We start from the raw sequence: 115,343 nt of genomic DNA on the forward strand, positions 1-115,343 counted from the left end.
GGTTCGCTCATCATAATGTTTTTTAGAATGAATGCAGTACAGGTAGAGGCTATTTTTCAGCGCAAACTGTTTAAATATGGGATCAGGATAGTTGTTCTTTTTCTGTTCAGTATCATTTTTAAATCTTTTGATCTTTCTTTTCCTAAAGATTTTAATCCTTTTCTTTTCAGGGGACAGGCTTTCAGTTTTATGTTTGTACTGGTAGGATTACTGGTATGGGAGGGGGCCGTGCTGGTCTCTAAATATGTAGAAAGGTATGCTTTTAACAGAAATCTATCTTACAAATTGTTGTTTTTGTGTTTCAGCCTGATTGTATACGGCTTGCTCTCCTCCTTTTTGTTCGGTTTTTGCTATTCGGTTTTTGATATTTTTCTTTACCATAAATATGAGGCCTGGAATAGTTTTTCGTCTTTAAGTTATGACTTGTATTTTGGTTCTTTCATGTTTTACCTGCTGATACTGGCATATAGCGGGATTGTTTTTTATTATAAGAACTGGAAGGAAAGTCAGCTGAATGCAGAAAGACTGATGCGGGAAAATATACAGGCCAAATACGATGTGCTGAAAAGCCAGATTGACCCGCATTTCTTTTTTAATTCATTAAGTGTGCTCACCAATCTGGTGTATAAGAGTGCTGACCTCTCGGCCGAATACATTACACAACTGGCTAAAAGTTACCGCTATATTTTGGATAAGAAGTTCGAAAACCTGGTTTCTATCCGCACAGAGCTGGAGTTCCTGGCCTCTTATTCTTTTCTGATCAGGATACGACATCAGACCAGCATTGTTTTTGATATTGAGATTGATGCGCAAGTCATGAACAGTGGAATGGTCCCTCCGGCAACCTTGCAGATGCTGGTAGAGAATGCGGTAAAGCATAACCGTTTTTCGGCAAATGACCCGCTGCACATTAACATTAATAGCGAGGGAGATTCTTTAATCGTTTCGAACGACCTGAGAAAACGCACCGGACTTCAGCATTCTATAGGAGTTGGTTTGGATAACATCAGCAAAAGATATGAACTGACCAGTGACAAAAGAATAGAGATTACTGAAACCGGAGATAAATTTATAGTTAAAGTCCCTATAATTAGTAACCATGAAGATAATCATATTTGAAGATGAGCAGCACAACGCGGAAAGACTGATACAGCTGCTCAAAAAATGTCTGGAAGTAGTGGAGGTGCTTGCGATCATTGAATCTGTAGAAGAAGGTCTAAAATGGCTGAATATACATGAGGACTTAGCTGAACTCATTTTTATGGACATACAGTTGTCAGATGGTGATTGTTTTGAATTGTTTAAGCAGAAGGAAATTCATACGCCCATTATTTTTACCACTGCTTATGATAGCTTTGCTTTACAGGCTTTTAAGGTATATAGCGTAGATTATTTAATGAAACCCATTGATGTAAAGGATTTGCAGCGGGCAATTGAAAAATATGAATATTTTAAGGCGCCGGTAAATCCGGCTTTGAACATTTTGCAGATTGCTGAAGAATTTTTTAAAAGGGAACACACCAGGTTTATTGGAAAGATAAACAACCAGCTGGTTTATGTTAAGGCTAAAGATATCGCTTATGTACATTTTACGGACGGGCTTACCTGGGCCAATACCATGACAGGCCAGAAGATACCTTTAGATTATTCACTGGATCAGATTGAAAAGATGCTGGACCAGCGCTTGTTTTTCAGGATTAACCGCAAGCTGATCGTCCATATTGATGCGATAAAGAAGATCACCACTTATTACAACAGCAGGTTTATTATACAGTTGTTCCCGGCAGCGGATACCGAGGCCATTATCAGCAGGGAGCGGGTAAGTAGTTTTAAGGCCTGGCTGGAAGGAAGTGGGGTACTTAAATAGGTAATTACCAGCTACTGCCTGATCCACCTCCTCCGGATGAGCCCCCGCCACTTGTTGAGGAACTGCTGGATGAGGAACTGCTGGAAAATGAAGAGGAGGATGAACTGCCGGAAGATGAGGAGCCGCTGCTTGCAGTGGGGATCTGTGCAATGTCAAATCTGGTGTTTTCTGTATATTTGCAGTTGGCGCAAATGTGGTATTCATAGCCATAGCCGGCCCCGTAAGTACTTGCTTTTTTTATAATTTTTCTATCGTAATACTTCAGGGTTTTAAAATGGCATTCCGGGCAATCTTTCACCTTTGATTTTAAGTTGCTGTAATCCAGAATCGTGATTTGTTTACAGGAGCTGCATTCCCATACATCATAATCCACTGCGGCTATCTTTTCTTCTGTAAGCTGGCCTTTGGATAAAAACTGATCTTCCTTTTCCTCATCCATACATTTCATCAGGGCACTGCATTTGCTGCAGTTAAGCGGGGCATATCTTCGTTGGTACTGATTTTCGAGGTAGCTGTTCCAGTAGGATTTTAGAAAGGGAAATGAAAAGAATTTTTGTACAGCGTATTCTGCAGGAGCATGGCTCCGGCGCCAGGCCAGGTATTGTTCATGTCTGCTTTTTGATCCTAAAGTGCTGTTCAAGATCATACGGAGCAATAAAAAGTGAAGGTTTACATAGGCCCATAAAAAGCACAACAAAATGAGTACCGCCCTTAGGTCGTACCAGCTGCTGGGATAATCAATATTCAGGTAAATGACAAAGGCCAGGGGGACGAATGCAATCAGATAGCTTAGTGGATTTAACCATGATTTTTTAAAAATATGACCATACAACGTAGCAGCAAGGGGCCAGGCAAATGCGGCATATATAACAAAAATAATCAGGGTTATCCAGCCCGCTGCCGGCGCTGAGCGTTGTTTTACTGTTTCCTGTTGCAGCGTGGGCTGCCTGTTGTCACTGGGATATGCAGTTTGGGCAGTACTGTCGGTCACCGGTAAATCAATAGGGGGTAAATCAACAGCCGGAGGTGCCATGACTGGCATGTCCGGATGAATGGCACTCGGATCGGATGTGGCAAAAGTTTCATTTCTGCTGCTTTTGAGCCGGCTGATCAGGGCCTCTACACCATCGGTAACTGCAAGATCAAAGTTATTGTTCCGGGCATGGGGAACCATATGGTCTTCCTGGATCCTCTTACAGACCATGTCGGGCAGGATGCCTTCCAGGCCATAGCCTGTTTCAAATTCAATTCTCCGCTGATCTTTTACGATAAGGATAAGCAGCCCATTATTGGTGGTTTTACTGCCTATTTTCCATTTCCTGAAAAGTCCGTGTGCAATTTCTTTAGGCACATTTTCGCCAATGGACTTCACGAAGACCACATCAATATGTGCAGTTCCGGATTGATCCAATGCAATGAGTTTGCTATTAAGGGCAGCCACAGTTTCAGCAGCCAACAGCTGATCGGGATTGCTTACATAGCTTTCATTTAATGTTTTTGGATCAGGTATTTTTGAAAGGATATCATCTTTAGATGACTTGTTATCACAACCTGTGAGCAGTAAAAGGCAGTAGGTGATAAAAAGTAGTCCGGATCTGAGCATAAAAAAATCAATAATACCGTAAATATAGTGTTTGAATATGGACTGTTGAGTTTTGTTGAGGTAAATTTTACAGAATGTTTATCTTGCAGCATAAATTATAATATATGAATAAAATACGCTTTCTGTTTACCGTTTTTTTATTTACTGCTTTAACTGCAACTGCACAACGACAAAACCGTTATTTTTTAAAAAATAACGGGCAGTATGTTAAACTTCGCGACAGCGCAGATTATCTGCGCATTGTTCAGGAACCTGATCCGGGATCGGAGTTGTATAAAGTAAATGAATATTATCTTGATGGCAGCGATAAATCCGCCGGACTATCGGGCAAAATTGATCCGCCATTATATGAAGGAAAATATATTTCCTATCATAAAAATGGAAAAAAGAAGATGGAAGCCAGTTATAAAAAAGGCAAATTGATTGATACTGCCTATCATTATTATCCTAATGGCAATTTGTATACTGTTGCTATTTATCGGCCTGCACCAGATGGAAAGACTTCCAGATATATTGAAACAGTTAAGGATTCCATAGGAAAGGAACTGGTGGTTAAGGGAAACGGTGCCTGTGTTTTCTACGACAGCAATTTTCAGGAAATCAGTGAAAGTGGTGTCATCAGAAACGGGTTTTATGACGGGATATGGATTGGAGGAACTTCCAGATCGGCGCTAAAATATAAAGAAACTTATCTGAATGGGAACATGGTCTCGGGCGAAAGTACAGACAAGGAAGGTGTTGCTTATCAATATACCAAGGCGGAGATCCAGCCTCAGTTTAAAGGCGGAATGAAGAATTTTTATAGTTATCTTTCAAAAACAATCAAATATCCCGAAGCGTGTCTGAGAAGCAGGATACAGGGTAAGGTTTTGTTGAAGTTTTTAGTAATGAAGGACGGTACTGTTAAGGACATTAAAGTATTGAACAACCCGCATCTTCTATTGGCTGCCGAGGCCGTACGGGTAGTTTCCGCCTCACCGCTGTGGGAGCCCGGTGTGCAAAGGGGAAAACCCGCAAATGTATTTTATAACGTTCCTGTGTCATTTACCTTAAGACCTTAGGCTACCGTATTCTGATCAAATGTTTATATTCGCCAAAAAATTAGAAAAATGATAGCTCACCACGTTTTGTTCTGGCTAAAAGCCGATACATCTGAAGATCAAAAAAATGCTTTCCGCAAAGGTCTGGAGTCACTGGAAAATATTGAAGTTGTTAAAACCTTTCACATGGGTACGCCTGCGCCAATTGAACGTGCGGTTGTGGATACCAGCTATACTTTTTCGCTGATCCTGTTTTTTGAAGACCTGGCTGCACATGACGTTTACCAGGTACATGAAATTCATAAAGCTTTTTTAGAGGAATTCAGGGTGCTGTTTGAAAAGGTCGTTATTTACGATGCACAGTAGTTCATCTTTAATTCATGTATCAGATTTACAATTTTCTTTTTACCATTTTGCACCTGCTGATCGTAGGCTTTAATTTGTTTGGCTGGATATGGCCATCCACAAGAAAATTGCATTTTATATTGGTTTTGCTTACCGCTGGATCATGGCTGGTACTGGGCATTTGGTATGGCCTGGGTTATTGCCCCATTACAGACTGGCATTGGCAGGTTAAGGAACACCTGGGCGAAACAAATTTGCCGAATTCCTTTATTAAGTATTATGCAGACTGGTTAAGCGGTCAAAATGTATCGGCAGATTTTATTGATGCAGCCACGGCTATCGGTTTTGCTATTGCAGCGGTTTTATCGGTTTATCTGAATTTTATCAAAAGTAAAATAGCCGTAGGAAAATAATACCAATATGATAAGACAAGCGTGTGCTGATGATGCAGCTGCAATCGCCAGGCTAGTTATCCTGGCCATGGATAGCCTGGCAGCGAAATTTGTTGCCGGTTCGGCTCCTGAAGAGGCCATGCCTTTATTTGAAAAATTCGCGGCCTTGCCCGCTAACCAGTATAGCTTTGAGAATACACTGGTATTCACTGATAAGGAAGGCGTTTGTGGAATGATCAGTGCATATGATGGAGCTGATCTGGAATCACTTAGGGCTCCTTTTTTAGCGCATATCAAGGCTGTTTATGGCTTTTCACGAAACCTGGATAACGAAACGCAGGCCGGAGAATATTATATTGATTGTGTAAGTGTGTCCCCAGGAAAACAGGGTCAGGGTATTGGTAAGGTGCTGATCAGGGCTTTGTTAAAGCATGCCGCTGTGATAGATCAGCCTGTGGTTGGTTTACTGGTCAGTAAGGAAAATCCTAAAGCGGAAAAGCTATATGCCAGCTTAGGATTCCAGACCCTGAGAAAAAGGGAATTTATGGGTGCTGATTACCTGCACATGCAATGCAAAACCAGGTAGCTGTTTAATGGGCACATGGGGCGGACTTATGGCCTTCGTATGTTTTTGTCTGGTTCGCAATGCGGATCATTTTTCGGTAAGCATCAGGAGCCTGGCCTGTTTTGTTTTTAAAGATCCTGGAAAAATAAAAAGATGATTCAAAGCCCAGCTCAGAGGCGATGGCTTTAATTGGTTTTGTAGTATCGGCCAGCAGGGTTTTGGCTTTTTCTATTTTGAGCTGCAATACATACTGATGCGGAGCAATTCCTGTAAAGGTTTTGAACGCCTTGCGAAACCAGGAATAACTGACCTGCAGTTCTTCGGCAACCTGTTCCACTGCAATGTTTTTATGGACGTATTCCCTCAGTAAGATCCTCGCTTTGTTGATGAGTACTTCTGAAATGTCTTCCTGTTCCATTTCCTCCTGTTTGGTTTTGGCATAAACCGTTCCTAAAAGATGTAATATCATTCCTGAGGCAAGGGCTTGGTAACCTGGTTGTTCGGTTTTTGTCTTTTCCAGTATGGTCTCAAAAAGATGGATCAGCTGATCGTTAAGGCCAAGCTGCAGCACACATTGATTTGGTGAGATGAAATGCTGCTGAACAATGTTGCCGATGATATTTCCTTTAAAGCCTACCCAGTATTCATCCCATCCGCTCTCTTTAAGAGGTTTGAAACGATGCCATTCGCCGGGAAAAAGCAAAATGATGCTGCCTTCCTGTACGGTGGTCAATTTGCAATGCTTTGACTCGAAGCTGCCTGATCCTTGTGAAATGTAAATGATCTGATATTCATCCAGTATCCTTCCTTTGTCCCAGTCAAAGTAATGATCGGAGGGATGGCCTGCGGGAGGATAATTTGCCGACTTTTCTATCCGGTTATAACCGGCATTTAATACATAAAGGCCCCAATTGACGTCATCATCACTTACGGGAAGGTATTTAAAGTAATTATTCATCTCAATAAGTATATGCGGTTTATCAGATTGTACATTGGTTAAACAAAATTTGTCATTTAAGTTTGTTTAACCTAAAATATAAATCTTATGACGAATCCTATAACGCCAGTTTCAGCAAAGCAATCACTTTTACCCAACAATTCAAAATCATCACTTAAAATTGGTCTGTTTGGCATTGGTTTAGATACCTACTGGCCACAGTTTGAAGGTCTGAAAGCACGCCTGGAGGGTTACCTGGGCAGGGTTGAGGAAAAACTTAAAAGCTTTCATCCAGAAATTGTAAATGCAGGCCTGGTAGATACCACTGATAAGGCGTTTGCTGCGGGCAGGTTATTTAAAACGGAGGATGTTGATGTGATTTTTTTATATGTTACTACATATGCCTTATCCTCAACCGTGTTACCGGTGGTTCAGCGCGCAAAGGTACCTGTTGTGATACTGAACCTGAGCCCGGAGGCCGCAATTGATTATACTGCTTTTAACGCCATGACCGATAGAACAAAAATGACTGGTGAATGGCTTTCTTACTGTTCGGCCTGTCCTGTTCCGGAAATTGCCAATGTGTTTAATCGTGTGGGTATAAAGTTCCATCAGATTACCGGGATGCTGCACAATGATCCGGAATGCTGGGCAGAGATTGGAGAATGGGTGGAAGCTGCAAAGGTAGCTAACAAGATGTTTTACAACAGAATGGGCTGTATGGGACATTACTACAGCGGTATGCTGGATATTTATGCTGACCTGACACAGCAATATGCACATTTTGGCGGTCATATTGAACTGATGGAAGTAGAAGAACTGGCCTGTTTACGGAAACAGGTAACCCCGCAGGAAATGAACAACAGGCTTCAGTTGTTTGAGGAAACTTTTGATGTGCAAAGTGATTGTTCCAGGGATGAGCTTGAAAAAGCTGCTGTGACCTCTGTGGCACTTGACAAACTGGTTGAAATTCATCAGCTGGGATCAATGGCCTATTATTATAAAGGAACCGGCAATACGGATAATGAAGAAGCCATCAGCTCTATCATCCTGGGCAATTCCCTATTAACGGCCCGGGGTATTCCTGTAGCAGGTGAATATGAAATTAAAAACGCCCAGGCCATGAAAATTATGGATTCTTTTGGTGCCGGAGGCTCTTTTACAGAATACTATGCCATGGATTTTAATGATGACGTGGTACTGATGGGACACGATGGGCCAGGGCATATCGCCATTGCTGAAGGCAAAACCAAGGTACGTCCTCTAGGTGTATACCATGGTAAAGTTGGGAAGGGGGTATCGGTAGAAATGTCGGTAAAGAACGGGCCGGTAACGTTGTTATCGGTAGTAGAGCAGAAAGGTGGTACCCTGATGCTGCTTGTTGCAGAAGCAGAAGCAGTACCTGGGCCTATATTGCAGATCGGAAATACCAACAGCCGGTATAAATTTCCGCTGGGAGCCAGAAACTTTGTAAATAAATGGAACAGTTACGGGCCTGCACACCATTGTGCCATTGGGATAGGGCATATCAGTTCTAAAATTGAAAAACTGGGCCAGCTGCTGAATATGGATGTGGTAAAGGTTTGTTAACTGCTATGCGGCAGCTACGGTTTTATTCTTTTTACTCATTTTATAAATAGTGAACATGATCAAAGCAGAAAGTATGCTCAGGACCAGGTAGCTTTCTGCCAGGTGCTGTTCATCTTTTGCAGGTAATATGGAAATGATACTATAGCTTAAAAATGATACGATGACATAGGTAATGCCACCGGTTAAGCCACTGGCTATTCCTGCATTTTTTGGAAACAGACCCAGGCAAAAAGTAAAGTAGTTGTTGAATATATATCCTGCAGTTACATGGATCAGGAATGCAAAGAGAATCAAGGTATATAAGCTGGAAATAAACAGGATACTGAGTAGCATACTACCTACAAATGTCAACTGAAATACCAGGTTTGTAGTCATTTTTTTGAAGAAAGGACGATTAATAGTTGCTTTACCTATAAATCCGCCTACCATCCATGCAAAGCCTAAAATGAGCGAGCTGTAGCCAGCAACAACCGGGCTAAAGTGCAAATGATGTTCTACAATGAACGGACCTGTCATATTATAAATCATGACCATGGTATAGGCGAGACCCAGCATGACAATGCCCAGGCTAAAGCTTGCTGTTTTTATCATCGTGATATAGATACTGGTAATCTTTTTTAAGGAAAACTCTGAAAAATGGCTCAGTGTTTCACCACTGTAAATGAATTCCAGGATTGCGAGTATCACTGCCAGTATGGCCAGGAAGTAAAAATTGGATTCCCAGCCAAATGCAGTTTGCAGGTATCCTCCTAAAAATGGGGCAACAATAGGTCCGGTAGACCAGATAATGGAAAACAGGCTCAGATAGTGCTTCAGCTGATCTCCGGTAAACAGATCTACGAAATATGCCCGTTTGGCTACAATAATGGTTCCTACAGTAAAGCCATGTATGATCCGCATCAGGTAAATGAGATAAATGTTGTGGGTGTTGGCAATTACAATGCTGGCCGCGGCAAAAATTAACAGGCAGATGAGGCTTAAGCGGTACCGGCCAAAGCTGTCCAGTACACTGCCGATAAATAACTGGGAAATGCCGTAGCTGATTAGAAAGAGGCTCAAGGTAAGCTGGACCTGCAAACTGCTGACCTGCAGGCTTGAAGCCATTGTGGGTAATGATGGGATATAGATATCTGTTGCAAAGCCGGATAGCGGCAATAGGGCAAATGCAAGCAGGGTTGAAATGCCCTGGTCTTGCTGAGTTAAAACTTTTGTACTGCTCAATTTATTACGTATGATTTCGAAAACACAAAGTTAGACTTTCGAAATTCCATGTGGAGCTATACTGTAACATGCGATTGTAATAAATAAAACAGCTGGTCTAAATTTGACATTTAACTGAACCAGTAAAAACAGGCTGCCATAGGGTTGTCAGTGCCGGCTGTTTTATTTGCGCTTAAATAAAAGAAATGCCATGTTAACAACTTTAACCGCCCAGACAAGAAACATTGTCCATCAGTTTTACCAGGCCCTGGCCAATCAGGAACTGGATCAACTGTTGCATCTTTTTTCCGAACAGCCGGATTGGGATGTACCAGGTAACCAGGAACTGGCACCCTGGTTAGGAAAAAGGAGCAGCCGAAAGGAAATAAGAGATTTTTTTGTGTTGCTCTGGCAAAGTATAGAGCCGGTAAGCGCAGAGATTGACCATGTTTTAGCTGAAGGAGATTTTGCGGTAGTTACCGGTGAGTTCAGTTCGGTGATGTTAAGGACAGGGGAAATCTATTCTTCTATTTTCTCTGCACATTTTACCGTACTGGACGGGAAGATCATTCGCTACAGGCTACAGGAAGACAGTTATGGACTCGTGGAAGCTTTGAGTTTACCAAAGCCGGTTTAAATTTACACGCTTTAAGCTGTATTCAGGTCTTGCAATTAGTTATAATGTTTCTAAACTGAAATGATATTCCTGACTATGCCTGCATTGTTTTAGTTTTGGCCGAAACAATAGAATTAATGTCAAAAACGAAACTTACAATTAACAATAACGGCTCGGTGAAAATAGAAGGCGATTTCGAGATCGTCGACAGAAATGGGGATGTTTATGGATTACAGGGAAGAACTGTATTGTCGATCTGTCGTTGTGGCCTCTCTAAAAACAAACCTTTTTGTGACGGTTCCCATAACGGACATTTTGAGCATGAGGCTGTTGCCTTTGAGCTTCCCCCTAAAAAGGTATAATGGTTTGGCTGCGGGAATGCTGCTATGTAATTTTACGGTTGCTCAGGCAAACATTATTGCCTGGTTTTTGTAGTTTTAATAGAGTTATAGCTAAATTCCGCAACCATGAAAAGTATCCGAATATTTGCAATCCTGGCATTGTTGTCTTGCCTGATTTATTCCTGTTTATCTTCCAGAAATACCTCAGGAGAAGAAGGTAAAAAGCGAAAAAAGATAACCGGGGTTACTCCGGGTATTAAAAATCCAAGCAGGGGAGTGATCAATGCAAGTGGAGACGGGCTTACTCCGGGAATCGGGCAGTCGAACGGTGCCGGCTCTGAAGAAAATGCAGCCAGCATTGCCAATAATGCAATTGCCAGGGCAAATGCATTGGTCAAAATCAATCCGCAACAATTGGCAGCTCTTACTGATGAGGAGCTGCTCAACAGGATGGTACTAAGTCAGCAGACAGAAGTTCAGCTGAGCGGCGGTGCACAGCGCAGAACAGCTAATGTTAAAATTGCAGCCTATGCAACAATGATATTGAACGATCATACGCAGCTTAAAAGCGAACTAAAAAAACTTGCTGCAGGGAACATCGGATTGGAGACTTCGACTACAAGCGAGGGTTTGAGCGGAACTGATTTACAATTTGTGCAAAAGATGATAGCAAGTAATCAGGGTATGATCGCACTTTATACTGCTGCTGGTAAAGCTAAAGACCAGGCGATAAGGGAATTTGCTTTAAAAAATCTACCTGTATTGAGGAAACACCTGGAAGCCGCACAGGAACTGACTAAATCGGTTAAGCCCTGACAAAAGCGGGTCTTTCGGCAAATTGATAAGATTTAGTAGCTTTGAAGATAATTTAAAGGACATGACAGCGAGCAGTTTTAAAGTTAATGAAAATGGGGGAGCAATAACTGTGACAATAACGGTGCGGTCATCTTTAAGTAGCAAGATCTTCCTGTATGCTTTGAATATCATGCTCATCTCCGTGATCATATTGTTCTTCATTGGTGATATAGGTGTGATAACAGCGTTTATTACCGTCATGGAGGTCTTGTTGTTCAGGTATTCATTATGGAACCTGTATGGTTCTGAAACGGTGATGTTAAAGAAACATTCTTTAAGTTATCAGCAGTGTTATGGTCCCATCAAGATGTCTGCTAAAACGTTGAGCATTACGAAAACATTAAAGGTATTTCCCTTTCATGAAAATTTTCAGACGGGAAATAAGGCCATGAAACTGGTTTTTGAATCTGTTGACGAAAGCCTGCACCCCGTGAATCTTTACCAAACTTCCCTGGCAATTTCCCATCAGGATTATAAAACCTTTATGGAGATTTTTAACCGGTTTTATCAGCAGAAACCCGATGAATACCTGCTTCCGCTGCCGCAAATGAATTGATTAAAATGCTTCAGTTAAGCCAAGGAAGAACCCTTTGGAACCATATTTTCCAAAGGCATAATCCAGGCATAAATTGGTCCTTGTCGCTTTGTTGAAAAGTATACGTAAGCCGGCACCACCACCTGGTTGCCATTGTTCAAATAATTTGGTACCCATTTCATCATTAGCAGTCTGGATGTTTCCAAAGGCAACGCCACTTAAAAATTTGTTGCGCGTAATTGGAAAGCGGTATTCGAGTTCTGAATAAAAGTACTGAGGCCCTTTAAAGTAAGTAACGGTATAACCTCTTCCGCTACGGAAATAGGTATCTCTTCCGGTACCCGCTAACTCCAGGTATGGCATGGCACCACTAAGCAAGTAGGAGCCCCAGTTCCAAAAGGCAATAACATGCTCAGGGTTCCGGTTGGACAGACTCCAGTATTTTCTGAAATCGGTGGTAATTTGTACGGCATTTTTGCTGCTGCCCATCCAGGTTTGATTGACACGGACGCCGGCATCGGCGTAAATGCCATTATACGCCCGGTTCTGGTTGTCGCGGGTAGTGTATTGCAGGTTAAAAAGTAAGCCATTGGATTGATAGTGGTCACGGTCAAATCCATGGCGGTCACTGTAAATATTATAGGGTGTAAGTTCATTTGTGTTTCCGCGGTCTTCAATTTTTCTTCTGATATCAAAAGATACACCCGCTCCAACAAATAGGTTGGATTGAATTTGTTTATAAATCTTTTCCCTGAAATTGTAATACTCAGCATGGAGCACATAAGCCTTGCGGTCGGGATTGCTGAGTATCAGATCAGTCTGACTACCAGTGGCAGCGTTACCAATACCTAATCCAAAATCGGGTAAAACGGTTTTTGCCGCTACCAGACTGCCCTGCAGATTCCATTGGTTTTCGGGAGTATAAATATTGTGATTGAGGTAAAAGTAGATGATACCCTTGGTGGTTATTGATGCAGAAGTGGCCGCAATAGACATTAAAGTTTTTGGGTTTTTGCCCAGTACTTTACCTGCAACTGCCTTTATGCCAATCTGAGCACCAATACTTGGGTTATAAGCAAAATTAGGTATAATGGTAACAGCTGATTTTTTTGCCGGGTTAACCGGTTTACTTTTTGGATGGAAAATGCTGTTAAACAGATCACCAACATCATATTGGTTATGGATGCTGTCCTTTTTTGTCGTATCGGCTCTTAATGAATCGATGGCCTGCGCCCTTCCCTGCGAATATTGCAGCCCGGCAAGCATTGTAAGTACTGGTATCCACTTTTTTTTAAATGACATTTTTATATCCAACATGCAATCAGGTTCAAAATATAGCTACTGGTTTACCAAAAATAACGAGAAATACCCGGATCAATTATGTCCGTAATAAATTATAACCAGTTTTGCCTAATTTATTACCTGAACAGGTAAATTATCATTGCAGTTGCTGCCGCAAATAAAGTATTTAAAAAGTTTACTGCATTGTTGCCGATATAATGTTTACGCTCAAAGGCAGCACCCAGTACAGAATCGGCAAGGTTTCCAAGTATACCCGCAAAAACAACAATCAAACCTATTTTGTTAAATCCTGCATAGATGAATGCAATGATACAGGCGCCGGCAGCACCTATCAATACGCCTTGCAGGCTAATTACGCCGTCCAGGCCATTGGTCTCTTTTTTAAAGGTAAGGATGTTGTAAAAATTCCGGCCATAAACCATACCAAGTTCAGAAGATAAGGTGTCAGCAAGGGCCGATGCCAGGCTGGCCGCCATCATTAAAATATACGGATCTGCATGTCGGGGATAAATAATGGCTAAAATAGCTGTTAATCCGGCTACCCCTCCATTTGCAAAAACCTGACCGGTGTTCCTGGCCTTATTGGCTAAGTTGTCCCTGTGTAGTTTTGTTTTTATATTTTTCTGGTGAGCGGTTGCCAGTACGCTTAACATAAAGAATGCCAGTAACATCCATATACCTGTCCATTGTGCAGCCTGAAACACCATTATCCCTATTGCTGCTGCTAAAAAAGAAGCCGGTATGGTCAACTTCCTTGTCTTTATACAAATGAACATCAGAATAACAAGTGTTACCATTAAATAGAATACATCAGGGGTTTTGGACATCACCATAGCTGGACATGAAGATAAATAAGAATAAAGACTCAATCTGGCATAGCGTTTGTAACTATCACGTTACATTTAATCATCTTATTATGAAAAGAACATTCAAAATTTTCAGTTTACTTTTAATCGCTACGACGATTATCATCGCCTGTAAGAAAGACAAAGACCCTGCAACTACAGACTTCTTTGTTGGTACCTATAAAGGTTCTGTTTCTTATAATAAGGACGGAAGTACAATAACCAGTTCTGACGGAAAAGTAACCGTTAGCAAGGTAGGGGATACTTATAATTTCTTTTTCGGAAGTAATATACCGGATATTAAAGGCGTAAAGTTCGAGAAATCGGGAGACAATACTTATGTGAGTGTTGGAAGCGGCTTAACGGGTATCACTATCGATGCTGGTACGTTAAAAATGTTAGTGGTTAAAGATGGCGCAACCTGGACAGCTGACTGTACAAGGTAAGGGCTGTAAACGTTCATAAAAAAGGGTTTGCCATGTAGATGGCAAACCTTTTTTTGCTTCATGTTTTGTCTACATCCCCGGCAGCTATGTTAAATTGATTTGTATTAATGCTTAACTTGTCTAGAAATTAAGGAATGAAAGAAAAGCTTAAGGCACTGGCAAATTTGCTTGCCGGTGAACTGTATACGGATGATACTACCAGGTTATTGTATGCTACGGATGCTTCCGCTTATTCAGAAATTCCTTTGGCTGTTGCTGTACCGCGTTCAGTGGCTGACCTGAAAAAGCTGATTACCTTTGCCGTGGAAGAAGGGACATCGCTGGTTCCGCGTACTGCTGGCACTTCGCTGGCAGGACAGGTAGTAGGTAGTGGAATTGTGGTGGATGTATCCAGGCATTTTAACCAGATTTTGGAGCTCAATACTGAAGAACGCTGGATCAGGGTACAGCCGGGGGTGGTGCGGGATGAGCTAAACGCATACCTTAAAAAGTACAGCTTGTTCTTTGGCCCTGAAACTTCGACCGCCAACCGGGCCATGATCGGAGGTATGGTGGGCAATAATTCCTGCGGATCAAACTCCATCATTTATAAAAGCACAAGGGAGCATACCCTGGAAATCAAGGCCTTATTGAGTGATGCTTCTGAAGTAACATTCAAAGCATTTAATTTTGAAGAGTTTATAGCCAAAGGTGAGGGAACAAGCCTGGAAGCTGCATTATATCGTTCTATCAGAAGTCAGTTGGGTAATTACGAAAACCAGCTGGAAATCAGAAAAGAATTTCCGGCGGCTGACATAGAAAGGCGCAACACGGGATATGCCATAGATATTTTGTTAAACACCGCGCCCTTTACCGCCGGAGGCGAAGATTTTAATTTTTGTAAACTGATTGCAGGATCGGAAGGTACCTTGGCCTTCATTACTGAACTTAAACTAAACCTGGAACCCTTACCACCTGTATATTCCGGTTTGCTTTGTGTTCATTTTAATGCGTTGGAACAGGCTTTGCAAGCTAATCTGGTAGCATTAAAATATCAGCCAAATGCAGTTGAACTGATTGATCATTACATTTTAGCCTGTACCAGGGATAATATGGAGCAACGCACAAATAGTTTTTTTATGGAGGGAGAACCAGAAGCAATGCTGCTGATGGAGTATGCAAGGGATACCCAGGAGGAAGTGATGGAGGTTGCGGCCAGGGTTGAAACGGAATTACGTAGCCTGGGGCTGGGCTACCATTTTCCGCTGTTGTTTGGCACCGACATTAAAAAAGTATGGTCGCTTAGAAAAGCCGGGTTGGGCTTATTGGGTAATATACCAGGCGATGAAAAGGCCGTGCCGGTAATAGAAGATACCGCGGTAGCCGTACAGGATTTACCTGAGTATATCCGTGATTTTAACGGGATCTTAAGAAAACATGGCTTGTATTCTGTTCATTATGGACATGCCGGTTCTGGTGAACTGCATTTGCGACCTCTCCTGAACTTAAAATCCGAACATGGCAACCGGATGTTCCGGTTAATTGCCGAAGAAATTGCTTTGCTGGTTAAAAAATATAAAGGTTCGTTAAGTGGCGAACACGGTGACGGCAGATTGAGAGGAGAATTTATTGCGCAAATGATCGGGGCAAAAAACTATACCTTGCTGAAAGCGTTGAAAGAAACCTGGGATCCGAATAATATTTTTAACCCCGGCAAGATCATAGACAGCCCGCCGATGGATACGATGCTGAGATATACAGCGGGGCAGAAAGGATTTGAGTTTAAAACGTTGTTCCGTTACGCCGGACAGAACATGTTACAACATGTTGAACAGTGCAATGGTTCGGGTGATTGCCGGAAATCCCATCTGGCAGGTGGCACCATGTGCCCTTCTTATATGGCTACACATGAGGAAAAAGATACCACAAGGGCACGTGCAAATATATTAAGGAACTTTTTAACGCATTCTGCAAAGCTCAATAAGTTTGATCACAAGGAGATTAAGGAAGTCCTGGATCTATGTCTGAGTTGTAAGGGCTGCAAATCAGAATGTCCGTCTAATGTAGACATGGCAAAGTTAAAGGCTGAATTTTTACAACATTATCAGGATGCGAACGGGATTCCGCTGAGGTCAAGGCTGGTGGCTAACTTTAGCCAGATTGCTGCACTTGGTGCTGTGATGCCATCATTGTACAATTGGATGATGACTGGCCGGGGCATCAGTGGGATTTTGAAAAGGATTTCAGGTTTTGCAGCCGACCGGGGTATACCTGGAATTCAACACATAACTTTAAGAAACTGGTTTATAAAGCATCAGCACAGTAACCATCAACAAGAAATTCAACAAAAAACTAAAAAAGTTTACTTTTTTTGTGACGAATTCACCAATTACCAGGATACACAGATTGGGATAAAGGCCATTCTTTTATTGGAAGCGCTGAATTACGAGGTAATCCTACCCAAGCACCTGGAAAGCGGTAGGGCCGCTATTTCAAAAGGCTTGTTGCGCAAGGCCAGGAAAATTGCCCAGCACAATGTCTGGTGCTTAAGTGCTTTGGTCAACGATGAATCCCCACTGTTAGGTATTGAGCCTTCTGCCATACTAACTTTCAGGGACGAATATCCTGATCTGGTAAACGATGATCAACTGGAAGTGTCCAGGAGGCTGGCTTCAAATGTTTTCCTGATTGATGAGTTCTTAGCCCGGGAAATCCAAAATGGAAATATTGAGCAGTCGAAATTCAGTACAGATAACAAGCGTATAATATTACATGGACATTGTCAGCAAAAAGCTTTTAATGCCCTGACTGCAACTGAAAAAATTCTTTCCTTTCCGCGGAATTACAAGGTGGAAACGATTCCCTCCGGGTGTTGTGGGATGGCGGGTTCTTTTGGATATGAAAAGGAACATTACAATTTATCTATGCAAATAGGGGAATTGGTGTTATTTCCGGAAATCAGAAAGCAAAGCGACAATGTGCTGATAGCAGCACCCGGAACCAGCTGCAGGCATCAGATTAAAGATGGGACGGGGAGAAAAGCATTACACCCTGTAGAGATACTATACGATTGTCTTATCCAGGATCCTGGCTGCGTTTGAAATGATCATCGCTAAAGTGTCCATGGTTATAAAAATCTTCCGGGTGCTGCTCGTAAACAACTGCTGCCGCATTTGGAAGTGATCCGGCCCCCAGAAAGGCATACCTGACTGCAAGCTCTTCAACAGGGGAGATGGTCTTTCCTTTTTCATAGGGAGGAAGGGTGTATATTACGGCTGTATGCTGCATGGATACCATAACTTCTTCCTCATCATCGTCCAGTGTCACTAAGCCAATTGGGATCAATACATAACCCGTATGATTTTCCTGATCGGAATCAATATCTGCAACAATATAACGTACTTTGCCTTCCTGAGGATCAAATATAAGGTCTTCAACCTCACCGATCTCATTTCCTTCAGCGTCTACGAGTTCCCATCCATTGATGTCGGGCTGATGGTCGGCTATTTCAAAATTGCTGCTGCTGAGTTCTTCCAGATTGATTGTCCTGTGATGTACATGATGTTCCATAACTAAATTTAATTAACTTTTATCTTACGGTACTTTCCGTTGGAATGCTTGCATTCGGTTTTGTTTCATAACAGCCTTTATACAGGCCAAACAAAATCGCAATGATAACCAGGATCATTATGATCTTTAAGATGTGGCTTTTCTTTTTAGGTTGTACGTCTAGCTGTGCCATAATCTGTGCATTAAATTCTTTGTATTGCTAGGTAATTAACCAATACCTCCACGCTTTTGTTTGAAACCTGAACTTAATGCGTTGCAAACACTTTAGATTTCAGACAAAATCACTAGTTTTAAGCCTTATTGGCAACCAAGGATAAATTTGCAAGAGCATTTTCAAAGCAAAATATCGATATGCCATTACCAGATATTGATGAAAACGATAACTTCTATACTTAGCTTTTTATTTATTGCTGTTGCTGCTTCATTTGCGCAGCAATTCAACAATAACCCGCTCCCGGTTGCTTTTGGCGATCCCTTTGTACTCAACGATGGCAATGGAAAATATTACATGTATGGTACCGGTGGTGGTGCAAAAGATGGCTTTTCGGTATACTCTTCTGCTGACCTGAAGGACTGGAAAAACGAAGGTCAGGTATATCATCATGACAATAAAAATGGTTGGGGAATTCAGGCTTTCTGGGCACCTGAAGTGTATAAAAGAAATGGAAAATACTATCTCTTTTACAGCGCCCAATGGAAACACAATCCAACTAATGAGAAAGAAAACTTTAAAATTGGTGTTGCGGTATCAGATCGGCCTACCGGGCCCTTTATCGATTTAAATGACCGTCCGATCTTTGATCCCGGATACCCGATCATAGATGCCAATGTATGGTTTGAAAATGGCAGAACTTACTTATACTACTCCAGGTGCTGCTATAAGCACCCTGTAAAAAGCGAAGTGGCAGATTGGGCCAAAAAGAAGGGCTGGTATAACGAGATAGAAGAAAGCTGGGTATATGGAGTGGAAATGAAAAATGATTTCTCCGGTGTGATCGGAGCGCCCGTTTTGCTTTTACGTCCTCCGGTTAAAATGAGTAACCGGAAAGATGAGTGGGAAAGCAGGTCAGTCACTTCCAATGAAGTAAACAGGAGATGGACAGAAGGCTCGTTTATTTTTAAACAAAAAGGCACTTATTATATGATGTATTCGGCTAATAACTTTGATGGAAAAAACTATGCAATAGGTTATGCTACTGCGAAAAGTCCGTTGGGCCCTTTTACAAAGGCGGCCAATAATCCGGTACTTCAAAAAAACAATCTTGTTTCGGGTACCGGGCATAACAGCATTACTTATAGCGCAGATGGCAAACAGATGTTGTGTGTATACCATGGCCGGACTGCGGCTACCGGCCACCAGCGGTTGGTATTTATAGACAGGATGGAGATACAAAAGGATGGGAAATTAGTTGTCCATGGCCCCACATTAAATAAATAAACATGTATAAACTTTTTAGCCTGTTGTTTGTCTTACTGATATCCCTGAATGCTGCCGGGCAGCGTAAGCAACCGAATATTGTGTTTGTTCTGGCAGACGACCTGGGATGGGGCGAGTTGAATACTTATCAAAGTACCTTTAACGAAACTCCGAACCTGAATAAACTTGCAGCCCAGGGTGTCAGGTTTACGCAGGCTTATGCTGCGGCACCAAATTGCTCACCTACAAGGGCCAGTATAGTTACGGGTCAATTTCCTGCAAGGGTTGGAATTACTGATTATTTACCGGAAGCTGAAAAGACAAATAAAAGGTTAGACCCGGCAAAATTTGTCACGATTAATGAGGCATTGGCTGCTGCGGGTTATCATACTGGTATTGTAGGTAAATGGCATTTGGATACGGAGTTTAAAAAAAATATTGCTGGTCCTAAAGCACATGGTTTTCAGGAAGTGATCGGTTCAGAAACCAAGTATATCGCAGATGGTGACTATTTTTATCCCTATGATAAGATTGCTACTTTTACGGCAGGTGACGAAAATGAATACCTAACAGACAGACAAAGCAAAGAGGCGGTAAATTTTATTGAAAGAAATAAGAATAAAACTTTCTTTTTGTATTTAAGCTATTACAGTGTGCATACTAAGTTTAGTGCACCGGAGAACCTGGTACAGAAATACAAAAAGAAATTTGACGATAAATATGGCAGCGGTATGGCAGATAAGCTATATGGCAGTCATAATTTAAGGCACGAAGGACCCCATAAAGACAATCCCTATCTTGCAGCAATGCTCGAAAAAATTGATGATGGTATTGGCCAGATCATGGATAAACTTCAACAAAGCGGATTGGATAAAAATACGGTCCTGATATTCTTTTCTGACAATGGGGGAGCTGGAAAATTAGCCAATAACGGTCCATTCAGGGACTCAAAAATGTCGCTTTATGAAGGTGGGATCAGGGAGCCGCTGATCATTCGCTGGCCAGGAAAAATTAAAGCCGGAACAGTTGAGCATACACCTGTCAGCAGTGTCGATTTTTACCCTACGTTTTTAGGGATGGCAGGGGCAAAGCCAATTAAAAATCAGCTGCTTGATGGTCTGGATTTTACCCCGGTGTTTAATGGTAAAACTTTGCAAAGAGATGAATTGTTTTGGCATTATCCTTCGGAAACGGCTAAGCTGAATGGGAAAATGGCCAGTGCAGTAAGGAAAGACAATTATAAACTGATTCAATTTTACGCCAATCCCAGGTACGAACTTTATGATCTTACTGCGGATCCGGGAGAAACACATAATTTAAGTGATCAGTTGCCGGCTAAGGTAGCAGCGCTTAAAACATTGTTAGATGGCTGGAAAAAAAATGTACATGCAGAACAGGCCGTTCCTAAATGAGGTAGGATAAGCATGAAGATTCAGCAGTCTTTTGCTAATTTTGTTGCTTCGAAAATTACTCATGTTCAAAACCATTTTCAATACCTACAAAACATCTTTTAGCGGTTTAAGCCGGGAAACCTGGCTGCTGAGCATCGTAATGATGTTCAACAGGTGCGGGAGCATGGCTGTTCCCTTTATGGGGCTATATGTTACTCAAAGTTTGAAGCGTTCGGAAGTAGATGCAGGTCTGATCATCACCTTATTTGGTATAGGTTCAATTTTAGGTTCGGCAACGGGTGGAAAACTGACAGATATGATTGGTTTCAGGCCGGTGCAGATCTTATCTTCCATTATTGGTGGTCTTTTGTTTATTCTCTTTTCAACCATAACCCATTTTTCTAGCCTGTGTGTGTTAACCGTGGTGATCAGTTTTTTTTCGGAAGCTTTCAGACCTGCAAATTTTACCGCTGTTGTGAATTATGCGAAAGAAGGGACTATAACACGTTCCTATTCTTTAAACAGGTTGGCTACCAATATCGGCTGGTCGGTGGGTATCAGTATGGCTGGTTTAATCGCATCCATAAATTACAAACTGTTATTTATCGTTGAAGGGGCCGTGAGCATTCTGGTTGGGCTGTCGATCCTGTTCTTTTTGCCAAAAGTGAGGGGATTTATTAAGCAGGCAAAAGAGAACAGAAGTAAGCTGGTTATTGGGAAACCCTGGCAGGATCCCTTCTATGTTAAATTCATTCTGCTCACTACTGTTTTTATTACCTGCGCATTTTTAATGTTCAGGGTTGTTCCGGTCTTTTTTAAGGAACAATGGCACATCAATGAGTTTGCTATTGGCATTATTATGGGGCTAAACGGCGCGGTGATTGCACTTTTTGAAATGATCATGATCAATAAGATAGAGAAGAAACGGCCACCTATGTTTTTTATTATCATTGGTGCAGTCTTCTTTGCCAGCTCCTACCTGTTGCTGAGCATTCCACTGATTTTCCATATAGGTGTAGCCGTACTGGCCATGCTTGTATTTACCGTAGGTGAAATGCTTGTGCTTCCATTTATCAATACCGTGGTAATCAGCAGGAGCAACGAATACAACAGGGGACTATATGCTGCAGGTTATACCTTAAGCTGGTCTGTTGCCCAGGTGGTTGGGCCATTGACCGGTTTTTACATCGCAAAACAATTGGGATACAACTGGCTTTGGATCGGAATTGCTGCTGTATTGTTGTTGTGTGCTTATGGGTTTAACTTGCTTAGCAAAAGGAATTAACGGCATTACATTCTCTTCTTTTAAAACAATGAAAGCTAAAAAAATGTTAAATTAGCTTTCATTTTAGGTTTAATGCTTTTAAAACTTAGGTCGTTTCTGGTATTTATACTCCTATGTCAAAGCTATCTTGCTTTTTCAGAAGATATTACCGTAAACAGTAATGCCGATAGCGGGACAGGAACTTTAAGAGCAGCTTTGCTTAGGGCAGCTGCAAATGGAACTGCTGAGAAAGATCATATTTATTTTAACCTGCCAGGAAATACTGAAGCTGAACACAGCATCATTTTAGCTGCGGAACTTCCACGTATATCCTCTAATATCGTTATTGATGCCACAAGTCAACCTGGGCCGGCATTAGGGATCAGCACTGCTAAAATAGCGATCAGACCGGATAGAAGCATTTACAGGCCGAGGTATTTTATAACGGCCGCCTTTTATTTGTCGCAGGTTTCTGAGGTAGAAATCTACGGGTTCTATTTTACTGATTTTTTTAACATCGGAAACTCCGGTACCAATAGTTCGGGGATATTTGCCATAGCCTCAAAAAACATTACCATAGGAGCTATAGGAAAGGGAAATGTATTCACCAACAGTGAGTACGGAATACAGATGAGCAATAACGACAGTCAACTGTCTGGACGGCCTCCCTGCGAAAATGTAAAGATCCAATCCAATTGGACAGGCTTAATGCCCGATGGAAGCAATTATATTGCAATAGGTTTCAACCCGGTTGGAATGCAGATTAGCGCTGATGCTTGTGTAATCGGGGGAAATACAAGAGCAGAAGGAAATACTTTCGGTGGTTTTCTTTATTATGGTATCAGGATGGGGGGAAAGCAGCTGGTATTTCAACATAATAAATTAGGTTTTGATGGCAACAATAATATATCCATAAGGAACATAGTGGTCCAGGCAGATGGAGATGGATTGGTTTTTAAAGATAACATCGCCTCAGTTTTTCAAGTCCAGTTCAATAACCTGAAGAATTTTGCAGTAACAGGTAACGAAAATCTGCTTGACAACGGCTCTGCCTCTAATACATTTAACCTGACCGATTGTGAAAATGGTGTATTTGGTACAGATGTAGATGAAGATAAAAATATACTCCGATACAGTGGGATTTCCTCCAGCAATGGAAAAAATATAGAGATCAGGAAAAACAGCATCTATTGCACTTATCCGGTATATTCAGTAAACCAGAGTGATGTGCCGGTAATAGAAATTTTGGTGAATACAGATACTGAATATTCTGGTACAGCAACGCCTGGTTCAGAAGTGTACATTTACAATGACAATACAGATTGTGATGTATGCAGCCCGGTCGAATTTTATACAAAAATAACGGCAGGTCCGGCCGGCGACTGGAAAATTACCGGCGATTTTAGCAATAACAGGTTTATATCGAACTGCACATTGATCAAGTCCTCATCTGTCTATACCCAACCTCAGGTATTAAGTGATGGATCGGGAATTAAACATACCGTCACAAACCCTTCCTGTGGTTTGAATAACGGAACCATAAAGCTTTTAAATCTGCGCAACGTATTAAAAGTAGAATGGTTTAATGTGCTGGATGAAAAAGTAGGAGAGGGCGCTGAAGTTAACAATCTTCCCGGGGGGCGGTTTTATGCCAAAGTCTATAATGGAAAATGTTTTGTGCGCTACAATGACGTCTATCTCGAAAACTCCAGCTTCACTGTTATTGATCAGGATTTAAAAGTTACTCAACCTACCTGCGGCTTGCCTAACGGAGCGATCAGAGGCTTGATAGTTACTTCCAGTACGGGCCATCTTCCAGATCTGAAATGGCTGGATAAAAACAACAGGCTTGTGCGTGCCGGCAACCCTAATCTTTCAGGCATAGGCCCCGGTGAATATACTTTAGTAGTTTCCGATGCGCTGGGTTGTAATTTTAGTTATGGGCCATTAATACTCAGCAATCAAACAGGTCCAGCCATTGATCAGTCTGCTGTGGCTGTCCAGGGCAGCCCCTGCAATGCGGCTATCGGATCTATTAAAAATATTAGGGTGACCGGAACGGGAACCCTGACTTATAAATGGACAGACGCTGCAGGAAACACAGCAGGCCTGGCCGAAGAACTGACAGCTGTTCCTGCGGGGCTATACCAACTTGAAGTTAAAGATGAAAGCGGTTGCCCTGCGCTGGTTTCAGCTCCGATACCTGTGAATGAAATTAACGGCATCAGTATTGACCATACCGGAAAAGTAATTGGTAAAGCTACCTGCAATACCAGTGATGGGAGCATCACTGGTATTTTAGTTACGGGAGCAACCAGATATGAGTGGCTGGATGCCGGCAACAATGTCGTTTCTACTTCACCTGACCTTAGGGGAATGCCTGCGGGTAAATATCGGTTGGTCGCGTCAAGCGCTGTTTGTGTTAAAACCAGTGAAGAATTTACGATAGAGATCGCAGAGTCGGGCTTAAATTACAATAGCACCAAAATTACTACCAATGCTACCTGTGGACTTAAAAACGGAAAGATAGAAGTTATATTTACTGATGATCAGCCCACTGCCTGTTTCTGGAAAAACAGCACAGGAGACATCGTCGGTGATTCAAGGATATTAGAAGACCAGGGGCCGGGAGCCTATGATCTTTATATCATAGATAACCTCGGATGCACGCATTTTGCCCAGCAGTATAGTATTTCCAATACGGAGGGCGCCATGGTGATCAGGATTGAGGAGCAGATTACGAATGATAAATGCGGCCTTGGAACGGGGCAGATCAAAGCACCTGGACTTAGCCGGGGACAGCTTCCATATTTTTATGAATGGAAAGATAAAAACGGACAGATTATTGGCTCGAAAGCAGTACTGGACCGGCTCAAAGCCGGAGTCTATCAGCTTATTATAGGGGATGCACTTGCCTGCAGCAGGCAGGTCATTTCCTACACCGTTGAAAGCGATAACGTTGATATCGCTGTACCGATACTTAATGACGTAAAAGTCTGTTCTCCTGGAAATGTACTTATACAAGTCATGCAGGCAGAGGAAGGAGTTTACGCCATTTATAATCAAGCAGGTAGCCTAATCGAAACCAATAGTACGGGTGTATTTAATTTTGAAATTGAGCAGGCTCAGGCTTTTACTGTTGTACTGCAAAGGGGAGATTGCCAGAGTTTGGCAGCAACTGTACGTGTCTCCATTGAAAATGAGGGTATTGGCAAACTGGCAAATGCACTTTCTCCAAATGGAGACGGAGTAAATGAGGAATGGTTAATACCTGGTATAGCCAATTATCCGGGGGCAAAGGTTGAGATATATAATCGTTACGGCCACAAAGTATTTGAGTCTACAGGGTATAAAACTCCGTTTACCGGGCGGTGGAAAGGCAATGAATTACCGGTAGGTACCTATTATTACATTATTGACCTCAAACGTGCCTGCGGTTTGCTAAAAGGCAGTTTGACAATTGTGCGTTAGCTTGACAGTTATAATTTCAATTAAAGGGCACCTCTCTCCAAGGCTTCAATATGTTGTCCAATCTCATCAACCAAAGCCTGATCCATCTTGTCTTCAGATCTCCATTCCATAGTGGAGGTAGAAACAACCGGATAAATATGTCCTGAACGTTCTCCATTAATGTAAATGACGTAATCACCAGGCTTGGGCTGTTCAACCCTTACGGCCTGGGGCCCGCCGTCTATCTCCAGCGTAAATTCATAAGGGTTCAGATCTTTTTCCATGGTGTTAACAGATTATACAGAGAGAACAAAGCAGAAAGGATATTGTTTGTTAAATTAGCCGGTCTAACAGTTATACATGATGATCAATTTACTCAAATCCCAATATCAGCTTGTAAAAGAAACCCGGGCAGTGGTATTCCTGTACCTGGAATCTGAAGTACAACAGGACCTCCTGGCGGCAGTTGATGCCTTCAATGGTAAAAGTATTGCTGATATGATGGTTCATGTGGCCAATACCTATATGGCATGGGCAGGCAATTTTGCATTAGCCATGCAACGATCATATTATAGAGAAAGCGACTGCACTACTATGGCTCAGTTAAGGGTAATATTTGAAGACATCGACCTGATTATGGATCAATTTATTACCAGTTTTGCTGAATGTCCTGATACTGCTGTTAACGGTTACAAATGGGCAGATAAGTATATAGAAACAGATGCATACCGCATTTTTACACACATATTGACTCATGAATTTCACCACAAAGGACAAATCATGACCATGAGCCGGTTACTTGGACATACACCTCCTGATACTGACGTGATGAGGTTTTGATCATCAGTTACAACAGCTTTGCGTTTAACTGTTGTAATGATCAATAAACCATTTTAAGGCCGGATTCCTGTTGCGCTGCTCATAAGCCATCACTACTTCTGTATTTACAGGAATATCTTCCAACTCTATAAATGAAACATTTAGATGCCCATACTGTCTTTTAAGCGACAGGGGTAATATAGATACCCCAAGCCCAGCTTCTACTAATTGCAGGATAGAATGGACATTATTTGCTTCGTGGGTAATATCAGGCGTAAATTGCATCCGTTTGCATATTTCCATTAGTTTATCGTTGTAATGGGGCGCAAATTCTTTATTAAAAAAAATAAAGGGACTCTTTTTCAAAAAAGCTGCCAGTTCCTTACTGGTGTTGAATTTTTGGGGAGAAACAGGAATTACAACTACGAAGGGATCAAAGAATAACGTTTTAACAGCCAGCTTTTCCGATAAAACAGGCGCCCTTAAAATCCCTACATCCAATTTACCTTGCTCCAGCGCTACTATTTGCGTTAGTGTTGGCATTTCAAACAAACCGGTCTTTATAAAAGGAAACGCTGTACGCATGGCCTTTAAAATTTCCGCCAGATCAGATTGATAGACTGAACTGATGTAGCCGATCTTTAATTCTCCACTCACACTCAAATGAATCTGCCGTACCATACTTTTACTTTCCTCCAGTTTACTAAAAATGGCATCTACTTCAATTTTGAAGTATTTGCCAGCATCTGTTAAGGCTACCCGTTTATTGTCGCGGGTAAACAACTGAACGCCCAGTTCCTCCTCCAGTTCTTTTATCTGCCTGCTTAAAGGTGGCTGAGAGATGAAAAGCCTGGTTGCAGCTTTGGTAAAATGTAATTCTTCAGCAACTGTTTTAAAATATAAAAGATGTCTGAGTTCCATAAGTGTAATACCTATTGAGTATTATGAATTGATAAAATTGATATTTTTCAAATATGGTGAATGCAGTTAGCTTTGACAAAAAAAGAATAGATGAATACAGCTTATTCCCAAAAGGCAACGAACGAAGAAATCAAAGCAAGATTTGATCATGATGTGGAACGGTTTTCAAATCTGGAAACCGGACAGCAATCCACCATCGATGCGCCAATCACCATGGAACTATGCACAGCAGCAGCCCAATACATTAATCCGCGGGCAAACGAATTACTTGATATCGGATGTGGGGCAGGTAATTATACCTTGAATATGCTCAGTAAGATCCCCAATCTGAATTGTACATTGAATGACCTGAGTATGCCGATGCTGGAGCGGGCTAAGGAAAGAGTATCTGCACAAACCAATGGCAAGATCAGCATCCTGCATGATGATATGCGTAACCTTGATTTGCCAGATCGCCATTTTGATATTGTACTGGCAGCTGCCACTTTTCATCATTTACGTGATGATGCCGATTGGGAACTTGTTTTTACTAAAATTTATAAAACATTAAAACCAGGAGGCAGTTTATGGATTTCTGATTTGATTAGCCATGATTCAGCGGCGATTAGCCAGCTTTTTGAACATAAATACCGGGTATATCTTGAAAACTTGATGGATGAAGCCTACGCGCAAAAGGTATTTGACTATATTGCCTATGAGGATACCCCGCGTTCTTTGAACTATCAACTTGCTTTGTTAAAGAAAGTGGGATTCCAGACTACAGAGATTTTGCATAAGCACTCAAATTTTGCGGCATTTGGAGGTGTAAAATAATATATTTATGCTCAAAACCTGAAAACCTATGATGGAAAATCAAAAGATCAAGTTCAAAAGAACAATTTCCCTGGTTAGGATACTGATTAAGTATGGGTTTAAAGAGTTGCTGATCAGAAGTCAGTTCAGTACACTTGTCTCATCTGTAGAAGCAGAAACAGCAGCAGTTACAACTTCTGCCGGATTAACGGTTTACGAGCGCATCAGGATGGTCTTAGAAGAACTAGGTCCAACTTATGTTAAATTCGGACAGGCCTTTAGCAGCCGGGAAGACTTGCTTCCTGTAGAAATGATCATAGAACTGCGGAAATTGCAGGACAAGGTGGAACCCGAAGAAATGGATATAATGGCGCTTATTGCCGATGAACTGAACATCGATACAGCAGCTTTTTTTGAATATATCCAGGCTGTGCCTTTTGCCTCAGCTTCCATTTCCCAGGTATATAAAGCCGGGCTTAAAAATGGACAGGAAGTAATTCTGAAGGTCAGACGGACAGGTATTCGTGAAGTGGTAACGGCCGATATGCTGATCATGAAAGATGTTGCGAAACTTTTGACCAGCTACAGTGCAGTTTTTCGCCAGGTTAACCTGGTTGAAGTACTGGAAGCTTTTGAACAGTCAATCTTTCAGGAACTTTCCTTTTTAAATGAGCTGGCTAATATTGAGCGTTTCTCCAGGAACTTTAAAGGAAATAATTCCATTTATGTGAGTAAGGTATATCCTGCATTGTCTAATGATACTGTGCTTTGCATGGAATTTATAGACGGCATAAAAATTACAGCATTAAACCGCTTGCTGGAAATGGGCCTTGACCCCGAGGCCATAGCCCGCAGAGGTTTAGATCTTTACCTTAAACAAGTTTTGGAGCATGGTTTCTTTCACGCAGATCCGCATCCTGGCAACCTGCTGGTGTTAAAGAGTGGACAGCTTTCGTTTATAGATTTCGGATCTATGGGCAACATTACCCCAATAGAGAAGGAATTGCTGGAAGATCTGATCTCCCATTTTATGTCGCAGGACAGCAGAAGACTGATCGGCACCCTGAAAAAAATGGCGATTCGCTTTGACATTAAAGATGAAGGGAAACTGGAGAAAGATATACAGCATTTCTTTAATTTACTGGATGGAGCCTCTTTACAACATATAGATGTCAAGGAAGTCCTGGGTAGATTTTCAGCCATTCTAAATGAAAATGAAATCCTGATGCCAGCACACCTTTACCTGCTGGTACGTGGCATTGTTTTGATAGAAGGGATCGGAAGGGCACTCATTCCCGATCTAAATATTATTGAAAGCCTGAAGCCTTACATATTCCAGATCGCGATGCGCAGGCTCAGCCCCGAAAACCTGAAAAAGAGTGGAATAAAGCTGCTGAATACACTGAATGATTCGCTCCATACCATTCCAGATGAAATTCAATCTGTAATCAGTAAACTAAATAATGGCGAGCTGAAAGTGGTTCAGGAAGTTAAGGATATGCCTGGCATCATGCAACAGTTCTACAAGGGTATCGGCAGTATCGTCCTGGCCATCATCATAGCTGGGTTGCTCATCAGCTCAGCGGTTTTAGTACTTGCGGATCATCCGCCATTCTGGAAAGGTATTCCGGTAACTGCAATAATCAGTTTTCTCTTTTCTGTATTGTTGTGCCTGGTTCTTGTCATTAAAAGAAAGCCCTAAGAATTTTTTTATTTCATTAACTGTTTCGCTATAGGAACATCAGCGGGTGCCAGTGGATAAGAAAGCAGGTCATTCACATTTACCCATAGGACCTCATCATGATCTGTTAAAGTCAATTGCCCTTCCACAAAACTGCAGGAATAAGCCTTTAACTCTATTACAAAATCCCCATAATCATGAATGTGGTCCATTAAATGGTCATTCACTTTAACAATGATCTGTAGTTCTTCGGCCAGTTCCCTTAGCAGGCATTGTTCTGGAAGCTCATCAGCCTCTATTTTTCCACCCGGAAATTCCCAGTAACCAGCCAGGGATTTGTGGGCAGCGCGTTTGGCAATGAGTACCTCATTTTTCTTAAAAATTATTGCTGCCGCTACTGAGATCATAAGATTATTGTATAATTTATCATAAAAAATCATCCGAAGTTAGCATATTCGTATATAAATGGAAACTATTAGTTTATGGTGAAAAAGATTGTTGTCTGTGATGATCATATCCTTTTTTCAAGTGGATTAACAGAGCTGCTAAAAAAATCAGGGAATGCCTACGATGTGATCAGTTTTAAGGATTCTGTATCCTGCAGGCAGCATTTGCAACAGCAGCATTCCGATGTTTTTATATGCGACCTGAACATCGATAATATCGACGGATTTGTATTGATCAGTGAACTCAAAAAGGAGTTGAGCAAGACAAAGATCATCATCCTAACGGCATATTATGAAGATTTCCTGATACACAAAGCAGAAAAAGTAGGCATTCATGCTTTTTTAAAAAAAGAAACTGAGGCCAAAGAACTGATTTCTGTTATAGAAATGGAAATGAATGCTCCTTTCTATACCAATAAACAGGTTAAAAAAACAAGTAATTCTTTTCATGAGATAGACCTCAGTGTGGCAGGTAAATTTAAGTTGTCTGCCCAGGAAAAACAGATCATCAGGTTAATTATAGAAGGTAAAACCAGCAGGGAAATTGCCGATCAGCTGTTTATCAGTAAAACTACCGTTGATACCCACCGGCGCAACATCAACAGAAAGCTGGAGATTGGCAATACCGCCTCATTGATAAAGTTTGCAAATGAAAATAATCTGTTTGCTTAGCCTGCTATTTGTTACAGCGATTTCATTAGCACATGGGCAGAGTCTGGTACAAACAGTTGCTTCATATGCGATTGATACCAGCTCCTCCTGGAATATCAATACCGCTAAAAATAAGCAATTTAAGCCATTTGATCCCAGTGAACGGGTTAATATTGGTTATAATATCAATACTTCGGTTTGGTGCAGCTTCAAAATAAAAAATACGGACCGGTTTGGGAAAAGCGATATCTGGTTAAGCTTTGATAATTACCATATAGACAGTCTGATCATGTATGAAGGAACAAGGATATTGAAAATCCTGGGCGATAGAACAGCCAATCAAAGTCCTTTTCTAGCTACGTTAGCTTTACCAGTCAGTTTAGATCCAGGACAGGAAAAGACATATTATGTAAAAGTAAAGAAGGAAATTTCGGTATTGGAGTTCTCTTATCAGTTAGCAAGAGGTGCCGGTCTGGCCAGGAAATCAGTTTTAAAGAATGCGGTCATTTCGTTTTTTGTTGGCATCGTTTTTCTGCTGATCCTTTTCAATACCCTTTTATTGCTCATCTCAAAGAAAAGATTATTTCTGTATTATATCCTGTATTCCATTTTAAGTTTAGCTTATATCCTGGTTTCAACTAACTATGCTAAACACCTGCTGTTTCCACAGTTTTTGTACTTTAGTGAATTCCGGATCTATGTATCCTGCTTTTGGGTCATAGGACTATGCGCATTTTTGTCGAATTACCTTAATCTCAGGAAGTTTGAACCCCTAAAGTACCGGATCATTGTGGCAGCGAATACGATGAATGTTTGCGTCATCATCATCACTACCGTATTGTTTATTTTGGGTAAACTGGATGCTTTGAAAACGCCGATGTTACTGGGCTATTTCAATTTCCTGGCTGCATTGATCACTATATGCTGGAGCACCATACTGCATTTAAAAATAAACAGGGCAGCAGCCATTTATATCCTTCTTGCATTCCTCCCTCAACTGATATGGGGAATGGGTGTTGTTTTAAAATTCCTGGCCCTGATACCGAGCTATATTCATACCGATTGGCTGGTTTATATCTGCTTGTATGAAGTTTTGCTTTTTGGGTATGTCCTGACTAAAAATTATATAGACACCTTTCAGAAAAACAATAACCTTATTAAGGAGATCGTCGCTGAAAAAGAAAGATCATTGCAGGCCATCACTCAGGTCCAGATCAGGGAAAGAAGGTCTATTGCAAATATTATCCATGATAATTTTGGAAGCAAACTAGCCTATATACTGCAGTTGATCCATCTTAAAAATATCGGACTTGCAGAGGAAAATATGAAGGTGCTGGCTAATGATATCCGGGAAATATCACACCGTATTTTACCTAAATCTTTGGATGATGGTGCATTGATATCGAGTTTGAACAGTCAGGTACTCAGTTTAAATACCGGGTTGCCAGATTCAAAAATTGATCTGTTCAGTTACGATTTCCCGGAAAAATTAAATGAAATATGGATCTATGATCTTTACCTTATTGCTTTGGAGATTATAAATAATGCCTTGAAACATGGAAATGCCCGATCGGTTATTTTAGAGTTGTATGGCTATCCTGATGCGTATGTTTTTCAGTTTAGTGATGACGGCGTAGGTTTTGACCTCAGCCAGCTAACAATGGGTTTCGGTCTTGAAAACATAGAAAAAAGAGTAAAATATTATAAAGGCGAATTTGAGATCAACAGTACAGCAGGAGAGGGGACGGTAATTCAGATTACCATCCCCGTTGCCTGATCGGATTAGTGAAATACCGTTAGATTCGGAAAAAAGATCTTGTTAAAATCTGTAGTGATCCCATCTCCACCATATTTGATCTTTTTAACCAGGGCACCAGTTGACGCATTATAAATGAGCAGGAAATTAGCTGTCGCTGCAGCTCCATAACCTTGTATTCCGTTAGCAACGATATAATCTTTATTTTTGTCATAACGGATAGCCCCATAAACCATAAAGGGGTCTTCAGTAATATTTATAAAGGGTTGTACCAGTGAAGAAGCGTTGCCATCCAGATATTTATAAATGGCTTTTCCCGAATGATAAAATACAGCATTTTCTTTGGTTGATGCCGTAATCCTGGTTGGCGCATCTAAACCAAATGAACCTACACTTACTTTCAGGGCTACACCGGCAGTATCCAGATTGTGATCAATAGCAATTAACCGCGTGCCGGTAGCTGCCCAAACTTTCCCGTTTGGTGTTTGCGCAAATCCGCGGCTAATGTTGGAAAAACTTTTTACCAATGAATAGTCACTTGCTGAAACAATCCTGGCGCCGTTACTTTGTAATAAATAGACATAATTATCTTTTTTCCACATATCTCCGGTATTTGCAGCAGCAATCGTTGTCAGTTTCTGCTGAACTGCCAGTGTGCTTAAGTCAATTTGATAGACCCCATCATTGGTGCTTAAAAGCCCCCGATTTCCATCTACCTGTACAATACTTCTCCAATTACTGGCTTCCTGAACATTCCTTGCCTCTTCTTTCAAGGTTAATTCATTCAGCTTTACTATCGGGCCATTCATTTTACACAACAGATAAATGCTGCCGTTAAAAACAGATGCGAACTGCAATGTGCTTGTTTTTGCAGAATTTGCCAGTATTTTTCCCGGATTTTCCTGCTCATAAGCCCGGATACTTAGGGTGTCATCACCATATCTGTAGAAATTAATGGCACCCGAACTTTGTCCATATGAGCCTTCACCTATAATGAAAAATCCATTCTCATATCTGCCTGCTACCGGATCAGTTGGTGCGGGGTCAGATTTGCCCTTTTTACAGGAATACAGACCAGTAGTTAAAAGTAATGCTGCAACAAGGATTTGTTTGATGTTTAAATGTTTCATCTGTTATTTATTTGTTTTTAAGAAGTTTAAGCATGAAAACCAGCGGGAATTTTTGGCAAAACAATGGCTTCGCGATGAGGTCCATCGCGATAACATCAGAAACATCAATACAGACAGTGTTACTATCTTTTTTACCATTTTTTGTTGTGAGTTAAACCCACAGCAAACAGTTCAACAAGGAAATGAATTACGCAAATCGTATTCTCATCCTAGCTTCAATCCCCGAAAGCTATGAAATCATAATGCTATAGGCAGGTCTCCTGACTTGCGCCCGATTTTCTGCCTTCCCATTACACCGTATGTGGAACAGTGGCCAGATTAGAAAATCGTTTCAGCGCTTACAGTTGCGGGACAGTTACGGATTTTCACCGTATTCCCTTTTAATCTCAGGTGTTACTCCAAGAACCAAAAGCACTGCAAAGGTAAAAAAATAATGCACAGCATAAAATGGGTGTAGCGTTTATGTACCTTGTTACGTTATCATATTAAACAAACTATTTTTTATGATCAACTATCTGAACCCCGCCCTTAAACCTTTCATTATTCTACTTGCTGTCACATTGTTGTTTTCAGGCTGTAAAAAAGATGAACTTACCGTTACCGAATTGGGAAATATGGCAGAGGCCAAACTAAAGGAAATCCAGACACTTAGTGCTGATATTCCCTGTAGTCTGCAGAATGAAGTCGCTGTACAGGAAATATCAACTGGATGTTCTGTAACGTATTATCCGGTTAAAGCTGCAGACCAGGTACAATTTAACAAGTTAAAAAAAGAGTACTTCGATTTATTGGGTAAACAGGCTGATGCAATGGTGAAACAAGGAGTCATGATTGACCCCTGTTTTGAATCCATTTGGGTAAGCGAACAACCTATCCGGCTGGAATGTAAGGCTGACAAAGTTGAGCTCATTACTTCCGGAAATATCAGTATAGAAGAGGCTAAAATCCTTGCTACCCAAAGTTATGAAGAAATTATGGCTGCGGTAAATGCCCAGACCTGTACCAGCGGCTCCGAATGGGTGTCTACAGCCTTAATCAAAGATAAAATTATGAAAGTAGAATTTATCCCTTATTTGAGGACGCAGGATTATTCTGCATTGAAGAAAAAAGTTTCTCTTTATAACGGGTTAAAAGCGAGGATTATTGAAGCGCAGGGCCCTATTGATTTTGTGCGTAATGAATTAAAAGTGGAAAGCATAGATTGCATTAACGGCAAGCCGGTGATCAAATTGAATAAATAAATCCAGGTACGTTACCAACTATTCTGAAGATTTACTTATCGGGTAGGTTAACGAATAGCAATTAAGCAGTTTATTAATAGGAAGAAAGATAAGCATTTATTATATTAGGTGTCCAGAACAACCTAAATGAACCCATTTAAATCATACTTATTACTGGCTTTCATCGCCCTGTTAATCAGCTCAGCTGCAACGGCCAGGCAGGTTCCAAACGATAACGAACGCATCGCTGCCCTTAAAAAAGAAGTGGAACCGCTTACTAAACTGTCTCTTGAAGAAGTTGCAGCACTGGTTCCGGCAAGTTCTGGAATCCACTATATAGGCTGCCCCAATTGTAAGGGCGGTGCGCAGGATATGGGTGTGTTGCTCTGGACGTATGGAATGGGGGATCAGGTAAAATGCCGTTTTTGCCAGATGACTTTTCCCAATGCAAAGTTTCCAAACAACATGGAGCATCTGATCACCGCACCGAGCGGTGCGAAGCAGGTTTACCGGTATTATCAGGACAAAAATGGCAAAACCCATTATTATGAAGCACATGCCTGGTACGAGCGCTGGCGCTGGATCCAAAAACTGAGCACATCACTGGCAGCGCTCTGGTCCATTACCAGGGACCCGGCCTATGCAGACCGGGCTGCAGTAATACTTGGACGTTTTGCACAGGTCTTTCCCGATTATGCAGTTCGGTTTGACTATCCCAACAGACCTGTAAAATTCTTTGCAGCAGATCAAAAATGGCCCTATCAGGGCATGCAGCCTTATCGTGGTGCCAAATGGTACTGGTGGGCATATAACGACATTCCCATTATCCTTGCTGAAGTGTACGATGAATTACAAAAAGGGTATAACTGGAAGCGGATGGATAAAATTATTGGCCCTAATACCAATCAGAAAATAATTAAAGACCTTCTTGTAAAAGGTTATGAGCATACCGCCGCTAATCCCGAAACCTATAGCAACATGTCGCCTGGCATGTATGAAGATATGATTTTGCTCGGTAAAATCGTTAGAGACCCAAAAATAGCAGCAGATGGTTTAAAACGATTCCAGGAGTTTATTAAGGTAGGTTTTTTTGCGGATGGATGGTGGAAAGAAGGTACAGTTTCTTACCATGATCAGACCATCAACAATTTAAGAAACGTGATCAAGGTTGCCCAACTCGATCCCGCTACTATGCCATTTTACCAGAAAGCCTACAGCGTAACCCGGGATGCGATTCTGCCAAATGGCCGTAAAATCCCGATCAATGATACCTGGCCATACGAAAGAACACCTGGCAAGCCAACGGATAAAACAGTGTCACGTTTGTGGTCTGCATTGGGTAATGCAGCCATCGGAACAGGAGCAGGGAAAGACCAGTTCCTGCTTAACCTGAACTGGAGTGGCAATTATGGACATTCACATTATGACAACGGCTCCATCATTTTATATGCCCAGGGGCAGGAATTACTGTCCGATCTGGGGTATACCCATACCAAATACCGGGCCTGGACGATCCAGACACCTTCACACAATACCGTGGTCATCGACCAGAAAGGCCAGGATATAGGGACCATGGAAAAGCCGGCAACCGGCCGGCTGCTGTTTTACGACGATACCGATCCACATGTTAAAGCGATTGATCTTGACGCATCTCCAGCTTACGGCGCTGCCAAAACCTACAGAAGAAGACTAGTCATCGTTCATGTGGCTCCAGGAAAAGATTATGTATTGGACCGTTTCGATGTGGAGGGTGGGGATACGCACGATTGGTTTTTGCATGGAAATGCTGAGCAGGAGGGAACGCTGGAGCTAAGCGATGTCACCCTTTCCAACAATCACCTTCCTGCTTATGCTTTTCTTAAGGACGTTCAATCTGGCAATGCTGATGGGCCCTGGACGGCTACCTGGCGTTATGACCATTCGGGGCTGCGGACGCATAACTTATCAGGAAAAGGCGCACAAGTATTTCGTTTTCGCTCAGCAGCCATACGTCCTGCCGGCGAAGATGACAATAAACTGGATGATTTCATGCGGAGCGGCATAATGCAAAGACACAGTGGAGGTAAATCTTCTTTTATCGCCTTGCATGAACCTTTTTCTACAGAACCATGGATAGACAAAATAGCTCAGGAAGGAGCGGAGATCGTGGTAAATTACCAGCTTGACGGCAAATCAGTAACAGACCGAATTGGTGTTGTGGATGGATCAATAACCGTCCGTTCTACAGCAGGCTGGCGGTACAGTTCGGGTAAACAGCAAACTGGAGCTGTAGTCGCCTACGACAATGCAAATGGAAAATGGCGCTTGCAGCTGGACAAAAACGTCCCTGAAGTGGATTACGTCAGGTTGGATCTTCCAGGTGGAAGCACGCGTTATTACCGGGTGCTGGCTATTGATGGAAAATGGCTGCAGCTGCAGGACGACCCGGGGTTCAGTCTGGAAGGAGAGCACTTAAAATTCTATACTTTTCCGCATGATGAATATCGTGGTGCGCTGAAGTATACCCTTTTTGAAAAGATCGCTAGGCCTTAACAACTTTCAGGACGATCTTTATAATGGCTACCACTATTAAACCTGCTATTAATCCAATGGCTAATTCTTTAACTATTGAAGGTAAATCAGGCAATAAATGGTGCAGAAATTCTATGTTATGAACAAAGATGCCACCCGAAACCAGAATTAAAGCAATCGTCCCAACTACACTTAGAATCCGGATAATAACAGGCAGTGTTTTGACAAGTAAGTGGCCCAGTCCTCCCAAAAAACCTTTGTCACCAGAACTTTTAATCAATTTGTAACCAGTGTCATCCATCCGTACAATAATGGCAACTACACCGTAAACTCCAATGGTAGCCAGCAATGCTACAACAGATACGGTTAAAATCTGTAAGCTCAGTCTTTCTTCCAGAACACTTCCCAGCGCAATGATTACGATCTCTACAGAAAGTATAAAATCAGTAACTACAGCAGATTTGATCTTTGCTTTTTCTGCTACATTGTCATCTTGTTTGATCTCTGCAACTACTACCTTACCTGCCTTTGGGCGATGAAATAAGTATTCGATGATTTTCTCAACACCCTCATAAGCCAGAAAAAAGCCTCCAAGAATTAAGATCACCTTGATCGCAACCGGAAAAAACACATTGAGCAATAAAGCAATGGGAACAATAATGATCTTGTTAATTAAAGAACCTTTAGTAATTGCCCAGAGTACCGGTAATTCCCTTGACGACAGAAAACCAGTTGCTTTTTCGGCATTTACTGCAAGGTCATCGCCTAAAATACCTGCTGTTTTTCTCGTTGCAATTTTAGCGGTTACCGAAACATCATCCATTAAAGCAGCAATATCATCTAAAATTGCAAAAAAACCTGAAGCCATAGTTATCTCATTAAATAATGCTGCAAATTATCTCTTTAATACCTAATTTTAAAGGGAAAAATATTAATTATCCCTATGCCCGGTAATTGGCAGATGTTTTAAATCAGCAATGCCTGCCATGTTATATAAACCGGCACCCGTAATCCTGTTGTGATAGTCATCCGGGAGGCCATAATTATCCTCAGGTTGCAAACCAGGTCATTATAGATTTCTTTAAACAGCAGTCTTTATAGGTCCAATACTTTTAAAAATCAATAAATTCATTTCAATTATGTTGAAAAGTGGTAATGAGCCCTATCAGCGCATCAGAATCTTTGTAACTTGAAATTGCCAAGGTCAGATCAATTCAACGACCAGGGTCAATAAAACCATAATATGAAAAAGAAATTATACCTGTATGTGATTTTTTTTGTTGTTCAACTTAGTGTTTTTACAACAAAAGGCTATTCCCAAAACAAAGCCGATGTAATCTGGAAAGAAGTAGATGGCGTTTCTATGCCTGTACCTCCCAAAGTTCATCCACGGTTGTACATCCGTGAACAACAAGTTCCTGATCTAAAAAATAGAAAGAACGATCCGGAACTGAAAAAAGTCTGGGCCGATATGATCAAGATGCAGGAAGACTGTAAGCCAGCGGATATTCCGGAGGTTAAAGACTTTCGCTTTTATTTCAACCAGAAAGGCCTCACTGTAAGGGTCGAATTGATGGCCCTGAACTATCTGATGACTAAAGATCCTAAAGTAGGGCGGGAAGCCATTACTTCAATTATCGATACGCTCGAAACCGCAACTTTTAAACCTGCTGGTGATATTTCGAGGGGGATTGGCTTGTTTATGGTAACAGGAGCGATAGTTTACGACTGGTGCTACGACCAGCTGAAACCAGAAGAGAAAAACCGTTTTGTAAAAGCCTTCGTCAGGTTGGCCAAAATGCTCGAATGCGGTTATCCACCTGTAAAAGACAAGTCTATTGTAGGGCATGCTTCTGAGTGGATGATCATGCGGGACCTCCTCTCTGTAGGGATTGCCATTTATGATGAATTTCCAGAGATGTATAACCTGGCTGCCGGCCGTTTTTTCAAAGAACACCTCGTTGCCCGCAACTGGTTTTATCCCTCACATAACTATCATCAGGGGATGTCATACCTAAATGTAAGGTTCACGAATGATCTTTTTGCCCTCTGGATATTAGACCGGATGGGAGCCGGTAATGTATTTCATCCAGGACAGCAGTTTGTCCTTTATGATATGATCTATAAACGCCGCCCCGACGGGCAGATCCTGGCCAGTGGTGATATGGATTATTCCAGGAAAAAGCCAAAGTATTATTCATTGCCCACCTTGCTTGCGGGTAGCTATTATAAAGATGAATACCTGAATTACGAATTCCTGAAAGATCCTAATGTTGAACCCCATTGCAAATTGTTCGAATTTTTATGGCGCGATACCAAACTAGGTAGCCGCAAACCCGACGATCTGCCACTCTCGAGATACTCCGGTTCTCCTTTTGGGTGGATGATTGCCCGTACCGGATGGGGCCCGGAAAGTGTGATTGCAGAGATGAAAATTAACGAATATACCTTTCTGAACCATCAGCACCATGATGCCGGAGCCTTCCAGATTTACTACAAAGGCCCTTTGGCAATTGATGCCGGCTCTTATACCGGTTCTTCGGGCGGTTATAACAGTCCGCACAATAAAAACTTTTTTAAGCGAACGATCGCACACAACAGTCTGTTGATCTATGATCCCAAAGAGACATTCAGCATTTCAGGATATGGTGGAGCCGATAAGTCCGACTTTGCTGCCAACGATGGAGGTCAGCGTTTGCCTGGACAAGGTTGGAGCGCACCACGCGACCTTAAAGAAATGCTGGCCGGAGATTTCAAGACAGGTAAAATTCTTGCCCAGGGTTTTGGCCCCAATAGTCAGACTCCTGATTACACTTATCTGAAAGGCGATATCACCGAAGCTTATTCTAAAAAGGTGAAAGCAGTAAAGCGTTCATTTATGTTCCTGAACCTTAAAGATGCCAAAGTTCCGGCAGCTATGATCGTTTTTGACAAGGTTGTTTCTGCCAGCCCTGATTTTAAAAAGTTCTGGTTGTTGCACAGTATCGAGCAGCCCGAAATAAAAGGCAATCAGGTTACCATAAAACGTACAAAGAACGGTGATAGCGGTATGCTGGTTAATACGGCTTTGCTGCCTGACGCAGCTAATTCCGACATTAAATCGATTGGCGGTAAGGGTAAAGATTTCTGGGTGTTTGGTACCAATTACACCAATGATCCTAAGCCAGGCACCGACGAAGCACTGGAACGAGGCGAATGGCGTGTAGAAATCACCCCAAAAAAGGCAGCAGCCGAAGATTACTACCTGAATGTGATGCAAATTGCAGATAATACACAGCAAAAATTACACCTGGTTAAGCGCATTGACGGCGATAAGGTAGTGGGGGTGCAGCTTGCGGACAGGGTAGTTACCTTCAGCAAAAATTCCGAAACGATTGATCGTGGCTTTAACTTTTCCGTTGCCGGGAAGGGGGCATTCAAATTTGTGATTACTGACCTTTTACCTGGTACCTGGCAGGTGTTAAAAGACGGAAAAATACTTTATCCTGCCCTTTCCGCCAAGGGCGACGATGCTGCGCTTTATTTTGAAGGAACAGAAGGAACGTATCGTTTTCTGAGGTAAGTTTTACGCTGTTTCTTAAAACGCGAATATAAAAGGCCGTTCTTCTTTATGAAAACGGCCTTTTATATTCACGTTCTATTCAGCGTTCTGATAATAAAAAGAATTAAGGCATTTTAAATGGTATGGTGACTTTCTATGGTAGCACCTGCACTGTAATCATAAATAAAAAAATAGGGTATGGAAACCTGACTATTTAAGCATCTGTAGTTTAGACAAGATTAAATAGTATCCTAACCAAATCAAACTAAAATATGAAAACGCTTAAATTCTTTATCCTGCTGTTTCTTACAGCCGGTATGGCAAATGCCCAGTCATCCGAAAATGCTCAAATCGCATTAACAGACACCTTTAAAAACGTACTCGATCTGGCACATATGTCCTTTACCATTCCAAAAGATGCCATACCAGTGCCGGTAGTAAAAAACAAACAAATGCATTATGAATATGCCATCACATTTAAAGACCAGCCATTTGAAGTAAGGTATGCTGTATCTCCGATGGGCTATAGCGTAGCCGAAGCCTATACGGGAGGGAAGGGTATTACTCCACGTCCAATTGGAGCAACAGCTAATGATGAAATGGCAAAAGCTATTGCATTTGTAGTGGCAACCAATGTAGGTGGTGGGATAGGAGATCCAAATATTAAAACCGGATATTTCCCGGCAGAATCAGTTAAAAAAGAATTCAATGCCGATTGGGGAGGCACAACCCTGGTGGAGCTTAAAAATAACTCATTTGGTACAGACTATAAATATTGTATCATGACAACCCTTCATAAAAATGACCTGGCCAGTGCTTATGTTTTTTATTTAAGTGATACCAAGGAAAATTTAATGAAATTATTGACTAATCTCATTGCAAAGACCGGCGCTTTTTATGCTTTAAAGTTTAAATGAGCTAAGGTTGGGCCTGATAGAAAAGAAATTAAATGCGTTAAGTTGTTAACATCATTTATATTTGTAACCGATGCGTTTGCAACTGTATGATATTATTCCAACCCTGCGGAGGTACATTAAAGTGATATGTACAATGGATTGCGATGAAGATGCCGATACCTACCATATACGCGTGTTGCCGGATACTTGTGTTGAGTTGTTTCTGAATTACACCAGTAAACCTGTGGCAATGATCGACAACGAGTTACATCATCAGAGCATCATAACTTCCCGCATGAGCAGACCCATGGATGTTCAGATGCGTAAAGGAGCTGGTTGTCTTGCCATTTGTTTTCATCCAATGGCCTATCAATTCTTTCCTGTTCCTATGCAGGCATTGACCAACAATACCGTAGCCCTGTCTGATGTTTGGCATGAAATGGGGACAGCGTTGGAGGATAAATTAGCCAATCTTTATACCAATGAAGCACGTGCAGAGATGATCCAAAAATATTTACTGCAACTATTGGCTTCTGATAAATGCGATTTACATGTAGCCTATTGTCTGAACGAGGCACAGCGTTCAGGCGGTTCAATCGCTGTAAGTAAACTCAGCACTGGAGTTGGGCTCAGTCAGCGTCAGCTTTCAAGAAGGTTTCAGCAACATGTCGGCTTATCGCCCAAAGAATATCTGCGGGTCTTCAGGTTCATAAACTCATTGCAGCATCTGAAAAAATATCCGCACATTTCACTTACAGAAGTTGCCTGTCAAAGTGGCTATTACGACCAGGCGCATTTTATCCGCGATTATAAGGCCTATACAGGGCATTCTCCTGGTGAAGTTATAAATGCACAGCACATTTTGTTCTAATGTCCGTTTTGTACAATTGGAGATCTTTGAAATTATGCAGTTTTGCGTTATAAAACACAAACGATATGAGAAAACTAATCTTAGGACTGGCAGTTACATTAGATGGATACATTGAAGGCCCTAATGGTGAGTACGACTGGTGCCTTACCGACCAGGATTACGGTTTAAAAGAATTCTTTTCCCGTATAGATGCTATTTTTATTGGACGAAAAAGCTATGAAACAGCACAGCAATATGCCGATAGCAATAATGGTGAAACAATACCAGGGATGCCGGCAGTAACGGAATATGTATTTTCGAGTACATTAAAATCCGTAAAAGAAGGCGCAGTGCTGATAGCTGAGAATAGCATTGCTGAAGCCGGCAGGATAAAAGAGCAACCTGGCAAAGACATATGGCTGTATGGCGGGGCCCTACTCACCGCTGCCATGATGAAAGCAGGACTTGTAGATGAATTGTGGTTGTCAGTACACCCTATACTGCTGGGAAGTGGCAAACCCTTGTTTCATGAGCAAAACAGTCGCAGTCAGCTTACACTCCTGGATAGTAAAACATATGAGACAGGTCTGGTGTCGCTCCGCTACGGCATCAATAAATAAGCGAAAACTCCCGGGGGCTATAATACAGGCTTAATCAGCCTTCAATACCGTCACTTCTACACGTCGGTTGATTAGCCTGCCCTCTTTGGTTTTATTGTCAGCAACCGGACGACTATCCCCCAATCCTGAAGTTTTAATGTTTGCTTCAGGAATTCCTAAACCTACAAGATAAGTCTTGACTGAGGCAGCTCTTTTTTCTGATAGCCACAGATTGTATTCCGAGGTTCCGGTCTTATCAGAGTGACCCTCAACCAAAACTTTTCTATCAGGATATTTATTTTTGATCATTTTTGCCACATCATCAATCCTACCTTTTGATTTTTCATTTAAATAGGAAGAATTGGTAGGGAATAATATTTCCGAACTAAATGTAAATCTAATCCCTGAAGCGGTACGCTCCACCTGATCGCCGGGTAATGCTTTCTGGATGTTAAATATTTCGTTGTCAACCTTTTCTGTCTCTGCAACAGCAGGCGATTTGACCAGGTTTTTCTTGGTTTTACAAGAATAAATAGCTGGCAGTACTAAAGCTAAAAATACGATTGTGCTGGGTTTCATCATAAAATTTGAATGCGAATATAATAAAATAGCCTACATGTTCAAGGTAATAAAATGGTTTGATGGCCTAAGAAGTTGCTTATTTTGATTTGGAAACCTATTATTGTAAATAAAATATAAATTAACAAAAAAATAAAAATTGAATAAATTTTATGGAAGCGATTTCTGACATAGGCGTTATTGGCATTGCAGTAATGGGTGAAAATCTCATTCTCAATATGGAAAGTAAAGGATTTAGTGTTTCGGCCTATAACCGCACTGTTGATAGGGTAGAAAAGTTTGTGAATGGACGTGCCAAGGGTAAAAATATTTTTGGAGCGATGTCTATAGAAGAGTTTATTGGTTCATTAAAGCGTCCGCGTAAAGTAATGCTGATGGTTAAAGCCGGACGTCCTGTTGATGATTTTATTGAAACACTTATTCCATTGCTGGAGCCGGGTGATATCATTATAGATGGCGGTAATTCACATTTCCCAGATACAGAAAGACGCGTTAAATATGTGGAAAGTAAAGGCTTATTGTATATCGGTACTGGTGTTTCGGGAGGTGAAGAAGGAGCCTTATTAGGTCCCTCTATTATGCCGGGTGGTAGCAAAGCTGCATGGGAATCTGTAAAACCGATTTTTCAGGCTATTGCAGCACAAGTAGACGGTTGTTCAGCATGTTGTGAATGGATAGGAGACGGGGGGTCAGGTCATTTTGTGAAAATGGTTCACAACGGTATTGAGTATGGCGATATGCAATTGATCAATGAAACCTATCATGTAATGAAAGACATGCTGGGTATGTCAGCTGAAGAGATGCAAAAGGTATTTGAGGAATGGAATAAAGGTGAATTAAATAGTTACCTGATTGAAATTACCAGTGATATCCTGGCTTTTAAAGATCAGGACGGAGCGCCTTTAATTGATAAGATCCTCGACACTGCAGGGCAAAAAGGTACTGGTAAATGGACCGGCACTGTAGCACTTGAACTGGGGGTTCCCCTAACATTAATTGCGGAATCCGTATTTTCACGCTGTTTATCTGCGCTGAAGGACGAGCGTGTGGCGGCATCTAAGGTATTAACCGGCCCAGTACCTACATTTGAAGGAGATAAGGCTGCATTTATCAATGATTTACGTGATGCGCTTTATGCGGCTAAGGTGATCTCTTATGCGCAAGGTTATCAAATGATACAGGCCGCTGCCCTGGAGTACGGCTGGCAACTTGATTATGGCAGTATCGCCATGATGTGGCGTGAAGGTTGCATCATCAGGTCTTCTTTCTTAGGTAAGATCAAAGAAGCTTTTGATAAAAATCCTGCGTTGCAAAACCTGATCCTTGATGATTTCTTTAAAGACAAAATTCTTCAGGCTCAGGCCGGATGGAGAAGAGTCGTAGCTGCGGCCGTTCTCAATGGAATTCCGGTACCTTGTATCAGCGCAGGCATCAACTATTTTGATGGTTACAGAAGTGCCCGTTTACCAGCCAACCTTTTGCAGGCACAGCGGGATTATTTTGGTGCACATACCTATGAACGTTTAGATGAACCGCGTGGACAATTTTTTCATACCAACTGGACCGGACGTGGCGGAGAAACTTCTTCAACTACCTACGGAGTTTAGAAATTTTTAGAAAAAGAGGATGTATCAAAAATGATCATCCTCTTTTAAATCAGGTTTAGCAGAGCTGCTTATATATCAAATCAATTTCCCGATCAATACCAAATCCGTAATCATTAAACCATCTTTATCAGGAGCGCTGAAACGTTCTAAACTGATCACTTCAAAATTATTCTCCTGAAAGGCTTTGGTTAAATAATCTTCCCGGTGATAAATGACATATACCTGATCACCTGTACCGGATACTTGATATCTAGATTTGTTGTCATCATCCTCCTCCATCGTACTCAAATAAAACACACCACCTGGTTTTAGCAATCGCGATACATTAGCTATTAACTCAATAGCCTCCTCAGGCGTAAGATAGGGCAGACAAAAACCACAGGCGATCCCGTCAAATTTCTTTTCGATCCTATAGATCTCCCGACAGTCCATGAGCTGAAATTTAGCCCCAGGATTATTAGTCTGAGCAAGATCAAGCATCTTCGGAGAGAAATCAATTCCCAGAATATCGTAGTCCGGTTTTGTATCCAGCAAATATTTGGTGATGTTTCCAGGACCACAGGCGATATCCAATATGTCTGCATTATCGGCTGTTATGTTATCGCAGAAAATATGGAGCGGACCAGCGTACAGACTGACATCCATAAATTTATCCTGGTATATTTTTGCAGATTTTTCAAATGCATCAGCCGGTTTTACTATTTTCATAATTTATCGATGATTATAAAACTCTTAAAGCTAATATAACAAACCATATGCAATTTACTTTTGTTATAATGTATCAAAAACTAGCTATTATGGAAAATCAAATTCTTGAACTCGAAAAAAAATACTGGAAAGCGATGGAAACCCGCGATTTTGATATGGTGAAAAACCTTACCCGTTTTCCCTGCATCGTGGCCGGCAAAGATGGAATAAGAAGCGTGGATGAACCTTCTTTCAAAAAAATGTTTGATTCAGGACAGGGGAGTCAATTAAAGGTTTTGGATATTTCTGAGGTGGAAAGCGAAATTATAGGTGAAGACAGTGCGGTTATAGCCTACCTTATCGAATTAAATTATGGTGCTGACGGTCAAAAAGCTTCAGGTAAATGCGCATGTACTTCAACCTGGGTTAAAGAAAATGAAAATTGGATATGTGCCATGCATACAGAATCTGATTTAAGGAAATAGTGTAACCTGGGATGTAGCAGGGGATTTACCTTTGTGAACATCGTGATTATGGGGGTGAAAGGAACCTTATTGTAACCGCCTGGGGCTCAAGAAAAATGTCTACCGTTCTTGAAAAGCAGAAAGTAGAACAATAGTATACAGGAAGGTTTTTAAGTGTTAGGCGGCCTTAAAAAACAGTTATTTTTTTAAAACCATTATGAATTAAAAGCGTTGCTGTATTATGGAAACCATTACTGAGCTTATCGAAATCGGTACTATGCAGGTTCCTGTGCAAACAACAGGATCAGAAATGAATGCGATAGAAGAAGTACAATGCAAATCTATAGCTGAAGCTGCGGAATTGTACCAAACAGTTAAAAACCGGTTAATCAACGTTAATTCCTGGGCTGCATTGGCCAGCCTGCCCATGTCCTCCTTCAAATTATTCGACTATGCCGGGCGTACCGCGTGCAGAAATGCTGCTGAAGGTGACTTTATCCGTATTGATATACCAGGCCCTGGCACCAGGACCGGCCATGGTTATGACTGGGTGATCATTGAGGCGCTGGTAGAGGAAAGCGGAGAAAATGCGGAAGCCATCAGCATGCGGGTAAGGCCGGCACCGCATCCTTTGGGTGATGATGAGTATATTGCCCATTTCCTAAAATCCTGTGCAACTTCAACTTTTCAGGTCAAGCGTATTGGCAATTGTGTTTCGGCGGAAGAACACGGACGGAATGAAGTGGCAAACCTGGAAACCGGAAATTTATTGGATAACATCCGAAATGCGATCGTAAGTGCGGGAGCTAAAATCGGATTTTCTTATCCCCAGTGGAAAAGCCTGGTCAGTGGTCTGCTGTCTGACCCGCAGAAATAATCAAAAAGTTTCTACCTTTATGTCATGAATTTACGCACTACATTTTTAATGCTCTTCTTGTGCTTTACCGCGCTCTGCTATGGCCAGAAAACTGATACCGCCTATTTTGATGCAGAGTGGAAGCCTGCTGCAAAATCAGGGAGTATGTTTTATCGTGTAACAAAGCTTGTTGAAGAAAGTAAAAAATACGATGTTACCGATTATTATGCTTCTGGCGTGGTTCAGATGACCGGTACGTTTTCTTCTTTGTCACCAGAAATAAAAGACGGCGTTTTTACCTGGTATCAAGCCGGGAAAAAGCATAATGAAACCGTTTATGAACAGGGAAAGGTTAAATCCAAAAGATTTTTTCAAGGGGCTGGAAGGCCTGCATCTCCGCCTCCATCAACATTTGGTTTCAATTTACTGGAAACAGCACCAACCTATCCGGGAGGGATGCAGGAACTTTACAAGTACATCGGTAGTAATTTTGTTTACCCTAGATCACTCCTGAAAATAAAACCAACAGGTAAAATCATTGTTAATTTTGTTGTAGAAAAGGATGGAAGCATTGCTGAGGCTTATGCCAAACAGTCTGTTCATCCCTTACTTGATGCAGAAGCTGTCAGGGTTATTGAATCTATGCCTAAGTGGACACCAGGGGTGCAAAATGGTAAGCCAGTAAGGGTTGCCTACGATATCCCACTTGCTATGAACTAGGGAATAAAATTCAGTAGACTAATGCAAATAAAAACCATCTATTTTCTTTTGATTTTGCTTATGCCACTATCGATGAATGCGCAAACAGCCACATCGAATGTTAAAACCAGCAAAGAGCAGATTCCCGTTAATACCTCAAAAGAAAGGTATTGGTGGAACTTATTGCATTATACGATTGCAATAACTCCAGACTTCAACAAAAAGTTTATTTCAGGAACAAATCAGTTAACCTTTACTGCGCTGCAGACTGGCAACACTTTACAAGTTGATTTAAAAGATCCGATGCGCATCACCAGTATTACCTGGGAAAATCTGCGCCTTCCCTATACCAGGCAAAAAGATGCCTACTTCATTACTTTTCCAAGGTCAGTAGAGAAAGGTGAGACCCATGCCGTCCTTATTGAATTTGAAGGACACCCGGCAGCAGCTATTAAGCCCCCATTTGACAATGGCTGGATATGGGCAAAGGACGAAAAAGGAAGGCCATGGATGAGCATTGCCTGTGAGGGCTCAGGGGCCAGCATTTGGTTACCCTGTAAAGAAGTCTTATACGATGAACCTGATAACGGTGTAGACTTCAGTATCACTGTGCCTGATACGCTAACAGCAGTCGCAAATGGGCGGTTACGGAGCAAAGTTGTTAACAAAGGCGGTACCACAACCTACAATTGGAAAGTGGTAAGCCCGATTAACAATTACAACATTGTGCCTTATATTGGAAAATATAAGAGCTGGCATACTGAGTACAAAGGTTTGAAAGGAAAGCTTGATTGCAATTTCTGGGTATTGGATTATCACCTGGCGAAAGCAAAGAAACATTTATTGCAGACGGATACTATGCTGCGCGCTTTTGAACATTGGATGGGGCCATATCCGTTTTATCAAGATGGTTATAAGTTGGTAGAGGCACCCATGCCTGGCATGGAACATCAAAGTGGAATAGCGTATGGAAATGGATTCCAGAATGGTTATAGGGGAAAAGACAATATTTCCGGAACAGGCTGGGGACTAAAATGGGACTTCATACTGGTGCATGAAAGCAGTCATGAATGGTTTGGCAACAGCCTTACGTCGAGTTCTCACAATGATACCTGGTTACATGAAGGCTTTGCGAAATATCTGGAGAGTCTTTATACAGCCTATGTATGGGGTAATGAAGCAGGTAATGAATATTCACTGGGGACATGGAAGCGCATAAAAAATGACCGGCCAATCCTGGGCACAAGTACGTCCGATAGGTACTATAAAGGCGCAGCAATGCTTCACACTATCCGGCAACAATTGGGAGACGCTGTTTTTCGTGGCTGGCTAAAGGGATTAAACCAAACATTTTCTCACCAAACTGTTACTACAGAGCAGATCCTGGAGTTTCTTAACCAGTACACAAAAAAAGATTTTACAAGTGTATTCAGCCAATACTTAAAAACTACCCAGGTGCCTGTATGGGAATACCGCTTTCAACATGGAGAATTGCATTTTAGATGGACAAAATGTATTGATGGCTTTGCTATGCCCCTCAACATTGCAGTTGATGGCAAGACCTTTCAGTTAATCCACCCAACAACACAATGGCAAATACTTCCTGTCCCTAAAGGCGATACAAACAGCTTAGCAATTGATAAAAACTATTATATCAAAATAGCAGAACAAGGGTCAATTGATAAGTGAGCATCACGGAGTAATCAGCTTCTCCTGTTGTTCTTCATCATCACTTCGTTTATTACCTAAATTAGTTTTCGGGACATCTTCGCCTTTTATTCTTTTATCAGATTTGATTTCTGGCTGATCATTCAGGTTTTCAGTCGCTGGCAGCTCATGGCTGCTTCTTCGATCGGTGCTGCTATGATATTTAGGAGTGGTTAGATCTTCTGTTTTTTCAATATCATATTCCTTAGAACCGGGTTTTGGTGTTCCATGATTTTTCATAAGTATAGGTTAGATTTAAAACGTTAAGAAATATAAGGCGCTGACCGGACATCAGCGCCTTTTTATTATATATCGCTACCTGGCGTTGTTCCTGGCTCATGACTTGATCCAAGCGGCCTATGTTTTCTTTCCGGTCTTGAGATCAGGTCTGTTCTTCCCAAATCAGCAACCGAAGAAGTTTCTCCGCTGTCTGATTTCTTTTCATTGATGCGCTCCTGCGTTTCTTTATAAACAGTTTTTTTTGGCGCTTCATCTTTTTTCTGATTATCCTGTTGGTTTGCCATAATTATTAGTTTTAGTAAATACCTGTTATCTGATTAAAGAACAAATCATACTGGCTTATGTTTTAAATGACCATTGGAGTTTTGTTCGATCTTCAACTTTTATCTATCAATAAACCAACATCTGCCCTCTTATCACAACTTCAAAATCGTCAGACATTCCGGCATCATATACCCGGAAACATATCTCCCAGGGGTCCTGAACCAAATTCATGATATAAGCCCTGAATAATTTTTCAAACCGTTCAAAATCAATCCCAGCCTTGCAAACTACCAGATATTGATGATCTCCCTGTGCAATTGTCTCTTGCACATAAGCTTCCCAATGCATTTTGAGCTCCATCGGTAAACGGTTAAAATGCTGCTGATCAATTAAGCGACCGATGCCCTCAATAAGCTCTTGGGGCATCTGGACCTTCCCTTTTACATACCACAAGCCCTCCAGCTTTTCCATGCTGCAAATCAGCTCTCCTGTGTATACAATCCGCCATGGCTCACCAGTACGAAACTGCAGCACCTGGTAAACTATACCGTCCAGCCCGTCGGGGAAATAATCCAACTCAATCATCTGACCTCCGATCCTTTATTTTAGCAAGCAGCTCAACTTTTCCCATGGTGTAAAATTTAGGTAAATTCAAAGTTAAAGCTTTTTAAAATAAAATACTAACAATATTAGCTTTTTAGATTTTATATCATAAATTTGACAAATAAAATTAGCATAAGGAAGATGCTCAAATATTCTTTTTAAACAGCAGCAGCAGGTGAAGCACAATACTGAGTACAAACAGTGTGGTCAGGCCAAGGTAGATGCCGCTATCCCCAAAATAATTGTGTTCAATAGATGATTGCAAGATGTGGCATGCCCAAATTGTTAGAAATATAGCAAACACCAGATTTAAAAACGCAAGCACATAATGAACAGTCTTAAATACTTTTTCATTTTCCAGATGTTGCAGTACCATCCCATTAAATACAATCACTATTAAAATAGCAGCGATTGGCCAGGAATAACTGTTGAGCAGATAACCGAAAAAGTAGGTCAATGCAAGCGCAATATTTAAATAAGACAATATTCTCAGCATATACCAATTTACAATTTAACCATATGATATACGGATAAATTACTATTTGATTTTTTTATGTCGCAAACAGACCTATAAAAAGTCGCTTTATCCCCCCATTATAATCACTTTTTACCATGATATTTGTTAGGGTTATAATAAATAGATAATGCTATGGAACAAAATAAATTATTACGAATGGACAATATCGGGATCGTTGTAGAATCTCTTGACGACGCGATCTCTTTTTTCACAGAAATAGGTTTGAAGCTCGAAGGACGGGCAACAATCGAAGGTGAATGGGCTGGTCGTGTTACCGGATTAGGCAACCAGCACGTCGAAGTTGCGATGATGGTTACTCCTGATGGCCACAGCCGGCTTGAGCTTTCACGGTTTCTAAGGCCGTCTATTATCGAAGATCACAGGGCAGCTCCTGTAAACGCGCTCGGTTACCTGCGCGCAATGTTCACCATCGAGGATATTGACGAGCTGGTATCCAGGCTGCTCAAGCATGGTGCCCAGCTCGTTGGCGAAGTGGTTCAGTATGAAAACTCCTACCGGCTTTGCTACATTCGGTCAAAGGATGGCCTTCTGATCGGTTTGGCGGAAGAGCTTGGTAAAAAATAAAAACATTCTATAAGCGCCCATTGTAGTTATTATACAGTAAACTAAAAGTTATACATAAAAAGTAATGACATGGGACAATTAAGCAATAGAACCATTGCCGTTTTATCAGAAAGCGGTTTTGAAGAAACAGAATTGACAAGCCCGGTTCAAAGGTTAAAAGAAGAAGGCGCCAAAGTTGAGATCATCTCTTCTAAATCAGGGAAGATACAGGCAATGAAGGGCGATCAGCAGTGGACAATTGAAGTGAACGTCGATAAAACGATCAGCCAGGCCAATGCTGAAGATTATAATGGCTTATTAATTCCTGGCGGCGTATTAAATCCAGATGCATTAAGAAAGAATGAGGATGCAATTGCCTTTGTCAAAGCATTTTTTGATGCAGGAAAACCTGTAGCAGCGATCTGCCACGGTCCACAGGTATTAATTACAGCAGAGGTTGTACGGGGCAGGAGGATGACCTCCACCAAAACGATCAAAATTGATCTCCTGAATGCAGGTGCCGAGTGGTATGACCAGGAAGTCGTTGTTGATGAAGGGCTCGTCACCAGCCGAAGTCCGCAGGATCTTCCGGCATTCAATGATAAGATCGTCGAAGAATTCGCAGAGGGAGTACATGAAGGACAACATTCTTAACGAGCAAATAAAAGCGGGCATCTGAAAAGATCCCGCTTTTATGATTAAAAGCAATAATAGTGGCTTCTGAATTTAAATGTCGAAATTATTGAACGCTGTTAAATTTCAAACTTGTTTAGGGGTTTAGAAACCGCTTGGGAGGCGATCATTTTTGATTTCCCCCAATCCCAGTCTTCCCTGAAATCCTCATCAGCATGAAAATAATATCCCGGATTCCCTTTTAACCCTGGCTTGTTGGTTTTAATCCGTTTATTTACTGTACCTGTAGTTTTCATCTTTTACAAATTATTGTTCAAGCATTTAACAATTTCAGGAAATAAAAGGTTTGTCAAAAAAACATATAAGAAAGAATAATTGAATACCAAATCCACTAGTCTTTTACACAGCGAACTGAAAAGCCGTATTTTTTATCTCTCTCTATACGTTCGATATACCCTTTTACGTACAAATCATACCCTACAGACAAGTTATTATTACTGGTGTCAGTCCACCAGATACCATCCCATGATAAGTTTTCGAAGATGCCGTTGGAGTTTCTGTTTCCTCCGGGCAAACCGCTAAATTTCGTTTCATTAGTTGCAATAACATAATTAGACCAATGCACGGGATTAGTATCCTGAATTTTCTTGCCGCTTTCTCTTGTGCCACCTATATAGTTATACAATATGGCCCATTCGGCATCGCTTGGAATGTGCCATCCGGTAGGCGCAAGCCCCTTTGGATTATGTACGGCATACCAATTATACAGTTTTCCATATGTGGCTCCATTTTCTAGACTGTTGCTATAAGTACAATAACCACCCGATAGGTCTGAGGTCCATGCCGTCTGATCTGCTAAATTTGGTATTGGATCTCCGTTTCTGTAATGTGTTGTTTTGAGGTTTTCCATCATCCAAGTTTGTGTTCCTATTTTAATGGTTTTATAGCTATTTCCCTCAATATCAACTACAACATTATCTTCAGCCGGGCGGTTAATAACAACCAGCTCTATGTTTATTTTGGCAGCCAAATAAATACCATTTGCTTCCTGGCTCGCCGTTATAATTGTTTTTCCGACAGACTTTATGGATACTATTTTTCCTGCAATACTCGCAACGTCAGGATTACTGCTGGTATAGGTAATTAAACCCTTACTATTGCTTTTTGGTGCAATTAATTCAAATGGGGCGTCTCCCAGCATTTTAGTGTCTATCGTAAAATCAGACATTGTGGGCCACTGTAGCGCACCGATAGGAAAAGTAGCTTGTATAGAATCTCTTTTATAACCACCGGAAGCAACCTGTATGGCCGTAATTGTGCATACACCGCTTTTTTTTAGCGTTACGATATTCCCTTCTATACTGATTAAACTGCTATTGTTTACTTTATAGATAAAAGCTCCATCACTTTTGCTTTTTGGGTTGATCAGGAGGAATGTCTCCTCGCCCAAAAATTTAGGTGTAATGGTAAAATCACTCAATTCTGGTGAAAGTAAATCGAACTCTTCCTTTACACAACTACTAAACTGTAAGAACAGTACTAGCGTAAGAACATTAAATAGATACTTCATTGGTTTGCTTGTTTGTCCTGTTGAGACACAAGTCATGCCATGTTTGTAATCTGCTTTGGAAGGCTAATTACGAGGAAGTTGGAAACATTAAAGGCGATCTGGCGTGAAATAAATGCTCAATTTTACTCAAATACGTATATCCTATTCATCATCAATCCCTTTGTGATCTAAAATACGCTGATGGTATTTTTGAATTCTCGCTTCCCGGGTTTTGGATTGTTTGGCTTGGTTGAAATAGAATAAATATGCTTTTTGTCGTCCTGATGTTAAGGAATTGAAAGCTTTAGCAAGAGCTTTATCTTCGGCTAAAATGGCCTGGAATTCTTTGGGAATGGGATAGTCAGTAAGTTTTTTCATTTCTACCTGCTTTCCCGATTTTTCAATTTCAACGGCCTCTTTGATGTAATCTTTAATAAAGGGTTCCAGTTCTGCTATTTGTTCGGCAGTAGTAAATCTGATTTGCCTGGCCGACTGAACATTTGCTGTCTGCTGGACTAAAATGCCTGCTGTATCTGTCATCAACGTACCTTTATGGAACAATAACGCACAGTATTCCTTAAACCCATGAATAAGAACAACATTTTTTCCTTCAAGAGTATAACAGGGATGCATCCATTTATATTCTTCTTTCAGTGATTTGTTTTGCGTAACTATTGCCCGCAACAAATGGAATTCTTTACTCCATTTATTGGTACGCCCGAAAAAATCTTCTACTTGTGCATTCATAGGTAGTTACAAATATAAAAACTTTCGCTTTAACTTATATGTCGCAAGAAACGGGTTTTGTAAACCTTCCACATGTTGTATTTTTGACCTGACGAAACAGAAATTTGAACTAATTTAGCAGATGTACCAGCATATAACATTTGGCGAAACAGCCCAAGAGAGAAAAAGAAACCTGGGCAGTCTTATCCGCTCAGGGGTCATCACACTGGGTGGCTATAAAAAGGCCAAGGTTTATGGCTTGCTGAATTGTTCCTCCGGTAAACGGATGAAAATAGAAAACCGTGTTTTTTTTAAAGATGTAAAGGAAGCGATCAACAATGGATACCGCCCCTGCGGACATTGCCTACCTGAAGAATACAACCTTTGGAAAGTAGATAATTCCAGATAGCATTCATGATCTGCTTTTAACAGTGCCCTATCCTCCAATTACTTGTCACACTGCTGCTGTAAGTCTGCCGCACTCCTGCCATTGGTCTGCAAGTTTGGTACATGCCCGGTTCATGTTCGGTTCAACTAGGGTTTTGCTTCGCTCGTAGCCGAACTTATGCCGTTTTTGAAATGGTCATGACAACATGTTAGGGAGCTATGGTAGAAATTGAGCAGAAAAGGAGCAGGAGTGGCAATCAATTGGATTTACCTCTTGAATAGATAGAATTTAAGCTTGATCATACACTTTTGGAGGGCTTGGCCAATGATGTGCTATTTTGGAGTGTTCCGGGTGGTTTAATTTTCGGGGCACCATTAAGTACTGTTGAAAAATGGGATAAATTTTGGGTTTTGTTTATCTTTATAGAATCTGTTTATGCGCTATGATTAAAAAAATACCCGTAAGGACGCTTGCAGGTTTAAAGCTACCATCGATCAGTGAAGAAAGGTTCAAGATCAGAAGAGTTGAGGATATCATCGGGCCTGTCGGACTGGTTCATGACCTGCACAGGCACGATTTCTATTTTATCCTGGCGATACGGAGTGGAAGGGGTGAACATGAAATTGATTTTGAGTTTTTTTCGGTAAAGGAATTCAACCTTTTCTTTTTGCGGCCAGGCCAGGTTCACCGGCTTTCCCTGGCTGTTGGTAGTAAGGGCTTTCTTTTGGAGTTCAATAACGAATTTTACCATCCAAATGATAAACGTGCTGCGGAGCGGCTGTTAAAAGCAAGTTATAAGAACTTTTGCGCGCTTGAAGCGGATAGATTTGATCGGCTCAGTTCAGTTTTAGAACTGATGATGGAGGAATTTAATACTTGTGAAACTGGTTTCGAAGATGCAGTCCGCTCGGCACTCGATATCTTTTTTATTGAATTTTTGCGTCAGGGATCTGGTTCCAGGGATGTGGCGCCTGTAGCAAATTCTTACGTACAGGAGCGTTTCGAGGAATTACTATCCCTGCTTGATCAGCACATCACGGATTGTAAACAGGTTTCGGACTATGCCTCAATGATGAACCTGTCAACCTACCAGCTGGGAGAGATCAGTAAATCTTCTGTCGGCAAGACTGTTTCAGAACTGATCAACGAGCGCATATTACTTGAGGCAAAGCGCTATCTTATCGCAACCACTTCTCAGGTTAAAGAAGTTGCCGAGCTGCTTGGCTATGATGATCCTTCGTACTTTATCCGCTTTTTTAAAAAGCACATGGGATACTCGCCAGAAGCCTTTCGCCAGAATTCAAGATAAATCCGGTTGAACTAAGGACTTGTCCTATTGGCAGTTTTGTCAGCGCGATAATTTTGTAGTATAAATTTAATATTATGAAGATTATCATCGTTGGCGCATCAGGCACCATGGGTAAATACCTGACCAGCGCATTTAACAAAGAACATGAAGTAATTACCGCGGCCAGCAAAGGTTGTGAAATCAGTGTAGACATTACCGCTACCAGATCGATCGAGGAAATGTATAAAAAGGTTGGGGGATTTGATGCACTGATCTCCACTGCCGGACCCACCTATGTTGGACCCTGGAGCAAGCTTTCGGATCGGGAATTTCGCCAGGGGGTTGAGGGAAAGATGATGGGTCAGATTAACCTGGTATTGATCGGACAAGATTTTATCAGGCCAAAGGGATCCTTCACTTTAATCACAGGGGCACTTTCGCATGATCCACAGCGAAACTTTGCCAACGCATCGGCGGCAAACGGAGCAGTAGAGGGCTTTGTGCGCGCAGCAGCGATTGAACTGGAATATGGTATCCGCATTAATGCAGTAAGCCCAACGGTGATCGAGGCCTCACCTCAATATTTTCCATATTTTCCCGGCGATATACCGGTAACTATGCAGCAGCTGGAATTTGGTTTCCGCAAATCTGTATTTGGGCCCGGAACAGGTCAGATCATCCGGCTTTAATCTGCTTGCTGACAGCAATGCATGGAAGAACAATCCATTATCTGTTAAATAATGATCTTAATTTAATTTATAGAAACGATGAAAACAAAAATGAAACTCATTGCCTCGCTGAAGATCTGGGCAGTGATCTATCCTTCGATAATGCTGTTCCATTACCTTTTTGGGGTACAACTGGTACTACTGCCGCTCTATTTGCGTACGTTGCTGTTGACCGTGTCTTTGGTGCCATGGATGGTATTTATCGGTATGCCAATGGTTGAATTGCTGATCGTTATGTTTGAAAGAAGGAATAAGGAGGTGTATAAAAATGAAAAGTAAATACCATTACGATGTAATCATTGTTGGAGGAAGTTATGCCGGATTAGCTGCAACTATGGCGCTTGGCAGGGCATTGAAAAAAGTGCTCATTATTGACAGCGAATTGCCCTGTAACAGACAGACTCCGTATTCACATAATTTCCTGACGAATGACGGGAACACACCTAAAGACATCGCCGCGCTGGCGAGATTGCAGGTAGGGCGTTATCCGACGGTAAGCTTTTTAAGTGGCCGGGTGATTTCGGGAAAAGGGGATGGAGATGCTTTTGAGGTATTTACTGAGGCCAGAGAAATCTATAGCGCAAGGAAGCTCATCTTTGCTACAGGAATCCGAGACATATTGGCGCCAATTGATGGACTGGCAGCGTGCTGGGGGATTTCTGTAATACATTGCCCATATTGTCATGGATATGAAGTTAAAGGTGAGCCAACGGGATTACTAAGTAATGGTGAGGCGGGCTTTGATTTTGCCAGGCTGATCTCTAACTGGACGACTGACCTTACACTTTTTACTAATGGTATTTCCATATTGTCTGGAGATCAACAGGTGCAGTTGGTGGGGCGCGGTATAGCTGTGGTAGAGAAAGAGGTCTCTATGCTGGAACAGGACAATGGGCAGCTTCGGAATGTACTTTTTTCAGATGGAAGCGCATACCCGCTGAAAGTGTTATATGCGCCGGGTTCGTTTGAACAGCACTGTAAGGTTCCTGAGGAGATGGGATGTGAACTTACGGAGGAAGGCATCTTAAGGTTGATGTATTTAGTGAAACAACACTGAAAGGGGTATATGCGGTAGGTGACAATGCTTCAAAAATACGGACCATTGCCAATGCGGTGGCTATGGGGACTACTGCCGGAATGGTGGTCAGTAAACAGATGATTCTTCAGGATTTTAAAGGGGAGGGTAACTTTTAAGCATCACTCTTCTGAGGTTGCAGAATTATGGAGTGCAGGATCTCTTTCCCGTAGGTTTCAAATAATTTCTCGAACACCACCAGGTTGGAATAACCGATCTCATCTTCAATGGTGATGAAACATACTCTTCCGGCGGTGCCGGGTTGTTGACGGACCAGGACCAGACCGGCTACTTTGACCAGTTGCCCGTTTGTCGCGTCGTTATTGATCGTATGGCAGGATTTGGTGTTCAGCATATCTAGCTGTGGCCGCACAAAACTCACCGGATGGGCTTTGAGGGAAAGTCCAACAGTTGCATAATCCTGCACCACTTGTTCACCCTTACTCATCAGTGGTAATTCCATCTGGGTTTCCAGCTTACTTTCAGAGGCCTGGCCTTTGAACAATTCTACCGGCATATCCTGTAGCGCAGATACTTCCCATAAAGCCTTGCGCCGGTGCATGGTTGTTGGGGTAAATTAGAGTTTATGCTTTTAAGCTGATTGGGGGCGAAATTGTATGGCTGCATTTGGATGGGTTACAAAACACTCATAAATTTGGAGGTTCCTAATTACTGCAATGGCTCAACCAGTTAAATACAGATGCTACGGAATGAGATTTTACATTATAATTTATTGTTAAGGGGCGGGATTTATGACAGAATGATGAATACTTGCTGATAGGTGAAATAGAAGATGTAATTAAATCCTGTTGTGTAATTTAGCGTTAAGAATAAGGATATGAAAAGAGTAATCAATGAGGAGGTTGCAGACCAGGTAAGGGAATTGCTGGTCAGCGAGCAGCAGGATGTGGAAGAAAAGAGCATGTTTAGCGGCAACTGTTTTCTGGTCAATGGTAAAATGTGTGTTTGTGTAAATCAGGAAAACCTGCTGTGCCGTATTGGCCATGAAAGGGTTGTTGAAGAACTGGAAAAGGGCACCTGCAGTCAGATGGTGATGAACGGGCGTACAAGTAAAGATTTTGTTTATGTAGCCTTAGCCGATATTACCAGTCATAGAAAACTGGCACATTGGATAGACCTGTGCCTTCAGTTCAATCCGATAGCAAAAGCCTCCAAAAAAAGGAAATAATTTCCGTTATTCCTCCTTTCTCTACTACTTCAACAGGTTTCAACTGTTTAACTGTAAGAATTACTTAAATTAAATCTTAACGTTGAAAAAAACAGTTACACAGATTACACTTGCAATGCTGCTATGCACTTTATTTGCAAATGGACAAACGCCAGTCAAACAAATTGCTATTAACGGATTACCAGCACGGAAACCACTCATACGACAAACTATTTTAGTCAAAAACGGGAAAGCAAATGGTAGAATTGTTACGCCTGTCAGCGTTGAATTTCTGAAGCTGGCTAAAAAATTACAGTATGCTATCCGACAGGAAACAGGTGCTAAGCTGGAAATTATCGCAGCCGATAAGATGGCCAATCAACGTGGCGAATTTATCAAATCAGAGCCTGATCAAAACATCATTGCCCTTGGAAGCCTGGAAAATAACGGAGTTATTGCCCATCTTTATTTTCGTACTTATTCTGCTGTTGATGCAATGTACCCCGGTAAAGATGGCTATTTGATACAAACTGTGTCTGACCCATGGGGTAAAGGGGCAAATGTATTGGTACTTGGTGGTAGTACTGTTAAAGGTGTCGAAAAGGCCACAGATCGTTTTTGCAGGGATCTTACTAAAGGCAGCACCTTAGCGATCTCCGGTACTTTGAAATATGAGCATACCCGGAAAGCGTTACCCAACCCCACCGATGAGCAAATTGCCAAAATCCTTGTACAATCTGCTGCCGACTTCAAGAATGGCAAGCAGGGGGGACTGTTCAATCCCATTGTTCAAGCTGCGGACGCGTATGCTCTTAGCGGTAATGAGGGCCAGGCTAAGCTTTTCAGAGAATTGCTCTTTCTTGAATATGATCTGAAAACCAATAGCCCGGCGGCTTTCGATAGCCCCTGGGGTGGAGCTGCAGATTTTTTGTTTGGTCCTTTAATCGCCGCGTGGGATAAAGTTGAGGAGAGTCCATCTTTTACGGAAGAAGATCGTGTGAAGGTGCTGAAGATTATACTTGATTATATTCATTATTATGAGAATTACGCCTATGTCCCCGCTTTCAAAACATCGATTATAAGACATAACCATCATACGTTTCCAGGTCAGGGCTTTGTTGCTGCCGGGCAGTATTTTGGTAAATATTATCCTACTTATAGTGAAGCAAAAAAATGGCGTGAAATGGGCGATAATTGTTTCGTTATACAGCAGCAGTCATGGAAATCGCAAGAAGATTGCAGTGCTTATGGCGGTATTTCTGCACGGCATATGGGGTTTTATGCTACTTCTCGCCCGGACTTTACCTGGTTTGATTCGGGGCGGGCGGATATTGCCGGTAACCTGGCCATAATGACCATGGATAACCTGGGGTACCAATGTGCTTTTGGTGATGTTGCAGGATTTAATCCAAGGTCCAATATGGCTTTGTGGAATTACCTGACTATGTTGAAACGGGATGGGCGGTATTCGTGGGCAATGCATAAAAATCATAATGCTTCCAGCTCTGATCCAGGAGCACTCCCTATGCCAGTCTACGTGAAACCTGTGGAACCATCTGATCTTCTGGGTACCAGATATATCCCGATGGACTCACTGTTCTATACCAGTTTAAATGGAAAAGGTACCGTTCCTTTAAATCAGGCTTTTGATAAAATATCTTTTCGCTCGTCATTTGATCCGCAAAGTTCATACATGGTGATTGATGGCATAAATGTAGGTTATCATGGTCATAGAGACGGAAATTCTGTTTTACGGCTTACAGATCGTGGCCGCATCTGGCTGGCCGAGGGGGATTATATTAAATCCTCACCGAAATTTCATAACACCTTACTGATTTTTCGTGATGGAGTGGCTTCTGCTATGCCACCATTCGTTAGACGTGAGCTTGTTGCAGATCTGCCGAATGTTGGCATGACCCGTACTACGACAATCAACTATGGAGGTACCGATTGGACCCGTAATGTTATCTGGGACAAAGATAAAGCTTTCGTCTTTATTGATGAAGTAAAGGCGAACAGTAATGATACTTACAATATCCAGACGCACTGGCATAGCCTTGGAAAACCGACTTTAAGCGAAAATACTTTTAATCTAAGCCAGCAGGGGGAGCGTTTTTCAATCCAAAACCTGGATGGTTCACACTTGAGGTTCTTTGGTGATGTTGAAACTGGTAAAAACTGGATCGGTTATAAATATGCTGATCCGGTTATAAACACACTGCAACAAACGCGCGGAGCGGTACTGCGCAAAGGTGATAAATTATATATCATTAATGTGATGAGTGCTGACGCAGAAGAAAGGTCACCAGTTAGGGCTGTCCGTGTAAACGACGCAGCACTATTACTTGGTAGTGGTGACGACCAGGCGCTCATCGGGACAGGCGGGATTAAATTAGATGCCCTTGAGACGGATGCACAACTGTATTGGTTGGGCAATAAGAAGATCGTATTAGGAGGCGCTAAAAAATTCAGCCTGAACGGTAAAACTATCTTTAGCTCTAATGATTTCGTATCGGTTGAATTGACTGCTGATGGATTGACCGTATTCGCAGAAAAACCCACCAAAGCTTCCTTTGCTTTCGATGAAAAAATACATATGAAGGATTTGCCTGCTGGTAAGCATGTGATTTCAGGTTTGACGCTGCCGAGAGATTTTGAACTAAAGTTTCCTGCAGCTGCGCCGGCAAAATATAAGGTGTCAGGTAACTTTAGTGTGAGAAAGCTGGTAGAAAAGGCTCAATTTATACCCAATAAATCAACCGGAAACCGCCCTACTGCGGCTGACAAAAATGGAATTTATACGGCTGGTAGTGATGGTATTTTATATGCACTTCATGCAGATACAAAAATCAAATGGCAATATACTGTCGGAGGAGATATTACTGCCGTCTGGACCGGCAAACTCACTAAAGATACTCCTGAACGCATTGTGGCAGGTAATGCCAGCGGCAGGATCGTTGTACTAGATCAGTCGGGACAAATGATCTGGGAACAGCAAATACCTATATATAAAGATACCCAGGCGATTGTATATTTTACTGCTGCTGATCTTGCGGGAGATGGTAACCGCTCGCTTATTGCCGGGGGTAGCAACTGGTATCATTATGCTTACAATGCTGAAGGAAAATTACTTTGGAAATACCTAAGCCTGCACGCTTCGAGCAGCGGTACAGCAGCTGATCTGGATGGTGACGGCAAGCAGGAAGTAATAGCTGGCACGCAATATGCAGCCTGGCATGCAATTACCCCCGAAGGCAATCGAAAATGGATGATCAGTCCTGTGGGTCCGGTTGCAAATGCAGTAGCAGCAGGAGATTTGACTGGTTCAGGCAGGATCTCTGCATACATTGCGGGTGGAGATGGTAATCTATATGCGATAGCAGGTGATGGTAAACGACCCTGGACTTACAACACAGGTGATGGTGCAACCTGCATGGAACTTCTTGATGTAAATGGCGATGGAAAAAAAGAGATACTGGTTGGAACGCTCAATGCCAGCCTAATAGCAGTTAATGCAGATGGCACACGTTTATGGCGACGGGATTTGCGTGAACCGGTGCGGTCAATGACATTAGCCGATCTGGACGGTGATGGTAAAGCGGAAATTGTTGTTGGCACAGAAGTGGGACATGTGATCGCGTTAAATCGAGATGGACAGCCTATTGCATCCTGGAGTAATACTGGATCTGTGGAAAAATTAATTGACGTTGGAATGGGACATGTTGCTGCTACAACCAGTGAGGCAAAAATAGTTGTGCTGGGAATGAAGTGATCACCGAACCAAATGGTACAGATTCCATTCGTTTTTTGTGTAAAAATTCGATATCTTTCTCTGCGGTGTGGGCCGATTTATGAGATGAAACAATTTTTTACCAGCTAATTAAAATGGAATTTAAGGAAAGAGACTTTACAAACCAATTTGCCGAATCAAAGATCCTGACCTGGATCAGAGAAAACTTAAGGTTTATTTTAATCGCCATCGTATTGATGATTTTGCTTTGGGGAACTATTTTTCAAATAGGTACTGAAGAAGTAGGGGTTATTACCCGGGTGGGTAAATATACCAGGACGGTTGACCCGGGGTTGAACCTTAAAATGCCATTTATAGAGACGGTGCATAAAGTTCCGGTTGAGCGCCAGCAAAAGCTGGAGTTTGGTTTTCGCTCGATGGGGGCAGTAGACAACCAGTCTGAATATTCAAAGGATGGCTTAAGAGATGAATCGCTGATGCTAACGGGAGATCTTAACCTGGCTGATGTAGAATGGGTAGTCCAGTACAGGATCAATGATGCTTACAATTATTTATTTAAAGTGCGGGATCCCGAGAGTACGCTCAGAAATATATCGGAGGCTGCAACCAGGCAGATTGTTGGAGATAGAACAGTAAATGAGGTATTGACCATAGGAAGAACTGAAATTACTGTAAAACTGCACCAGCTGATCCAGGAAATCTGTAATGAATATAACATAGGGATTAAAATAGAACAGGTAGTATTACAGGATGTAAACCCGCCTGATCCTGTAAAAGCTGCTTTTAATGCAGTAAATGAGGCACAGCAGGAAAAGGAAACACTGATCAACCAGGCCAAATCTGAATACAATAAAGTAATTCCAAAGGCAAGCGGAGAGGCTAAAGCAACTATACAAAAAGCTGAAGGGTATGCGATAGAACGAGTTAATAATGCCGAGGGTGAATCAGCCAGGTTTAATGATCTTTACAATCAATATATAAAGGCACCTGAGGTAACTAAAAGGCGGATCTACCTGGAAAATATGACAACCATATTGTCTAAGCTGGGTAATGTGATTGTAACTGACCAGAACGGAGCTAATGTATTGCCGCTGCTGCAGATGCAACTGAATAAGGATAATACTAAAAAGGACTAATATGAGAGGAAAACAGATATTATTGGGACTATTGGCTTTTTTTGCACTATTGTGTTTGCTAAACAGCACTTTTACTGTTAAGGAATTTGAACAAGTGGTGGTCACCCAATTTGGAAGGCCCATCGGTAATGCCATAACTACACCTGGAATAAAATTTAAATTGCCTTTTTTACAGACTTCCAACGTGTTTGAAAAGCGTTTTATGGAATGGGTTGGCGATCCGAACCAATTGCCTACCAAAGACAAAAAGTTCATTTTTGTAGAGACTTATGCCAGATGGCAGATTACTGATCCGCTTCAGTTTTTTAAGCGGCTTACGAACGAACGCGGGGCTCAATCCAGACTGGATGATATCCTGGACGGGGAAACGAGAAATGTAGTAGCCAAGAATAATATTGAGGAACTGGTACGTAGCAGCAACAGAAGGCCGGAACTTGATTCGATAGGGGAAGTACTGGGCGATTCATTAACGCAAGTGTACGTAGGACGCGATAAGATGCAGGACATGATCCTTAAATCTGCCAATAAACAAGCTATTGAACTGGGAATAAAGATTCTGGACTTCAGGTTTAAAAGGATTAATTATGTACAGGAGGTGCAGACACAAGTTTATGAGCGTATGAAAAGTGAGCGTTTCCGGATTGCGGATAAGTTTAGATCAGAAGGCCAGGGTGAGGCTTCTAAGATAAATGGTGATAAGGACAGGGAATTAAAGAATATTCAATCTGCCGCTTTTAAAAAGGCAGAGGAAATAAAAGGTAGGGCGGATGCCAATGCGGCATCCATCTATGCATCTGCTTATAATCAATCTGCTCAGTCTAAGAGTCTTTATGGATTTTTAAAATCAATGGAGACACTTGATAAGACATTTAGTGAAAAGACCTCTGTGATATTGTCTACCAACAGCGAGATTTATCAATATCTGAAAAGGTCCAATTAATTAGTTTTAACTTTTACATCCTTGAACATAAACGGATTATCGCTAAGCCTCAGCACTTTTTTACTGGCGGTTGTGATGTTTTTGAGAATGACTTCGTTGGTTTTGACATAGCGGAACTTTTCCTGGTAGGTATTGTCTTTCATTTCCGGATTGAAATTGCTGAAAATGGCGGGCCCCTGGTAATTATCCGGATGGATAGCGTCGTCAATTCGGAGATTTTCAATGGTAATACGTTCCGGCATATAGCACGTATAGCCGAAATTATGCTGGCCTGAATAGAATCCGCTGATCAGGGAAGCACTCACAGATTTACCACCTGCCGGCACAAAGACACAGTTACGGATTACTACTTCTCCATGCCATGTACTGCCATAATCGCGACGCAGGTTAACAAAGCTCCGTCCACGGACGGTGGAATTCTCAATTGTTAAAAGACCACTGCCAATGGCATTGATCCCCATGTGTCCGAGGGTCGAGTTTCGGATCGTGGCATTGGCAACTCCCTGGTGGGCATCAAACCGCGAGAGTGTACAGTTATCATAGAGAAGGTTTTTGCAAAAGTTTGAACCCATAATACCCCAGTATTTGTTGTTGTTGATGTCATTGGTTTGGCTGCAATTTACGAAAGATATGTTGACTGCACGGTTTACAGAAAGGTCGTAGGTGCCCATTGTGACAGGCTTACCCGCTGCGCCAATGGCGCTATAGGTCCGGTGTCCGGTAAGGATGGTGTTTTTTACCGTCACATACGCGCAGTTACCGATGTTGATAAATCCTCCGTATGGCGCGCCATGGTCTCCTTCATTCTTGATGTTGTGTTGCATCCCTTCAACAAGTACATGGGATCGTCTGATAGAAATGCCCCTGCTATAATAAGTAGACTTTGATTCAGCTTTATTGGCAATTGTAGTGAAGCGACCTCCGGTGATCTTCAGTAGATTTTCATCGATGGGCAGCGCGGTGATTTCTGTAATCTGATCGAAATCCCAGATGATTGGTGCATTCATATCGACCTTGCCGTTTTTATCGACGATAAAGATGTCGGTTTGTGAAGATCCATCGTTTTGGTTTAGTCCAAACCGGATGTATTGTTTTATGTTGGAATTGGTAACGGTAATTAAACAGGGACCTGGTAAAGGCACGTCGATCTTTTGCTGGTTCCGCCTTATTGAGGATATGTTTTCCAGTTTAATAGGTTTGAGGCCTGAACTTACCGTAAAAATGGCTGCATTGCGGTTTTTCACATCGGTGTCATCAATGATGAAGGTGGCCGTGCCGAAATCAGTGTTTGTCTGGATGACTGCCCTCCGCTCCTTTCCTCCAATGTAATAGGTTGCTCCAGCGTCGGCTTTAACCAAAAGGCCGTGGAGATTGGCAAATGCATGAGTTGCCGCAATAACATCCATATCATCGGTTTTTCCATTACCTATGGCACCAAAGTCACTGTAGCTAACTGATCCGGCAGCTTTAAACTTAAGGACATCCTTTGGCGATATGTTGACTTGCAATTTGTTGTTGTTGGTGTATACCTGGGTTTTCTGCGCCCGGGATGTGATCACTATACTATTTTCAAGCGAGTTTTTTTCCTGTGCATGGGTTACCAATACACAGTTTAAAAGGAGGAACATCAGGAATAGGAGTATACACTTCATCATTAGAATAATTTTGTCTTACACGAATATACGGTTACTCTGCTTGTTTTACTTTTTGACCGCGCATATAAATGACAAGACCGCTGAATGCGAGAATCAGGATTACAGGAATGGTTAGTGTAGCCTGTAATACTTCCGGCCCGGCCAGGTTTTTAGCATTAGCCAGGGCCAGTGCAGCTGCAGACTGTTCAGGTGCTTTTACATAAGCATCGAGTGTAGCATCTGAGGGTAAATGTTTAACGATCAGACTATCGTAAAAGCTCCCCATAAAAATAGTATAAATGGAAACAGCAAACATCCCGGCACCCCCCATCAGGTTTAAACCTAATGCACCTGACTTAGGAATATTCTCGGCAACAAAGCCGATCATGGTAGGCCAGAAATAGCAGACGCCTATTCCAAAAATGATGGCGGCAAAGAAAATGGAATTACCAGTCATTGTGCTTAACATATACAGACCCACTGCGGCAAATATGGCTGAAAGCAACAAAACACCCTGTGGGGCCAGCCTGTGAACAACAGGCTCTGCAAAACCACGGCCAATAACCATGATTCCAGTAGTAAGGGTAAGCAGTAAAATGGCATTGTCTGTTACATTTTTAAGCAGGAGACCTATCCATTGCCCGGTAAACAATTCGGTGATGGCTGTTCCAAACATGCATATGAACATGAAGATGAACAAGGGAGAGAGTACAGCTTTGTACATGTCGGCATTTGAATAGCCGGATGAAACTCTTTCTGTAACCGGAAAATCAAGTTTCGAAAACAGGTATCCGTAAATCAGGGTAGGAATAAGCATCATGGCTACCTGTATTTTCCAGCCCAATCCTAAATGTACAAAAAAGGTAACCAGCAAGGTTCCAATTACAATACCACCCGGGAACCATAAATGGAAATAATTTAGGCGTGTGGTTTTGTTATTGGGATATAAAGTGGCTACCAGTGGATTACATGCTGCCTCTACGGTACCATTTGCGATGCCAATCAGCAAGGTCGAGAAAAACAGGGTCCAGTAGCCCTGTGCAAAAATAGTGAGCACGATCCCGGCAAGATGAAAAATAAAGGCCATAACCAACAGGCGTTTCATTCCGATAATGTCTACAATAAATCCCCCGATTACAATGGCTAAGGGAAATCCCCAGAATGCGGTAGCGGTGATGGTGCCCAATTGGGTTGCATTTAACTGGAAATCGATGCCCAGTTGGTTCATCATTCCTGCACGGATCCCAAAGGACAGGGAGGTGACCAATAAGGCCAGGCAGCTTGCCCAGAATAGTTTAGTGGTTTGAATGTTAAGCATATTTGGTTTTAGTTTAGTATTATAAGTTGCTATCTATTTTTTTGTTGTTTCAAGTTCTTTTACGGTCCATGGAATGCTTCTGCCATTTGTTTCCTTCCGTACTTTTTTAACATCTGAGGGGTTTACAACAGGGGCTTTATTGCCCAGGTCGTTCCTGATGTAACTGAGTGCCGAAGCGATGTATTCATCGTCATTGCCTTCAAGCGCCGGCATAATATCTGGATAAGTCTTACCATTTACAGGACCTGACAACCCATGGAGGAGAACTTTGATCATTTTCTCCGGATCTCCGGTCACGTCGGCAGAGCTGGCCAGGGGAGGGGCGATCATATCTTTTCCACCGATGATAACGCCTTTACCGTCTGTGCCATGACAGGTTGCGCAAAGTTGTTTAAAAATCAGGGCACCCTGGCTTACCAGTTTTTTGTCGGCTTCAGTGAGTGCTTTTGCATTTTTCTCTGTTAATGCTTTGGCATCGAGACTATTCTGATATTTTTTTTGCGACTCTGCCATTACCTGGTTGCCAGGGTAGCGCATCAACAGATCTTTTATAATGGCCTGTGCTTTTTCTGATTTACTGAACCTTAAAGTTAAGGCCAGTTGAAAGCGCACGTCAGGACTTGTATCATTCTTGATTGGCTTCAATGCGGCTATTAATTGCTCATTGCCACCTCTCACTTTTTCATCGCAGATCCATACAGCCGTTTTACGCAGTTCGGGATCTTTATCTTTTAATATTTGCATTATGGTTTCATTATCCAGGACCTTTAATCCGTTCAGTGTCCATAATGCGTGGATGCGGCCAAGCTGGGTAGCCTCAGTATTCAGGGCGATTTCCTTTAATGCCGGAGCGACAGATTTATCACCGCGTATGACGATCAGTTTTTGCGCATTTTCTCGCCACCAGCCATTGGTATGGCTTAAGTAAGGGATCAGTTTATCAGTTGACAGGCTCAACAGTCTTGGTACTGTTTTGTCGGGTTTTATCCCATCATATACTACCCGGTAGATGCGTCCCCGGCCAATATTTTTATCCAGATTTCTACTGGTGATCTTTGGCCTGAGGTAACTCCCAATTTTTGTCCAGGCACTTTCCTGAATAATGCCACGGTACATGTCTATAATGTAAAGGCAGCCGTCTGGACCGGTTACACTGTTCACCGGTCTGAAGTTCATATCTGTTGATGCGATAAATTCTCCCTTTTCGTAAGCATTCTTCAGGGTTATTTTTCCATCTGTATTGATCACTTTTGCGCGGCGTATCAGACGTCCTACTGGTTCACAGATAAAGAGGTCGCCATTTGCATCTGCAGGTAAAGAATTACCTCTGTATATGGATTGGCCAGTGCATCCGGTAAAGTGGTTTAATGTACTGTCAGACCGTAATCTTTTTATCCCGCCCTGTACATCCGGAGTGGATATAATGGGCCATACAGCCTGGAATTCTTCATCAAACTGGTCCTTAAAATCTAGCCTGCCGTAAGATGGGTTTTGCTGAAAGTTCAGTGCCGGGGTTTCAGATCCTGCAGAAGAAAAAAACAAACGGCCATAGTTGTCATGGGTTAAACCCCATTGACCGCCGGGACCTTCGTGCAGGTATTCTGATCTGATCATACCATTGTCGTAATAATAACGCATGTTTTCTACCGTCACATATATTTTATTGTCGAGGTTCCAGATCAGACCACTTTTTTGATGTTCCAGGTTACTTTTGCTAACGGCATCATTTTTAAATACCAGTTTCTTTTCATCTGCAATACCATCGCCATTGGTATCGCGATAGCTGTAAATGTGATTGGAATAAGTTTCATTTACTAAAATGCGGTCGTCAAGTGCCAGTATCATTCGGGGTAGGAGCAGGCTGTCAATAAAAACAACTGCTTTATCCATTTTTCCATCTCCATTGGTATCTTCCAGTCTTTTTACTGTGCAAGCCGCTTTCATTTCTCCTGTGCCGTCTGCATCTTGCATATAGGTATTCATTTCCGCAACATACATTCTGCCATTACCGTCCCATACCATGGCAACAGGTTCGTGGATCATTGGCTCACTGGCGATGAGCTCCAGGTGGTAACCAATTTGAAGGTGTATGGCCTTCATACTTTCATGCGGGGAAAGGTATTTGGAAGAGGGTGCTGTATTTACTATTATTTTACCATTGGCATCTCTTTTAAGTATGTTTTGAGAAACCTTGCAAGCGTAAATTAGCATACACAAGCCCAGGGTAGCCAATGCCCATTGTTTATTTTTCGTCATTGATATTTTAATTTAGGTTTCTTTGGCATGTTATTCAGATACCAAAATAGGCAATCGATTGCATATTTCGAAAGAATTTTTTGTCAACTTCATCATTGTAGTTGTATCTTCTTCTGATTAATAAAACAATCTGGTATGACAGGCACACCTACAGCGGTGATCGCTAATAGCTCGGACAGCTTTTCGAATGGATACCTGGGAATCCCGTGCCATTATCGTTTTTTTTTACAGGATACAAGGCTGATTGTAAAGGCAATAAAGATTGTGGGCCATAATTTATTCATATCCGATGGTTTTGCCAATATAAACGAGAGAAGTAGAATAAACGCTACATGTTTGCAAGGTTGATTAACTTAAAATGTTATCTAGTGATGCAGATGGATTAATACAATCCAGCTGATGTTCAGATTTATGGTAGAAAAACACCCCGTGTTGAATGAAGTATCTTTAATTTTAATCCGATACTTGAACAACAATTTTCCCGCTAACGGTATGAGACGCTATCACTTCATGTGCACGAGCAATTTCATTTAACGGGAAAACTTTTTCAACTTTTACTTTTAGCTGTCCTTTTTTCAGTAGGGTAGAAAACAGCTGCAAAGTCTCCTTTTCCGGGCGCATCATAGGCCAGATCAATTCGATATTCCTTTCCTTAGCCAGTTTTATCGCTATTGGATCGTCTTTGGTTGATGAAGGTAGACAAACAATTTTACCGCCTGGTTTAACACTATTGATAGCACGGTAAAGTATTTCACCTCCCATAGTATCCATTACTGCATCCAGATTGGTGGCAATCTCTTCAAATTTCTGTTCCTTATAATTGATCACTTCGTCAACACCCAACTCAACTAAAAATGCAGCATTTTTTGCAGATGCTGTTCCATAAACAAATGCACCACTGAGCTTAGCAAACTGTACAGCCAGATGACCAACACCTCCTGCAGCAGATTGTATCAATACCCTTTGCCCGTTTTTAACTGCTAAATGATCGTGAATAGCCTGGTATGCAGTTAATCCGGCAAGTGATATGGCCGCCGCCTCATGGAATGAAATATTTGCCGGTTTTTTAGCTATAACTTCCGGATTTGCTACTACATATTCTGCATAGCTGCCATTGATGCATCCAAAAACCTCATCACCAATCTTAAAATCCAATACATTACGGCCAACATATTCAATTATACCACTTACATCTTTGCCCAAAACTGTTGGTAATTGCATCGCTTTACAAGAGCTATGTAATCCAGATCTGATTTTAGCATCAACAGGATTTATACCAGCAGCAATTACGCTGATCAAGGCCTGGTTATCATTTGCTACGGGTTTTTCTATTTCACTAAGTTCTAACTCTTCCGGTTTACCAAATTTTTTTATAACGATTGCTTTCATAAGCTTTTATAGGAAAACAAATCTAAAGCTTATTGTTTTTACTCCAATAGCTGTTTGTCAGCATTAAGTGATATTTGAAGGGTTTTGTGCCCCCTTTTACCTATATATTTAGTCCGGTACCCGGAAACTGTTGTAAAAAATGGTTCCGGGTTTTTTATTTGAAATTATCTTTAAATTCGTCTTCTTAAGTTATGCACAAAAACATCAGTATTTTCAATTGGAGCGGGGGTAAGGACAGTACCTTGGCGCTACATTATGCGCTGCAAAGTGAACGTTTCGATATCCGGTATTTACTTACAACGGTTAATGATGTCTATAACCGTGTAAGCATCCATGGAGTGAGAGAAAGCCTTTTGATTAAACAGGCAGATAGCTTGGGAATTCCTTTGTATCAGATCAGGTTACCCGGATCGCCTGATATGAGTACTTATGAGTTACAGATGCATAAGCATATGACATTTTTAAAATCAGAAGGTATTACCCATTCTTTATTTGGCGATTTGTTTTTGGAAGATCTGAAGATATACCGTGAAACTAAACTGGCAGAAATTGGCTTAAAGGCTGAATTTCCGATCTGGAAAAGGAATACCTCTGAAGTAATAGCGGATTTTATTTCTTTGGGCTATAAAACCATTGTCGTATGTGCCCGGGAAGGTCTTGAAGATTTTTGTGGTAGAATAATAGATGAGGAGTTCATGGCTGATCTTCCAGATGGGATAGACCCATGCGGCGAGAATGGTGAGTTTCATACTTTCGTATTTGATGGTCCTCTGTTTAAAAAGTCCATTAATTTCAGGTTAGGGGAACGGATATTTAGAACTTATCCTGCTCCTAGAGGTGCGGTCCAGCCGGGGTATTGGTATATTGATTTGATGGGATAAATAAAGATACCTGGCTATAGTTCTCTTAACCAGATGTTGCGGAAATTAAGTGCTGCGCTCGGATCGCCATGTGATTGTAATTTGATGGGCGCAGGGCCATGTGCTTGTTTGTAAGCCGGATCTCCGATGTATTGTGTTGGTCCTTTGAGTTCGACGTTGTCCTGAACCAATACTCCGTTGAACAGTACGGTTACCCTTGCAGGAGTTCCTAGACTTTTGTCGTTATTAAAAGTTGGTGCGGTCCAGATCACATCGTATGAGTTCCATTCGCCCGGCTTGTTGGTTGGGTTTGCAAGCGGAACCAGTTGCTTGTAAATGCTGGCTGCCTGTCCATTGGTATAGGTTTCATTTTTATAGGAATCCAGTATTTGTAATTCATATCCGGCATCTCCTTTACCCAGGGAAGCAAGAAATAATCCACTGTTCCCTCTACCTTGTCCTTTACCTTCAATATTTGCAGGTACCTGCCATTCTATATGCAACTGATAATTGCCAAACGATTGTTTGGTTTCGATATTGCCACTGCCTTTTCCTTTTTTAACGGTAAATACATTATTCGCTACGGGCCATACTGCAGGTTTGTCTCTATCTTCTGTCATTACCCATTTGCTAAGGTCTTTGCCATCAAACAAAACTATGGCATCAGAGGGAGCAGGGCTGAAAATTCCGGTTGCCTGTACTATTTTTGGTACCGGTGTATATACTTCTGTTTCTTCTGGTTTCGTCTTTGTCTGTGCGTTAGCCATACTTAGCCCACTTGTAACTAATACTGTGGTGATAAAAATTTTATTCAAGCCCATTTTGTCTTTATATACCTCAAAGCAAGCAATACTTTATGAAAAGAGCAAATGTTTTTCTGGATACTTTACCTGTCTCTTCACAATTATTTGGCAAAAGCAATATTGTTGTTTTTAACTTAAAATAAGTTTTATTATTTCTGTTTGTAACAAAATGAAAGAAATTGATTGAAAATTAAAGCAAATAATGCCTAAATTACCAAATATTATTACTTTTACTTCCTGGTGAACCTCAAACACTAAAATGTCTTATTCTGAAATAGCTGTGCAAATGAAAAAAATAATTTTATTACCCATCTTTTTTTTAATCTTAATACTGAACGCCCAATCTCAAAATGTAAATATGCTGGCAAATATGCCAGATTCCATCTATTCGGGGAAACAGGGCAAAATCCACGTGCAGGGTGTTGCAGTGGATAAAGTAAACGGCTATGTTTATTTCTCGTTCACAGATAAGTTGGTCAAAATGGACCTCTCGGGCAAATTGATAGGAAGCGTAACTGGTTTTGTAGGGCATCTTGGGGATTTGGATTTTAATACAGCAGACGGAAAGATATATGGGTCACTGGAATATAAAAATGATGCTATTGGTAAGGGAATCAGTAAAGAATTGGGGATAAAAAACAGCAACGAAAGTGGGTTTTATATTGCGGTATTTGATGGATCGCGCATTGTACGGGCTAATATGAATGCTGAAAAAGAAGAATTATTGCAAACAGTTTACATACAGGAGGCAGTAAAAGATTATGAAGCGAACGTAAAGGTTGGTAATCAGACAAAGCAACATCGGTTTGCATGTTCTGGAATAGATGGTATTGCTTTTGCTCCGGCAATAGGAAGTTCCAATTCCGATAAAAAATACTTATATGTTGCATATGGTGTTTATGGAGATAAGGATAGAGACGATAATGATCATCAGGTTTTATTAAAGTATGATATTGCCAACTGGAATAAATATGCGCAGCGGCTATCGCAAGACCAATTGCATCATTCAGGGCCGGCAAGGCCATTGGAAAAATATTTTGTGAAAACTGGCAGTACACGCTATGGTATTCAAAACCTGGCTTATGATCCTTATACCGGGAATCTTTTTGCCGCTGTATATCGTGGCGTTAAAACGCAGTTTCCAAATTACGATTTGTTTGTGATTGATATCCACAAAAAGGCTGTTAAAGATCAAATATCCTCAGATGATCAAAAAATAAGTGTTAAGACCCTTTCTTTATTGCAAAGCGGCCCTAAAGATACCAGAACGAGCATCAGAGGATGGCATTTTGAATGGGGAGCTACAGGCTTGTGCCCTTTAGGCGATGGATTATTTTACATTTCGCATAATGCAAAAAACAAAGACGGACAACAAGAGAGTACGATCTATAAATATAAATGGGTAGGAGATGTTCAAAACTCATTTATCCGGGTAAAATAATTCAATCAATTTGTCCACCAGTACTCCTTTTCAAATAAAAATACAGACTAATATTCTGATGTGAAGGGAGAAATGGACGTTATTGCGGGTTGATTTGGACAGGCGATTTTTTATATTTGTTATATTGAATAACATTAATATAAGCAGATGAAACACCTTACGATAATTGTCCCGGATGGACAGAATAACCTGAGCAGTATTATAGGCGCATATAAAATAATGTCCAGGGCCAACGAGTATTGGAAAAAAACTGGCAGGAAAGAGTTGTTTAAGATTCAACTGGCGGGCATTTCTAAAAAAATAGATTTTTATGAGGGCTTATTTACCGTAAAACCACATACTAATATTTCAGCAATAACCAAAACTGACCTCATCATTATACCCTCTCTAAACCATAATTATCAACAAGCGATAAAGGGAAACAAATTGCTGATTGATTGGATTGAGAAGCAGTATAAATCTGGTGCTGAAGTAGCAAGTATATGTACAGGAGCATTTATGCTGGCATCATCAGGTTTACTGGACGGCAAAAGCTGCTCTACACATTGGGCAGCAGCCGATCATTTCAGAATTATGTTTCCAAAGGTCGACTTAAAGGCTGACCAATTGATCACTGACGAAAATGGAATTTACACCAATGGTGGTGCATATTCTTTCCTGAACCTAATGATTTATCTGGTAGAAAAGTATTACGACAGACAAACTGCCATCTTCTGTTCGAAAGTATTTCAGATTGAAATTGATAGACAAAGCCAGTCAGCGTTTACCATATTTACCGGCCAGAAGAAGCACGATGATGAAATGGTAAAAAAAGCACAGGCTTATATTGAGGATAGGCTGGATGAAAAAATATCTGTCGAACACTTGTCTTGTCAGTTCTCTGTAGGAAGGCGAAATTTTGACAGGCGTTTTATCAAAGCTACTGGAAATACGCCTGTTGAATATGCGCAGAGGGTAAAAATTGAATCAGCCAAGAAGACATTTGAAACCAGTCGCAAAACAATTAATGAAGTGATGTATGCTGTAGGCTACTCGGATGTAAAGGCTTTTCGTGAAGTGTTCAGGAAAATTACCGGGATGTCGCCGTTAGCATACAAAGCTAAATACAATAAAGAGGGACAATAGATTAAGTTAACTCCAAAAAAACCTGCTATCATAGGATAACAGGTTTTTTTATTATATAATTCGGTTACTGAACCACTTTACCTTCTTTGTCAATTTTAAGAGAACCTGTTTCTTCTCCTTTTTTTACATTGATTAGATAATATTCAGTTTTATCTGCGTTAGTAACCAAAAATGCAGCTGTTGGTGTCCAGTCTTTAACCGTATCGGCTTGTAATGTTTTTTGCACTGCTTCTGGAAGGTCTTTTAGTTCAACCGGAGCTTTTGTAGTGCTATCCTGATATACAGCAACTGTAATTGGGTTTTTGATTTCACTCGCTTTTACTGAGGTTAATCCTGCTACGGCTAAGAATGCTGCTGATAAGATGATCTTTTTCATAATATTCGTTTTAAAACAGTTAAAAATTCTTGTTAATTATGAATAGACTATGTTTAATAATTGTGCCTCAGTGGTATTTTTTGGCACTTAACTGATTTACAGTGATTTGCTTTTTTATGGTGTTTTTAGGATTGTAGAGTTTGTCTACAATGTGTTGCAGGAATAATCTCTTCGATGGGTTGATGTCATAGAGGGCTTATCAGGTTAGTCTTTTTTATTTTATATTAGTATTTTTAAATCTAGCTAAAGTCCTTATTGGTCAGTATAATAATAAATTAACCAGGAAATGAACAACGAAATTCAGGTATTTAACGATTTACAATCCGATGAAGATCGGGAAATTTGCAATTTGCTTAAAAATGAAATAGAGCAGTGTTTGCCCGATGCTGAAAGCAAAATTTGGCACCGTCATCCGGTTTGGTTTTTGCATGGAAACCCCATTGTAGGATATAGTAAGTTAAAAGACTGTGTGCGTTTACTTTTTTGGAGTGGAGCTAGTTTTGAAGAGGGGCTATTAAAAATAAATACTGGTAAATTTAAAGACGCTTCTATTCCTTATACTTCAGTGAGCCAAATCAATATAGTAGATTTAAAGCGCTGGCTTGAAAAATCGCGGTTAATACAATGGGATTATAAAAATCTGATCAAAAGAAAGGGCGAATTGAGACCTATATAAACTAAAATATTTTTCCGAGGCCTGATCTGTAAACCCGACCTATAGGAATTTGGTGTCCGGCAATTAGGATCTTGTTCTTTTCTATTTGACTGATCTTGTTCCTGGCTACAATGAAAGATTTATGTACCCTGATGAAATTTGGTTCGGTAAACAGTTCGGTCATATGTTTTACAGAGCCTTTTGTGATGATCCTTCGTTCTGCAGTATGAACTATCGTATAATCCTTGAGACCTTCTATATGGGTTACTTCTTCGAGGCTCAGCCTGATCTTTTGGGTACCACTTTTTACGAAAAGAAAGTCTGGTGCTGTTTCGTTGGTTTGAACAGGGATAGGGGTACGTTGTAGCTCAAACCAGTCGATGCTCAATTTAAGACCTACCATAATAGCCAGGTACCATATGGTACTAAAAAGATTATACAATATAGCCTCCAGCAGATTACTGTTCAGCGTAGGGCCAATGATGAAACCGTACAGTATGAAATCAAAAATACTCTGTAGTGTCAGGTAACCAAGAACAGAAAGTAATACCAGCAAAAAATAGCGGAGATAGGTTCCCTTTGCCAGATACCTGGGCAATAAGTAATGAAGGTTTATATAGGCAACGCCAACCAGCATAGTAATCCTTCCAGTTACACAAAGTATAAAATAAGGCAATCCAGCTTTGTAGATAAGATATCGCTTCTCATAGCAGAAAAAAGCAGTAATAAGTATCCAATAGCCAGCATGAAGCATGATGTGCTTAATGGTTACACGCTTTGTAGAAAAGGGCAGAACAATCTGTTGATCTAATAAACCCATAGTTTATCCAATAATGTATAAATTTATACAAAAAGATCATGCTAGAGCTGTCGTTTATCTAAAATATTAGCAGTACCTCTATTATCTTGTCTTTTACTGGTATTAAATAAATCCGTAACTATGCGTGTTTTACCAAATTTATTATTTACTTAATAACCGGCTAACAGTTTTCTCAAACTTATCTTTGTATTTTAGGTAATGTTGCCCTGTAGCCGGACCATAGAAATTGGTTTCTACATCACTTATTTTTCCGGTTTTATCTATAAAAATAGTTGTTGGAAAAACTTTGATATCGGTCAATTGAGGTAGGGTTTTTTCGGTCTTTTTAGGATCAGATACTGGTATTCCTGTAATCAGAATGGGATATTGGACATCAAACGCTTTTTGGAATTTTTGGAGGCTCTTTTTTGACCGCTCTATATCGGCACTTAATTCATACGACAAGGCAATAACCTCTATCCCCCTATGTCTGTTTTTCTTATAGTATTCGCTTAAGAAAGCAGTTTCATCCATGCAATTCGGACACCATGAACCCATTATCTGCAGAATAACTACTTTTCCTTTATATCTTTCGTCTTTAATCGATACCATATTTCCATTTAAATCTCTAAATTGAAAATCAGGTGCACCATTACTGCCTTCTTTCAGTGTTGTCGCCGGTGTAGTTGTTAGCTCAGCCTGTTCATTTCTTGTGGCTACCCAGTGCTCTTTTCCGGAAGCACCCGATAACAATGAACCTATAATGGTATCCCTTTCAATTTTAGCTTCAAACAACATGGCGTGAATTCCGTCAAACGTGGAAAGAGTAAGGGAATTCCCTGAAACAGTTCCATTTAAATATCTGTAATCACCTGAAGGAGTTAAAATAGAACCTGAAAGTAAATTCTTATTTTGAATAAATTGTCCAATTGCCGGCCGTTTTGTTTGATTGGCCCTGGTGAATTCGATGGTCCATTTACCAGCTATATTTGCATATTTATTTTCGGATATGTTGATGGAATGTTTGATCCTTGAGGAAGCTGCAAAGGGAATGATGATATCTTTATTTTCTGCACCCCTAATCCAAACTCCGTTTATACTATCTTTAGTAATGATTTTGACTTTGAAATAAGATTCAAAAACGGGCATTTTGATAACAGCGGAATCTTTGGTTATATGGATCCCCTCTGTTTTGATTCGTTCGGATCCATTGATGATATAGAAACGTAACTTTTTATCTTCCTGTTTAATTTCAAATTCAAAAGGAATGTAGCGGGAATCAGTTCGTAACAAGGACGCATGCCACCTGCCAGAGTTTAAAATAGCCGCTTTCTGAGCCAATAATGTTGTACAAGATAATGCGAATAGCATCAAGAATATTGTTTTCCTAATCATGAGTTACCTGTTTAGATCTTAAGAAGATCTAGCAAAGTTGCACAATTTTCTAATACTTTATATGTTGACCGATACTAACTGTAGCGTTTTCAGCTACTAAAGATAGCGGATTATGAGATAGATTTAATGATCTGGTGAATGGATACTTTTTGTCGGTCGACTACAAAATCCTTTGCTTTTGCTAGTTTTTTTAGTGCTTTGGAATAATTCTGGTGGATTTCCAGGAGTACATCGCCAATTTGGTTTCCACTTGTAAAATCTATCTCAAAAAGCCATTCTTCCAGGCCTATATCGGCCCACATTTGTCCTTTTCGGGTATCTGTTGGTTGTCTAAGGTGGATAGCGGGTACATTTGATGAAAAGGCAATGATAGGGGAGTGCATTTCGAAGCTGACCAATGCCCTTGCCTGGGCATACACCGACTGAGCCTCGTCAGGAATCCAGTATTTATCTCTCCATACGACATGTTTTTTTACGTCGTCTGGAAGGGGGTCTATCAATATTTCCTTAGCCAGTTCTACCTGATAGACAACTTCAGGGCAGGCAAGAACCTTTAACCCCGTTTCTCTTACCCATCTGGTCATAACATTACGAAGTTTTGCATGGTCTGTTTCGTTATAATATTGTGAAATCATATACTTCTTCGACTCTTCCTCTGTAGGCTTTAAATTCTTCATTTTCCAGTAGGGGGTATATCGAAGGCGTGGGATTACACATATAAATTCGCCCGTTTTCAAGCCTGCAGAGTGAAGGTAGTTGGCAGCAAGCTGATCGTTTCTAAGGTTGATGGCAAAAGTAGCATCCGGCGCAAACTCAGTTACCGGACATTTAGATTTTAGCGATTTCAAATAATCCTGTGAGGCGGTATCTCTGCAATAGATAAACGAGGCTTTGTTGATCAGATCCAAAGATGCAGCATCTCCGTCAACCAGTGAGATTCCATACATGCCAAATGGTTTACCTGTTTGTGTATGCCATGCGGCAAGATCGGCAGGTACTACAATCCAGGGACCGGAGCCATGTACCATAATATCGCAATTTTCAAAGGCCTGCTGCAATTCCGGGGTTGTTGGTTTTCCAGAAGCATCAAGCTTTCCGGAGGCAATTTTCAGCCGGCTGAAGCTCTTTTGTAACAAGACATCTACACCGTTTTCGAGGTTATTGGGCCAGAGCGTTACTTCTGCATCTGGCAGATAAGTATTAAACAGCTCCATAATGCCGAAGGTATGACCTATATCACCAATATTTACGGTTTGCCATGACGACCGCAATAAGATCTTCGCATTGGGTTTAACGTATCCATTACGAATTGCACCCATAAGCGGTGCAGCAAGAGGAAGTGCGGCAAGGGCTGACATGTTTTTTATAAATTTTCTTCTTTCCATCTTCAATCGTTCTTATTGCAACTACGGCTGTTTCTCAATTTTAAAAGTATGAACCTTGGGTTGGTTTACCTGGTAAATAACAGCTGAAAGTGAGGGTAATTGCCTTAATACTTCTGCTTCATTACTTTTTTTTAACAGGTAGTTTTTAAACTGTTTTTGATAATAATCGTAGTGTCCGCCGTCTTTTAAACTTTCCAGGCGTTTAGCAAGGTACTGCTCCACCAGAGTTAAATCGGATGGTTCTTTAAGACCAGAAAGCTGCGTAAACTCAACAAACCGAAGATTGCGGATTGCGGATTCAGTATCCCGGTATTTTATACAGGCTTCCATCACTTTTATGGCCTGTTGGTATTGCGGTGTATTTTGGAATAATGCAAGGTTAATGCCAGCTGAAAGTTCCTTGTCGGTAAGGGATGTGATTAAAATATTATCGATAAAAAGGTTGTAGTTGCCTCCCGACAAGTTTTTTACCTGCAACAGTTGCATATTAAATTCTTCATTAAAGGGAGTCCAGTCAAGTGCTTTTCTAGCAGCTGCTTTGATCGGACAGGGCAGGCTTTTTTCGAGGCATTCAAAAGTTAACCGGTTGTTTTTATTCGATTGCTTTCTTATTTCGGCATTGAAACTGGCTTTTTGTGACGCTTTTAAGTCATCTCCGATTACAAGCTTTGACACGTATTTAGGTGCATTGGTATCTTTAAGAAACTGGTATGCCATTACAAAATGACCTGGCGACAGGGGATGCACCCTGTCTTTGCCGATGATCGTAAAAGCCGGGTTTTTTAATTGCTCTTCTTTATTAATTCGGAGCAGAATGGTCTGAAAATCGACGAGGCCGGTCTGGTATTTTTCTGACAGGGTTTGCATTTGTTCAGCGCATCGCTGCAGCGCATCGTTAACACCATACAGGTTTTCAGTTTCTATTGCTGATGTCTGATCGTAAATGGAGGGTTTAAGCAGAATGACATTGCCTATCCGCTTTTTTAAGATGTTTACTGCCGTATCAGTATTGCTATTGTAATCTGTCAATGCTTTTTGTTTTAAAGCCTCGTTAGCATTTGCTTTGCCATAGAGATTCCGTTTCACATCGTTCATCCCAATCATCATAACTGCATGGGTTGGTTGATGAATCATCACGTCTTTTTCCATTCTTCTTAAAATTCCACCGGCAACATCGCCTGATATTCCACAATTGTAAAAATGTATTTGTTCATTTGGGAACCTGGTGGCGTAATACATCCATAAGTCATTGTAATATTCCCCGTTGTTGGTAATGCTGTTGCCTATAAAACAAACCTTACTTCCGCCAGGGAAAAGAGGCTTATTCAATTCTTGTGTAAAGCCATTTAAGGTCAGAACAAGGAACGCAAGATGTAGGATGAGTTTATGTTTTAAATGCATGGCCAAATATTTTAGTTGAAGTTCTCTATTTTGAATACCCATGCATATTTGCAAGGCATAGTTGCAGGGTTTAGTGTAGGTGCCTGTATGCGTAAACTGCCGTTTTTTATAATTGTTTTAACAGGAGCCGAAGAGCCTAGCAGACTTATTTTATCAGCTTTTTTAACAGATGGAACTGCAATGCCTACCTGCGGCCATTTTGTACAAATGACATAAAGATCTTTGTCCTTTACCGTAAAAAAAATATTTTGATCTTTGGTATTTTGAGGCTTTTTAGTCCAGGAAGAACTGCCATATATTGCCTCGCCATTTACCTTAAGCCAGGCACCGATGTCCAGTAAACGCTCTTGCATAATTGCAGGTATGAGCCCATTGGCATCCGGGCCTATATTTAAGAGCAGGTTGCCACCATTGCTCACTTTATCAATCAGCAGATTGATGAGCTGCTGGCTTGTAAAATAATGGTCCAATGTTTCGAAACGGTTAAAACCATAGGAAGTCCCCATGCCACGGCTTTCTTCCCATGAATGTGCGGCTTTTTCGCCAATGCCTTTGGTATCATGCACCAGGTCATATTCAGTGGTGTAATAGCCGCCATGTTTGCTGCGTGTTTCTTTCCCCCAGCGATCATTTACCACAACGGTGTTTCTTACTGTCGATTCGTTATATAACCAGGAAAGGAATTTGGTGCTCCTGAGTTTTTCTGACTCGTAATCCCATTCTCCATCAGCAAAGATGACTTCTGGCTTATAGCGGGTTACGAGATCTTTCATTTGAGGCAGCATATGATTTTCAACGTAGTTGTCAATAGTTTCAGGTTTATAAAGCGGATTGCTCCATTCGAGGAGGGAATAGTAAAAACCCATTTTTAAGCCTTTAGCTTTAACTGCATTGGTCAGATCGCCGGCAAGATCCCTATGCGGCCCGACATCCACACTATTCCATTTATAGCTTCCGGCACTTGGCCAAAGACAAAATCCGTCATGATGTTTGGAAGTTAGCACCACATATTTCGCTCCCGATTTAACAAACAGATCTGCCCAATCATCTGGCTTAAAGTATTCTGCTTTAAACATAGGCGCAAAATCACTATATTTAAACTGTTCTCCATAAAACTTACGATGATGGGCAGTAAATAGCTTATTCCCTTGAATCAGCCTATTTTCATAGTGTTCGGCATATTTTTCATAAACTCCCTTAACTTCATTTACAGGTGCATAAGCCGGAACGGAGTAAAGCCCCCAATGAATAAAAATACCAAACTTGGCATCTGTCCACCAGGTAGGGGTTTCTCTTTTATCCAGCGATTGCCATGCAGGCTCATAGGTCTGGGTAAAGCCATTTTCCGTTACTGTCATCAGGTATAAGGACATTACAAATTTGATGGCAACCATCCGCTTTCTGTTAATTTTTAAATTCTTCATTTAATGTTCCGCTTATTAATTGATAGAGCCGGTGTAATAATCTATCTGATTGGATTAAAAATCATGGAAATTGTACCCTCTTTAACTGGTTTGGTTAATCGAATGGCCAATCTGGTATAAGGCTTACCACCTTCTGATAACTCTTCACTTTTGATATCAAATCCATCTTTGCTTGTTATCGTAACCAGGAGTTTGTCCTTTTTGCCAGTGATTTCAATTTCATTGGCATTGATCTGCTTCCAGCTACCTCTGGTAATTAATGCTGTTTCATAACTTTGATCACTGCTGAAACTGAAATTATCTGTAACTGTAAGAAATCCTTTTGCAGTACGGTTATAGATAAATTCCCGTTCTAGGTTTTTTAGCTCAGTTACGGGATATGCAGATGCGATATCCATCAGCAGTTTATCCTGACCATCGGTAAAATTGGTGTTGACGATATTGGCTTTTGCCTCAGTGCCTGGTTTTTGCTCCATACCCGCAATAAGGGGAACTGGATGGCCATAGGAGGCGATCGTTTTATAAGTATACCTTTCAGGGCCGAAAGTTTTAGAGGTATAAGGTATAATGCCTGGATCACCCATTAACACTTCATCTCCAACAACAATTGAAAAAGAACCAATGTCATTGTGATTGTGGTGTTCATTATTATTACCGCCTTTTATGGCAACACCCATATCTAGATTCGGATTTTCCCCCGGCCGCACAGTAAGTACACCAGCATAGTCGAAATAAGACCTGAGTTTGTTGTCTTTGCTTTTTACCTGTACCTGTCTGGAAGATATCTTTTCCGGAAAAACGGCAAGAACACTTTCCGCCAGGTCAGTAGAACGTCCTTCAAAAGCAGTCTTTTTAAAGTCAGAGATATCTATGCCCAGGTTTCTGTTTACGTAATAGAGAATAAAAGCTGAAGGTTGGGTATATGGGCGACAATCACCAATTGAAGGGAAGACCCCATGAATAATTACTGTTTTTGGGAGGAAATCTGCAATAAGTTTGACTTTAGGGTCTGCAAAAAGATCAATTTGACCATTGGTGCTTTTGTAAACAGTTTCACGTAAAAGAACAAAATGGCCGAAACCATAATTATAATAACCCAGACCTTCCGTACAATAGCCGTCGGGCAGAAAACCATGTACTCCGTTTTTATGATAGCGTTCAGCAATAGCAATATATTTGGCCCGTTCTGTTTTATCATTAATAACAGTTTCAGCAGCACCTACGGTTCCCGAAAGACAAACCGCATTAAAATTATTGGTATTGGTTAAAAAGAAATTGTCTTTATTACCCGTTGCTACTGAGTTTAATACTGGATCGAATACCCTCATGTGTAAGGCTTTAATAGCTTCGTCTTTAACTTTTGGATCAATCTTGTCATCCAGTAAGTATAAGGCTTGCGCAATATGGTGCGCATAACTTACAGCTGACAATTCAACCAGATATTTTTTTCTTTCAAAATTTACCTTGTTGTAATCATGTGTAGGGTTTACCCATGATTTTTGACGGCATAGTTCAAGTATGGCATTTTCTGCCGCCTTCGTATATTTTCCCTGATCAGTAAGACATTCTGCAAATACATACATGGTTAACCACGCAAGGCGCTTTTGAAGCATGTTTTTCCCGGGAACAGAACTTCCTTTGGTCCAGTAAGCCAGGTAATCCGAATCGCTCCAGACCGGAAATGGTTCCTTTAACGAGCTGTCTGCACTTTTAAGCAATTTTGCGTATTTCCTGGTGTTAAGTAAGCGGTTCCATCCTTTGCGGTCTTTATAGTTCTCCCCAAAGCCAGACGGTTTTTCCGGCAACATGGCTGCAATTTGCTTAACTCTTTGCATATCCAAGGGCTGCAGTAGTACTACTGGCTTAGAATTGTCATAAACATCATTTTTAAGGGCTTGCCCTTTTACAATACCTCCTCCTATCAGGAGCAAAAAGAGCGTAGCTTTCTTGAATAATTCCATCCTCAAATTTTTTATTGGGTTATTGTAATTTCAAATTCCCTGACAACTTGTTTATTACCATCAATATTATTATTAAAACCAACTAAAGTTACTTTATAAACACCAGGGTTTTTATATACATAACTATAATTGGTTAATCTGCGCCCTGCAATATTCTGTATTGATAATCCAAAATCAGCAACTTCCTTTGTTGCATTTAGATTTAAAGGCCCTGTAACCAGCCAATCTTCGTTATCCGGTGAATTTGCCGCGCCACCATTCATTCTTAATTCTGTTGCGGAAACCGCCCAGCCCGCTGCAGGATTTTTAAAGTTATAGGATGTCCATGGTCCCGAAGCTAATGAAACAAGAGGTACCGATGATTTGTCCGGAAACAAATTACTGATAGAAAAGGCACGGACAACCCAAATAGGCTGTGCGACTGTAGGTTTCATTACCGCTTCATACTTAAATGCCAATGCAAAAGGAGTGCCTTCTGTAGCATATGTGCTCAGATCAACGATTCCAGATACTGTGCTGGTGGAATTAACGGCCAGGACTACCTGGTCGCTGATGTCCGTCCAATTGCTAGCCACTAAATTTTCAGGGGTATTTCCCAGCAGATTTTTAGTGACCAGAACTTTAAGAGAATTGGCTTGCGCTACTCCCGCAAGGGCTGTTGTAAACTGTAACTGCGGAATTCCATGTTCTATGGTTACCTTATCTTTATTTGCATACCTGAAACCACGCTCCCCGGAGTAGAAAACAATATTTTCTACATCGCCAGAGAAGTTAAACCTCACCGTATCATCCACTTTATATTGAAGCTTGCTCAACTGGACTTCGAACTCAGGTTGGGCAACATCCATTTTTTTGCAGGAAACAAATATCAACACAGCAAAAAACAGCATATATATACATTTCATAATTTGAAGATTAATATCCCGGATTTTGTAATAATAAATTATTTAATTGAATATCATGGATAGGAATAGGCATGAAAATATTCCTGGATGAAACCTTGGTAGCAGCCGTGGTAATATTAGTTGCCGTTCCTGAATTGGCATTTGCATAAGTAAGAAAAGCTTTCATGTCCTCCACAAATTTTCCCCAACGGATCAGATCATTTCTTCTTAAACCTTCAAAGCAAAGCTCCCTTGATCTTTCTTCCTTAATAGCATCGAGAAGTGCTGTTTTGCTGGAAATCTCTGATGCCGACAGGTCAGCATCCGTGGATTGGGTGATTGTGGCGGTAGCGGTCGCACCTGATCCGCCACCACCAGTAATCGTAACCGTGGGTGCTGTTGTATAATACAGCCCTGCAGTGGTTAAAGTTCCAGGTAAAGTAATGATGATGCCAGTAACGGCCCCAGCAGAAATGGTTGCCTCGGCAGTAGCTCCGTTGCCGCCACCGCCATTAATTGTTACTGTTGGTACAGTGGTATATCCTGTCCCCCCTTTAGTTACTGTAATGTGTTTTACTACATTTCCATACAATATACCATACGCTCTTTTACGAACCATATTCACATACTGATAAGCATTAGCAGGTCCGTTCACTTCGTTTTCAGCTTCAGCAAGCATAAGTAAAACATCTGAATAACGTAGAAATGCAAAATTCTGGGAAGTATAGTTTTTGTCTTTTGGCTCCACAATCTCGTACTCCCTACGCCATTTCCCTGCATTCATCAGCCAGGTATTTGTAACATTCGTTTTCACAGCTGTTGCTCCTGATCCCCAGGTATAATTGGCACAATTCCAATCCCTTCTCCAGTCAAAAGAGGCTTTATTAGGGGTGGCAGTGCTTAATGGGTTTAATTGATAGGAATTATACAATTTCCTGGTTGCGTTTATTGATCCGGAGCTGAATCCTTTATTAGCATCATTGCAGGTAATCCCGCAAAACCGGCCAGTATAGGTATTTCCAAAATTGACACCTCCAGTATTGTTGCCCCAAAATTCCAGTTCCCACATGCTTTCTTTCACATCGTACTGTTCTTTTGCATATTTTAAGAATATATCCCTGTAATCCGGATTTAGGGCATGTTCAGGTGCATTCCCTGTCGGATGTACAACTTTATCCGCCCAAAACAAAGCATCATTATATTTTTCTGTATCGTTTAATGGAAAGCCTGCCATATAAAGATACACCCGGGCCAACATTCCCTGCACAGCTGTGCGGGTAACTTTGCCGCCCATACCTAGTGCTGTAGCTGTTTGCGTTTGCAATAAGGTTTCGGCATCGATCATATCCTTGGTGATTTGTGCGTATACTGTCTTCATCGGAGTTCTTGCAATATTCACTTCTGTTACAGATGCTGTAGGCGTTAAAATCAGTGGAACATCTCCATAATTGCTGACCAACATGAAATACTGAAAACCGCGCAGAAACAAGGCCTGCCCTTTGATTACGTTTTTTGCAGTCTGGTCCATCTCCACATTATCAACCTTGGAAAGCAATAGATTGGCCCTTTGAATACCTGCATACAGACCTTTCCAGAACTGTTCGTTCTTTGCATCTGCAGCATCGTACTGATAGGAAGGAGTTAGCTCTACGATCTTTCCATAAGACTCATCTGTATTTGTATTAAACATATACAGGTAATTGTTTCCATATACCTCAATTGTACCCAAGGCATTATAAACTCCATTGAGTGCACTTTGCAGCTGCTCTGGTGTTTTGTAAAAAGCGTTCGGATCGATAAAATCCGTAGGACTAGTGTCCAGAACTTTCTGACAGGAAATAGTCATCGCTGCCAATATAATGAGGTAAAAATATTTTATCTGTTTCATATTTTTATAGTTAAATAGGTTAGAGCGATACATTTAATCCAAATATGAGTGTACTTGCACGTGGATAGGCAGAAAAATCGAATCCAGGTGTAAGTGTTGAATTTCTAACCGAGACTTCGGGATCTGGCCCGGAATAGTTTGTCCAGGTGGCAATATTCTGAGCAGACGCATAAATCCTTAAACTTTTAAGATTGGCTTTTTTGAATATTTTTGCTGGAAAGTTATAACCTAGCGAAACCGTTTTTAATCTGAGATATGAGCCGTCTTCAACCACCCTGCTCGAATAATAGAATGGTCCCTGTCCACCTGTCCGGAACAGAGCATTGCTAGGGTTATCAGGCTGCCATCTATCGGCGTAACTTGCATACTGGTTAAAAAATCTGGATTGTTTTCCGTTACCATCAAACAGCATACGGTTGGCATTGACAATGTCATTTCCATAAGACCATTGCAAAAACACGTTCAGATCAAAGCCTTTATACGTGAAGTTATTTGACAAACCTCCAGTATGGATAGGAAGACCTCGTCCGATTACAGTGAAATCTGATGCATTAACATTTCCATCACCATTGATGTCTTTGTACTTAATGTCGCCAGGCTGTACAGTAGGGTTTCCATTTCTTGGGATGTTCGCCTTAAGTGTATAAGTGCCTGCAGGGCTTCTATCAAAATCTTCGTATTGGTAAACTCCGTCCCAAATTGCCCCATACAATTGTCCAACTGATTGTCCTACCACAGCGAGGTAAGGAGAAAGTGCGTTCCATTTTTGATCAAAACTTACCGGGCTGGTTATTGAAGTTTGGTTTTCAGCAAGTTCCAATACTTTGTTTTGGTTGAAACTAATGTTAAAATTTGAGCTCCAGCTGAATTCTTTATTTCTGATATTAATGGTGTTCATTGAAATTTCAAGGCCCTGATTTTGCATTTTGCCTATGTTCTTATAAGCATCTGACAATCCCGTTGTATAAGGCAATAAGGCCAATAACAATAAGTCGTGGGTAGTTTTTCTATAAAGATCAACAGTTAAATCTATCCGTTGTTTAAATAGACTTAAATCATACCCAATATTTAACTGTTTTGTGGTTTCCCATTTCAGCGTACCATTTCCAAAGTCAGTTAATATCGCTCCTTTTGAGGGAGAACCATTACCATAAGAATATCCTGCCGAATTGGGTTGAGTAATCTGATCCAGGTATGGAAAGTCTCCAACGCGGTTGTTACCCGTTTCCCCATAACTTAAACGTAATTTTGCATCAGACACAAATTTCAATTTCTTCATAAAATCCTCCGCACTCATACGCCATGATATGGCACCTGAAGGGAAATATCCCCATCGATTTCCAGGGGCAAATTTTGAAGATCCATCCGAACGGAAGGAGGTAGTAAAGTAATATTTTGATTTATAATTATAATTTAAACGTCCCAGATAAGATACCAAACCTGATCTTGAGCTTAAAGAAGTACCGATTTGAGAAGGAGACTCATCCAGACCATCTAATCCCAGGGATTCATTTGGAACATTGAGGGCATTAAAACCTCTTCTTGCCATTTTGCTTCCTTGCACAGTATATCCCCCCAAAACGGTAAGATTATGCACTTTATTAAATACTTTTTTATAGGTAAGCGTATTTTCATTCAATAAAATTGTGCTGGGATTATCATAAATTGATCCGTTCACACCACTGGAATTTCGGAAATTACCTGCTTGCGTCAAAGAGTTATTGAATGTTTCATTTCTCAGCACAGTATTGGTGACACCACCTGTAACCCTCAAGGTTAATGATGGTATAATTTTATACTCAGCATAAGCATTGGCAATGAATGCTGTGGTTAGATTCCTACGAAGTTCATTTTTGACAGAAATTACTGGATTGACGCGGTAATCAGCAATTACGTTGTAATCAAAACCAGGATCAAACAGTTCATCTTCCAAGTTATTATCGTTGCCTGTTACTGGACGATAACCCCATACTGCATAAAGTAGATTGGTACTGGCCGACTGTGAGGCAGAAGCATCTTTCACGATGGTTCCACTAGAAACACTGTAGCTGTAATTCAGGTTTGCGCCAATTTTCAGCTTCGAGTTTACATTCTGATCCAAAGTAATACGGCCCTGGTAACGTTTGAAGCCAGAATTCAAAATGACCCCATCCTGGTCGATGATATTACCCGAAATCGAGTAACGCGTTTTATCTGATCCACCCCTTATGGAAATATCATGGTTCTGCATGCCAGCAGTTCTATAAATCTGATCCTGGAAATTAAGCCCTTTTACGTTCCTATAATCTTCCAATGTTTTTCCATCTTTCAAATAAGCAATAGCCGCAGCTGTTGGGTCAAGCTCCAATTGATATTTTACAAACTCATAAGGGCTCATTAAATCGATGGTCTTCGTATTTTTCTGAAAACCATAATAACCACTATAAGCAATCACTGGTTCGCCCGCTTTCCCTCTTTTGGTTGTAATAATAATCACCCCATTCGCCCCTCTTGCGCCATAAATGGCCGTCGCAGATGCATCCTTTAGAATATCAATGGATTCAATATCTGATGGATTTATAGAATTATTGTTGGCATCTTCCAATGGAAATCCATCTACAACATATAAAGGAGAGTTGTCTTGCGTAATAGAGCCTGCACCACGGATTACAATACTATTTACCTCGCCTGGTTGCCCGTCAGCACCTGAAACCTGAACGCCGGCAACTCTGCCTGCAAGAGCCTCATCAAATGATCTCACCGGGGCTTTTTCAAAATCGTTCATTTTGACCTGGCCAACCGAACCGGTAAGGTCTTTTCTGGTGGTGGTACCATAGCCAACAACTATGATTTCATTCAATGCATTGTCTGAACCTTTAAGCGCAACTGTTATCGTATTTCTGTTGTTCAAAGGAATATCCCTTGATTGGTAGCCGACATATCTGAAAGATAATGTAGCGTTCGCATTTGAAACAGTGAGTGCAAATTTACCATCGGCATCGGTAGTAGCCCCGGTTTTAGTACCCTTTTCAAATACGGTGACACCAAAGAGCAGTTCATTGTCATCAGAGGTCACTTTACCGGAAATTTTCTTGCTCTGCGCGTTGCTTTGGATAGCTAAAGTCATCAGGAATATCCAGGAAAATATGGTCCTGAAAATCATGACGCCACAAAGTTTTAGTGGTTTAAGTAACATATTTATATTTGGTTAGTTTTAAAAAAATCTGCTTGTTTAATGGCTAATCAGGTTCTATATACAAACCTAATAAATTATATATTGTATATAATATATAATTGAATTAATATAAATATTTTAATAATTTTGAGATATCTATATGAACTTGATTAGTAATATATCTATTTGTTTATTAATTAAGCAACAAATATTGTGTTGTGCAATTCTGTTTATCGGAAATAAAGGCCTCCGTTAATATCAATGGTCGTCCCAGTAATATAGTCACCACCTTCGCCTGCCAGGAAAGCAGCGGCGAGTCCAATATCACGAGGCTGTCCAATACCAAGTGGTACAGATTCCGCTATCTTGGCCACCCCATCAATTCCATGCGTTTGATTTAACAAATCGGTTTCAATGATACCAGGTGCGATGCAATTTACTCTGATCCCAAAAACTGCGCCTGTTCGGGCCAATGTTTTAGTAAGACCGAATATAGCACTCTTACTCGCGGCATAGTGTGCATGACCATATAACGCGCCCTGTTGCGCGACTACGGAACTAATGTTGATGATTCTGCCTCTGCCTTGTACTTTCATCATTTCCATCGCATATTTAGCACATAAAAAACAACTGGTTAGGTTGGTATTCAATATCAGCTCCCAATCTTCAAGGCTGATGTCGAAAATATCTTTGGCCTGAGATGTTCCGGCATTATTTACCAGAATATCCAATTTACTGATATCCTTCTTAATAAAGGAAAAAAGCGCTTCCACATCCTTTTTACTACTTACGTCTGCCGCTTTAAAATATACTTTTCGGCCAAAGGCTTTGATCTGCTCTACCATTTCCCAAAGCGTGTCATTTTCTGCCAGGTCATTGAGGATTATATCAGCTCCTTTTTCCGCAAGGGTTAATGCGATGCCTTTACCTATACCTCTTAATGATCCGGTTATGAGTGCGGTTTTTCCGAGTAGTTCGTTCATAATAATCCTTTTTAATTCGTCATTTTTGCGGATGTATCTAAAAATACCTCCCTCGATAAAGTAAATCTTAATGCGATAAATATAAAAATGCTTCCCAACAGATATACGATAGAAAGCGCAGAAAGCCCTTCTGATAGGCCCAATGAAGGTTTTATAACACCTAATATCCAGGGAGCAAATGCACCAATCAAAAAGGCGAACATAATCATAGCTCCGGAAACCGAAGCCCGTATAGCAGGAGGGATTACCAAGAATAAAGAAGCGTATATGTTTGAATCATAAATGCCTCTGAAAAAACCAAATATTCCCATGGCCGCATATACATAGAATAGCTCATTAGCAGAACCTAATAAATATATAAAGGGGCAACCGAGTAACAAACCGAAAGCTTGTATTTTGAGTCTTGCACCGGTACTTTTTTGGACCATCAGATCAGAAAACCGACCACCAAGTAATACGCCCAGAAAAGCAAATATATGGTGATAAAACATGGATGAAAATCCAGCATTTGCCAAAGAAAGGTTAAACTTTTCATGTAAGAAAGTAGGAGACCAGGTTAAATAACCTACATTCACAAATACCATACACGCAAATGCGAGTGTAAGTAAGATTGCTGTCTTTTTATGGAACAATCCCTTAATCCCATCGAACAGTGTTATCTTAGAGATTGTTGGCGAGACATCAGGTAAAATGATTTTTTTAAACCTGATAAACAGCACGATAGAAAGCACTATGCCTATACCACCAAAAAAGTAGAAAGCAGTACTCCATCCAAATCTTTGCGCTATTAAAGCCCCTAATAAACCGCTAATGATGATCCCGGCATATAAAGCCGTTTGATGTATGGCCATTGCCAGTCCGGTTTTCTCCTGGTACTTTTCTCCTATAAGTGCATTTGCCGCCGGGGCATAAAAAGATTCGCTACTTCCTACGATAGCCCTTAAAATAATCAGGTGAATCAGCCCTGCACTTAATCCGGTAAAAAAAGTAGCAGTGCTCCACAATAACAAACTGAAAATTATTACCTTTTTCTTACTGAAAACATCACCTATATAACCACTTAAGGGCACACATAAGCCTATTGCCCAGATAAATACAGATGCGATCATTCCCAATTGAGCATCTGTTAACTTCAATGCCTCTTTAATCTCAGGCAGTATCACATTAAATATCTGCCGGTCTGCCTGGTTAAAGAAAAACACCAACCATAGCAAAACAATCAATTCCCAGTTAAAGGACTTAGGGCTTAAACTATTCTGGGCATCGTATCTGGTCATTTTTATGTTTCTATAAGGAATTACTTTGTAAAATAGCCCTTAGCATCTTCGGGACGTATTTCTGTTAGTTTTCCATTGTAATGTCTTAAATCTCTTGGCTCATAGGTGTATGCCAGAATTGCTTCTTCGTTAATGTCTATTCCCAGACCAGGCAAGTTGTTAATTTGCATCATTCCATCTGAAAATTCAACTTTTTCTGTACTTATTTTGTTCCGGTAGGGTACATCGCTGCTCATGGTTTCAAGGAAATGGAAATTTGGAGTAGATGCGGCTATATGTAATGTGGCAGCATTAGCCACTGGGCCACTGGGATTATGCGGACAAAGAGGAATGTAATAACATTCGGCCATTGCTGCAATCTTTTTAAGTTCTGATATACCTCCTGCATGACTCACATCAGGCTGTATAAAATCTGCACATTCCATATTTAAAAAGCTTCTGTAATCCCACCTGCTGTAAAGGCGTTCTCCAGCTGCAATCGGGATCTTGGTTTTTCTTCTTAACTGAGCCAAGCCTTCCATATGATCAGGTGGAATAGGCTCTTCAAACCAGGTAATATCAAAGTCTTCCAACGCATGAGCCACTCTAATTGCAGTTGGCATATTAAAGCGGCCATGTCCTTCTATTAAAATATCAATCTCAGTTCCCACTGCACTGGTAACCGCATCGATACAAGTCATGGCATAAGAGAATTCCTTTTTTGTAAGGTTCATGTAAGCTGAGCCGAAAGGATCCCACTTTAATCCTTTAAAGCCACCTTTAACAGCTTCTTTTGCCTTTTCAGCAAACTCTTCCGGAGTTTTTGCAGGTGCAAACCATCCATTTGCATAACATGGAACAGCATCTCTTACTTTTCCCCCAAGGAGTTGATATACCGGCACACCGAAGTCTTTCCCTTTGATATCCCACAAAGCCATATCTATCGCTGCCAGGGCACTCATTAAAACAACTCCTCCACGCCAGTAGGCATCCCGATAGCAATCGTGCCAGATTGCTTCAATATTGTGTGGGTCTTTTCCAATTAAATATCTTTTTAATTCATTAACTGCCTGAAGTACAGTTAGTTCTTTCATCTCAAGGGTTGCTTCGCCAACACCATACAGACCAGAGTCTGTAATTACTTTTACAAATACCCAGTTTGTTCGGTAGGAGTGACAAATAAAGGTTTTGATCTCAGTGATTTTCATATCGATATACTTATAGTTTTATGCTGGCATTAACCTGCATTATTTTAGTTTTTAATCCGACAGACGTACATAAGAATGCGAAATATTCAGGATCCGTAGTATTCTCTGCAAACATGCCATAGTGATTGGGAATGGTAATTTCAGGATTTAGGGCTTTAGCAAGATTCGCTGCTTCGTTAGCATTCATATTTCCAAGTTTTCCATTAATGCACACAAAAAACAGATCCAATTTAGTTCCCAGCATTCTCGTGAGCAAGCGCTCAAGCTCTGCTGTGTATTCTGTGTCTCCCGAGAAGAAAACCTTATGTCGGTTATCTTCAATAAGTAATCCTGTAGAAAAGGGATCAGAATGAATGGCAGGGGTTGCGGTAAGTTTTAGCCCATTTAATACCAGAGTTTGATGCTGGTCGAGCAATATGGTGTTTTCCTGATTGATCTTAAGCTTTGCTGCATGCACAATGACACTTGCCGGACCCATTATTTTGCATGAGGGAAAAGACTCAAGAATCCTAAGTATCGTTTGTGGATCAAAATGGTCCAGGTGATTATGAGTACAATAAATATAGTCGGGATGAAGGTCTTTAATGGCTACAGGTGCAGGAAATATTCGTTTCAATCCTTGCAGTTCGTAGATTGAATTACTCAGATAGGGATCTATAAGTATTCTGATACCAGATACATATAAAATATAGCCGCTTTGACCAATCCATGTAATGTCCATCAGGTAATTTATTTTGGTTAGTAGGTTTAAACCTTTGTTTCTATAATATTCCAAAAGTAACATATTATATATTGTATACAATATATTTTTATAAAATTACCAATATGACTACAATTTTACTCTATTTTTATTAAATGCTTAATAAATTACATTAAATATAGATAGAATACTATTTAAGTCGATCGCTCATTTGAGCAATAAGGTCGGCTTTTGCATGGATACAATGTATAGAAGCGGCAGTTTCAACTTCAGCGGGGTTGCCACTTTCCAATGCTTTTAATATGGCCCGGTGTTCTTCAATAACTTCGGTCGTTCGTCTTGAACCGAAACCATAAGTAAGGCGCAAAGTGTTAATCAGTTGCCAATGCTTTTCCAGAATTTGCAGGCCTTCACTGTTATTTGCCAATTCATATATGGTAGAATGGAACCTTCGGTTCAATTGTAAACAGGTGGTATAGTCCTCTTTTGACGCTGCCAATTCGTAGCTTTTCTGAATCTGATTGAGGAGCTTAAGGTCTTTCTCCTTTAAGCTTTCTATGCATTTTACTGTAAGGTAAACTTCAATCAATTGTCTGATCTCATAGATACTTTCTAAAAATTGTCTGTCAACTTTTCTTACATGAGCTCCTTTATTTGGTTCAATGATTAACAATCCTTCACCCTGTAGCTGTTGTAAAGCTTCTCTGATCGGCATCTGACTTACCTTATACCGGTCCACCAGTTCTGCTATTTTTAACCGTTCTCCTGAAATAAAATATCCGGATAGGATGTCCTCTCTGAGCTTCTCTCTAACTCTTGAATAAGTTGGATCAGCCAACTGGCTTAGCGAATTGGATTGCATTTTGTCTTTCAACGTTTCAATTTTTAATGGTTAATCAAATATACAATATATATTGTATACAATCAGCCAGGTTGGCGCACACGATTATCCGTGGTTTCACCTAGGTGTTCCAGATGTCATTCATTTCTGTAAGAATTATCGGCTCATTATCAGTGATAAGTATAGTGTGCTCATGCTGAACAACATATCCGCCTTTGTCTCCAACCAATGTCCACCCGTCATTCATTGTTTCAGCATAATTTGATGCAGTAGAAATAAAAGTCTCTACGGCAACAACAGAATTTTTGCGAAAACGGGTTTTATTGGATCTGTCACAGAAATTCGCTATTTCATGCGGTGATTCATGCAGGCTTCTTCCAACGCCGTGTCCGGTAAGGTTTTTAATTACTTTATAGCCATTCTTCTTTGCTTCCGATTCTATTAACAAACCAATATCTGAAATTTTAACACCACCTTTTATGTGGTTAAGGGCTTTTTGTAAAATATACTTTGATGTGTTAATGAGTTTTTTATGTCCATGGATATCGTTTCCTACAACGAAAGACCCGCCATTGTCTGACCAAAATCCATTAAGTTCTGCAGAAACATCTATGTTGATCAGATCTCCTTCTTTTATCACACGGCTTGACGGAATACCATGTGCTATTTCATGATTTAAACTGATGCAGGTGTACCCTGGAAAACCATAAGTTAGGAAGGGAGCTGATTTTGCACCCAAATCTTGTAGCAAATCCCCGCCATAGTCATCAAGCTCCTTCGTTGTTATACCTGGTTTTGTGAAATCCCTCATTTTTTTTAACGTAAGCGCTACTGCATTGCTTACTTTCTGAATTCCTTCTCTTTCCTGTGGTGATGTTATTGACATAGACTCAAGTTGACTGATATAAATCGATAAAATTAACTTTTTATCAGACGAATATAAAAATAGAATCTCGGAATCTGTTGTTATCAGCGGGGTTTTTAATAAATAACTATTTGTCTATCTTTAAACACAAACTATGATATCTAAATCCATGAATACTATCGTTAAAGTCTTGTCAGGTTTTTGTTTGCTAATTATCCTGAGTAATTGTAAAAGTATGAATTCAGCTAAAAGCGCAACTGCCACTATAGCCCCGGAATATAAATTGGGATGGAAACTTGGTTCACAGGCCTATACTTTTAAACTTTATACATTTGCTCAGGCAATAAAAAAAATTGACAGTTGTAATTTAAGATATGTAGAAGCCTACCCGGGGCAGCTGATCGGCGGGGGTATTGAAGGTACAATGGGCCCAGATATGGATGGGATAAAAAGAAAAGCTGTTTTGGAAATGCTGAAAGCGAACCATGTAAAAGTTGTGGCTTTTGGTGTAACAAAAGCCGGTAGTGAGGCTGATTGGATTAAACTATTTGATTTCTGCAAAGCTATGGGTATTCAAACGATAACCTCAGAGCCAAATGAAAAGGACATTCCACTGCTTTCAAGATTAGCTGATCAATATGAGATCAATGTAGCCATTCATAACCATCCTGATCCTTCTCATTATTGGAATCCTGATGTGATATTAAATGCCATCAAAGGCCAAAGTAAACGCATCGGGGCATGTGCCGATATAGGTCACTGGGTTCGTTCAGGTCTGGACCCGGTTGAGTGCCTTAAAAAATTGCAGGGCCATGTTCTCCATTCACATATGAAGGATCTCCATGTCAAAGGAAAGGGCGGGCATGATGTACACTGGGGTGAAGGAGTATGTAACATAGCAGGTGTAATTGAAGAGCTCAAAAGACAAGAATTTAAGGGAGTAATTTCTGCAGAGTATGAGTACAACTGGCAGAGTAACAGCAAAGATGTTGCACTAAGCGTAGTGAACTTCCGGGAGCTTGTAGCTAAAGGTAAGTAGAAAGCATAGGTAGGCTGCTGCATCAGAAAGTTTCAAAAAAATGTAAACTATTAGGAATTGAATAATATTCAAAATATTGAATATCAGTTTTTTATATTGTTTTTCATGAAACTTGTTAATTTTAATTATCACTTTAGGTTTGCAAATAGGTACATTTGATTCATTAGTTTGTACAGACAAATCATCTTATCCTATGAAAATCACATCTCCTGAGCCAGCCCAGGTTACCTATACCGCTGATGAAGCCTTTCGTAAATCTCTTGACTATTTTAAGGGTGATGACCTGGCTGCCCGCGTATGGGTAAATAAGTATGCGCTGAAAGATTCTACCGGGACCATTTACGAGGGAACTCCGGACGATATGCACCATAGGATAGCCGCTGAAATTGCACGCATTGAGCGAAGGTATCCAAGCCCCTTATTGGAAAACGAGGTATTTGAACTGATCCGAAACTTTAAATACATCATTCCTCAGGGAAGCCCGATGACGGGGATCGGTAATCCTCATCAGATCGCTTCACTTTCCAACTGTTTCGTAATTGGCAATGAAGGTGATGCTGACTCTTACGGAGGGATTATGAAAATTGACCAGGAGCAGGTACAGCTGATGAAAAGACGCGGGGGGGTAGGGCATGATCTGTCTCATATCCGTCCTAAAGGATCGCCGGTAAAAAATTCTGCGTTAACCTCCACCGGCATTGTACCATTTATGGAACGTTATTCCAATTCTACACGCGAGGTAGCACAGGATGGCAGAAGAGGTGCCCTGATGCTTTCTGTCGCCATTAAACATCCCGATGCGGAGGATTTTATCGACGCCAAAATGGAGCAAGGTAAAGTTACCGGTGCAAATGTCTCCGTACGCATTGATGATGCGTTTATGAAAGCTGTAGCTTCCGGGACACCTTACCTGCAGCAATATCCAATAAATAGCAGAAACCCTGTTTACAAAAAAAATATAGATCCGGTACAATTGTGGAAGAAAATTGTTCACAATGCCTGGCGTTCAGCGGAACCGGGTATTCTATTCTGGGACACCATTATAAGGGAATCGGTACCTGATTGTTACGCAGACCTGGGCTACCAGACTGTTTCTACAAATCCTTGTGGTGAAATTCCGCTTTGTCCTTATGATTCCTGCCGGTTACTGGCCATAAATCTCTTTTCCTATGTAGAAAAACCATTTACTTCAGCTGCTTATTTTAATTGGGACTTGTTTAAACAACATATCCACGCAGCACAACGTATGATGGATGATATCATCGATCTGGAGTTGGAAAAGATAGATTCTATACTACAAAAGATAATTGAAGATCCTGAAAAAGAAGAACTTAAGCGTACGGAGATGAACTTGTGGTTAAATATTCAGACTAAAGCCAGGGAAGGCAGAAGAACTGGCATCGGCATTACTGCCGAAGGGGATATGCTTGCAGCAATGGGACTGCGTTATGGCAGCGAAGAAGGAACAGCATTTGCTGTTGAAATCCATAGAACCATCGCCGTTGAAGCTTACCGTTCATCAGTAATTACTGCAAAAGAACGGGGTGCCTTCACGATATTTGATGCTGATCGGGAAAAGAATAATCCATTTATACAACGCCTGAAAGATGCGGATGAAGGCTTGTATAATGACATGCTGGAATATGGAAGGCGAAATATTGCGCTGTTAACCATTGCACCGACAGGAACAACCAGTCTCATGTCGCAAACCAGTTCAGGAATAGAGCCTGTATTTATGCCGGTATACAAAAGAAGGAGAAAAGTAAATCCGAACGATAAGGATGCACGCGTAGATTTTGTAGATGAGGTTGGAGACTCCTGGGAAGAGTATGTTGTTTTCCATCCTCGATTTAAACAATGGATGGAAGTGAACGGCCATGATCTCACTAAAAATTATGCGCAAAAAGAATTGGATAAGCTCGTTGAACTGTCACCTTATTATAAATCAACCTCAAATGACGTTGATTATCTGAAAAAGGTGAAGATGCAGGGTGAAATCCAGAAGTGGATAGACCACTCTATCAGTGTGACCATCAACATGCCCGCAGATGTAACGGAAGAACTGGTAGGCGCTGTTTACATGGAAGCCTGGAAATCAGGCTGCAAAGGAGTAACTGTTTACAGAGATGGCTCACGGTCTGGGGTATTGATTTCTAATGAAAGCCCACAAACAGAGCAGGCAGAAACCGATAGTCAGCTCATCTTTCCAACAACAAGACCCGCAATATTGGATGCTGATGTGGTCCGTTTTCAGAACAGCAAAGACAAATGGATTGCTTTTATCGGTTTAATTGATGGAAAGCCCTATGAAATTTTCACTGGTTTTGCGGATGATGAAGACGGTATTTTATTACCAAGGTGGGTAAACGATGGGGTAATCATTAAAAGCCGTGAAGCAGATGGCAGTTCGAGGTACGATTTTCAATATAAAAACAAACGTGGCCATAAAACTACCATTGAAGGATTATCCTATAAATTTAATCCTGAATACTGGAACTACGCTAAGCTAATTTCAAGTACGTTAAGGCACAGCATGCCAATTGAAAAAGTTGTAGATCTGATCAATAGTCTGCAATTGGATGAAGCTATAAATACCTGGAAAAATGGTGTAGCCCGTGCATTAAAGCGCTATGTCCCTGATGGAACGGAAGCGCGGAAACAGCAATGCCAGAATTGCAATTCTACCAACCTGCATTATCAGGAAGGATGCCTGACATGTAAAGATTGTGGTTCGTCCAAATGTGGATAAACAAGGCAGCAAAACCGATTAAGCCGTGATCCGCACAAAATTGATATAATCTGTGTTTATTGGTTTAATGTTCTGTAGTTTCATTTCTTTGGCTATCTGCGCCCTGTGATAGGTACCATGGTTAAAAACATGCAATAAAATATCGGAAACAGCAGTTTCATAGTGTTGGCCTGTAGAGATTGTATATTTTATGATTGGCGTATTTTCTATTTCTCCACTGGTTATTTCCGATAATGCATTTGCACTTTGTTCAAGCAGTACTTTACAGGTTTCCAAGTCATTCATTTGCCAGACGCTGACACCTGGCGCTATACCGTTAATTCGCTTAAACCATATGGTTTGTGCATTTACGATGTGACTAAATAATAGCATGCATGACTCAGAAATTGTGTCTGAATTGGTCATTAAAGTATCTAACAATGACGCATTTGCCCAATTGTTGTAACGGCAGAGTCTTTCTAACATAATATCATTTTTTTCGCTTTTTTTTCATATGTTCTTCCAATACTGAACCTGGAAAATGTGGATCTTTACGAAGTTCATTAATGTTGATCCTCAGCTTTTCGCCCTTACGCCATAAAAAGCCACCAGCAGTAAGGTAAAGATTATTTAATACATTATGGATTTGCGCATTGTCAACTTTGGTCGCTTTAGATGCCGCAAAACAATTTTTATGAGAGCCTAACCACCTTCCATCCAGGTCATATTGGGATACCTTTTCTCTTCTGGAAGTTATTCTGGGATCAACGGGTACTTTCTTTTTCAGCGTATTGCTCCAGATAAAGCCTCCATAGGTTAAGCCCCTGCCTTTAATTACATCCCGTATCCCGTTCTTATGAACACCAACAGCTTTTGCAGCTTCAATAGTATTGGCATAGGTACGAATCAGATTGCCTTGTAAATCATATTGTCCAACCGTTTGCTGGGTCTTCGCCAGAGGGGAGGATCTATACCACCTTTCTTGTAAAAGGGATTTCATATCGATTTCCGGATCATTTCCCCGCCTCCATAAATAGCCACAAGCAGTTAATAATTTGCTGCTCTTTCTGGCTGCGCTGGAAAGAAATACCTGGTGAGTACCCATGGCTTCAGCTGCAATTTTTGCATTGGCGTAGGTTTCCAGTAATTGCCCACTTAAAGAATAACGGCTAATTTGATGACTGCCTTTTTCTTTTTGAGCGTTATTTTTTTGTAGTTGAGGCATTTGCTCCGAATATTTTATATCTGGCATCTTATAAGCAAATATATTTGATTTTTACAATTGATGAGCTATCTAATTGAGTAAAAATGTAACGTTTTACTGTATTTTTTTTGTTAATTAATATCTTTAGATATTAATTGTTTGTCTGTAAATCATTTTAAACGAACCCATCCCAGTTTTAATGCCCTGATTTTAATATCAAAACATTATAAGGTAGTATCAAAGTTAGCGATGTATAGTTTTTCATTTGTTTTTATCGTCAAAATGATGATTAAATAGAAGTTGAGATTAATTATTCATCCTCATTGTATTTTTAATATCTTTGACTGTATTTTTATAGAAACCATATATTCCTAAATAGCGATCTCAATGTCGAATTTAAAATCCAGTACAGAAGTAATAGCAGTAAAAGCAATTTCAGACCTTGAACCAGGAGATAGCATATTGAATCTTGGAGAAGTACTTGAAATTGAAGAGAACAAGGAAATATATTCTATTATTATACTCAGGATGAACCAGAAACAAGTGTTCAAATTCGAGAAGAACATCTGTTTATATGTCAGTAAAGAGGTTGAACCCGCGTAATGGTTTAGTCTTACGGTGCCTAGTTCGTTGGCTTGTTTTGTTTAAGTTTTATGTCTTTTGCTGCTGAATCGTAGTGATAAAGACTTTCAGTAATATCTTTACAATGCACAATAACTGCGTTTTGTTTTTCCCAATAGCTTTTAACCGTGTTTCCATCCATCGCCCCAGCTTCGCTACCTTTTTCTACTTTTTGGTCATCCGGATTAACGATCAGCTTTAAACCTGTGGCGATATTCATCATCTCCATATCACCCCGGCTGTTTCCTCCAACAAATAAAGGTTTTGCTTTAATAAATGTCTGAATAGTCTCCGCTTTTCCATTATCCATTGGAACAGGTAATACCACTTCATTACTGATAACGTTGTTTTTGATCACAGATTTAAGGCCAATGATCCGGTCAACAGGGATACCAAATTCCTCGTGAACAAATTGCTGGTATAAAAGTTCAGGCGAAGTCGTAACCACCCATACTTCAAAGCCATAGTTTTGAAGATTTGCAACCAGCTGTCGCATTTCAGGATAAATTTTAGCCTGATATTTTGCATTAAAACAATCTTCTCCCATGCGGATAATATCCTTATCTGTCATTCCGGCCATATAACTGATGCGGTTTAATACAAATTCTTTGCTGGCAGTACTTGCCCCACCAAACATGTTGCGCACAATTTTCATTTTTTCTTTTGAAAAATTATCGCTTTTACCTTCAAAGGTCTTTTTTGCATAACTGATAAAAGCTTCATCAGCCAGATAATAAGGAACCTGTCCCATCAAAGTGCCATCACAATCAAAGACCGCAACCTTTCTTTCCTTAATGGCGTTGCTGCCAGCTAAAAAGCTTTCTATCCTGTCATTTGTCTCCTTAGACCAGGTCTTTACAGCTTGGTAGCTTTGGGCAAAACCAGCAGAATTTACAATAAGAAAAAGGGCGGTAATGATTGATCTGTAACTTTTCATAATTTACTTTTTGTTTCAGCAAATTAAGTAAAATAAACATTGTGAAACAAAATGAAATAAATCTATAACAAACGCTTTACAAGAAAAGGTGTAAAAACAGCAATGAATAAAATATTTAAAACAGAACTTTATTATCTTAGAGTGCCAAATTGCCAGAATGTTAACGCAAATATGAAATATGCAATAATCAGTGCACTTTTTTTACTTCTTTCAGGTGCGGTATCCGGCCAGGTTCCATCAAAAAAGGAGCTCAGCGATTTGATTTCTGCAGTTGATAGATTTACAGCGTACCAGTCTATCGAAAAACTATACTTACAAACGGATAAATCTGCTTATGCCTCAGGGGATACTTTATGGTTTAAAGTATATCTTTTTGATGAGACTTATTATGCCAGTCCTAAAAGTGGACTGATGTATATCGAAATTGCTAACGACAGCAACAGATTAATGAAGCGGATAATGCTACCAGTATTTAATGGAATTTCGTTTGGCCAGATTGCACTCGATCCAGCAGAAATACCGCAAGGAAATTATGTTTTAAGAGCCTATACCAATTGGATGCGTAATTTTGGAGAGGATCGCATATTTCAGAAACAGTTTTACATTGGCAGTACAGCGGGTACAGAATGGCTTGTAAATTACAATACCGAGCTAAAGAAAGCAGCAGATAAAGACCATATCGAGCTCAGTTTAAAATTCAGCAGACTGGATAAAGTACATGTTGCCTTAAAAGATGTTCAGTTGCAGGCAACGGATGGAAAACGTTCCTGGGCTAAAGCCAAAATGCAAACAGACATTGACGGTATGCTAAAGGTAAACCTGGATCTTCCCGAAAAATTGAATCCAAAAGCGATTTCCTTGCGCGTACAGGACTTAAGCAAGGGTGGAGAAAATAACCAGATTATGATACCCCTTTTGGTTAACCGGCCCGAAAATGTTGACCTGCAGTTTATGCCCGAAGGGGGAAATCTGGTTGCTGATTTACCCTCACGTATGGCTTTTAAGGCGATAAATGAAGACGGCCTTGGGGTTGAGGTGTCCGGTACGATATATGACAGTAAAAATCAGCAAATCACTTCTTTTAAAACTGTTCATAAGGGGATGGGAGCCTTCTATTTTAGCCCCTTGTCAGGTGAAACTTATACGGCCAGAATAAACGGGATGTCCAGGTCTTATCCGATCCCGGCAGCAAAGGCTGTTGGTACAGTTTTAAGTGTTCACAATAAGTTACAGCGTGATTCCTGTGAAGTATTAATTACTGCCACGCCTGATGTCACCTCAACCGAAAACAGTTATTACCTGATCGGACAGGCAAGGGGAGTGGTGTGTTTTGCAGCATTGATCAAAATAAAAAAGAATGGTTCAAGATTACGGATCAGCAAGAAAGGATTTCCAACCGGTCTTGTACACATCACATTAGCCCGGGCCGACAGAACAGTAGTTAATGAGCGGACGATGTTTATAGATCATGCTGATCAGCTGGCTATCCAGGTAAACACCAACAAGGTGGTTTACAAGCAAAGAGATAGCGTTGCAATGCACATTAAAGTAACTGATAAAAATGGAGTTCCTGTACAGGGAAATTTCTCTGTAGCTGTTACCGATGATAGCCTGGTCAAAACGGACAGTATTGCCTCGGGCTCCGTCATCTCCAATGTGTTACTTACTGCTGGTCTGAAAGGCCATATAGAAGATCCAGGCTATTATTTAAAGGCTGGTGCTGATGTTAAAAAATGGCAGGACCTGGATCTGTTGCTTTTGACACAAGGTTGGGTTGGTTATAATTGGGATGAAATATTTAAACCGGAGAAGGTCTTCGCTTATGCAGCCGAACCGGAATTTGAAATTAAAGGAAAAGTGACCAATATTTTCAATAAGCCTGTAGGCAATTCGGGTATTAATCTGTTGTCAAAAAGACCAGCTCTATTTATGGATACGGTTACAAACAATATGGGACTTTTTAAATTCAAAGGCATTTTCCCTTCGGATACTGCGGTATTTTTTATTCAGGCAAGAAACAAAAGAGGCAAAAGCTTTAACGTTGGAATAGAGGTGGAAGAATTTATGCCACCTGCTTTTACCAGCCCTGCCAGGCGTATGGTGCCCTGGTATGTTAATATTGATACGGGCAGGTTGATGGCTGTAAAAAAGCAGTTCCAGTTAGAGAAAGAAGTAAACCGGATTACGGGCCGCAATATGCTGAAAGAGGTAGCAATTACGGCGAAAAAAACAGTCAAAGATTCAAAAAACCTGAATGGTCCTGGTGGAGCTGATGTAATCATCGATCAGCAGGAGCTGGAAAAATCCGGTAAAATGACTTTGGGAGATTTACTGGAAAAAAGAGTAGTTGGATTTGGCACCAGGACCAGTAAAAGCGGGATACGTTATTATGTGATTAAAGGCATGTTGCTCCATCTTATCATAGATGGCGTGGATGTTGCATTTTCAAAACCCGAAGGTATCGGTCAATACGACTATTTTAAGCAGTATTTTGATTATTATGATGCCGAAGAAATTAAAGGGATAGAAGTAATGATGTCTGGCAAATATCAAATGCGTTACAGCAGCCATTTTATTCCCGATCCCATGGCTATTCCATGGGATCATGCCTTTATTGAAGTAACCACACGTGGGGGAAAGGGGCCATTTTTAAAGAAAAGCGTGGGCACTTATTTGTACAAACCAATGGCTTTTTCCATACCCAAAAAATTCTATGTTCCGAAATACAAACCAGGCAACATTGCTGATATGACCGATATACGCTCAACTATTCACTGGGAACCCTATATCGTTACCGATAAAAATGGCATGGCAACGGTAAGCTTCTATACGGCTGACAATCCTGGTAGCTATTCGCTTATTATTGAGGGCGCCGATATGAAGGGGAACTTTGGCACTAAAATGAGTACAATTATGGTTGCAAAATAATTGAATTCCAATTATTTACTAGCCAGTACCGTGTTGGGGCCTTCATCCAAATACATAGATGTATAATTTTGATCACTTACATGAATAAACAAAACAGTTCTGTCTTCAATTGTACGGACAACTTTTGTAGCTAGTTCCTGTGGTACAGCAGGGCAGCCCTGGCTGCGTCCTAATCTTCCCAGTGCGTTAATGGTTTCCTGGCTTACATAATCTGCACCATGAACTACAATAGCCCTTTTACGTGCATTGGTATTAAAACCCTGATCCACACCATCAAGCTTTAAAGAAAGACCATGTTTTCCAAAATAACTTTCGGCGGTAATGAAAAAACCAATACTACTTTTAAATGATTCATTGCTGTTTGAAAAATAACTGGCCTTGTCTGCACCACTGCGTTCCCCGTGCGCTACCCAGGTATTTAAAATTAATTCCTTTCTATTGAGGTCAATTATCCATAACCGTTTCTTTGTACTGCTCTGGTCAAAATCGACGATACTTAGAATGGATTTTGTGTTAGAAAGTTTTCCGGTGTTTTTCAAATTGTAAAATCCTGTTACCGCTTTTTCAAATACGAAAAGGGATAGTCCACTTTCTGCAAGTTGCGCGGTATCATATAGATCTTTAATACCTGGTTCTGCAATTTTGTATACAGGTTTCCAGCTGATGATGCTGAATGCAAATAAAATTATAACTAACCCCGCTCCTCCTAAAATACTTTTCCCCATAGTTACGCTGTTGTTTCAGCTCCAAATTCAAATGAATTATCCCTGTTTTGTTTAAGTTTATTCTATAAATATTGCACAAATATAATTAAATATATTTTTAAATATACTCATATTTAAGGTATTACGTAAATATGACTTATTAGAGCAGGTAATTATTTGCCTTCTTTAAGCAAAGAGATGATTCTTTCTTTATCCTTTACCTGGTCTTTTAAGGTAGTGATCAGTTCTTTGCATGTTCTCAGATTTGCTTTTAACTCACCATATTCTGATTTTGGTTCTGCTACCATATTTTCATCAGTCTGAGGTTTTTTTGGTGCTGTATCAAAGAAAAATCCTGGAGAAACTTCTAGTATACCGGCCATAGCAACAATGTCCTTATATTTTACGGATTCATTGAGCAATCCAAGTCTTAAACCATCGAATGTTTTTCCAATACTATGCGCCAACCAGCTCAGTGATCTATTCTTTTCTCTTAAAATCTTATCAACAGTTGCTTTTAAAGACATAACTTTTTTTTACTGCAAAGTAAGAATATTGTTGTTAAAATTATACATCGATTTATATTTTTTTTGATAGATGCGCATAAAAAAAATGTGATGAAAGCCAAATAAATTCATTTATTAACTATTTATTTTGATGGTGTCGTTGGCAATAAACAATTGGTTTAAAGTAATTGATTATCATTATTTTTTTTTAAATTTACTTCGAGAGCGTTAATTTGCGGGGGCAAAGCCTATTCAGGTCTGTCTCCGCTTTTTTGTTTTTTCTCCAGGTTTTGACTAAGGGATTTCCTATCTTATAACTTAACCTGTCGGATGATGTTCTTGATATTCAACTCAATGATATCTGTCATATTTTTACATTCCAGATATTGCCGGTCTGAAAAATATTCAGCCATCCCTGACTTCAGTGTTTCTATATTTTCTGTTGTGGTAAGCATTTCTGTATTCGATACGTCACGCAAATCTGTTAAACGATGACGCTCGCTGCGCACCCTGTGTAAGATAGAAGATTTTTCTTCCTGCTGGTATTGCAGATACGTTTTATCCGTGAGTTGATCCAGGCCCATTTTTACATAAGGAAAATTCTCTTTAAAAAACTGCGGAAGATATACTTTGATATTTCCCTCGTAAAACTGCTGATCAAAATCAATGGCCCTGATCCGGAACTGGATATCATCAAAATCAGGTGTAATCTGCATCACGAAATTATATGCCCTCATATCACCAAGCAGCATGACCAGGCAACGTTCATTAAATTTGACGAATTCTTTGGCTATCCGGGTGGGGTTGTAGTCAACGTTGTGTAAATAGGTTTTTGCAAAGACATCACCTGGGATTCCGGCAATATGTTCTTCCACTAAGGTTTCTCTGTCTACCAGGTAGTTCACCTGATTTGGAGATAAGATTTCTTCCAATTCCAGGCCATAGATCCTTGATGCATCTGCTTTTTTAATGTAAAAATAATCGTAAACATCATTTAAGCGATTTACAATCCTTATTCTGAAAGGGTGGGTGTTGCCAAAGGTACAATACTCAATTTTGTCAATATATTTATGCTGCACTATCCGCAGGTTCCCTGAGGCTTTTAAGTTGGCATAAACTATTTTTAAGCCATTATGTAGTTCTTCAATCTTATCCGCCGCATAAATCGGACCTTCCCAAAGTGAATCTTTGCCATATTTATCCATTATCGGATAGGCTTCTGTAAACACCAGCAGATCGTTATAAGTGATTGGGATTCTGGATTCCCGCTGATAGCTTTTCAGATATTTTTGTAAAGCCGGAGATACCGGGAAAATAGGTTTCTTACGGGATATTCTTACATCACTATGTTCCATCGATTCGTAATTTAGGATCAATTTAGTATTTTCTTTACAAAAACGATACAGGTAAGCATATTTGAAACATTTGAATTTTATGTGGATGTAGATTTTAAGTCATATCGTATGCCTGCATGGAGATTTACAGGAAGCAGGCTGTAGCTTTGTTGTTTTATGAATTGTTATGAAGAAACTACTCGACACCATTCCGTTTTCCGTACTCGATCTGGCTACTGTAATCGAAGGAAAAACGCCTGCCGATACTTTTACAACCAGTCTTGATCTTGCCCAGCATGTCGAAAAATGGGGCTATAACCGTTACTGGCTGGCAGAGCATCACAATATGATCAGCGTAGCTAGTTCTGCAACAGCAGTGGTAATCGGACATATTGCAGCAGGTACAAAAACGATTCGGGTGGGCTCTGGTGGTATCATGTTGCCAAATCATTCCCCTTTAATCATTGCGGAACAATTTGGAACATTAGCCTCTTTATTTCCAGACAGGATAGACCTGGGTTTAGGCAGGGCGCCAGGAACAGATCAGGTTACAGCTATGGCCATAAGGGGCGAACGTTTTAATGCAGCAAATAGCTTTCCGCAGGATGTACTGAAATTACAGGCCTATTTTTCTACTGACAACAGTAAAAGTAGTGTCAGGGCTATTCCAGGGGAAGGGCTTGATATTCCAATCTGGATACTGGGATCAAGCACAGATAGTGCCCATTTAGCAGCCGCTTTAGGATTACCCTATGCATTTGCCAGTCATTTTGCACCTGCTCAGTTCGGCACTGCCATTAATATATACAGGCAAAATTTTAAACCATCTGCACAGCTCAAAGCCCCCTATGTACTGGCCTGTGTAAATGTGGTAGCGGCGGATACTGATGCGGAGGCCAACAGGTTGGTTACTTCTCTTTACCAGTTGTTTATGGGTATAGTGACCGGAAAACGCAGGTTGCTTCAACCTCCTGTAGACAATATGGACGAGATATGGGATGTCTATGAAGAAGAGCAGGCAAACCAGATGCTGGCCTGCACCTTTGTTGGCAGCAAAGACACCATTAAACAAGATCTGCAACGATTTTTGGATCAGACAGGCGTAGATGAAATTATGGCCACCTCACATATTTTTGACCATAGTGCCAGATTACACTCTTATCAGCTGCTTGCAGAAGTATTTAAAGATTAATTAGCCGTTAATGCTTTTTTCTGATAAATTAGTTCCATGAAGTTATTTTCAATTGTACTATCACTGGTGCTGACCACCTCATTTCAAAAAACTATGGCACAAACCGAAAAGAAACAGCAAACCGCTGTACTAAACCATATTGCAGTATATGTGGCAGATCTGAAGAAAGCAACCGATTTTTATCAGGTTGTTTTTAACCTCGAACAAATTCCGGAACCTTTTAAAGATGGAAAACATACCTGGTTCGCGCTTGGCGCTGCCGGTCAGCTACACCTGATCCAGGGTGCAAAAAGTAATGTTGAACATGAGAAAAACGATCACCTGTGTTTTAGTGTGGCTTCTGTTGATACTTTTGCAGCACAGCTCTCCACCAAAAATATAACTTTTGAAAATTGGGCAGGTAAAGCCAAAACCATTACCGAAAGGGTAGACGGCGTGAAACAGATCTATTTTAAAGACCCAGACGGGCACTGGTTGGAAGTAAATGATGCTAAATAACAGCACAACATTTCTTATGATATCATGAAAGGGCTTTGTTTTATTTATTTATTTACACTGCAACTTGCCATAACAGCAATCATGCCGCTGCAGTTAAAGGCGCAGCATCAACTACAGCAGCTAGATGATCAGATCCTGATTAACCTTGCTGCCAGCAGAACTCCTGAAAAAACAAGTTTCTTTCTTTTTCTATCCAAATATAACGATGTGGTAAATATAGGGGTGCCTGTTGGTTTACTGGCTGGTGGCGTAATTGCAGATGACAAAAAGATGCGTCAAAATGCCTTGTATGTAGCCAGTAGTTCGGCGGTAAATGCACTGGTTACCATGCTGATTAAAAAGATGGTGAAGCGGCCGAGGCCTTTTCTGGCCAATGTAAAGATTAATGCCGTTTATCAGCCCAGCCATTATTCCTTTCCGTCCGGTCATACCTCTACTGCTTTCACTACCGCAACAGCACTTTCGCAAGCTTATCCAAAATGGTATGTTATAGCACCATCTTATCTGTGGGCAGGTTCAGTAAGTTTTTCGCGTTTATATCTAGGCGTGCATTATCCTACAGATGTGGCCGCAGGTGCATTGCTTGGAACAGGTACTGCTTTTTCACTACGTTCATTGCGCCCTGATTAACGACCTCGGTCTTAGGTATTCTTCGTAAAGTTCTAACCAATTTTTAACCAGCCGGTTATACTCATTCTGGGTTTATGGGTTAACAGTACTTCATGTACCAGTTCACTGCTTTTAAAGAACACACTTTTACCATTAACCGGAGTGATCAGCTGTATATGATCGATATGATGAATACACAATTCCCCGCCATCATTTGTTGTCCAGTTCTCGTTCAGGTACATGATCATAGAATATTGCCTTACCTCATTGTTTCGGAACTGGTCCAGGTGCTTCTTATAAAAAGTGCCTTTTTCGTATAAAGCATAGTGAAATTCATATCCGGTAATCCCGGTATAACAAGTCCTGTTCAAGTGGATAACAAAAGCATCTATAAGATCTAAAAAATCATTCTCATAGGGATCATTATGGATCCGGTCTAGCCAGTGTATTTTATCGCTCCTCAAAGTTTCATTATAAGCCACAGCAGCCTCATTTCCAGTTCCCGCTAACAACAGCAGGTCATCACGCTGCAAGTGAAGCAGGTTATTCAGCAGTTGTATGGCTAGTACAGGATTAATGAAATTTTCAGCTATTCCTACCTGATTTCTGATAAAGCTGTCTATAAGTTGATCGAATATTTTTTCCAATGGAATAATTAAGCTGGAAAGGTAGGCTAATCTCCCGGATAAACTGATGATCAGGATAAAACAATTATTTTTACTAATTTTGTTAGTAATGAAAAGATCTGGAACTGCTGATTTGCCTTTACACTATGGTTATGTGCCCAAATGGCTGGCAGAGCGAATGTCGCGCCTTGGCCTAGCCATTACAGAAGCCATAATTGCTGAATATGGTACTGATGAAGTATTGCGGCGCCTGAGTGATCCCTTCTGGTTTCAGAGTCTTGGTGCCGTGATGGGGATGGACTGGCATTCTTCTGGCATCACTACTTCTGTAATGGGTGCATTAAAAGCAGCAATCAATCCACACTACAAAGCGCTGGGCATTTATGTTTGTGGAGGTAAAGGACAGAAATCCAGAAACACACCTGATGAACTTTTGAGGTTTGCTGACCGTACCGGGCTAAACGGCCTTGAACTGGTTCGTTGCAGCAGGTTAAGTGCTAAGGTAGATAATACCGCATTACAGGATGGTTTTCAATTATATACACATAGTTTTGTACTGAATACGACAGGCTTGTGGACGGTAATACAACAAGGAATGCAAACCGGAAGCTCAACTGCGCGAAGGTATCACTGGCATTCAGAGGGCTTAAGCTCTTTTGTGGAGGATCCGCATACTGGTATCTGCGGCAAAAACCAGGGACAGATTTTAAACCTGGTGGCCAAAGCCGCAAAGCCTTCAAGAGCAGCGATGATGTCTATGACCACAGAAAGCCCGGAACGCATGATTGCCGAAGCCAGAAGATTGATCATGCCTGGCCACCACGAGGTAAGGGTCAAAGATGTGGATTTAAAACGCTTGGGGGCAATGCTATGGCTAACCCAGGAAAAGCAACCGGCAGATTTTGAAGGCTTACTGCTGCTGGAAGGCATGGGCCCCCGAACTTTACAATCGATGGCCCTGGTTAGTGAAGTGATATATGGTACCCCCTCCAGGTTTAGTGATCCGGCACGTTTTTCTTTTGCCCATGGTGGCAAAGATGGCCATCCTTTTCCGGTACCAGTTAAAGTTTATGATGAGACCATCAGTGTGTTAGGTAAAGCCCTGCATCAAGCCAAAATAGGAGAAACTGATAAATTACATGCCATAAAACAACTCAGCAATCTATCCAGAAGGGCAGAACAAAGTTTTAAAGCCAATGATAATTTCGAGGCGCTGATAGAAAAAGAAAGACGCGATTCCTGGAAACATGGGGGCAAGACAGTTTTTGGTGATGCCCGGCCACCGACTGAAGGGCAACTACGACTATTCTAGAAAAACAGCCTCATCAATTTCCTTTTAGGGATAAATACTTACCTTCGCAGCTGTTTTTATGCAATAATTCATTAGCACTAAAGGAAATATTTATGGTTTGGGAAAAGTTATTATCCTCAAAACGCTGGGGAAACGAAGATCGGTTTATGGGCAATCAAAAGGAATCGAGATCTGAATTCCAGCGCGATTACGACAGGATCATCTTTTCTTCCCCGTTCAGAAGATTGCAAAATAAAACCCAGGTATTCCCTTTGCCAGGCAGCGTATTTGTACACAACAGGCTAACCCACAGCCTGGAAGTGGCCAGTGTCGGCCGATCTCTGGGTACCATCTTTTACAATAAGGTAAAAGACACCGAACCAGCAATAGATGATTCCTGTCCGTTGCTTTGTGAAATCGGAAACATCATTGCCTCGGCTTGCCTGGCACATGATCTGGGCAACCCTGCCTTTGGCCATTCAGGAGAAGCTGCGATTTCCAGCTATTTTACCAGCGGAGAAGGAAAAATTTACAGAGAACAGGTTACCGATGCCCAATGGGAAGATCTGATCCATTTTGAAGGAAACGCAAATGCGCTACGTATTTTAACACATCCTTTTACCGGCAAAGGCACCGGAGGCTTTGCGCTTACCTACGCTACACTGGCAGCCATAGCCAAATATCCCTGCGCGTCGCTGGCCGGTCACAATAAGAAAAATATCTATACTAAAAAATACGGTTTTTTCCAATCAGAAGAAAGCGGCTTTGAAAAGATCGCTGCTGAAATGGACCTGATTAAAGTTCAGGAATCTCCATTGATCTACAAAAGACACCCCCTCGTATACCTGGTAGAAGCTGCTGATGACATTTGTTATAACATCATTGACCTGGAAGATGCCCACAGGCTTAAAATTCTTTCTTATAAAGAAGTAGAATCCTTGTTGCTGCCTTTATGCAGAGACGAAAGGATGGAGGCCCGTCTTGCTGAAATTGATGACGATGACGCAAAAATCACCTTAATGCGGGCGAAATCTATCAGCACATTAATTGGCCTGTGTTCAGCCGTATTCTTTAACGAGCAGCAAAAAATTTTAAATGGCAGCTTTAACCAGAGTTTGATGGAGGCCATTGAAGAGCCTTTTTTATCCCTGATGAAAACCATTGAAAATGTCTCTGTTAAAAAGATATACAACTATTCATCTGTAGTACAGATTGAAGTAGCCGGCTACAAAGTTATGGGCGGATTACTGGAGGAGTTTATTCCGGCTTACCTGCAAAATGAATCCAAGTATCATAAAAAACTGATAGAATTAATTCCAAGACAATTTCTAACTCAAAAAACAGATACCTATTCCAAAATACAAAGTATACTGGATTTTGTGTCAGGAATGACAGACATCTATGCGGTGGAATTGTTTAGAAAAATTAAAGGAATATCATTTCCTTCCATCAGCTAATGGTACGGCAGCGACGAAATTTGCCATATGAATAACATGTTTCGAAACGATTAAATCTAAATTTCATTTAAATTTTAGCTTTGCTGAAACAGAACTCAGATTATTGTAATGAAAGTTGAAAATTTAGAACCAAAAG

Annotated in this window: 108 protein-coding genes and 1 riboswitch (1 of these 109 cut by a window edge); of the genes, 58 read left to right on the forward strand and 50 right to left on the reverse strand. The window is 40.9% G+C overall.

Going from position 1 to position 115,343, the window contains the following annotated elements:
• Positions 1 to 27: 27 nt before the first annotated feature.
• Both R2Q85_RS09960 and R2Q85_RS09965 read left to right on the forward strand, forming a co-directional pair.
• On the forward strand, positions 28 to 1,119 hold the full coding sequence (locus R2Q85_RS09960; RefSeq protein WP_316811622.1) for a sensor histidine kinase: 1,092 nt from the start codon (positions 28 to 30) through the stop codon (positions 1,117 to 1,119).
• A complete protein-coding gene (locus R2Q85_RS09965) occupies positions 1,100 to 1,867 on the forward strand; it encodes a LytTR family DNA-binding domain-containing protein (protein ID WP_316811623.1) in 768 nt (255 codons plus the stop codon). Before R2Q85_RS09960 ends, R2Q85_RS09965 begins: the two co-directional genes overlap by 20 nt.
• Positions 1,868 to 1,871: 4 nt before the next feature.
• Here R2Q85_RS09965 and R2Q85_RS09970 read toward each other — a convergent pair whose 3' ends face one another.
• Complete coding sequence (locus R2Q85_RS09970; RefSeq protein WP_316811624.1) at positions 1,872 to 3,470, reverse strand: TPM domain-containing protein; 1,599 nt, start codon at positions 3,468 to 3,470, stop codon at positions 1,872 to 1,874.
• A 104-nt stretch (positions 3,471 to 3,574) separates the two neighbouring features.
• Between R2Q85_RS09970 and R2Q85_RS09975 the strand changes: the two genes are divergently transcribed.
• The 4 genes from R2Q85_RS09975 to R2Q85_RS09990 are packed head-to-tail and all read left to right on the forward strand — an operon-like array spanning position 3,575 to position 5,833.
• The gene (locus R2Q85_RS09975) at positions 3,575 to 4,531 is read left to right on the forward strand and encodes an energy transducer TonB (protein ID WP_316811625.1); all 957 of its coding nucleotides are present in this window, start codon (positions 3,575 to 3,577) and stop codon (positions 4,529 to 4,531) included.
• Between the two features lie 48 nt (positions 4,532 to 4,579).
• Positions 4,580 to 4,876: a Dabb family protein gene (locus tag R2Q85_RS09980; protein WP_316811626.1), complete on the forward strand. Its 297-nt coding sequence runs from the start codon at positions 4,580 to 4,582 to the stop codon at positions 4,874 to 4,876.
• A gap of 14 nt (positions 4,877 to 4,890) precedes the next feature.
• The gene (locus tag R2Q85_RS09985) at positions 4,891 to 5,268 is read left to right on the forward strand and encodes a DUF2784 domain-containing protein (protein ID WP_316811627.1); all 378 of its coding nucleotides are present in this window, start codon (positions 4,891 to 4,893) and stop codon (positions 5,266 to 5,268) included.
• 7 nt (positions 5,269 to 5,275) lie between these two features.
• Positions 5,276 to 5,833, forward strand: a complete 558-nt coding sequence (locus tag R2Q85_RS09990) for a GNAT family N-acetyltransferase (protein ID WP_316811628.1) — start codon at positions 5,276 to 5,278, stop codon at positions 5,831 to 5,833.
• Positions 5,834 to 5,837: 4 nt separating this feature from the next.
• Here R2Q85_RS09990 and R2Q85_RS09995 read toward each other — a convergent pair whose 3' ends face one another.
• The gene (locus tag R2Q85_RS09995; RefSeq protein WP_316811629.1) at positions 5,838 to 6,770 is read right to left on the reverse strand and encodes an AraC family transcriptional regulator; all 933 of its coding nucleotides are present in this window, start codon (positions 6,768 to 6,770) and stop codon (positions 5,838 to 5,840) included.
• Positions 6,771 to 6,857: 87 nt separating this feature from the next.
• Here R2Q85_RS09995 and R2Q85_RS10000 point away from each other — a divergent pair, with 87 nt between their 5' ends.
• Positions 6,858 to 8,339 carry an arabinose isomerase gene (locus R2Q85_RS10000; protein ID WP_316811630.1) on the forward strand — a complete coding sequence of 494 codons (1,482 nt, stop codon included), beginning with the start codon at positions 6,858 to 6,860 and terminating at the stop codon, positions 8,337 to 8,339.
• Between the two features lie 3 nt (positions 8,340 to 8,342).
• Here the strand turns inward: R2Q85_RS10000 and R2Q85_RS10005 are convergent, their stop codons facing one another.
• On the reverse strand, positions 8,343 to 9,560 hold the full coding sequence (locus R2Q85_RS10005) for an MFS transporter (RefSeq protein ID WP_316811631.1): 1,218 nt from the start codon (positions 9,558 to 9,560) through the stop codon (positions 8,343 to 8,345).
• Between the two features lie 190 nt (positions 9,561 to 9,750).
• Here R2Q85_RS10005 and R2Q85_RS10010 point away from each other — a divergent pair, with 190 nt between their 5' ends.
• From R2Q85_RS10010 to R2Q85_RS10025, 4 genes are all read left to right on the forward strand, one after another.
• Positions 9,751 to 10,176 carry a nuclear transport factor 2 family protein gene (locus tag R2Q85_RS10010; protein WP_316811632.1) on the forward strand — a complete coding sequence of 142 codons (426 nt, stop codon included), beginning with the start codon at positions 9,751 to 9,753 and terminating at the stop codon, positions 10,174 to 10,176.
• Between the two features lie 116 nt (positions 10,177 to 10,292).
• A complete protein-coding gene (locus R2Q85_RS10015) occupies positions 10,293 to 10,517 on the forward strand; it encodes a CDGSH iron-sulfur domain-containing protein (protein WP_316811633.1) in 225 nt (74 codons plus the stop codon).
• A 105-nt stretch (positions 10,518 to 10,622) separates the two neighbouring features.
• Entirely contained in the window at positions 10,623 to 11,312 is a 690-nt protein-coding gene (locus R2Q85_RS10020) for a DUF4142 domain-containing protein (protein WP_316811634.1), read from the forward strand.
• 61 nt (positions 11,313 to 11,373) lie between these two features.
• The gene (locus R2Q85_RS10025; protein ID WP_316811635.1) at positions 11,374 to 11,907 is read left to right on the forward strand and encodes a hypothetical protein; all 534 of its coding nucleotides are present in this window, start codon (positions 11,374 to 11,376) and stop codon (positions 11,905 to 11,907) included.
• Here R2Q85_RS10025 and R2Q85_RS10030 read toward each other — a convergent pair whose 3' ends face one another.
• On the reverse strand, positions 11,908 to 13,188 hold the full coding sequence (locus R2Q85_RS10030; protein ID WP_316811636.1) for a BamA/TamA family outer membrane protein: 1,281 nt from the start codon (positions 13,186 to 13,188) through the stop codon (positions 11,908 to 11,910).
• Positions 13,189 to 13,304: 116 nt separating this feature from the next.
• The gene (locus tag R2Q85_RS10035) at positions 13,305 to 14,021 is read right to left on the reverse strand and encodes a DUF92 domain-containing protein (protein WP_316811637.1); all 717 of its coding nucleotides are present in this window, start codon (positions 14,019 to 14,021) and stop codon (positions 13,305 to 13,307) included.
• Between the two features lie 83 nt (positions 14,022 to 14,104).
• Here R2Q85_RS10035 and R2Q85_RS10040 point away from each other — a divergent pair, with 83 nt between their 5' ends.
• Complete coding sequence (locus R2Q85_RS10040; RefSeq protein WP_316811638.1) at positions 14,105 to 14,479, forward strand: hypothetical protein; 375 nt, start codon at positions 14,105 to 14,107, stop codon at positions 14,477 to 14,479.
• Between the two features lie 134 nt (positions 14,480 to 14,613).
• On the forward strand, positions 14,614 to 17,559 hold the full coding sequence (locus tag R2Q85_RS10045; RefSeq protein ID WP_316811639.1) for an FAD-binding and (Fe-S)-binding domain-containing protein: 2,946 nt from the start codon (positions 14,614 to 14,616) through the stop codon (positions 17,557 to 17,559).
• Here the strand turns inward: R2Q85_RS10045 and R2Q85_RS10050 are convergent.
• Together R2Q85_RS10050 and R2Q85_RS10055 are read right to left on the reverse strand one after the other, a co-directional pair.
• Positions 17,534 to 18,028: a PRC-barrel domain-containing protein gene (locus tag R2Q85_RS10050; protein WP_316811640.1), complete on the reverse strand. Its 495-nt coding sequence runs from the start codon at positions 18,026 to 18,028 to the stop codon at positions 17,534 to 17,536. The two genes, R2Q85_RS10045 and R2Q85_RS10050, sit on opposite strands and share 26 nt — an antisense overlap.
• 19 nt (positions 18,029 to 18,047) lie before the next feature.
• Positions 18,048 to 18,200 (reverse strand): hypothetical protein, encoded by a 153-nt coding sequence (locus R2Q85_RS10055; protein ID WP_316811641.1) that lies wholly within the window; start codon positions 18,198 to 18,200, stop codon positions 18,048 to 18,050.
• A gap of 198 nt (positions 18,201 to 18,398) precedes the next feature.
• On the opposite strand from R2Q85_RS10055, the gene R2Q85_RS10060 reads away from it, so the two are divergent.
• The 4 genes from R2Q85_RS10060 to R2Q85_RS10075 all read left to right on the forward strand — a co-directional run bounded on the left by R2Q85_RS10060 (position 18,399) and on the right by R2Q85_RS10075 (position 25,571).
• Positions 18,399 to 19,466, forward strand: coding sequence for a glycoside hydrolase family 43 protein (locus R2Q85_RS10060; RefSeq protein ID WP_316811642.1), 1,068 nt, complete (start codon positions 18,399 to 18,401; stop codon positions 19,464 to 19,466).
• A gap of 2 nt (positions 19,467 to 19,468) precedes the next feature.
• Entirely contained in the window at positions 19,469 to 20,857 is a 1,389-nt protein-coding gene (locus tag R2Q85_RS10065) for a sulfatase (protein WP_316811643.1), read from the forward strand.
• A gap of 61 nt (positions 20,858 to 20,918) precedes the next feature.
• Positions 20,919 to 22,121, forward strand: a complete 1,203-nt coding sequence (locus R2Q85_RS10070) for an MFS transporter (RefSeq protein ID WP_316811644.1) — start codon at positions 20,919 to 20,921, stop codon at positions 22,119 to 22,121.
• 72 nt (positions 22,122 to 22,193) lie between these two features.
• Positions 22,194 to 25,571, forward strand: a complete 3,378-nt coding sequence (locus tag R2Q85_RS10075; protein ID WP_316811645.1) for a gliding motility-associated C-terminal domain-containing protein — start codon at positions 22,194 to 22,196, stop codon at positions 25,569 to 25,571.
• A gap of 20 nt (positions 25,572 to 25,591) precedes the next feature.
• On the opposite strand, the gene R2Q85_RS10080 is transcribed toward R2Q85_RS10075, so the two are convergent.
• Positions 25,592 to 25,834 (reverse strand): hypothetical protein, encoded by a 243-nt coding sequence (locus R2Q85_RS10080; protein WP_316811646.1) that lies wholly within the window; start codon positions 25,832 to 25,834, stop codon positions 25,592 to 25,594.
• A gap of 76 nt (positions 25,835 to 25,910) precedes the next feature.
• Between R2Q85_RS10080 and R2Q85_RS10085 the strand changes: the two genes are divergently transcribed.
• Positions 25,911 to 26,390 carry a DinB family protein gene (locus R2Q85_RS10085; protein ID WP_316811647.1) on the forward strand — a complete coding sequence of 160 codons (480 nt, stop codon included), beginning with the start codon at positions 25,911 to 25,913 and terminating at the stop codon, positions 26,388 to 26,390.
• 24 nt (positions 26,391 to 26,414) lie between these two features.
• Here the strand turns inward: R2Q85_RS10085 and R2Q85_RS10090 are convergent, their stop codons facing one another.
• Positions 26,415 to 27,290 (reverse strand): LysR family transcriptional regulator, encoded by an 876-nt coding sequence (locus tag R2Q85_RS10090; protein ID WP_316811648.1) that lies wholly within the window; start codon positions 27,288 to 27,290, stop codon positions 26,415 to 26,417.
• A 90-nt stretch (positions 27,291 to 27,380) separates the two neighbouring features.
• Here R2Q85_RS10090 and R2Q85_RS10095 point away from each other — a divergent pair, with 90 nt between their 5' ends.
• Complete coding sequence (locus R2Q85_RS10095; protein ID WP_316811649.1) at positions 27,381 to 28,103, forward strand: class I SAM-dependent methyltransferase; 723 nt, start codon at positions 27,381 to 27,383, stop codon at positions 28,101 to 28,103.
• 28 nt (positions 28,104 to 28,131) lie between these two features.
• Positions 28,132 to 29,784, forward strand: coding sequence for an ABC1 kinase family protein (locus R2Q85_RS10100; RefSeq protein ID WP_316811650.1), 1,653 nt, complete (start codon positions 28,132 to 28,134; stop codon positions 29,782 to 29,784).
• An 8-nt stretch (positions 29,785 to 29,792) separates the two neighbouring features.
• On the opposite strand, the gene R2Q85_RS10105 is transcribed toward R2Q85_RS10100, so the two are convergent.
• Complete coding sequence (locus tag R2Q85_RS10105; RefSeq protein WP_316811651.1) at positions 29,793 to 30,170, reverse strand: (deoxy)nucleoside triphosphate pyrophosphohydrolase; 378 nt, start codon at positions 30,168 to 30,170, stop codon at positions 29,793 to 29,795.
• 75 nt (positions 30,171 to 30,245) lie between these two features.
• Between R2Q85_RS10105 and R2Q85_RS10110 the strand changes: the two genes are divergently transcribed.
• Both R2Q85_RS10110 and R2Q85_RS10115 read left to right on the forward strand, forming a co-directional pair.
• Complete coding sequence (locus R2Q85_RS10110) at positions 30,246 to 30,881, forward strand: response regulator transcription factor (RefSeq protein ID WP_316811652.1); 636 nt, start codon at positions 30,246 to 30,248, stop codon at positions 30,879 to 30,881.
• Positions 30,859 to 32,637, forward strand: coding sequence for a 7TM diverse intracellular signaling domain-containing protein (locus R2Q85_RS10115; RefSeq protein WP_316811653.1), 1,779 nt, complete (start codon positions 30,859 to 30,861; stop codon positions 32,635 to 32,637). The genes R2Q85_RS10110 and R2Q85_RS10115 overlap by 23 nt, the downstream gene beginning before the upstream one ends.
• Before the next feature lie 5 nt (positions 32,638 to 32,642).
• Here the strand turns inward: R2Q85_RS10115 and R2Q85_RS10120 are convergent, their stop codons facing one another.
• Positions 32,643 to 33,746, reverse strand: coding sequence for a DUF5074 domain-containing protein (locus tag R2Q85_RS10120; protein ID WP_316811654.1), 1,104 nt, complete (start codon positions 33,744 to 33,746; stop codon positions 32,643 to 32,645).
• Positions 33,747 to 33,978: 232 nt separating this feature from the next.
• Positions 33,979 to 34,171, reverse strand: a riboswitch (cobalamin riboswitch).
• A 78-nt stretch (positions 34,172 to 34,249) separates the two neighbouring features.
• Between R2Q85_RS10120 and R2Q85_RS10125 the strand changes: the two genes are divergently transcribed.
• Together R2Q85_RS10125 and R2Q85_RS10130 are read left to right on the forward strand one after the other, a co-directional pair.
• On the forward strand, positions 34,250 to 34,987 hold the full coding sequence (locus tag R2Q85_RS10125) for a hypothetical protein (RefSeq protein ID WP_316811655.1): 738 nt from the start codon (positions 34,250 to 34,252) through the stop codon (positions 34,985 to 34,987).
• Between the two features lie 126 nt (positions 34,988 to 35,113).
• Complete coding sequence (locus R2Q85_RS10130) at positions 35,114 to 37,498, forward strand: heparinase II/III family protein (protein WP_316811656.1); 2,385 nt, start codon at positions 35,114 to 35,116, stop codon at positions 37,496 to 37,498.
• Here the strand turns inward: R2Q85_RS10130 and R2Q85_RS10135 are convergent.
• The gene (locus tag R2Q85_RS10135; RefSeq protein WP_316811657.1) at positions 37,488 to 38,345 is read right to left on the reverse strand and encodes a DUF808 family protein; all 858 of its coding nucleotides are present in this window, start codon (positions 38,343 to 38,345) and stop codon (positions 37,488 to 37,490) included. The genes R2Q85_RS10130 and R2Q85_RS10135 overlap by 11 nt on opposite strands.
• A 375-nt stretch (positions 38,346 to 38,720) precedes the next feature.
• On the opposite strand from R2Q85_RS10135, the gene hepB reads away from it, so the two are divergent.
• From hepB to R2Q85_RS10155, 4 genes are all read left to right on the forward strand, one after another.
• Complete coding sequence (hepB, locus tag R2Q85_RS10140) at positions 38,721 to 41,039, forward strand: heparin/heparin-sulfate lyase HepB (protein WP_316811658.1); 2,319 nt, start codon at positions 38,721 to 38,723, stop codon at positions 41,037 to 41,039.
• Between the two features lie 251 nt (positions 41,040 to 41,290).
• A complete protein-coding gene (locus R2Q85_RS10145) occupies positions 41,291 to 41,935 on the forward strand; it encodes a hypothetical protein (RefSeq protein WP_316811659.1) in 645 nt (214 codons plus the stop codon).
• A gap of 70 nt (positions 41,936 to 42,005) precedes the next feature.
• The gene (locus R2Q85_RS10150; RefSeq protein ID WP_316811660.1) at positions 42,006 to 42,785 is read left to right on the forward strand and encodes a helix-turn-helix domain-containing protein; all 780 of its coding nucleotides are present in this window, start codon (positions 42,006 to 42,008) and stop codon (positions 42,783 to 42,785) included.
• A 65-nt stretch (positions 42,786 to 42,850) separates the two neighbouring features.
• On the forward strand, positions 42,851 to 43,384 hold the full coding sequence (locus tag R2Q85_RS10155) for a dihydrofolate reductase family protein (protein ID WP_316811661.1): 534 nt from the start codon (positions 42,851 to 42,853) through the stop codon (positions 43,382 to 43,384).
• A gap of 30 nt (positions 43,385 to 43,414) precedes the next feature.
• On the opposite strand, the gene R2Q85_RS10160 is transcribed toward R2Q85_RS10155, so the two are convergent.
• Positions 43,415 to 43,945 carry an OmpA family protein gene (locus R2Q85_RS10160; protein ID WP_316811662.1) on the reverse strand — a complete coding sequence of 177 codons (531 nt, stop codon included), beginning with the start codon at positions 43,943 to 43,945 and terminating at the stop codon, positions 43,415 to 43,417.
• A gap of 149 nt (positions 43,946 to 44,094) precedes the next feature.
• Between R2Q85_RS10160 and gnd the strand changes: the two genes are divergently transcribed.
• The gene (gnd, locus tag R2Q85_RS10165; RefSeq protein WP_316811663.1) at positions 44,095 to 45,549 is read left to right on the forward strand and encodes a decarboxylating NADP(+)-dependent phosphogluconate dehydrogenase; all 1,455 of its coding nucleotides are present in this window, start codon (positions 44,095 to 44,097) and stop codon (positions 45,547 to 45,549) included.
• Between the two features lie 75 nt (positions 45,550 to 45,624).
• Here gnd and R2Q85_RS10170 read toward each other — a convergent pair whose 3' ends face one another.
• Positions 45,625 to 46,257 carry a class I SAM-dependent methyltransferase gene (locus R2Q85_RS10170; protein WP_316811664.1) on the reverse strand — a complete coding sequence of 211 codons (633 nt, stop codon included), beginning with the start codon at positions 46,255 to 46,257 and terminating at the stop codon, positions 45,625 to 45,627.
• A gap of 89 nt (positions 46,258 to 46,346) precedes the next feature.
• Between R2Q85_RS10170 and R2Q85_RS10175 the strand changes: the two genes are divergently transcribed.
• The 4 genes from R2Q85_RS10175 (at position 46,347) to R2Q85_RS10190 (ending at position 49,944) form a co-directional block, all read left to right on the forward strand.
• Positions 46,347 to 46,721, forward strand: a complete 375-nt coding sequence (locus R2Q85_RS10175) for a nuclear transport factor 2 family protein (RefSeq protein WP_316811665.1) — start codon at positions 46,347 to 46,349, stop codon at positions 46,719 to 46,721.
• Positions 46,722 to 46,941: 220 nt separating this feature from the next.
• Entirely contained in the window at positions 46,942 to 47,577 is a 636-nt protein-coding gene (locus R2Q85_RS10180) for a hypothetical protein (protein WP_316811666.1), read from the forward strand.
• 24 nt (positions 47,578 to 47,601) lie between these two features.
• Entirely contained in the window at positions 47,602 to 48,276 is a 675-nt protein-coding gene (locus tag R2Q85_RS10185) for an energy transducer TonB (protein ID WP_316811667.1), read from the forward strand.
• 72 nt (positions 48,277 to 48,348) lie between these two features.
• Entirely contained in the window at positions 48,349 to 49,944 is a 1,596-nt protein-coding gene (locus R2Q85_RS10190) for a M1 family metallopeptidase (RefSeq protein ID WP_316811668.1), read from the forward strand.
• A gap of 3 nt (positions 49,945 to 49,947) precedes the next feature.
• Here R2Q85_RS10190 and R2Q85_RS10195 read toward each other — a convergent pair whose 3' ends face one another.
• The 4 genes from R2Q85_RS10195 to R2Q85_RS10210 form a co-directional block, all read right to left on the reverse strand.
• The gene (locus R2Q85_RS10195; protein ID WP_316811669.1) at positions 49,948 to 50,202 is read right to left on the reverse strand and encodes a hypothetical protein; all 255 of its coding nucleotides are present in this window, start codon (positions 50,200 to 50,202) and stop codon (positions 49,948 to 49,950) included.
• Positions 50,203 to 50,267: 65 nt separating this feature from the next.
• A complete protein-coding gene (locus R2Q85_RS10200; protein WP_316811670.1) occupies positions 50,268 to 50,486 on the reverse strand; it encodes a hypothetical protein in 219 nt (72 codons plus the stop codon).
• A gap of 106 nt (positions 50,487 to 50,592) precedes the next feature.
• Positions 50,593 to 51,051, reverse strand: a complete 459-nt coding sequence (locus tag R2Q85_RS10205) for a hypothetical protein (protein WP_316811671.1) — start codon at positions 51,049 to 51,051, stop codon at positions 50,593 to 50,595.
• Positions 51,052 to 51,214: 163 nt separating this feature from the next.
• Positions 51,215 to 51,565 (reverse strand): hypothetical protein, encoded by a 351-nt coding sequence (locus tag R2Q85_RS10210; protein WP_316811672.1) that lies wholly within the window; start codon positions 51,563 to 51,565, stop codon positions 51,215 to 51,217.
• Positions 51,566 to 51,718: 153 nt separating this feature from the next.
• Here R2Q85_RS10210 and R2Q85_RS10215 point away from each other — a divergent pair, with 153 nt between their 5' ends.
• Together R2Q85_RS10215 and R2Q85_RS10220 are read left to right on the forward strand one after the other, a co-directional pair.
• Complete coding sequence (locus R2Q85_RS10215) at positions 51,719 to 52,171, forward strand: VOC family protein (RefSeq protein WP_316811673.1); 453 nt, start codon at positions 51,719 to 51,721, stop codon at positions 52,169 to 52,171.
• 69 nt (positions 52,172 to 52,240) lie between these two features.
• Positions 52,241 to 52,804, forward strand: a complete 564-nt coding sequence (locus R2Q85_RS10220; protein ID WP_316811674.1) for a type 1 glutamine amidotransferase domain-containing protein — start codon at positions 52,241 to 52,243, stop codon at positions 52,802 to 52,804.
• Between the two features lie 98 nt (positions 52,805 to 52,902).
• Here R2Q85_RS10220 and R2Q85_RS10225 read toward each other — a convergent pair whose 3' ends face one another.
• From R2Q85_RS10225 to R2Q85_RS10235, 3 genes are all read right to left on the reverse strand, one after another.
• Positions 52,903 to 53,079, reverse strand: a complete 177-nt coding sequence (locus R2Q85_RS10225; RefSeq protein WP_316811675.1) for a hypothetical protein — start codon at positions 53,077 to 53,079, stop codon at positions 52,903 to 52,905.
• 95 nt (positions 53,080 to 53,174) lie between these two features.
• Complete coding sequence (locus R2Q85_RS10230) at positions 53,175 to 54,353, reverse strand: FISUMP domain-containing protein (protein WP_316811676.1); 1,179 nt, start codon at positions 54,351 to 54,353, stop codon at positions 53,175 to 53,177.
• Positions 54,354 to 54,494: 141 nt separating this feature from the next.
• Positions 54,495 to 55,079 (reverse strand): YdeI/OmpD-associated family protein, encoded by a 585-nt coding sequence (locus tag R2Q85_RS10235; RefSeq protein WP_316811677.1) that lies wholly within the window; start codon positions 55,077 to 55,079, stop codon positions 54,495 to 54,497.
• 121 nt (positions 55,080 to 55,200) lie between these two features.
• On the opposite strand from R2Q85_RS10235, the gene R2Q85_RS10240 reads away from it, so the two are divergent.
• The 5 genes from R2Q85_RS10240 (at position 55,201) to R2Q85_RS10260 (ending at position 58,519) form a co-directional block, all read left to right on the forward strand.
• Complete coding sequence (locus tag R2Q85_RS10240) at positions 55,201 to 55,467, forward strand: Ada metal-binding domain-containing protein (protein ID WP_316811678.1); 267 nt, start codon at positions 55,201 to 55,203, stop codon at positions 55,465 to 55,467.
• 421 nt (positions 55,468 to 55,888) lie between these two features.
• Entirely contained in the window at positions 55,889 to 56,755 is an 867-nt protein-coding gene (locus R2Q85_RS10245; RefSeq protein ID WP_316811679.1) for a helix-turn-helix transcriptional regulator, read from the forward strand.
• A gap of 74 nt (positions 56,756 to 56,829) precedes the next feature.
• Positions 56,830 to 57,423: a short chain dehydrogenase gene (locus tag R2Q85_RS10250; RefSeq protein WP_316811680.1), complete on the forward strand. Its 594-nt coding sequence runs from the start codon at positions 56,830 to 56,832 to the stop codon at positions 57,421 to 57,423.
• A 78-nt stretch (positions 57,424 to 57,501) separates the two neighbouring features.
• On the forward strand, positions 57,502 to 57,741 hold the full coding sequence (locus R2Q85_RS10255; RefSeq protein ID WP_316811681.1) for a hypothetical protein: 240 nt from the start codon (positions 57,502 to 57,504) through the stop codon (positions 57,739 to 57,741).
• Positions 57,731 to 58,519, forward strand: coding sequence for an NAD(P)/FAD-dependent oxidoreductase (locus R2Q85_RS10260; RefSeq protein WP_316811682.1), 789 nt, complete (start codon positions 57,731 to 57,733; stop codon positions 58,517 to 58,519). The genes R2Q85_RS10255 and R2Q85_RS10260 overlap by 11 nt, the downstream gene beginning before the upstream one ends.
• Before the next feature lie 133 nt (positions 58,520 to 58,652).
• Here R2Q85_RS10260 and R2Q85_RS10265 read toward each other — a convergent pair whose 3' ends face one another.
• Entirely contained in the window at positions 58,653 to 59,099 is a 447-nt protein-coding gene (locus R2Q85_RS10265; RefSeq protein ID WP_316811683.1) for a hypothetical protein, read from the reverse strand.
• A 276-nt stretch (positions 59,100 to 59,375) separates the two neighbouring features.
• Between R2Q85_RS10265 and R2Q85_RS10270 the strand changes: the two genes are divergently transcribed.
• The 4 genes from R2Q85_RS10270 to hflC all read left to right on the forward strand — a co-directional run bounded on the left by R2Q85_RS10270 (position 59,376) and on the right by hflC (position 65,532).
• Positions 59,376 to 59,726, forward strand: coding sequence for a TfoX/Sxy family protein (locus R2Q85_RS10270; protein ID WP_316811684.1), 351 nt, complete (start codon positions 59,376 to 59,378; stop codon positions 59,724 to 59,726).
• 82 nt (positions 59,727 to 59,808) lie between these two features.
• Positions 59,809 to 63,477: a PQQ-binding-like beta-propeller repeat protein gene (locus tag R2Q85_RS10275; RefSeq protein WP_316811685.1), complete on the forward strand. Its 3,669-nt coding sequence runs from the start codon at positions 59,809 to 59,811 to the stop codon at positions 63,475 to 63,477.
• 113 nt (positions 63,478 to 63,590) lie between these two features.
• On the forward strand, positions 63,591 to 64,592 hold the full coding sequence (gene hflK / locus R2Q85_RS10280; protein ID WP_316811686.1) for an FtsH protease activity modulator HflK: 1,002 nt from the start codon (positions 63,591 to 63,593) through the stop codon (positions 64,590 to 64,592).
• 1 nt (position 64,593) lies between these two features.
• Positions 64,594 to 65,532, forward strand: a complete 939-nt coding sequence (gene hflC / locus R2Q85_RS10285) for a protease modulator HflC (protein ID WP_316811687.1) — start codon at positions 64,594 to 64,596, stop codon at positions 65,530 to 65,532.
• Here hflC and R2Q85_RS10290 read toward each other — a convergent pair.
• From R2Q85_RS10290 to R2Q85_RS10305, 4 genes are all read right to left on the reverse strand, one after another.
• Entirely contained in the window at positions 65,529 to 67,187 is a 1,659-nt protein-coding gene (locus R2Q85_RS10290; RefSeq protein ID WP_316811688.1) for a hypothetical protein, read from the reverse strand. The genes hflC and R2Q85_RS10290 overlap by 4 nt on opposite strands.
• A 31-nt stretch (positions 67,188 to 67,218) precedes the next feature.
• Positions 67,219 to 68,484, reverse strand: a complete 1,266-nt coding sequence (locus R2Q85_RS10295; RefSeq protein ID WP_316811689.1) for an MFS transporter — start codon at positions 68,482 to 68,484, stop codon at positions 67,219 to 67,221.
• Between the two features lie 33 nt (positions 68,485 to 68,517).
• Complete coding sequence (locus R2Q85_RS10300; protein ID WP_316811690.1) at positions 68,518 to 70,740, reverse strand: HEAT repeat domain-containing protein; 2,223 nt, start codon at positions 70,738 to 70,740, stop codon at positions 68,518 to 68,520.
• 453 nt (positions 70,741 to 71,193) lie between these two features.
• A complete protein-coding gene (locus tag R2Q85_RS10305) occupies positions 71,194 to 72,129 on the reverse strand; it encodes an NADP-dependent oxidoreductase (protein ID WP_316811691.1) in 936 nt (311 codons plus the stop codon).
• A gap of 191 nt (positions 72,130 to 72,320) precedes the next feature.
• On the opposite strand from R2Q85_RS10305, the gene R2Q85_RS10310 reads away from it, so the two are divergent.
• Positions 72,321 to 73,010, forward strand: coding sequence for a diphthine--ammonia ligase (locus tag R2Q85_RS10310; protein WP_316811692.1), 690 nt, complete (start codon positions 72,321 to 72,323; stop codon positions 73,008 to 73,010).
• A 14-nt stretch (positions 73,011 to 73,024) separates the two neighbouring features.
• Here R2Q85_RS10310 and R2Q85_RS10315 read toward each other — a convergent pair whose 3' ends face one another.
• The gene (locus tag R2Q85_RS10315) at positions 73,025 to 73,756 is read right to left on the reverse strand and encodes a DUF1080 domain-containing protein (RefSeq protein ID WP_316811693.1); all 732 of its coding nucleotides are present in this window, start codon (positions 73,754 to 73,756) and stop codon (positions 73,025 to 73,027) included.
• Positions 73,757 to 74,078: 322 nt separating this feature from the next.
• Between R2Q85_RS10315 and R2Q85_RS10320 the strand changes: the two genes are divergently transcribed.
• Positions 74,079 to 75,233, forward strand: a complete 1,155-nt coding sequence (locus R2Q85_RS10320) for a hypothetical protein (RefSeq protein WP_316811694.1) — start codon at positions 74,079 to 74,081, stop codon at positions 75,231 to 75,233.
• Positions 75,234 to 75,380: 147 nt separating this feature from the next.
• On the forward strand, positions 75,381 to 76,358 hold the full coding sequence (locus R2Q85_RS10325) for a GlxA family transcriptional regulator (RefSeq protein ID WP_316811695.1): 978 nt from the start codon (positions 75,381 to 75,383) through the stop codon (positions 76,356 to 76,358).
• A 64-nt stretch (positions 76,359 to 76,422) separates the two neighbouring features.
• Here the strand turns inward: R2Q85_RS10325 and R2Q85_RS10330 are convergent, their stop codons facing one another.
• The gene (locus tag R2Q85_RS10330) at positions 76,423 to 76,734 is read right to left on the reverse strand and encodes a hypothetical protein (protein ID WP_316811696.1); all 312 of its coding nucleotides are present in this window, start codon (positions 76,732 to 76,734) and stop codon (positions 76,423 to 76,425) included.
• A gap of 286 nt (positions 76,735 to 77,020) precedes the next feature.
• Between R2Q85_RS10330 and R2Q85_RS10335 the strand changes: the two genes are divergently transcribed.
• A complete protein-coding gene (locus R2Q85_RS10335) occupies positions 77,021 to 77,410 on the forward strand; it encodes a DUF1801 domain-containing protein (RefSeq protein WP_316811697.1) in 390 nt (129 codons plus the stop codon).
• A 1-nt stretch (position 77,411) separates the two neighbouring features.
• Here the strand turns inward: R2Q85_RS10335 and R2Q85_RS10340 are convergent, their stop codons facing one another.
• From R2Q85_RS10340 to map, 15 genes are all read right to left on the reverse strand, one after another.
• Positions 77,412 to 78,209 (reverse strand): LytTR family DNA-binding domain-containing protein, encoded by a 798-nt coding sequence (locus R2Q85_RS10340; RefSeq protein WP_316811698.1) that lies wholly within the window; start codon positions 78,207 to 78,209, stop codon positions 77,412 to 77,414.
• A gap of 141 nt (positions 78,210 to 78,350) precedes the next feature.
• Positions 78,351 to 79,559, reverse strand: coding sequence for a TlpA disulfide reductase family protein (locus R2Q85_RS10345; RefSeq protein ID WP_316811699.1), 1,209 nt, complete (start codon positions 79,557 to 79,559; stop codon positions 78,351 to 78,353).
• A gap of 134 nt (positions 79,560 to 79,693) precedes the next feature.
• Positions 79,694 to 80,968, reverse strand: coding sequence for a polysaccharide pyruvyl transferase family protein (locus tag R2Q85_RS10350; RefSeq protein ID WP_316811700.1), 1,275 nt, complete (start codon positions 80,966 to 80,968; stop codon positions 79,694 to 79,696).
• A 21-nt stretch (positions 80,969 to 80,989) separates the two neighbouring features.
• Complete coding sequence (locus R2Q85_RS10355) at positions 80,990 to 82,369, reverse strand: SGNH/GDSL hydrolase family protein (RefSeq protein ID WP_316811701.1); 1,380 nt, start codon at positions 82,367 to 82,369, stop codon at positions 80,990 to 80,992.
• Between the two features lie 11 nt (positions 82,370 to 82,380).
• On the reverse strand, positions 82,381 to 83,793 hold the full coding sequence (locus R2Q85_RS10360; RefSeq protein ID WP_316811702.1) for an alpha-L-fucosidase: 1,413 nt from the start codon (positions 83,791 to 83,793) through the stop codon (positions 82,381 to 82,383).
• 41 nt (positions 83,794 to 83,834) lie between these two features.
• On the reverse strand, positions 83,835 to 85,754 hold the full coding sequence (locus R2Q85_RS10365; RefSeq protein ID WP_316811703.1) for a hypothetical protein: 1,920 nt from the start codon (positions 85,752 to 85,754) through the stop codon (positions 83,835 to 83,837).
• Between the two features lie 11 nt (positions 85,755 to 85,765).
• Positions 85,766 to 86,659, reverse strand: a complete 894-nt coding sequence (locus tag R2Q85_RS10370; RefSeq protein ID WP_316811704.1) for a DUF5017 domain-containing protein — start codon at positions 86,657 to 86,659, stop codon at positions 85,766 to 85,768.
• 10 nt (positions 86,660 to 86,669) lie between these two features.
• Positions 86,670 to 88,526 (reverse strand): RagB/SusD family nutrient uptake outer membrane protein, encoded by a 1,857-nt coding sequence (locus R2Q85_RS10375; protein ID WP_316811705.1) that lies wholly within the window; start codon positions 88,524 to 88,526, stop codon positions 86,670 to 86,672.
• 19 nt (positions 88,527 to 88,545) lie between these two features.
• Positions 88,546 to 91,701 carry a TonB-dependent receptor gene (locus tag R2Q85_RS10380; RefSeq protein ID WP_316811706.1) on the reverse strand — a complete coding sequence of 1,052 codons (3,156 nt, stop codon included), beginning with the start codon at positions 91,699 to 91,701 and terminating at the stop codon, positions 88,546 to 88,548.
• A gap of 209 nt (positions 91,702 to 91,910) precedes the next feature.
• Positions 91,911 to 92,663: a 3-oxoacyl-ACP reductase family protein gene (locus R2Q85_RS10385; protein WP_316811707.1), complete on the reverse strand. Its 753-nt coding sequence runs from the start codon at positions 92,661 to 92,663 to the stop codon at positions 91,911 to 91,913.
• An 11-nt stretch (positions 92,664 to 92,674) separates the two neighbouring features.
• Positions 92,675 to 93,940: an MFS transporter gene (locus tag R2Q85_RS10390; RefSeq protein ID WP_316811708.1), complete on the reverse strand. Its 1,266-nt coding sequence runs from the start codon at positions 93,938 to 93,940 to the stop codon at positions 92,675 to 92,677.
• Positions 93,941 to 93,960: 20 nt separating this feature from the next.
• Positions 93,961 to 95,127: a galactonate dehydratase gene (gene dgoD, locus R2Q85_RS10395; RefSeq protein WP_316811709.1), complete on the reverse strand. Its 1,167-nt coding sequence runs from the start codon at positions 95,125 to 95,127 to the stop codon at positions 93,961 to 93,963.
• A 10-nt stretch (positions 95,128 to 95,137) separates the two neighbouring features.
• Positions 95,138 to 95,848, reverse strand: a complete 711-nt coding sequence (locus R2Q85_RS10400; protein ID WP_316811710.1) for an MBL fold metallo-hydrolase — start codon at positions 95,846 to 95,848, stop codon at positions 95,138 to 95,140.
• Between the two features lie 169 nt (positions 95,849 to 96,017).
• Positions 96,018 to 96,701: a GntR family transcriptional regulator gene (locus R2Q85_RS10405; protein ID WP_316811711.1), complete on the reverse strand. Its 684-nt coding sequence runs from the start codon at positions 96,699 to 96,701 to the stop codon at positions 96,018 to 96,020.
• Positions 96,702 to 96,789: 88 nt separating this feature from the next.
• Positions 96,790 to 97,554 (reverse strand): type I methionyl aminopeptidase, encoded by a 765-nt coding sequence (gene map / locus R2Q85_RS10410; RefSeq protein ID WP_316811712.1) that lies wholly within the window; start codon positions 97,552 to 97,554, stop codon positions 96,790 to 96,792.
• Positions 97,555 to 97,768: 214 nt separating this feature from the next.
• Here map and R2Q85_RS10415 point away from each other — a divergent pair, with 214 nt between their 5' ends.
• Positions 97,769 to 98,572: a sugar phosphate isomerase/epimerase gene (locus R2Q85_RS10415; protein ID WP_316811713.1), complete on the forward strand. Its 804-nt coding sequence runs from the start codon at positions 97,769 to 97,771 to the stop codon at positions 98,570 to 98,572.
• 193 nt (positions 98,573 to 98,765) lie between these two features.
• Positions 98,766 to 101,321 (forward strand): adenosylcobalamin-dependent ribonucleoside-diphosphate reductase, encoded by a 2,556-nt coding sequence (locus tag R2Q85_RS10420; protein ID WP_316811714.1) that lies wholly within the window; start codon positions 98,766 to 98,768, stop codon positions 101,319 to 101,321.
• An 18-nt stretch (positions 101,322 to 101,339) separates the two neighbouring features.
• Here R2Q85_RS10420 and R2Q85_RS10425 read toward each other — a convergent pair whose 3' ends face one another.
• Together R2Q85_RS10425 and R2Q85_RS10430 are read right to left on the reverse strand one after the other, a co-directional pair.
• Positions 101,340 to 101,786: a DinB family protein gene (locus R2Q85_RS10425; protein WP_316811715.1), complete on the reverse strand. Its 447-nt coding sequence runs from the start codon at positions 101,784 to 101,786 to the stop codon at positions 101,340 to 101,342.
• A 4-nt stretch (positions 101,787 to 101,790) separates the two neighbouring features.
• Complete coding sequence (locus R2Q85_RS10430) at positions 101,791 to 102,525, reverse strand: NUMOD1 domain-containing DNA-binding protein (protein WP_316811716.1); 735 nt, start codon at positions 102,523 to 102,525, stop codon at positions 101,791 to 101,793.
• Positions 102,526 to 102,891: 366 nt separating this feature from the next.
• On the opposite strand from R2Q85_RS10430, the gene R2Q85_RS10435 reads away from it, so the two are divergent.
• Positions 102,892 to 103,107, forward strand: coding sequence for a hypothetical protein (locus tag R2Q85_RS10435; protein WP_316811717.1), 216 nt, complete (start codon positions 102,892 to 102,894; stop codon positions 103,105 to 103,107).
• 19 nt (positions 103,108 to 103,126) lie between these two features.
• Here the strand turns inward: R2Q85_RS10435 and R2Q85_RS10440 are convergent, their stop codons facing one another.
• A complete protein-coding gene (locus R2Q85_RS10440; RefSeq protein ID WP_316811718.1) occupies positions 103,127 to 104,062 on the reverse strand; it encodes an HAD family hydrolase in 936 nt (311 codons plus the stop codon).
• Positions 104,063 to 104,233: 171 nt separating this feature from the next.
• On the opposite strand from R2Q85_RS10440, the gene R2Q85_RS10445 reads away from it, so the two are divergent.
• Positions 104,234 to 106,990, forward strand: coding sequence for a TonB-dependent receptor plug domain-containing protein (locus R2Q85_RS10445; RefSeq protein WP_316811719.1), 2,757 nt, complete (start codon positions 104,234 to 104,236; stop codon positions 106,988 to 106,990).
• 11 nt (positions 106,991 to 107,001) lie between these two features.
• Here R2Q85_RS10445 and R2Q85_RS10450 read toward each other — a convergent pair whose 3' ends face one another.
• From R2Q85_RS10450 to R2Q85_RS10460, 3 genes are all read right to left on the reverse strand, one after another.
• Positions 107,002 to 107,715 carry a murein L,D-transpeptidase catalytic domain family protein gene (locus R2Q85_RS10450; RefSeq protein ID WP_316811720.1) on the reverse strand — a complete coding sequence of 238 codons (714 nt, stop codon included), beginning with the start codon at positions 107,713 to 107,715 and terminating at the stop codon, positions 107,002 to 107,004.
• A gap of 152 nt (positions 107,716 to 107,867) precedes the next feature.
• Complete coding sequence (locus tag R2Q85_RS10455) at positions 107,868 to 108,221, reverse strand: hypothetical protein (RefSeq protein ID WP_316811721.1); 354 nt, start codon at positions 108,219 to 108,221, stop codon at positions 107,868 to 107,870.
• A gap of 290 nt (positions 108,222 to 108,511) precedes the next feature.
• Positions 108,512 to 109,555: a hypothetical protein gene (locus tag R2Q85_RS10460; RefSeq protein ID WP_316811722.1), complete on the reverse strand. Its 1,044-nt coding sequence runs from the start codon at positions 109,553 to 109,555 to the stop codon at positions 108,512 to 108,514.
• 166 nt (positions 109,556 to 109,721) lie between these two features.
• Here R2Q85_RS10460 and R2Q85_RS10465 point away from each other — a divergent pair, with 166 nt between their 5' ends.
• The 3 genes from R2Q85_RS10465 to R2Q85_RS10475 all read left to right on the forward strand — a co-directional run bounded on the left by R2Q85_RS10465 (position 109,722) and on the right by R2Q85_RS10475 (position 111,854).
• A complete protein-coding gene (locus R2Q85_RS10465) occupies positions 109,722 to 110,726 on the forward strand; it encodes an LLM class flavin-dependent oxidoreductase (protein WP_316811723.1) in 1,005 nt (334 codons plus the stop codon).
• A gap of 36 nt (positions 110,727 to 110,762) precedes the next feature.
• Entirely contained in the window at positions 110,763 to 111,224 is a 462-nt protein-coding gene (locus tag R2Q85_RS10470) for a VOC family protein (protein WP_316811724.1), read from the forward strand.
• 81 nt (positions 111,225 to 111,305) lie between these two features.
• Positions 111,306 to 111,854, forward strand: a complete 549-nt coding sequence (locus R2Q85_RS10475; protein ID WP_316811725.1) for a phosphatase PAP2 family protein — start codon at positions 111,306 to 111,308, stop codon at positions 111,852 to 111,854.
• A 32-nt stretch (positions 111,855 to 111,886) separates the two neighbouring features.
• Here R2Q85_RS10475 and R2Q85_RS10480 read toward each other — a convergent pair whose 3' ends face one another.
• Positions 111,887 to 112,480: a 2OG-Fe(II) oxygenase gene (locus R2Q85_RS10480; protein ID WP_316811726.1), complete on the reverse strand. Its 594-nt coding sequence runs from the start codon at positions 112,478 to 112,480 to the stop codon at positions 111,887 to 111,889.
• Between the two features lie 88 nt (positions 112,481 to 112,568).
• On the opposite strand from R2Q85_RS10480, the gene R2Q85_RS10485 reads away from it, so the two are divergent.
• The 3 genes from R2Q85_RS10485 to R2Q85_RS10495 all read left to right on the forward strand — a co-directional run.
• Positions 112,569 to 113,771: a DUF763 domain-containing protein gene (locus R2Q85_RS10485; RefSeq protein WP_316811727.1), complete on the forward strand. Its 1,203-nt coding sequence runs from the start codon at positions 112,569 to 112,571 to the stop codon at positions 113,769 to 113,771.
• A 92-nt stretch (positions 113,772 to 113,863) separates the two neighbouring features.
• Positions 113,864 to 115,207 carry a deoxyguanosinetriphosphate triphosphohydrolase gene (locus tag R2Q85_RS10490; protein WP_316811728.1) on the forward strand — a complete coding sequence of 448 codons (1,344 nt, stop codon included), beginning with the start codon at positions 113,864 to 113,866 and terminating at the stop codon, positions 115,205 to 115,207.
• A gap of 108 nt (positions 115,208 to 115,315) precedes the next feature.
• Positions 115,316 to 115,343, forward strand: partial view of an aminoacyl-histidine dipeptidase gene (locus tag R2Q85_RS10495; protein WP_316811729.1) — the 5' portion only. It continues 1,436 nt past the right edge of the window; 28 of the gene's 1,464 nt are visible here — the first part of the coding sequence; it begins with the start codon at positions 115,316 to 115,318; its stop codon lies beyond the right edge, outside the window.

Origin of the sequence: Pedobacter heparinus, from assembly GCF_032678725.1 — a bacterium.
Taxonomy (GTDB): Bacteria; Bacteroidota; Bacteroidia; order Sphingobacteriales; family Sphingobacteriaceae; genus Pedobacter; species Pedobacter heparinus_A.

Excerpts from the sequence above, each read along its gene's own strand:
- R2Q85_RS09960 (WP_316811622.1), top strand. The coding sequence starts at position 28 with ATGAATGCAGTACAGGTAGAGGCTATTTTTCAGCGCAAACTGTTTAAA.
- R2Q85_RS09965 (WP_316811623.1), top strand. The coding sequence starts at position 1,100 with ATGAAGATAATCATATTTGAAGATGAGCAGCACAACGCGGAAAGACTG.
- R2Q85_RS09970 (WP_316811624.1), bottom strand. The coding sequence starts at position 3,470 with ATGCTCAGATCCGGACTACTTTTTATCACCTACTGCCTTTTACTGCTC.
- R2Q85_RS09975 (WP_316811625.1), top strand. The coding sequence starts at position 3,575 with ATGAATAAAATACGCTTTCTGTTTACCGTTTTTTTATTTACTGCTTTA.
- R2Q85_RS09980 (WP_316811626.1), top strand. The coding sequence starts at position 4,580 with ATGATAGCTCACCACGTTTTGTTCTGGCTAAAAGCCGATACATCTGAA.
- R2Q85_RS09985 (WP_316811627.1), top strand. The coding sequence starts at position 4,891 with ATGTATCAGATTTACAATTTTCTTTTTACCATTTTGCACCTGCTGATC.
- R2Q85_RS09990 (WP_316811628.1), top strand. The coding sequence starts at position 5,276 with ATGATAAGACAAGCGTGTGCTGATGATGCAGCTGCAATCGCCAGGCTA.
- R2Q85_RS09995 (WP_316811629.1), bottom strand. The coding sequence starts at position 6,770 with ATGAATAATTACTTTAAATACCTTCCCGTAAGTGATGATGACGTCAAT.
- R2Q85_RS10000 (WP_316811630.1), top strand. The coding sequence starts at position 6,858 with ATGACGAATCCTATAACGCCAGTTTCAGCAAAGCAATCACTTTTACCC.
- R2Q85_RS10010 (WP_316811632.1), top strand. The coding sequence starts at position 9,751 with ATGTTAACAACTTTAACCGCCCAGACAAGAAACATTGTCCATCAGTTT.
- R2Q85_RS10015 (WP_316811633.1), top strand. The coding sequence starts at position 10,293 with ATGTCAAAAACGAAACTTACAATTAACAATAACGGCTCGGTGAAAATA.
- R2Q85_RS10020 (WP_316811634.1), top strand. The coding sequence starts at position 10,623 with ATGAAAAGTATCCGAATATTTGCAATCCTGGCATTGTTGTCTTGCCTG.
- R2Q85_RS10025 (WP_316811635.1), top strand. The coding sequence starts at position 11,374 with ATGACAGCGAGCAGTTTTAAAGTTAATGAAAATGGGGGAGCAATAACT.
- R2Q85_RS10030 (WP_316811636.1), bottom strand. The coding sequence starts at position 13,188 with ATGTCATTTAAAAAAAAGTGGATACCAGTACTTACAATGCTTGCCGGG.
- R2Q85_RS10035 (WP_316811637.1), bottom strand. The coding sequence starts at position 14,021 with ATGGTGATGTCCAAAACCCCTGATGTATTCTATTTAATGGTAACACTT.
- R2Q85_RS10040 (WP_316811638.1), top strand. The coding sequence starts at position 14,105 with ATGAAAAGAACATTCAAAATTTTCAGTTTACTTTTAATCGCTACGACG.
- R2Q85_RS10045 (WP_316811639.1), top strand. The coding sequence starts at position 14,614 with ATGAAAGAAAAGCTTAAGGCACTGGCAAATTTGCTTGCCGGTGAACTG.
- R2Q85_RS10050 (WP_316811640.1), bottom strand. The coding sequence starts at position 18,028 with ATGGAACATCATGTACATCACAGGACAATCAATCTGGAAGAACTCAGC.
- R2Q85_RS10055 (WP_316811641.1), bottom strand. The coding sequence starts at position 18,200 with ATGGCACAGCTAGACGTACAACCTAAAAAGAAAAGCCACATCTTAAAG.
- R2Q85_RS10060 (WP_316811642.1), top strand. The coding sequence starts at position 18,399 with ATGAAAACGATAACTTCTATACTTAGCTTTTTATTTATTGCTGTTGCT.
- R2Q85_RS10065 (WP_316811643.1), top strand. The coding sequence starts at position 19,469 with ATGTATAAACTTTTTAGCCTGTTGTTTGTCTTACTGATATCCCTGAAT.
- R2Q85_RS10070 (WP_316811644.1), top strand. The coding sequence starts at position 20,919 with ATGTTCAAAACCATTTTCAATACCTACAAAACATCTTTTAGCGGTTTA.
- R2Q85_RS10075 (WP_316811645.1), top strand. The coding sequence starts at position 22,194 with ATGCTTTTAAAACTTAGGTCGTTTCTGGTATTTATACTCCTATGTCAA.
- R2Q85_RS10080 (WP_316811646.1), bottom strand. The coding sequence starts at position 25,834 with ATGGAAAAAGATCTGAACCCTTATGAATTTACGCTGGAGATAGACGGC.
- R2Q85_RS10085 (WP_316811647.1), top strand. The coding sequence starts at position 25,911 with ATGATGATCAATTTACTCAAATCCCAATATCAGCTTGTAAAAGAAACC.
- R2Q85_RS10090 (WP_316811648.1), bottom strand. The coding sequence starts at position 27,290 with ATGGAACTCAGACATCTTTTATATTTTAAAACAGTTGCTGAAGAATTA.
- R2Q85_RS10095 (WP_316811649.1), top strand. The coding sequence starts at position 27,381 with ATGAATACAGCTTATTCCCAAAAGGCAACGAACGAAGAAATCAAAGCA.
- R2Q85_RS10100 (WP_316811650.1), top strand. The coding sequence starts at position 28,132 with ATGATGGAAAATCAAAAGATCAAGTTCAAAAGAACAATTTCCCTGGTT.
- R2Q85_RS10105 (WP_316811651.1), bottom strand. The coding sequence starts at position 30,170 with ATGATCTCAGTAGCGGCAGCAATAATTTTTAAGAAAAATGAGGTACTC.
- R2Q85_RS10110 (WP_316811652.1), top strand. The coding sequence starts at position 30,246 with ATGGTGAAAAAGATTGTTGTCTGTGATGATCATATCCTTTTTTCAAGT.
- R2Q85_RS10115 (WP_316811653.1), top strand. The coding sequence starts at position 30,859 with ATGAAAATAATCTGTTTGCTTAGCCTGCTATTTGTTACAGCGATTTCA.
- R2Q85_RS10120 (WP_316811654.1), bottom strand. The coding sequence starts at position 33,746 with ATGAAACATTTAAACATCAAACAAATCCTTGTTGCAGCATTACTTTTA.
- R2Q85_RS10125 (WP_316811655.1), top strand. The coding sequence starts at position 34,250 with ATGATCAACTATCTGAACCCCGCCCTTAAACCTTTCATTATTCTACTT.
- R2Q85_RS10130 (WP_316811656.1), top strand. The coding sequence starts at position 35,114 with ATGAACCCATTTAAATCATACTTATTACTGGCTTTCATCGCCCTGTTA.
- R2Q85_RS10135 (WP_316811657.1), bottom strand. The coding sequence starts at position 38,345 with ATGGCTTCAGGTTTTTTTGCAATTTTAGATGATATTGCTGCTTTAATG.
- hepB (WP_316811658.1), top strand. The coding sequence starts at position 38,721 with ATGAAAAAGAAATTATACCTGTATGTGATTTTTTTTGTTGTTCAACTT.
- R2Q85_RS10145 (WP_316811659.1), top strand. The coding sequence starts at position 41,291 with ATGAAAACGCTTAAATTCTTTATCCTGCTGTTTCTTACAGCCGGTATG.
- R2Q85_RS10150 (WP_316811660.1), top strand. The coding sequence starts at position 42,006 with ATGCGTTTGCAACTGTATGATATTATTCCAACCCTGCGGAGGTACATT.
- R2Q85_RS10155 (WP_316811661.1), top strand. The coding sequence starts at position 42,851 with ATGAGAAAACTAATCTTAGGACTGGCAGTTACATTAGATGGATACATT.
- R2Q85_RS10160 (WP_316811662.1), bottom strand. The coding sequence starts at position 43,945 with ATGATGAAACCCAGCACAATCGTATTTTTAGCTTTAGTACTGCCAGCT.
- gnd (WP_316811663.1), top strand. The coding sequence starts at position 44,095 with ATGGAAGCGATTTCTGACATAGGCGTTATTGGCATTGCAGTAATGGGT.
- R2Q85_RS10170 (WP_316811664.1), bottom strand. The coding sequence starts at position 46,257 with ATGAAAATAGTAAAACCGGCTGATGCATTTGAAAAATCTGCAAAAATA.
- R2Q85_RS10175 (WP_316811665.1), top strand. The coding sequence starts at position 46,347 with ATGGAAAATCAAATTCTTGAACTCGAAAAAAAATACTGGAAAGCGATG.
- R2Q85_RS10180 (WP_316811666.1), top strand. The coding sequence starts at position 46,942 with ATGGAAACCATTACTGAGCTTATCGAAATCGGTACTATGCAGGTTCCT.
- R2Q85_RS10185 (WP_316811667.1), top strand. The coding sequence starts at position 47,602 with ATGAATTTACGCACTACATTTTTAATGCTCTTCTTGTGCTTTACCGCG.
- R2Q85_RS10190 (WP_316811668.1), top strand. The coding sequence starts at position 48,349 with ATGAATGCGCAAACAGCCACATCGAATGTTAAAACCAGCAAAGAGCAG.
- R2Q85_RS10195 (WP_316811669.1), bottom strand. The coding sequence starts at position 50,202 with ATGAAAAATCATGGAACACCAAAACCCGGTTCTAAGGAATATGATATT.
- R2Q85_RS10200 (WP_316811670.1), bottom strand. The coding sequence starts at position 50,486 with ATGGCAAACCAACAGGATAATCAGAAAAAAGATGAAGCGCCAAAAAAA.
- R2Q85_RS10205 (WP_316811671.1), bottom strand. The coding sequence starts at position 51,051 with ATGATTGAGTTGGATTATTTCCCCGACGGGCTGGACGGTATAGTTTAC.
- R2Q85_RS10210 (WP_316811672.1), bottom strand. The coding sequence starts at position 51,565 with ATGCTGAGAATATTGTCTTATTTAAATATTGCGCTTGCATTGACCTAC.
- R2Q85_RS10215 (WP_316811673.1), top strand. The coding sequence starts at position 51,719 with ATGGAACAAAATAAATTATTACGAATGGACAATATCGGGATCGTTGTA.
- R2Q85_RS10220 (WP_316811674.1), top strand. The coding sequence starts at position 52,241 with ATGGGACAATTAAGCAATAGAACCATTGCCGTTTTATCAGAAAGCGGT.
- R2Q85_RS10225 (WP_316811675.1), bottom strand. The coding sequence starts at position 53,079 with ATGAAAACTACAGGTACAGTAAATAAACGGATTAAAACCAACAAGCCA.
- R2Q85_RS10230 (WP_316811676.1), bottom strand. The coding sequence starts at position 54,353 with ATGAAGTATCTATTTAATGTTCTTACGCTAGTACTGTTCTTACAGTTT.
- R2Q85_RS10235 (WP_316811677.1), bottom strand. The coding sequence starts at position 55,079 with ATGAATGCACAAGTAGAAGATTTTTTCGGGCGTACCAATAAATGGAGT.
- R2Q85_RS10240 (WP_316811678.1), top strand. The coding sequence starts at position 55,201 with ATGTACCAGCATATAACATTTGGCGAAACAGCCCAAGAGAGAAAAAGA.
- R2Q85_RS10245 (WP_316811679.1), top strand. The coding sequence starts at position 55,889 with ATGATTAAAAAAATACCCGTAAGGACGCTTGCAGGTTTAAAGCTACCA.
- R2Q85_RS10250 (WP_316811680.1), top strand. The coding sequence starts at position 56,830 with ATGAAGATTATCATCGTTGGCGCATCAGGCACCATGGGTAAATACCTG.
- R2Q85_RS10255 (WP_316811681.1), top strand. The coding sequence starts at position 57,502 with ATGAAAACAAAAATGAAACTCATTGCCTCGCTGAAGATCTGGGCAGTG.
- R2Q85_RS10260 (WP_316811682.1), top strand. The coding sequence starts at position 57,731 with ATGAAAAGTAAATACCATTACGATGTAATCATTGTTGGAGGAAGTTAT.
- R2Q85_RS10265 (WP_316811683.1), bottom strand. The coding sequence starts at position 59,099 with ATGCACCGGCGCAAGGCTTTATGGGAAGTATCTGCGCTACAGGATATG.
- R2Q85_RS10270 (WP_316811684.1), top strand. The coding sequence starts at position 59,376 with ATGAAAAGAGTAATCAATGAGGAGGTTGCAGACCAGGTAAGGGAATTG.
- hflK (WP_316811686.1), top strand. The coding sequence starts at position 63,591 with ATGGAATTTAAGGAAAGAGACTTTACAAACCAATTTGCCGAATCAAAG.
- hflC (WP_316811687.1), top strand. The coding sequence starts at position 64,594 with ATGAGAGGAAAACAGATATTATTGGGACTATTGGCTTTTTTTGCACTA.
- R2Q85_RS10290 (WP_316811688.1), bottom strand. The coding sequence starts at position 67,187 with ATGATGAAGTGTATACTCCTATTCCTGATGTTCCTCCTTTTAAACTGT.
- R2Q85_RS10295 (WP_316811689.1), bottom strand. The coding sequence starts at position 68,484 with ATGCTTAACATTCAAACCACTAAACTATTCTGGGCAAGCTGCCTGGCC.
- R2Q85_RS10300 (WP_316811690.1), bottom strand. The coding sequence starts at position 70,740 with ATGACGAAAAATAAACAATGGGCATTGGCTACCCTGGGCTTGTGTATG.
- R2Q85_RS10305 (WP_316811691.1), bottom strand. The coding sequence starts at position 72,129 with ATGAAAGCAATCGTTATAAAAAAATTTGGTAAACCGGAAGAGTTAGAA.
- R2Q85_RS10310 (WP_316811692.1), top strand. The coding sequence starts at position 72,321 with ATGCACAAAAACATCAGTATTTTCAATTGGAGCGGGGGTAAGGACAGT.
- R2Q85_RS10315 (WP_316811693.1), bottom strand. The coding sequence starts at position 73,756 with ATGGCTAACGCACAGACAAAGACGAAACCAGAAGAAACAGAAGTATAT.
- R2Q85_RS10320 (WP_316811694.1), top strand. The coding sequence starts at position 74,079 with ATGAAAAAAATAATTTTATTACCCATCTTTTTTTTAATCTTAATACTG.
- R2Q85_RS10325 (WP_316811695.1), top strand. The coding sequence starts at position 75,381 with ATGAAACACCTTACGATAATTGTCCCGGATGGACAGAATAACCTGAGC.
- R2Q85_RS10330 (WP_316811696.1), bottom strand. The coding sequence starts at position 76,734 with ATGAAAAAGATCATCTTATCAGCAGCATTCTTAGCCGTAGCAGGATTA.
- R2Q85_RS10335 (WP_316811697.1), top strand. The coding sequence starts at position 77,021 with ATGAACAACGAAATTCAGGTATTTAACGATTTACAATCCGATGAAGAT.
- R2Q85_RS10340 (WP_316811698.1), bottom strand. The coding sequence starts at position 78,209 with ATGGGTTTATTAGATCAACAGATTGTTCTGCCCTTTTCTACAAAGCGT.
- R2Q85_RS10345 (WP_316811699.1), bottom strand. The coding sequence starts at position 79,559 with ATGCTATTCGCATTATCTTGTACAACATTATTGGCTCAGAAAGCGGCT.
- R2Q85_RS10350 (WP_316811700.1), bottom strand. The coding sequence starts at position 80,968 with ATGGAAAGAAGAAAATTTATAAAAAACATGTCAGCCCTTGCCGCACTT.
- R2Q85_RS10355 (WP_316811701.1), bottom strand. The coding sequence starts at position 82,369 with ATGCATTTAAAACATAAACTCATCCTACATCTTGCGTTCCTTGTTCTG.
- R2Q85_RS10360 (WP_316811702.1), bottom strand. The coding sequence starts at position 83,793 with ATGAAGAATTTAAAAATTAACAGAAAGCGGATGGTTGCCATCAAATTT.
- R2Q85_RS10365 (WP_316811703.1), bottom strand. The coding sequence starts at position 85,754 with ATGGAATTATTCAAGAAAGCTACGCTCTTTTTGCTCCTGATAGGAGGA.
- R2Q85_RS10370 (WP_316811704.1), bottom strand. The coding sequence starts at position 86,659 with ATGAAATGTATATATATGCTGTTTTTTGCTGTGTTGATATTTGTTTCC.
- R2Q85_RS10375 (WP_316811705.1), bottom strand. The coding sequence starts at position 88,526 with ATGAAACAGATAAAATATTTTTACCTCATTATATTGGCAGCGATGACT.
- R2Q85_RS10380 (WP_316811706.1), bottom strand. The coding sequence starts at position 91,701 with ATGTTACTTAAACCACTAAAACTTTGTGGCGTCATGATTTTCAGGACC.
- R2Q85_RS10385 (WP_316811707.1), bottom strand. The coding sequence starts at position 92,663 with ATGAACGAACTACTCGGAAAAACCGCACTCATAACCGGATCATTAAGA.
- R2Q85_RS10390 (WP_316811708.1), bottom strand. The coding sequence starts at position 93,940 with ATGACCAGATACGATGCCCAGAATAGTTTAAGCCCTAAGTCCTTTAAC.
- dgoD (WP_316811709.1), bottom strand. The coding sequence starts at position 95,127 with ATGAAAATCACTGAGATCAAAACCTTTATTTGTCACTCCTACCGAACA.
- R2Q85_RS10400 (WP_316811710.1), bottom strand. The coding sequence starts at position 95,848 with ATGGACATTACATGGATTGGTCAAAGCGGCTATATTTTATATGTATCT.
- map (WP_316811712.1), bottom strand. The coding sequence starts at position 97,554 with ATGTCAATAACATCACCACAGGAAAGAGAAGGAATTCAGAAAGTAAGC.
- R2Q85_RS10415 (WP_316811713.1), top strand. The coding sequence starts at position 97,769 with ATGAATTCAGCTAAAAGCGCAACTGCCACTATAGCCCCGGAATATAAA.
- R2Q85_RS10420 (WP_316811714.1), top strand. The coding sequence starts at position 98,766 with ATGAAAATCACATCTCCTGAGCCAGCCCAGGTTACCTATACCGCTGAT.
- R2Q85_RS10425 (WP_316811715.1), bottom strand. The coding sequence starts at position 101,786 with ATGTTAGAAAGACTCTGCCGTTACAACAATTGGGCAAATGCGTCATTG.
- R2Q85_RS10430 (WP_316811716.1), bottom strand. The coding sequence starts at position 102,525 with ATGCCTCAACTACAAAAAAATAACGCTCAAAAAGAAAAAGGCAGTCAT.
- R2Q85_RS10435 (WP_316811717.1), top strand. The coding sequence starts at position 102,892 with ATGTCGAATTTAAAATCCAGTACAGAAGTAATAGCAGTAAAAGCAATT.
- R2Q85_RS10440 (WP_316811718.1), bottom strand. The coding sequence starts at position 104,062 with ATGAAAAGTTACAGATCAATCATTACCGCCCTTTTTCTTATTGTAAAT.
- R2Q85_RS10445 (WP_316811719.1), top strand. The coding sequence starts at position 104,234 with ATGAAATATGCAATAATCAGTGCACTTTTTTTACTTCTTTCAGGTGCG.
- R2Q85_RS10450 (WP_316811720.1), bottom strand. The coding sequence starts at position 107,715 with ATGGGGAAAAGTATTTTAGGAGGAGCGGGGTTAGTTATAATTTTATTT.
- R2Q85_RS10455 (WP_316811721.1), bottom strand. The coding sequence starts at position 108,221 with ATGTCTTTAAAAGCAACTGTTGATAAGATTTTAAGAGAAAAGAATAGA.
- R2Q85_RS10460 (WP_316811722.1), bottom strand. The coding sequence starts at position 109,555 with ATGGAACATAGTGATGTAAGAATATCCCGTAAGAAACCTATTTTCCCG.
- R2Q85_RS10465 (WP_316811723.1), top strand. The coding sequence starts at position 109,722 with ATGAAGAAACTACTCGACACCATTCCGTTTTCCGTACTCGATCTGGCT.
- R2Q85_RS10470 (WP_316811724.1), top strand. The coding sequence starts at position 110,763 with ATGAAGTTATTTTCAATTGTACTATCACTGGTGCTGACCACCTCATTT.
- R2Q85_RS10475 (WP_316811725.1), top strand. The coding sequence starts at position 111,306 with ATGCCGCTGCAGTTAAAGGCGCAGCATCAACTACAGCAGCTAGATGAT.
- R2Q85_RS10485 (WP_316811727.1), top strand. The coding sequence starts at position 112,569 with ATGAAAAGATCTGGAACTGCTGATTTGCCTTTACACTATGGTTATGTG.
- R2Q85_RS10490 (WP_316811728.1), top strand. The coding sequence starts at position 113,864 with ATGGTTTGGGAAAAGTTATTATCCTCAAAACGCTGGGGAAACGAAGAT.